We start from the raw sequence: 105,830 nt of genomic DNA on the forward strand, positions 1-105,830 counted from the left end.
GTCACCGGCGCCCTCCGGGCTTCCCTTCGTGTTTCCGACTCTATCAGACGCTTTCACGCCCGATTCCCAGTCAGCGGGAGTACTGCAGATCCTGCATTGTGTTGCTTTAGCGTTTCTGCCTTTCGGCTTTCCCGCTGCACCCGACTTTACCAGAAGGTTTCTGTCGGATTTCCCGGCCAATTCGAGTCTGCCCTGGAAACACACGTTTCCGCGGCACTCGTCGAGGCGGTTGTGCCAAGGTACTGGACGCCCTCGCCCCGTGCAAATCGGCTACGAGGGTCCTTCGGCCCTCGGATCGGGTCCGGTGAAGATGCCACACTGAGTGGTCGGGATCGATCACCCGATGGTCGGATCCGCTCGGGCGGAATCCTTACTTCACATGACTTAGGCTGCTCAAGCGGCATCGCCGTCCGGTGACAGGTGGTGACGGCGTCTTTGAGCTCCGCATCTAGGAGGCTTCCCCATGACGTTCGTTTCGTCCCCCCTGGCCGGACGTGCCATCGGGCTCGCGGCTGTGCCCGACCCGGTGTTCTCCGGCGCGATGGTGGGCCCCGGCACCGCCATTGACCCCGTGCGCGAGCCTTCGGCCGCGGTCTCCCCCGTCGACGGCATCATCGTCTCCCTGCACCCGCACGCGTTCGTCGTCGTGGACGACGAGGGACACGGCGTACTGACGCACCTGGGCATCGACACCGTTCAGCTCAATGGGGACGGATTCGAGCTGCTCGTCGCGAAGGGCGACACCGTGCAGCGTGGACAAGAGGTCATCCGCTGGAACCCGGCCGCGGTCGAGGCCGCGGGCAAGTCGCCGGTGTGCCCCGTCGTGGCACTCGAGGCGACCGCCGAGGCGCTCAGCGATGTGGCCGTCGAGGGCGACGTCAAGGCCGGTGCCCCGCTCTTCGTCTGGCAGTAGTTCCCCCGCGTAACCGCTGTACCCCAGGGGGCGTCAACGAGGACGTCGGAAGAATCTGAGCGACGGCATCGATCGTCGCAGTGACCGGAGACAGGTGAGATGGAGACAACGCTGCGAGGCGTCGGTGTCAGCCACGGTGTGGCGATCGGCGAGGTACGGCACATGGGTACCGCTGTTCTGGAGCCCCCGGCCAAGCAGATCCCGGCGGAGGAGGCTCCGCGTGAGCAGGGCCGTGCCCGGCAGGCCGTCGAGGCCGTGGCAGCCGACCTGATCGCGCGTGGGAACCTGGCCGGCGGTGAGGCCCAGCACGTGCTGGAGGCCCAGGCCATGATGGCCCAGGACCCGGAGCTGATGGCCGACGTCGAGCGCCGGATCGCGGTGGGCAGTTCCGCCGAGCGCGCCGTCTACGACGCTTTCGCCTCCTACCGTGCGCTGCTGGCCAACGCGGGTGAGTACCTGGCCGGCCGGGTGGCCGACCTGGACGACGTCCGCAACCGCATCGTGGCCCGGCTGCTCGGCGTCCCGATGCCGGGTGTGCCGGACAGCGACGAGCCGTATGTACTGATCGCCCGGGACCTGGCACCCGCGGACACCGCGCTGCTCGACCCGACGCTGGTCCTCGGCTTCGTCACCGAAGAGGGCGGCCCGACCAGCCACAGCGCGATCCTGGCGCGTGCCCTGGGAGTGCCGGCCGTGGTGGCCATGCCCGGCGCGGGTGAGATCGCCGAAGGCACCGTCATCGCGGTGGACGGCAGCACCGGTGAGCTCTTCGTCAACCCGAGCGCCGAGAAGCGCGCGGAGCTGGAAGAGGCCGCCGCCGCACGCAAGGCCTCGCTGTCGGCGACCTCTGGTCCCGGCGCCACCTCCGACGGTCACAAGGTTCCGCTGCTCGCCAACGTGGGCGGTCCCGGCGATGTTCCCGCGGCGCTGGAGGCGGGCGCCGAGGGTGTGGGCCTGTTCCGCACCGAGTTCCTCTTCCTCGATGACTCCGCGAAGGCGCCGTCGGAGGAGAAGCAGATCGAGGCGTACCGCAAGGTCCTCGAAGCGTTCCCCGAGGGCCGGGTGGTCGTGCGCGTGCTCGACGCGGGCGCCGACAAGCCGTTGGACTTCCTCACCCCCGCGGACGAGCCGAACCCGGCGCTGGGCGTGCGGGGTCTGCGGTCGCTGCTGGAGCACCCCGACGTGCTGCAGACACAGCTGCGGGCGCTGGCCAAGGCTGTTGAGGGCCTGCCGGTGTATCTCGAGGTCATGGCACCGATGGTGGCCGACCGTATCGACGCCAAGGCGTTCGCCGACGCGTGCCGCGAGGCCGGTCTGCGGGCGAAGTTCGGCGCGATGGTCGAGATTCCCTCGGCGGCGCTGCGGGCCCGGTCCATCCTCCAGGAGGTCGAGTTCCTGTCGCTGGGCACCAACGACCTGGCGCAGTACACCTTCGCCGCCGACCGGCAGGTCGGCGCGGTCTCCCGGCTGCAGGACCCCTGGCAGCCAGCGCTGCTCGACCTGGTGGCGGCGGCGGCCGACGCGGCCAAGGCCGAGGGCAAGAGCTGTGGTGTCTGCGGCGAGGCGGCGGCCGACCCGCTGCTGGCCTGTGTGCTCACCGGTCTGGGTGTGACGAGCCTGTCCATGGGTGCGGCGTCCATTCCTTATGTACGCGCCACGCTCGCGAAGTACACGCTGGCGCAGTGCGAGCGGGCGGCGGCTGCCGCCCGGGCGACCGACACCGCTGACGAGGCGCGCCGCGCGGCGCAGGCGGTGCTGTCCGGCGAGTGATCGCCGGCGCGTGTGGTTGAGGTAGGTCCGAGGGGCGTTCCACCGGTTTCCGGTGGAACGCCCCTCGCTCGTCGGGGTGCGCGTCAGTCGCGCGGCGCCTGCCGCAGCGGCAGGCCGGGCCGGTACGTGACGCCCGGTTCCGGCGGTACCGGTTCGCCGGTTTCGGCGTCGGTGCAGTAGGCGTTGAAGACCTCCGCCTCGGTGAGCGGTTGCGGCCAGCCGTCGCGCAGGGACCAGCCGCGTACCTCGTCCCGTCCGTCGGCGCCGGTGGACCGGACGACGATGCCGCCGGGGCTGTCGCTGACGGCGGCCGCGGCGAGGACCGTGCAGAACACCAGGGCGTCGGCCTCCGCGAAGTGGATCCGGCCCGATTCGGCGCGCTCCGCGGTGAGGACGGCGAGCAGTGGGGTGCCGTCCAGCGGAACGCTGCAGACGACGTGGTGGATGCCGGTGCCGGCGGTTTCGATGAGCCCTGTCAGCGCCCGGGAGGCTCGTTCGAAGGCGATGCTCGCGCGTTCGCGGCCGCCGTCGGTGCGGCTTTCCGCCGCGGTGAGGACCTCGGTGGCGCGGTCCCAGGCCATCTGCCGGTCGGCCTCGTGGCCAAGCTGTGCGAGGAGTTGACGCACCGGCTGCCCGCTGTACGGGACGCCGGGGCCGCCCGCGGTGATGTCGGCGGTGTAGCGGGCGCGGGTGGCGGGGGTGTCCGGGTCCTGGCCGGTGTCGGCGCAGTACTCCGCGTACTCCCCGGGATCGAAGAGGGTGACGGTGACGAACAGCCCCTGGGAGAGCAGCGAGCGCAGCAGGCCGTCCATCTGCCGCAGATACTCGGGGTGGTCCTCGCAGGGGAAGCCGCGGTAGCGGCGCATCACGGCGAAATCCCGTTCACCGGCGAGCAGCGCGACGATGACGGGAGCTTCACGGCGCAGGGCGCGCCGCTGGCTCACCCGGCGCGGAACAACACCCCGTGAGCGGTCCTCTGCGCGGTCCCGTGAACGCTCCGGCCGGCGACCGCCCGAGCTGTCCCGTGAACGGCCGCTCGTCCGGCCGCTGTTCCTGTTCCGCTTCCCGTTCCTGGTGTGTGCCATGGCTCCCCCTCGGCGTGACGATCAATTGTCACTCACTGTAATCGGAGACACTGACAATCCGGACGGGTTCGTCACCGGCCGTGTGGAGTCGAGGCGCCGCAGCACCATGCGCTTCTGCAGGAACGCGGTGCCGGCGAGGGCCGTGCCGAGGCCGAGCCAGCCGAGCGGCCCCGCCGCGATGACCGCCGTCGTCATGATCAGCGGTCCCGCGGCGCGTTCGGCGGACTGGGCCAGTCCGTGCACCCCGACGTACGCGCCCTGCGCGTCGTCCGGGGCGAGGGCCACGGACAGTTCCCACGAGACCGTGGCCTGGTACATCTCCACGAAGGTGAAGGCGACCGCGGCGACGAGCATCGCGGCGATGGCCGCCCAGCGGTCGTCGACGACGGAGGCGGCCACGGCGGCTCCGCCGAGGAAGTAGCAGGCGGCGACGTGGCGCAGGGTCCTGGCGGCGAGGTGCGGGGTGTGGCCGTGGCGGGAGAGCCGGACCTGGAAGAGCACCACGACGACGGTGTTGATGACGAAGAGCAGGGCGGCGAGCCCGTGCGGCGCGGTGGTGGCGCTGATGATCCACAGCGGCATGCCGACGCGCAGTACGGAGCCGTCGAGGAAGAGCAGGGCGTCGGTGGCGGCGTAGCCGAGGTATCCGCGGTCGCGCCATGGGCTGGCGGGCGCTGCCGCGGGGCGGGCGGCTGCGGGCGGGCACTTGGTGGCGGACGAGGCCACCGTCCGGGTGGCGGACGGGGGTTCGGCGCAGCGGGCGACGAGTACGGCGACGACGCAGAAGGACAGGCCGTCGGCGAGCAGGAGGCCGCGGTAGACGGTGGCGCTGCCGAAGGCGAGGCCGACCGAGGCGCCGAGGCCGCCGAGGGTGTAGCCGACGTTGACGACGGTGCGCTGGACCGCCTGGTAGCGGGACCGGTCGGGGCCGGCGACGCGGGCGGCGTAGAGCTTGGTGAGCACGGAGGCGGAGCGTTCGCCGAAGCTGCCGAGTGCCACCAGGGGCAGCAGTTGCCAGAAGCCGTGGGCGGCGAGCATCAGCAGGCCGGAGGCGGCGCGCAGCAGTTGGACGGCGAGCAGCAGCCGGGTGAGGCGGAAGCGGTCGGCGAGCCGGCCGGCGACGGGTGAGCCGGCGATGCCGACGGCGCCGGCCAGTCCCATCAGCAGACCGATCCGGCTCGCGCTGAGGTCCGCGACGACCAGGAAGTACAGCGCCGTGACACTCAGCCAGAGACCGGACCCGGTCTTGTCCACGAAGTTGATCCAGAGCATCCGGCGGCCGTCGGGCCCTCCCGGAATCCGCGCCGCCATCCCTGTCCCCGTCCCCGGTCGCTTCCGCACCCGTTCCCCCTTGACTCCGTCTTTGTATCAATACATACTTGCGAATGTGGCAACACAATATGCGATCAGTGGTACAACCGCCAAGGGCATTGCCGCGTCCGTCGAACGTGCGGTGGCGGACGGCTCGCTGCCGCCCGGCAGCGCCATGCCGCCGGTGCGCAGGCTCGCCGAGGATCTCGGGGTGAGTCCGGGCACCGTGGCCACGGCCTACAAGGAGTTGCGCCAGCGCGGCATCGTGCTGACCCGCGGGCGCGGCGGAACGGTGGTCGCCGAGGCCCCCTCCGTCGGGACGAGTGGCTCGCGCCGCCCGCCCAAGACCCCGGAGGGCGTACGGAGTCTGGCCGGCGGCCACCCCGATCCGGCGTTCCTGCCCGATCTGGTGCCGCCGTCCCGGGTGACCCCGGGGCCCGGTTCGCACCGGACCTCGCCGCGGCTGCCGGAACTGGAAGCGGTGGCCCGCCGCTGGTTCGGGCGCGACGGCGTACCGGCAGCACACGTGACGTTCGCCCATGGCGCGCTGGACTGCATCGGCCGGCTGCTCTCGGCCGAACTGCGGCCGGGCGACGCCGTGGCGATGGAGGACCCGGGCTTCCACCGGCTGCTGGACCTCGCTCCGGCGCTGGGGCTGCGCATCGTTCCGGTGGCGGTGGACGAGGAGGGGATGCGGCCGGAGGCGCTGCGGGCCGCGCTGCGCGCGGGGGCCAGGGCGGTGGTCTGCATGCCGCGCTCGCAGAGCCCGCTGGGCGCGTGCTTCTCCGAGCGGCGCCGGGCGGACCTGCTGGCGGTGCTGACCGCGGCCCCCGAGGTGCTGGTCATCGAGGACGACTACACGGCGGACACCTCCGGGGTCCCGCTGCACTCCCTCACCACCGGCGGCCTCCCCCGCTGGGCGCAGGTCCGTACCGTGTCCAAGCATCTGGGCAGCGACCTGCGGTGGGCCGCGCTCGCCTGCGACGAGACGTCGCTGGCCCGGCACGACGGGCTGCTGCTGCTCACCTCGGGCTGGGTGAGCCATGTGCTGCAGGAGACGGTGCTGCGGCTGCTCACGGATCCGGCGACGGCAGCGCTGGTGGCGCGGGCCGAGGCCGCGTACACCGCCCGCCGGGAGGCGCTGATCGGTGAACTGGCGCACCGCGGGATCACCGCGCACGGCCGGAGCGGGCTGAACGTCTGGGTGCCGGTCAGGGACGAGTCGGCGGTGGTCAACGGACTGCGGTCGCACGGGTGGTGGGTCGCGGGCGGCGCCCGGTTCCGTACCGCGTCGGCGCCCGGGGTGCGGATCACCACGGCGGCCCTGCCGGTGGAGGAGGCGGCCCGGCTGGCGGGCGACTTCGCGGCAGTGCTGGGTGAGTCGGAAAGCACCTACGGAGGTTGACGGGTCATCAGTGACTCCTGTCGTGAACCTTGACGTGCACCTGGTGGTCAAGTATTCACGTACTGGGCGGCATTGGTACAGACCTATGGGAGTCCAGTATGCGAAGATCCCTCACGCTCGTCCTGGCACTGTTCGGGACGCTCGTCCTGTTCCTCACGCCGCCCGCCGCCGCGGCGGGCGGTGCCTCGGCGGCGTTCAGCAAGACCTCCGACTGGGGCTCGGGCTACCAGGCCCAGTACCGGATCACCAACGGCGGCACCTCCACCCTGACCAGCTGGAAGGTCGAGTTCGACCTGCCGTCGGGAAGCAGTGTCGGCAGCTACTGGGACGCGCTGCTCACCAAGAACGCCTCGCACTACACGTTCACCAACCGGGACTACAACGGCACCCTGGCACCCGGCGCGTCAGCGGTCTTCGGCTGGGTCGCCGCCGGAACCGGCACCCCGGCCAACTGCCTGCTGAACGGCGGCTCCTGCGAGGCGGGGCCGCCCGACACCACCGCCCCATCGGTACCCGGCGGCGTCACCGTCGGCTCGGCCACCGGCTCCTCGCTCACCGTGCGGTGGACGGCCTCCACCGACAACTCCGGTTCGGTCGCCGGCTACGAGGTCTCCCGGGACGGCGCCGCACCCGTGGCCGTGACCGGCACCTCGTACACCGCCACCGGACTGCAGGCCACCACCAGCTACAGCTTCCGGGTCCGGGCCAAGGACGCGGCGGGCAACACCTCCGCCTACAGCGCGGTTGCCGGCGGCACCACGACCACGGGCGGCGGCCCGGGCCCCGGCACCGTGCACACCGCCCCGTATGTCGACATGGGTGCCTGGCCGACGCCGAGCATGCCCGCCATGGCCTCCGCGAGCGGGCTGAAGAGCTTCACCATGGCCTTCATCACCGCCTCCAGCTGCAAGGCCATGTGGTTCAACGCCTATGACCCGCGGGCCGGTTGGGCCAAGGACCAGGTCGACGCCATCCGGGCGGGCGGCGGCGACGTGAAGATCTCCTTCGGCGGCGCCTCCGGATCGGAACTCGCCCAGGCCTGCACCACCGTCGACTCGCTGTACGCGGAGTACGACGCCGTCGTCACCGCGTACGGCCTGACCTACGCCGACTTCGACATCGAAGGGGCGGCCACCGCCGAACCCGCCTCCATCAGCCGTCGCTCCCAGGCGCTGGCCCGGCTCCAGCAGGCGCACCCCGGGCTGCGGATCTCGCTCACCCTGCCGGTGCTGCCCGAGGGTCTGACGGCGGACGGGATCACCATCGTGAAGTCCGCGCGCGACGCGGGCGTCACCCTCGACGCCGTCAACGTCATGGCCATGGACTACTACCGCGCCACGGACTACGGTGATGCGGCCGTCCAGGCGGCGCAGAGCACCCAGGCGCAGCTCAAGACCCTGTACCCCGCCAAGACCGACGCCCAGTTGTGGGCGATGACCGGCGTCACCCCGATGCTCGGCCAGAACGACGACGGGCACATCTTCGACCAGGCCGACTCCCGGCAGCTCGTGTCGTTCGCCCAGGGCAAGCACCTGGGCATGCTCGGCTTCTGGGAGGAGACCCGCGACCGCAACGCCTGCAACGGGGCGTTGTACATGTGCACCAACGTCCCGCAGTCGCCCTACGAGTTCTCGAAGATCTTCGCCCAGTACACCGGGTGAGGGCGGCGCCGTGCTGACGCGGTCGGCCGCGTCAGCACGGCACACGCCGTCAGGAATCTAGGCCCGGCGGTCCTGTGCCAGCCGCTCGTAGAAGCGCAGCACCTCGATGTCGTCGACGGAGCCGGGGTTGACCGTCCTGTCCAGCGCCGCGCCCTGCATCAGGCGTTTGACGGGGACCTCCAGGCGCTTGCCGGTGAGGGTGTGGGGCACCGCGGGAACGGCGATGACCTCGTCCGGGACATGGCGCGGGGAGAGCTCGGCGCGGATCGCGTCCTTGATGCGGCCGCGCAGCCCGTCGTCGAGCGCGGCGCCCTGCGCGAGGTGGACGAAGAGCGGCATCCAGTAGCCGCCGTCCGGCAGTTCGACGCCGATGACGAGCGACTCGCGGATCTCCGGGAGGCGTTCGACGGCCTCGTAGATGTCGGCGGAGCCCATCCGGACGCCCTGCCGGTTGAGGGTGGAGTCGGAGCGGCCGTGGATGATCACGGTGCCGCGCGAGGTGATGGTGATCCAGTCGCCGTGCCGCCACACGCCGGGGAACATCTCGAAGTAGCTCTCGCGGTAGCGGGCGTCCCCGGGGTCGTTCCAGAACCGCACCGGCATCGACGGCATGGGGTTGGTGACGACCAGCTCACCGACCTCGTCGATGACCGGCCGGCCGGACACGTCCCACGCCTGCAGGTCGGTGCCCAGCCCCGCGGCCTGCAGTTCCCCGATGTGGACGGGAAGGGTGGGAACGCCGCCTGCGAAGCAGCTGCACACATCGGTGCCGCCGCTGACGGACGCGATCCAGACGTCCTCCTTGACCTCCTCGTGGATCCAGCGGAACCCGTCGGGCGGCAGCGGTGAGCCGGTCGAGGCGACGCACTTGACCGCCGAGAGGTCGAAGTCGTGCCCTGGCCGGACCCCGGCCTTGCGGCAGGCCATGACGTAGGCGGCGGAGGTACCGAAGACGGTGGCACCGGTCCGCTCGGCGATCCGCCACTGCGCGCCGGTGTCGGGGTAGCCGGGGCTGCCGTCGTAGAGCACGACGGTGGCGCCGGCCAGCAGGCCCGACACCAGGAAGTTCCACATCATCCAGCCGGTGGAGGTGTACCAGAAGAAGCGGTCGCCGGGACCGAGGTCCATGTGCAGGCCGGTCTGCTTGAGGTGCTCCAGCAGGATGCCGCCCTGGGACTGGACGATGGCCTTGGGCAGGCCGGTGGTGCCCGAGGAGTACAGCACCCACAGCGGATGGTCGAAGGGCACCTGCTCGTACGCGGGAGCGGTGTCGTCCGAGACGACGCTGTCCCACTCCAGCGCGCCGTCCGGCGCCGGTGTGCCGAGCACCGGGATGTGGATGACGGCGCGCAGCGACGGCAGCTCGGCCCGCAGCTCGGCGACGCTGTCCGTCCGGTCGTGCTCCTTGCCGCCGTAGCGGTAGCCGTCGACGGCGAACAGGACCACGGGCTCGACCTGCTGGAAGCGGTCCAGGACGCTGCGGGCGCCGAAGTCCGGGGCGCAGGAGGTCCACACGCCGCCCACGGCGGCGGTGGCGAGCAGGGCGACGACGGCCTGCGGGATGTTGGGCAGATAGCCGCTGACGCGGTCGCCGGGAGCGACGCCGAGGTCGCGCAGCCGGCCGGCGACGGAGGCGACCTGCCGGCTCAGCTCGGCCCAGCTGGTCTCGGCGATTTCCGGCCGTTCGTCCAGATGGACCAGGGCGGGCGTGTCGGCGCGCTCCGGGTCCAGGGCCGGACGCAGCGCGTGCTCGGCGTAGTTGAGGGCCGAGCCGGTGAACCACTGGGCGCCCGGCATGGACGCGTCGCCGAGCACGGCCTCGTAGGGGGTGGAGAACCGCACCTGGAACCACTCCGCGACGGCCCCCCAGAAGACCGCCGGCTCCCGTACCGACCAGGCGTGCAGCGCCCGGTAGCTCGCGAGCGGGTCCGCGGGATCGCCGGCCGGGGCGCCGTGGTGCTGCGCGGCCCAGGCCTGGAAGTGGGTGATCCGCGCGCCGGCGACCCGCTCGGGGCCGGGGGTCCACAAGGGCTCCGGGGCGTGGGCGGGCTCGGTCGTGGTGCTCATGGGGCGGCTCCCGGACGGTACGACGAGACGGGTACGGCGACACGTCGCTCTGTGTGCGGCTGGACCCTGCGCGGGCGGAATGTCCTACGGCAGGGCTGGGCAGGACGATGCCATGTGATCGTCTTCGGCGCCAGGGCGGGACCCCCACAACGGGGAATGCCGCGATGTGGTTCACCTACAGGTGAACGCTGGCTGAACGCGCGGTACGGCGGCCGGGAGCAGTGGAAGGGTGGGCGCCATGGATTCTCGGGACCTGGTGCGGTCGGTACGGATGGTCGGGTCCGCGAACGGCCTGCGGACACTGCGGTCCGCGTGGCGCAGACAGCGCACCGACGGGCGGGACCTGCCGCGGCGGGGAGCGGAACGGGCCCGGGTGCCCGGCCCCGCGCAGGGGGTGGAGCCGCTGCCGGGCGGCGGGGTGGTGCGGTTCACCCGCTCGTCGCTGCGGGTGCGGGTCGCGGTGGGCGGCGCGGTGTTCTGCGGCTGGGACGGGGCCGAGCCGGAGCCGTCGTACGCGCTGTGGGGGTCGCCCCGGACGGATTTCGGGGGAGAGTGCCCGCCGGTGGACACCCGCGTGGAGCTGGAGAGCGACCGCAACGGGGACGGCTGGCGGGTCGTGTCGGAGCGGGTGACGGTGCTGGTCTCGCGCCACGGTGCGGTGGAGTTCCGTACCCCGGGCGGCATACTGCTGCGGCGCGATCTGCCGCCCCGCTGGTGGGATCCGGCGGGCCGGGAGCCGGGTGACCGCACCCGCTGGGTGCAGCGTTCGGAGACCGCCGCGGACGCGTGTGTGTTCGGCCTGGGCGGCCGGGCGTCGGGACCGCGGCTGCGGGAGGGCTCGTACCGGCTGTGGAACACCGACCCGGGCGGTTCCTTCGGCCCCGGCGACGACCCGCTGTACATCACCATGCCGGTGCAGATGGTGGTCGCGGACGCCAGCTGTCATCTGGTCTTCCACGACAACACGTGGGACGGCCATGTGACGCTGCGCGACGGGGAGGAGGGCGCCGGCTCCGGGCACGACCGGCCGGGCGGCTGCGAGCTGCGGGTCGACGGCGGGCCGCTGCGCTACTGGGTGCTGACCGGCTCGCCGGCCCGGATCCTGGCGGGCTGGACGGCGCTGACCGGCCGGCCCGCGCTGCCGCCGCGCTGGGCGCTGGGCTACCAGCACTCGCGCTGGGGCTTCGGCAGCGAGCAGGAGGTCCGCAGGGTCGCGGCGGGCTTCCGCGAGCGCGGGCTGCCGCTGTCGGCGCTGCACCTGGACATCGACCACTACGACGGGCACCGGGTCTTCACCGTGGACCGGGAGCGGTTCCCCGATCTCCCCGGGCTCGCCGCGGAGCTGCGGCGCGACGGGGTGCGGCTGGTGTCGATCGTCGATCCGGCGGTGAAGGCGGAGCCGGGCAACCCGGTGTACGACAGCGGGACGGCCGCCGGGGCGTTCGTACGGGACGCCCGGGGCCAGGAGGTGCGCGGCGTGGTGTGGCCGGGCGAGGCGGTCTTCCCGGACTTCACCGACGCGCGGGTCCGCAAGTGGTGGGGAGCGCTGTACGCGGAGCGGCTGGCGCAGGGCTTCGCCGGGGTGTGGCACGACATGAACGAGCCGGTGTCGTTCGCCGCGTTCGGCGAGCCGACCCTGCCACGGTCGGCCCGGCACGCCCTGGAGGGGCGCGGTGGCGACCACCGCGAGGCCCACAACGTCTACGGGCTGGCGATGACCCGCGCCGGCTACGAGGCGCTGCGGGAACTGGAGCCCGACACCCGGCCGTTCTTGTTCTCCCGCTCCGGCTGGGCGGGCATGCAGCGGTACGGCGGGACGTGGTCGGGCGATGTGACCACCGGCTGGTCCGGGCTGCGGGCCTCGCTGTCGCTGGTGATCGGGCTGGGGCTGTGCGGGGTGCCGTACTCCGGGCCCGACGTCGGCGGGTTCACCGGAACACCGTCCCCCGAGCTCTATCTGCGCTGGTTCCAGCTCGGTGCCTTCCTGCCGTTCTTCCGCACCCATTCGGCGATCACGGCGGGGCGGCGGGAACCGTGGGAGTTCGGGCCGCAGGTCGAGGAGCACGCGGCGGCCGCGCTGCGGGAACGGAAGCGGCTGCTGCCGTACTTCGACACCCTCGCCCACGTGGCACGGCGTACCGGCGCACCGTACGTCCGGCCGCTGTGGTGGAACGACCCGGAGGACCGCAGGCTGCGCGGCTGCGGGGACGCCTTCCTGCTGGGCGACGCCCTGTTGGTGGCCCCGGTCCTGGAGCGCGGCTCGGTCACCCGCGCGATCCGGCTGCCGCGGGGCCGCTGGTACGACACCGCGACCGGCACCGCGTACGAGGGGCCGGGACAGATCCTGCTGGACGCGCCGCTCGGCCGGATCCCGGTGCTGGCGCGGGCCGGAGCGGTCCTGCCGGTGACGGGCGACGACGGCGCCGTGGAACTGGAGGTGTGGGCCCCGGTGGCGGGGCGCACCGGCGGCGGGATCCTCTTCACCGATGAAGGCGACGGCTGGGCCGCACCGCTGGTGGAGCGCTTCACGACCCGGCTGGCCGACGGGCAGGTGGTGGTGGAGCGCGACGGGGAGGACGAGGTGGGCCACCGGGTGCGGGTGCGCGGCCTGCCGGAGTGACGGGGGTGACGGAGTGACGGCCGCCGACGGGACGGCCGTCGGTACGACGCTCTCAGCGGGCTCCGGGCCGGACCGTCCTGTCGCCGTGTTCGCCGTAACCGCCGTCGAACCAGCGGCGGACCGCCAGGGTGTGCAGCGGGAACGCCAACTCGGCGGGCTCGTACAGCACTTCCCAGCCCTCGGTCTCGTCGGTGGGGACCGACGCCGGCAGGTCGGCGGCGTCCCGGAGCGGCAGCAGCCCGAAGACGAGCAGGAACCCGCCCTCCGCGTCGGTGAGGGTGTCGGCGAGCGCGGGGTCGGCCGCGGCCACGATCCCGGTCTCCTCGAGGAGCTCCCGCACCACGGCCTGCTCCCAGGTCTCACCGTGGTCGATGAATCCACCGGGGAGGGCGAGGAGTCCGCGGCCGGGCTCGATGGTGCGGCGGATGACGGCGAGCCCGGTGCCCGCGTCGTCGCGGACCGGGAGCAGCGTGATCGCGACCGGCAGCGGGTTGCGGTAGGCGGTGGCGCCGCAGGCGGCGCAGGTCCGCGGCCATCCGGCGGCGGGGCCGAACGCCGTTCCGCAGGAGGAGCAGTGGGAGTCCTTCTCACGATCGGGCACGCCGGGACTGTATCCGATCACCCGCACCGGGAGCATCAACTCCGGGATCACCCGCCCGCGTCACCGATCCGCGACATTGTTCCGCGTCAACGATCACGCCTGGCCCGAACGATCACGCCTGACTCCGTCCGACACATCCGTCCGACCGCTGGAGGACCCATGCCACGACTCACGACCGTGCTCCGCACCCTCGCCGTGTCCGTCGCCACGCTCATCGCCGTCGCTGCGGGCACCGCCGCCGCACCGGCGCAGGCACGGTCCGGGGACGGGCACGGGGGCGGCGGGCCGAAGGCCCCCAAGGCGTTCGTGGCGCTGCGGGACGTCGACCCGACGATCCTCCAGGAGATGCGCTACGCCACCGCGCACAACTTCGTCGGGGTGCCCATCGACGGCTACCGGCAGCCGATCTGCCTGCTGACCCGGCCGGCCGCCGAGGCCCTGCACGCGGCGCAGTTGAAGCTACTGCGCCGCGGGTACTCGCTCAAGGTGTACGACTGCTACCGGCCGCAGCGCGCCGTCGACCACTTCGTGGCGTGGGCCAAGGACCTCGACGACCAGCGGATGAAGAGCGAGTTCTATCCGAATGTCGACAAGTCGCGGCTGTTCGAGGACGGTTACATCGCGGCCAGGTCCGGGCACAGCCGGGGCAGCACCATGGATGTGACCATCGTGCGACTCTCGGGCGGGAGCGTCGACATGGGGACCCCGTTCGACTACTTCGACACGCTCTCGCACACCCTGGACCCGCGGATCCAGGGTGTGCAGCGGGAGAACCGCCTGCTGCTCAAGGGCACCCTCGAAGGACTGGGCTTCGTCAATCTCGCCGAGGAGTGGTGGCACTACACGTACACACCCGAGCGGTTCCCCGACACGTACTTCGACTTCCCGGTCTCCCGGCGGTCCCTGACGTCCGCGCACGTCGGCCCGTAGGACTCCAGCGCGACGGGTACGGACAGCGCCTCGCCGACGGCGGCCGACCAGGCGGCCGGGTCGGCACCGGGGGTCTCCCAGACGGCCGGTCTGGCCGCCTCCAGACGGGCCGTCAACCCGGCCTGGCGCCCCAGATCGCCGGGGGCGCCGGCCGGCAGGCGTTCGACCAGCCGCCCGTCCATGCCGTAGGCGCGGGCGATCCGCAGTCCGGGGCAGCGGGCGGGGGCGTCGAGATGGGTGACTGCCAGCGCGTCCACTCCCCCGCAGACCTCGACGGCGTAGGCGTGCGCCACCGCGTCGAAGTGCCCGGTGCGGAAAGCGCCCTGCCAGCGGCCGTGACCGTTGTGCGGTTCCGGCAGCTCCCGGGCGAGTTCCGGGTCCTCGGTGACGAGCGGTCCTGGACCGTGCCGGGTGGTGTACGTGCGCACGACACCGAGCTTCAGCGCCGTGCCCGCCCCGCCCGCCTCGGCCAGCAGCGTCTCGGCGTTGGCGAAGGTGGTGGTCGACCATGTCGTGTACGGGTGGAAGCCGTGCCACTCGTCGAGGAGGACGCCCTGCGCGCCCTCGAAGACGACCGGCCCCTCGGCCAGCAGCCGCGTGAGATGCCCCTCGCCGGCCAGGGTGACCGCGCGGGCGAACGCCGCGAAGGCGTCCGCGCAGTGCTCGACGGGCGGCGCCGGCAGCCGCCCCAGCTCGTCGGACAACCGGTCGCGCAGCAGCCCGAGTTTGCGCAGCAGACGGGGACGGGAGACGCAGTCGCCCACCCGGGGCGCGTCCTCGGGGTGGGCGAGCGCGTAGGCCGCGGTCTCGCCGATGCCCATCCCGCACGAGCCGTGCCGCTCCCCGCCGCGGGCCTGTTCGCGCAGCCGGTTGGCGGCCGCGTGGTACGGGGTGGTGAGCGCGGCGTCCCGGTCGACGGTGAGCAGCGACAGCGGGTCCCGGACGCCGAGCGCGGTGAGGTGGTCCGCCTCGGCGGCCAGTGCGAGCGGGTCGACGAGCATGAAGCGGGACAGGTACGTGGGTGTCCCGCGCAGGGTGCCGGAGCCGAACTGGGCGAAGGTGTGGTGGCGTCCGTCGGGTGTGACGACGTTGTGCGCGGCCTGGGCGCCGCCGTTGAAGCGGACCACCGCCCGGACCGGCTCCGCCGAGCAGAGCCGGTCCACGACGGCACCCTTGCCCGCGTCCCCGTAGCCGAGGTCGGCGACGATGGTGTGCATGGTCCCTCCGGGGTGGTTCGTTGGTCGCTTCGGCGAGGCGGTCGCCTCCGCGCGGTGCGGTGCGAAGGTCGGGGGCCCGCCGGGGTATCTCCTCGGGCGGCGAACGCGCGTGTCCGCTCGAAGGTGCCGGTCGGGTTCGTCCGCCGCCCTGCGGGGACACCCCGCCGTGCCCCCGCCGGCGCGTCCCTGTTCAGCTCACAGACGCGTCGTACCCGCGGCTCCGGTGGTGGTCGCGCCGTCGATCAGGGGGGCGCCTGCGGCCGGGCCGGTGGCGCGGTCGCGGCCGATCGCGGCGAGGGCCTTGCCGACCGAGGCGCCCGCGTCCGAGCCGACGTCGTCGAGGTCGGCGAGCCCCTCCGCGAGGTCGATGGCCTCCTCGCCGAGACCGATGGTGAGCGCGATCGTCTCGCAGACCGCGTCCAGGTCGTCGAGTTCGATGACGTTCTGGCCGAGCAGCTTGCGCCACAGGCCGAGGACTTCGGTGTTGCCGACGTACGAGGACCCGGCCGGGAGGATGTAGTACACGTCGAACTTCCGGCGCAGCTCGGCGATGATCGCGGTGATCGGGATGTCCTCCCGCAGGTCGTCGCCGATGACGTCGCGGACCTCGCGGGCCTTGACCTTGCCGTACGGCATCTCGTCGCCGATGAGGAACAGATAGCCGCGCCGGCCGCGCTTCTCGTGGCAGTCGATGGAGGTGTGCCGGGCCATCGCGTACATGGCGAGCTCGTACGATTCGGTCATCTGCCCGCCACCGCCGCCCTCCAGCAGGATGTTGCCGAGGTCGTTGTCCATCCGGTTGTCGGACTCGAACTGGCCGAGCTGCAGCGGCACCCGGTCGCAGGTGGCGTCGCCGACCGCGCCGAAGAGGATCTGCGGGTGCTCGACGTAGCCCTTGCGGAGCAGCAGCCCGAACAGCTCGGGCAGTTTGGTCTGCAGTGTCTGCGGGACGGACCGCATCGAGCCGGTCACGTCGAAGAGCACCGAGATGGCGACCGATGCGGGGTGCTCCGCCGAGTCCCGGCTCTCGCGGACGGTGAGGTCCTTGGGGTCGAGGGACGGGTGCGCCGTCCAGGAGCCGCGCGGGGCGGACGAGGTGACGTGGTCGCTGTACGCGAAGGCACCGGCGCCGGATGCGGCGCGGTAGCGTGCGGCGGCGTCGTAGACATTGGTCGACCAGCTTCCGCTGCCCATGGTGTTCCCCCTTGTTGATGTGATCGGGTGTAGTTGTCGGTTTGTCGCTATGCGGCCGGCATGGTGAACGGGCGGAAGGTGCGCGGCCCGTAGAGCCGGTCCAGGAGCTCGTCCAACTCGGCGAGCAGCCGCCACGCGTCGTGCGGCCGGCCCGCCTCACCGGGGAGCGTGCAGCCGCGGATGAAGGCGGCGAGCGGCTTCGGGGTGCGCTCCCCCATCAGGTGCTCCATGCAGCGCGCCGCGAGGTGGAGGTCGGTGGCTTCGGTGACCGGCCGCCGGCCGGGGATCTCGGGCGGATACCGGTCTCGGTGCCGCTCTATGAGGACCGGCGCGGTGGTGCCGGTGGCGGTCGCGTAGCACCAGTCGACGAGCACCAGCCCGTGCAGCCCGGGGTGGATGAGGACGTGTTCGGGGAAGACCGCGCAGTGCACCAGCCGGGCCCGGTGCGCCCAGCCGAGCGCGACCAGCAGCCTGCGCCACATCCAGACGGCGTCCAGCGGGTCGAGGCCCCCGGGGTACGCGGCGGCGACCTCGGCGAGGCTGTGGAAGCCGTCCAGCGGTTCGAGCGCGTTGACCCGGCGCTCGGTGCCGCCGGTGTCGCGGTGCCGGAACGTCTCGATCAGCCGCGGGGCGTAGGCGCGGTGGCGCGGTTCCGCCTCGGTGTCGAGGCGGGTCAGCACAGCGGCCTCGTGCTCGATCAGATCGTTGTCGTACGGCTGCAGCGGGATCTTCAGCAGCGCGTCGTGCCGGGTCCCGTCGGCGCGCCGGTAGGAGGCGCGGCGCAGTACGGCGAGGTCGCCGGTGGCCTGCGGGTCGCCGAGCAGGTACGTGTGCCGGCGGGTGGTGACGGTGCGGGGTGCGGGGTTCGCGGCGTCGAGGTACTCCCGCCACCGCTCGGCCAGGGCCAGGAAGGCGGCGGAGGCTTCCGGCCGGCGGCCGGGCGGCGCGGTGTCGGGGTGCAGCAGCCGGGCCAGCCGGCGGTGCAGCCGGGTGGCGGCCGCCAAGTCCTCGGGGAAGCCGTGGCGCAGGGCGTCCAGTGCCTGGTCGAAGGTGTGGACGGCGCCGCTGGTGAGGGTCATCGCACGGTCTCCTCGCGGTCCGGGCGCAGCAGGGCGGGGTGCAGGAGGCGGGCGTCGCCCGCGCGGTACAGCCGGGCGCGCGGGCCGCCACGGACGCTGCCGTGGGTGGCGGTGCCTCCGGTGGACTCGACGAAGCCGGGGACCGAGAGCACTTTGCGGTGGAAGTTGCCCGCGTGCAGGGTCGCGCCCCAGACGGCTTCGTAGACGGCGCGCAGTTCGGAGATGGTGAATTCCTCGCCGAGGAAGGCGGTGGCCAGCGGCGTGTACTCGATCTTCGAGCGCGCGCGGTCGAGGCCGTCGGCGAGGATTCCGGCGTGGTCGAACGCCAGCTCGGGGCCTTCGGGCCGGCGGCCGGGACCACCCCCGTGGGCCCCGGACCGCCGGCCCTGTTCGTTGGGACGCGGGTCCGCCGCGTCCGGTTGCCATCCGGGTTCAAGTTCTACGACGGAGATCCACGCGGCCGCCGCGGCGTCGCTGCCGGCCCTCGCGTCCGGGAGGTCGGGAGCGAAGGCGAGGTGGGCAACGGAGACCACGTGCATCCGCGGGTCGCGCTCGGGGCGGCCGTACGAACCGAGCTGTTCGAGGTGCACCCGGCCGAGCCCGTCGGCGGCGTCGAGACCGGTCTCCTCGGCGAGCTCCCGGGCCGCGGCCTCGCCGAGCGATTCGCGTCCGGCCCGGACGAATCCGCCGGGCAGCGCCCAGGCGCCCTCGAACGGCGGCGCGCCCCGGCGGACCAGCAGCACATGGAGGGCGCCTTCGCGCAGCGTCAGGGCGACCACGTCGACGGTCACGGCGATCGGGTCGAAGGCGCGCGGGTCGTAGGCGGCGAGGAAGCGGTCCTCCTCCTGCTGCGGTGCCATGGCTTCCCCTCGTCGAGTTCTTCTCACATTGAGTAATTCTCTGTTCGAGAAGAACTTAGCACCGCCCTCTGACGGCGTCCAGGTGTTCGGGGCCTGTCGGCCGGGCGGGCCCCGGGGTTAGCGTGCGGACATGACGCAGCGGACATTCGATTCGTTCGAGGATTTCTGGCCCTACTACGTGGCGATGCACTCCCGGTCCGCCACCCGCTGGGTGCACCTGACGGGGACGCTGACCGGGCTCGCGATCAGCGCGTACGGGCTGGCCCGGGGGCGCCGGCGGTATCTGGCGGCGCTGCCGCTGATCGGCTACGGGACGGCCTGGCCGGCGCACTTCCTGATCGAGAAGAACAACCCGGCCTCGTTCGGCCACCCCGCCTGGTCGCTGCGCGGCGACGCGAAGATGATCGCGACGATGCTGGCCGGCCGGGACGCGGAACTGGGCGACATCGCCGCGAAGTGGCTCGCGGAGCAGCCGCAGGACTGACCCGGCCGCGCACGCGCCTTCCGGACGACCGGGCCCGGCGCCCGGCCCCGGCCCCGCCATTCCCTCTCCCGCCCTGCCGTGGCAGACTTCTGACGAACCGTCAGATTCAAAGGGGAGGCGGCACGTGGCGCGAGCGCGCAAACCTGTGGTGGCCGGCTGGTTCACGGAGGCCGGACCGCACACGGACGACGGACCGGCCGCCCAAGGCACCGGCGCCGACCAGGACTTCCGGCTGATCGGCACCCGCTGCCAGGACTGCGGTTCGGTGTTCTTCCCCCGGGAGGACACCTTCTGCCGCAACCCGGCCTGCTCCGGCACCACGCTGGAGGAGACCCCGCTGTCCCGGCGCGGCCGCGTCTGGTCGTACACCGACGGGCGCTACCGGCCGCCCGCGCCCTATGTCTCCGACCCCGCCCGCGAGTGGGAGCCGTACGTCCTGGTCGCCGTCGAACTCGCGGCGGAGCGCATGGTGGTGCTCGGCCAGGCCGCCCCGGGCACCGCCCTGGCGGACCTCGCCGTCGGCATGGAGGTCGAACTCGTCCCCGGTGTGCTCAACGAGGACGACGAGACCACCTGGACCACCTGGCACTGGCAGCCCCTGGGAGGCGACCGATGACGGACGACGTGGCAGTGCTGGGCGCGGGCATGCACCCGTGGGGCAAGTGGGGCCGGTCCTTCACCGAGTACGGCGTCGCCGCCGCCCGCGCGGCCCTCGCCGACGCCGGGCTGGCCTGGACCGACATCCAGCTCGTGGTGGGCGCGGACACCGTACGCGGCGGCTATCCCGGCTATGTCGCCGGCGCCACCTTCGCCCAGGCGCTGGGCTGGCAGGGCGCCCGCGTCACCAGCGTGTACGCCGCCTGCGCGTCGGGCGCGCAGGCCGTCAACGCCGCGCGGGCCCAGATCCTGGCCGGGATGGCGGACGTCGCCCTGGTCATCGGCGCGGACGCCGCGCCCAAGGGCTTCTTCGCCCCCGCCGGCGGCAACCGCCCCGACGACCCGGACTGGCTGCGCTTCCGTGTGCTGGGCGCCACCAACCCCACGTACTTCGGCCTCTACGCGCGCCGCCGCATGGCCCTGCACGGCGACACCCTGGAGGACTTCGCGCAGGTCAAGGTGAAGAACTCGGCAGCAGGCGCCGCCAACCCCAACGCCCGCTACCGCAAGGCCGTCTCGGCGGACGAGGTGGCCGCCTCCGCGGTCGTCGCGGATCCGCTGCGGCTGCTCGACATCTGCGCGACCTCCGACGGGGCCGCCGCGGTCGTGCTCTCCAGCATGGAGTTCGCCCGCCGGCACACCACGGACCCGGTGCGGATCCGCGCGGTCTCCACCGTCACCCCGTCCTATCCCAAGACCGTGCTGGACCTGCCGGACTTCGCCACCGACTCGGCGGCCGCGGTGGAGCCGCCCGCGCTGGGACTGCGGGCATCCATCGCGGCGGCCGCGTACGAGGAGGCCGGGATCGGCCCGTCGGACCTGGACCTGGCCGAGGTCTACGACCTGTCCACCGCCCTGGAACTCCAGTGGTACGAGGACCTGGCGCTGTGCGCGCCCGGCGAGGGCGCCAAGCTGCTGCGGGACGGCGCGACCGCGCTCGGCGGCCGGATCCCGGTCAACACCAGTGGCGGACTGGCCTCGTTCGGCGAGGCGGTACCTGCCCAGGCCATCGCCCAGGTCTGCGAGCTGACCTGGCAGTTGCGCGGTCTTGCGGGTGACCGGCAGGTGCCGGGCGCCCGGGCCGGGATCACCGCCAACCAGGGATTGTTCGGCCACGGCTCCTCGGTGGTGGCCGTGCGGTGAACCGTTCGCGGCCTTGACGCTCCATCACACCAGGTGAACACTTCCGGTGGTGCGCAGGCCCGCGGGAGGTCCTTTTCCACCGCTGGTGATGTCGCGCGCGCTCTTCGGATGGCACAAGCCCGGTCAGTGCAGCCCGCACGAAGGAGCCCGCCATGCATTCCAACGGAGACGTCTTCCTGGGCGAGATCATCGGTACCGCGATCCTCATCCTGTTCGGCGCCGGGGTCTGCGCGGCGGTCACCCTCAAGCACTCCAAGGCGAGAGCCTCCGGCTGGATCGTGATCGCCTTCGGCTGGGGCTTCGGGGTCCTCGCCGGGGCGTACACCGCCGGGCCGCTGTCCGGTGGCCATCTCAACCCGGCCGTCACCCTCGGCATCGCCATCGACACCGGCCAGTGGGACCAGACCCCGTACTACCTGGCGGGACAGCTGATCGGCGCGATGGCCGGCGCGGCCCTGGCCTGGCTGGCCTACTACGGCCAGTTCGCCGCCAACACCGGCCAGGACGAGGAACCGCTGGGCACCCTGGGGATCTTCTCGACCGTCCCCGAGATCCGCGTCCCCTGGCAGAACCTCGTCACCGAGGTGATCGCCACCATGGGACTCGTGCTGCCGGTGCTCGCCATCCCCGGCAACAAGGGCCTGGGCGAGTCCGGCACCACCACGCTGATCGTCGCCCTGCTGGTCGTCGGGATCGGGCTGTCGCTCGGCGGCCCCACCGGATACGCCATCAACCCGGCCCGCGACCTGGGCCCGCGCATCGTCCACGCACTGCTGCCCATCCCCAACAAGGGCACGTCCGACTGGGGTTACGCCTGGGTGCCGGTCGCCGGTCCGCTGATCGGCGGCGCGCTCTCGGGGGCCCTCTACAACGCCGCGTTCTAAGGGAAGCCGTCATGAGCGACGAGTCCGTCACGTACGTAGCCGCCATCGACCAGGGCACGACCTCCAGCCGGTGCATCGTCTTCGACACCGACGGCTCCATCGTCGCCGTCGACCAGCGCGAGCACCGGCAGATCTTTCCCCGGCCCGGCTGGGTGGAGCACGACGCCACCGAGATCTGGTCCAAGGTGCAGGCGGTGGTGGCGGGCGCGCTCGCCAAGGCCGGACTGCGCGCGGACCAGCTCAGCGCGCTGGGCATCACCAACCAGCGGGAGACCACGGTGCTGTGGGACCGGGCCACCGGCCGGCCGGTGCACAACGCGATCGTCTGGCAGGACACCCGCACCGCCGCGCTCTGCGACGAACTCGGCGGCCAGGACGGCCAGGACCGCTTCCGCGAGCTGACCGGGCTACCGCTGGCCAGCTACTTCTCCGGGCCGAAGGCGGCCTGGCTGCTGGACAGCGTGCCGGGCCTGCGGCGGCGCGCCGAGAACGGCGAGATCGCCTTCGGCACCATCGACTCCTGGCTGATCTGGAATCTGACCGGCGGTGTCAACGGCGGGGTGCACGTCACCGACGTCACCAACGCCTCGCGCACCCTGCTGATGAACCTGGAAACGCTCCAGTGGGAGCCGTCGATCCTCAGCGCGATGAACATCCCCGAGGCGATCCTGCCGGAGATCCGGTCCTCCTCCGAGGTGTACGGCACCGCCGTCGGCCAGCTCGCGGGGGTGCCGGTGGCCGCCGCGCTCGGCGACCAGCAGTCGGCCGTCTTCGGGCAGACCTGCTACGAACCCGGCGAGGCCAAGAACACCTACGGCACCGGCAGTTTCCTGCTCCTCAACACCGGCACCCGGCCGGTGCCCTCCAAGAACGGCCTGATCACCACCGTGGGCTACCAGCTCGGCGGGGAGGCGCCGGTGTACTGCCTGGAGGGCTCGATCGCGATCACCGGCGCCCTGGTGCAGTGGTTCCGCGACCAGCTCGGCATCATCCGCTCCGCCGACGAGATCGAACCGCTGGCCGCCAGCGTCGCGGACAACGGCGGCGCGTACATCGTGCCCGCCTTCTCCGGTCTGTTCGCCCCGTACTGGCGCTCCGACGCGCGCGGGGTGATCACCGGTCTGACCCGTTACGTCACCAAGGCGCACCTCGCGCGGGCGGTGCTGGAAGCGACCAGCTGGCAGACCCGCGAGGTCGTCGACGCGATGTACCAGGACTCCGGGGTGCGGATCACCTCGCTGCGGGTGGACGGCGGCATGACCGTCAACAACCTGCTGATGCAGCACCAGGCGGACGTCCTGGGGGTGCCGGTGATCCGGCCGGTGGTCGCCGAGACGACGTGTCTGGGCGCGGCCTACGCGGCCGGCCTCGCCACCGGGGTCTGGCCGGACCTGGACACCCTCAAGGCGCACTGGAAGCGCGACACGGAGTGGACCCCGGGCATGGACGAGCAGACCCGGGAGCGCGAGTACCGGCGGTGGAAGAAGGCCGTCGAGCGCAGCTTCGGCTGGCAGGACGAGGACGGTCAGGACGACCGGCCCTAGACCTTCGGCATCAGGTGGCGGCGGGCTCCCGGCGGTCCGCCGCCACCTTCGCGGCATGCTCGACCACGGTGATCAGCACCTCCTTGGCGGAGGCCCGGTCCCGCGCGTCGCACATCACGACCGGTACGTGCGGGTCGAGGTCCAGCGCGTCGCGGACCGTCTCCGTCGCGTGCTGGGTGGCGCCGTCGAAGACGTTCACGGCCACCGTGAAGGGGATGCCGCGCCGTTCGAAGTAGTCGACGGCGGCGAAGCAGTCCTCCAGGCGGCGGGTGTCGGCCAGCACGACCGCGCCGAGCGCGCCCTGGGCCAGCTCGTCCCACAGGAACCAGAAGCGGTCCTGTCCCGGCGTGCCGAACAGGTAGAGCACCAGGTCCTCGCGGAGCGTGATCCGCCCGAAGTCCATGGCGACGGTGGTGGTGCTCTTCGCCTCGACACCGTGGATGTCGTCGACCGGCCGGCCGGCCTCGCTGAGCGGTTCCTCGGTGCGCAGCGGCCTGATCTCGCTGACCGCACCCACCAACGTCGTTTTGCCGACCCCGAAACCGCCCGCGACCAGCAGCTTGAGCGCTACCGGATCGGGGGCGGACCTGCGGCGTCGGTCAGAGCGCCCGAAGCCCATTGATCACCTCTCGGAGAATGCTCTCGTCCGGCAGTTCAGCCGGCGGAACAGGCATGCTGACGTGGACGAGTTCCGCGTCCAGCAGGTCGCCGACGAGCACGCGCACCACGCCCACCGGCAGATCGAGATCGGCCGCCAGCTCGGCGACCGAGGTCGCCATCAGCTGGCAGCGGTCGACGATGTCGAGGTGCTCGGGCGACAGCGTGTGATCGCCCTCGGCCGCGCCGTCCTCGCCCTCCGGCTCGGTCATCACCAGGGCGATGAGGTCGAGCCGGCCCTCGGCGGCGTGGCTGGTGCGGCCACGTGTCATCGCGTACGGACGCACCACCGGGCCGGCGGCGTCGTCGTACCATCGGTCCTTTTCTGAAGTCATGTCACCCCGTACCCGTCCTCAGGTCATGCCGTCAGCCGCTGAGGGCCGCGCCGCTGTCGGTGCGGGGCGCGGTGCCCAGGTGGGCGCCGACCCGCTTGACCAGCAGCGCCATTTCGTACGCCACCTGCCCGACGTCGGAATCGGCGTCGCTGAGTACCGCGAGACAGCTGCCGTCGCCGGCCGCGGTCACGAAGAGGAAGGCGTCGTCCAGCTCCACCATGGTCTGCCGGACCCCGCCCGCGTCGAAGTGCCGGCCGACGCCCTTGGCCAGGCTGTGGAAGCCGGAGGCGACGGCGGCGAGGTGTTCCGAGTCCTCGCGGGTCAGTCCGTCCGAAGCGCCGATCGCCAGGCCGTCGCCGGAGAGCACCAGGGCCTTGCGGATGCTGGCCACGCGGGTGACCAGGTCGTCAAGGAGCCAGCTCAGCTCGCGTGTCGGGCTCGATGGTGCGGTCATCGACCGTTCCCCTCAGGAGTCGTTCTCGGTGCTGTTGGTTCGTCGCCCGGGCCGTGCGGGCCGACGCTGTCTTCTGCGATGTCGTGTTCGCGCCCACGCTGCCAGCCGCGCTGCAGCGCGGCCATCCGGTCCCGCACCTCGTCGGCGGTGCGTTCGCGCGGTGCCCCGGCGCCGGGCCGCACCGCGGTCCCGGTGTCCTGCGACACGGATTCGACGCGCAGCTGCGGGGCGAGGTTGGCCTGCCGGACGCGCTTCGGCAGCAGGGCCGCCGTCGGTGCCGACGGGCCGGACGGCTCCGCGGAGCGGGCCGCGGGGACGGTCGGCGGGGCGACCGGGCGGCCCCGGTCCGAGACCAGGACCGGGGCGGTACGCCGGCGGCGCGGCAGCGGCAGCGGTTCGCCGTCACCGCCGTCAGGACCGGGGGCGACGGGTTCGGGGGCGATGTCCGGTACCTGGACGTGCTCCCTGCCGTTCTCGCTCCCGGCGGTCTCGAGTCCCCACTGCCGGAAGGAGAGTTCGGTTCCGGTCGGGTCCATGTCGATCTCCTCCGCCCCGAGGATCCCGCCGAGGCGGGTCGCTCCGGTGTCCTCACCGGCATCGGTGAGCAGCGTGGCCGGGATGAGGACGACCGCTGTGGTCCCCCCGTACGGCGACAGGCGCAGGGAGACACGTACGCCGTGCCGCTGCGCGAGCCGGCTGACGACGAAGAGGCCGAGGCGGTCGGTGTCGGACAGCTCGAACTCGGGGGTCTCGGCGAGCCGCAGGTTCGCTTCCAGCAGCGCGTCCGGGGTGAGGCCGAGGCCTCGGTCGTCGATCTCCAGGACGAAGCCATTGGCGACGTGCTCGCCGTGCACCCGGACCGCGGTGTGCGGCGGGGAGAACACGGCGGCGTTCTCGATGAGTTCGGCGACCAGGTGCGTCACGTCGGCGACGGCCGAGCCGGCCACCGCCAGCCTGGGCAGCCTGCGGACCTCGATGCGCTCGTAGTCCTCGACCTCGGCGACCGCCGCGCGCACCACGTCCATGAGCTGGATGGGCTTGCGCCACTGCCGGGAGGGCGCGGCACCGGAGAGGATCACCAGGCCCTCGGCGTGCCGCCGCATACGGGTGGTCATGTGGTCGAGCCGGAAGAGGTCGGCGAGTTCCTCGGTGTCCTCGGTGCGCCGCTCCATGGCGTCCAGCAGGGTGAGCTGGCGGTGCAGCAGGACCTGGCTGCGGCGGGCGAGGTTGACGAAGACGTCGGAGACGCCGCGCCGCATGTCGGACTGGCGGACGGCCGCCTCGACGGCGGCGCGCTGCAGGGTGTTGAGGGCCTTGCCCACCTGCCCGATCTCGTCGTCGGTGTACTCCAGCCGCGGCACCTCGGTCTCGACGTCGACCTTCTCGCCGGCGGCGAGACGCCGCATGACGCGCGGCAGCCGGGTGCCGGAGACCTCCTGGGCCTCCTTGCGCAGCCCGGACAGGTCGCGGATCAGGCTGCGGCCGATGCGTACCGAGACGAAGATCGAGGCGAAGACGGCGATCAGGCCGAGGCCGCCCGCGACGGCCGCCATGATCAACAGCTTGAGGGCGTAGGGCTCGGCGCGCTTCTTGTGCAGGTCGCCCGACTGGACGCCGATCCGGTCGAGGTCGCCCAGCGCGGTGGTCGCGGTGCCGAGCCAGGAGGCCCGGTCGGCGGCGCGCGGCGCGGCGGCAGCGCCCGCGGCGATCACGGAGTCCTCCGCGGTGCGCAGTGCCTTGCCGGTGGCGCCCCGCCAGAACTCGTCGTAGAGCGTCCGCTCGTCGTCGGGAAGGAGTTTGAGGTTGTCGTCGTAGTAGTCCCGCTCCTCGCCGACGGCGAAGGTGAAGGAACGCAACTCCTGCGGGCTCATCCGGCCGGCGCTGATGGCCGCGGCCATCAGCGCGTCCTCGCGGCTGATCGCCTCCCGGGCCCGGGTGATCACGATGAGGGCGCGGCCCTGCCTGTCGAGCGACACGTTGTTCAGCGGGCTGAGCGAGTCGAGGAAGTCGTAGCAGGGGTCGACCATCGTGTTGTAGGCGCCGAAGGCGTCGTTACGGGTGATGGTCTGGCCGTCGACCTTGGCGCGCAGCGCGGGCAGTCCCTCGAACCCCTGGGTCACGGCGTCCAGTCGGAGCTTGGCCTCCCCGCTGAGGTCGGACCTGACGCCCGAGTCGAACGCGTTGGTGCGCAACTTGGCGAAGACCTTGTCGGTGACGGCTTCCTGCTTGGCCAGCCCGGCCTTGAAGTCCGAACGGCGGGGGTCGGCCAGGTACAGGATGGCGGCGCGCCGCTCCTGCTGCAGGGCCTGGACCGCGTCCTCGGTCGGGTAGCCGACGTCGTTGACGATGCGCTCGATGTCCAGCAGACCCCAGACCTCGCGGCCGGTGAGCGTGGCGGCGAATGCCCAGATGGCTGTGAGCGACACCAGCGGAATCAGCAGCAGCGCCACGATCTTCCGGCGGATCGTCGTACCGCGAAAGCGCATGGCCTCCCCAACGTCAGCCCCGTTCGGGGGGTGTTCGATCGCATGGAATCTGCGCGAGCCTACTACTGCCTCACAGGTAACTCGAAAGCCAGTCCGGTGGCCGGAGTCCGTCGGCCAGATTTTCCGATGGCTTGTTTTCGGGTTTAATCCGGGCAACCCGGATGGCAAGGTGGTGCGGGACACCCCGGTTCGGGCGCGATGCACCGTTGCCGCGAGTGGCTGGAAAGGTACTGCGGAATGTCGAGGGCGATTTGCGGGCAGTCACCTTCCATGGACACAGAACCCCTCTCCCTGTGGGTCGAAGATCCCGTCGGTACCCCGCGGATGGCCGATCCTGTCCGGGCCGCTGCCGTCCGCGCCGTGATGATCGCGTCCGTGACCCTCATAGAAGCGGTGATCACCACGCTGCTGACCTTCGGCGGTTCCTGGTGGTCCGCTCCGGCCATGATCTTCACCGTGGTCAGCACGATCGTCGCCACCTGGGCGGTGCTGGACGTGTGGGTGACCCGGCAGGTGTGGAACCAGCGCAACGGCGTGGTCTCCAGCCCGAGCAGCGCCGCGCGGGCGCTGCGCCGGGAGCGGCGCAGGGCACGGCGCAAGGAACGGACCGCGGGGAAGCCGAAGCCGCGCGGGCACATACCCCGGTCGCTGTCGCGGGCCTGAACCGGGCGTGCGGCGGCCCCTGAACCGGCCGTGAAGGACCCCCGGGGCCGGATCCGGACCCTGGACCCGGCCGCCGGCCCCCGCTCCTGCCCCGGCCCGACCACGGCTACCGGGGCTGCGGCTGAGCTTCCTGTGACGGAGCCTCCTGCGACTGCGGTTGCGGTCGTGACTGCTCCGGCGGACGGCGGAACATCCGGGTGGCCGTGATCTCCCCGTGCACCGTCTCGCTGCCGGTGTCCTGGACGGGCAGACCGGGCCGCAGATGCTCCTCGACGGTGATGTACTTCAGCCCGGCGCGCAGGTCCGCGTCGTTGCGCAGCCGGACGACCAGCGGGAACTCGGCGAGCGCCGTGGTGTCGAACAGGCCGGTGGTGTAGATCAGCTGGACGCCCAGCGCGTCGGCGACCGCCCGCTGCAGCTCCAGCAGATACGTCGCGTTGGCCCGGCCGATGGGGTTGTCCAGGAAGAGCGTGCCGGCGTGCCGGTGCCGGTCGCGGCCCCGGTCGTTGCTGCGCAGCGCCGCCATCGTGCAGTAGAGCGCGATGGCCGCGGTGAGCAGCTGGCCGCCGGAGAACACATCGCCCATCTGACCCACCGGGACGCGCTCCGCGCGCAGCACGGCGTCCGGCTTGAGGATCTCCACGGAGATCCCCTTCGGCTGGAGCGCCGCCGCGACGCCGCGCAGCAGCAGGGACATCCCGTCCCGGCGCAGGTCGGAGTTCTTGCGGACGGCGGCGCTCGTCGCCTCGTCGATGACCTCGCCGAGGCGCTCGGTGAGCGCCGCGTGGTCCGGGTCCTCGAACCGGATCCGCAGGAACTCCTGCCCGGACCAGTCGCCCAGCCCCTCGGGGAGTCGGGAGAGCCGCTGGGCGGAGCGCAGGGTGGCGAGCGAGGACTCGACGAGGCCGCGCAGCCGGTCCACGATGCTGTCGCGGTTGCGCTCCAACTGCTGCATCTCGTCGGTCAGCACCCGCAGCCGCGGCGCGAACGCCACCGCCCAGGCCGCCGCGTGCTCGGGCAGTCCGGCCGCCGGCAGTTCACGGATCTGCTGCCGGGCCGGGGTCCTGACCTGCTCGAACCGGGCGGCGTTGGCATGGCGCACGAGGATGTCGGACGCCTCGCGCAGCTGCGATTCGGCCGCCGAGAGGTCGGTGGCGCAGCCGCGCAGGCTCCGGCGGACCTCGGCGGAGACCGTACGGGCCTCCTCCAGGGTGCCCGCGTAGGGCTCGGGCTCCGCTTCGGCCTCCTCGTGGGTCGCCGGGCCGTCCCTGAGCAGATCGCGCAGCAGCGCGGCCAGTTCGTCGAAGCCGCCGGCCGCGTCCTCCGCGGCCCGGTGCGAGCGCACCAGGTCCGCGTGCGCGCCCCGGGCCTCGTCCAGTGCCTCGGTGCGTGCGGCGAGTTCGCCGTTGGCGCCGCGCAGCAGCTCCTGGGCGTGCCCGGCGTCGCGCGGCAGCAGTCCGGCGGGCAGCTCGGTGTGCGACTCCCCGGTGGCGGGGGCGAGCCGCTCGGATTCACCGCGCAGCCGGCCCAGCTGCTCGCTGGCCGCGGAGGCGCGGGCCTCGATGGTCTGGACGAGCTGCTCGGCGCGGGCCGCGGCGGCCTGCCGGGACGGGCCGTCGGCGCCGTCGGAACCCTCCAGGAGCTGGGCGGCGCGGCTGCGGACCTTGTTGGTCAGCCGGTCCAGTTCGGTGAGGGCCGAGCTCTCGGTGCTCTCCGCGCGGGCCTGTTCGGCGCGCAGGTCCGCGCCGACGCCGACCTGCTCGTACAGCTGTGAGGCCGCACGGTAGGCCTCGCGCAGCGCGGGGAGCGATTCGCCGGAGGGCGGCGCCGTGTCCCGCGCGGGCTCGTCGGGCGCGCCCGCGATCTCGGAGCGTTCGGCGCGCAGCACCCGGGCGGTGCGGCGGGCGTCGTCCGCGCCGCGCTGGGCGGCCCTGCGGTCCTCGTCGGCCGCCTGGGCCAGTGCGAGACAGGTCTCGGCGCGGGCCTCGGCCTCGGACGCGTCCTCGGTCAGTTCCCGGGTACGGCGCTGCCAGTTGGCCCGTTCGCGCAGCCGGTGGGCCAGCCCGGCCAGCAGGTCCGCGCGGCGCCGGGCCTGCTGCGCCGCGTCCTGGCGCGCGTCGCGCTCCCGGGCCGCCTCGGCCGACACCTCGTCCGCCTCGGCGCGCCGGGCGCGCGCCTCCGTCAGTTCCGCGCGGGCCGCCGCCACGGCCTCCACGGCCGCTTCCACGGCCACCGCGAGTTGGCCGAGCTGCCCCTGCGGGCAGCCGGACCGCCAGGACGCGAGCCGCGCGGCCAGCGTCCGGTCATGGCCGAGCCGGGCGGCCAGCGCGCGGATCTCGGCCTCCCGGGCGCTCGCCCGGGTCCGCAGCTCCTGGCGTTCGCCGTCGGCCGCCAGTTCGTCGTGCATCGCGGGGTTCGGCGGGACGAGGAACACGTCGGACCCGTCGCCGCCCGAGGGGGTCGGTGCGAGCAGGGCGGCCGCGGTGCCCACCGCCACGGTCGAGCGGGGCAGCAGGGCCGCCTGCGCGAGGACCTCGCGGGCCCTGCGGTACGTCTCCGGGTCGGTGACGACGACGCCGTCCACCAGCTCCGGGCGCGCCGACATCACGGCGGTGTGGTCCGCGGGGTCCACGGCCTGCGCGAGGTAGCGCCAACCGGGCAGTGCGGGGATGCCGTGCTCGCCCAGGTACTCCACGGTGGCCAGCACGTCGGGGCCGGGCGGCAGCAGGCCGCCGTCACCGAGCGCCGCCAGGATCCGCGCGTCGTCGGCGGCCGTGGTGCGCAGGTCGAACAGCTGCCGCTCGGCGGCCGCGACGGTGCCGTCCAGCAGCTCCCGCAGCGGTTCGGCGAACGCGTCCAGCTCCATGGCGCCCAGCGGGCGGGCGTCGGGGCGGTGCGGTGCGGCGGGCGCGGCGTCGGGGCGGTGCCGGTCGCCGGCGGAGGCCGCCGAGCCGCGGGGGCCGGGGATGGCGTCCCGGGTGACGGACTCGTTCGCCGTCGGGCCCGGCAGGCTGAGGAGTTCGGACAGCCGTGGTTCTGCCGCGAGGGCCTCGGCGACGCGGAAGTCGGCGGAGTGGGCGGCCTCGGCGGCCGCCAGGGCGTCCGCGGCGCGGGCGGCGGCCAGTTCCACCCGGGATTCGGCCGCGGCGGCCTCACGGGCGTGCTCCGCGGCCTGGCGCGCGGTCTCCCGGGCGGCCTCGGCGCCGGCGGCGGCGACGCGCTCGGCGTCGGAGGCCTCCAGTGCGGCACGGGCCGGGTCGGCGTCCGGGGCGGAGTCGTCGAGCCAGCCGGCGCCGACGGCCTCGGCCGTCTCCTGCGCGACCTCGGCGAGCCGCTGCCCGAGGTGGCCGGCCTCGCTGCGGGACCGCTGGGCCTCGGTGGCCGCGGCGGTGGCGTCCCGGTGGGCGGCCATGGACTGCTCCTGGAGCGCGGCGGAGCGCTCCTCCTCGCGGTCCGCCTGCTGGTCGGCGCCGTCCGCCGCCGCGTGCAGCGCGCGCACCAGGTCACCGGCGGCCAGCGTGCGGGCGGCCAGTGCGGGAGCCGCGTCGCGTTCGGCCTCCTGGATGGCCGCGCTGACCCGGGCCAGCCGGTCTCCGGCGGCGCGGTGCCGCAGCACCGTCTCGGCCGCCTGCCAGGCGGAGTGCAGGGTGCGCGCCTCGTTCAGCTCGCGGCGCAGTCCCGCGGCGGCCTTGTCGGACGCGGCGAGGGCCAGCGAGGCGTGCCGGTAGGCGAGTTCGGCGGCCACCAGGGCGCTGCGGCCGCGGGCCCGGTCGGCGTCGGTGACGGCCTGGGCGGCCCGGTCGGTGTTCTGCGCGAGTTCCGCGCCGCGGCCGCGCTCCTCCCGGGCGCGCGCGGACAGCCGGCGGGCCAGGGCGCGGGTGCGCCGCTCGGACTGGGTGTGGATGCCGCGCGCCAGTTCACGGGCACTGGCGTGCTCGACGATCCGCTCCAGCAGCTCCAGCGAGCCGGCGGTGAAGTCGCGCTCCGCGGTCAGTTCGGCACGGCGGCCGAGCTTGCCGGCGAAGCTGTGGACGAGGTCCGCGAGTCCGTCGGTGTCCCGGGTGTCGGTGACGGCGCGCAACAGCAGGTCGGCGAAGTCGGAGTCGTGCCGGACGGCGAAGAGCCCGGCCGCCTCGCCCTCGTCGGCGTTCATCTCCCGCTGGTAGCGGAAGAGCTCCGGGTCCAGGCCGATCTCACCGAGGTGTTCGTTCCACCGGTCGTGGATCTCCTCCCACACCACTTCCAGGTGCGGGTAGAACTTGCCGGCCTCGGTGAGGGCGTCGCGGAAGCCCTTCATGGTGCGGCGGCGGCCCGTCGCGCCCGAGGCGCCCTCGGCGGGCGGCCGGACGGCGGTGGACTCGGCGACCGGGAGCGAGTCCAGGCTGAGCCCGGGGCCGGGGCGGAACGAGTACCAGGCCTCGGCGAACTTGCGCGGGTCGGAGGAGACCTGGCGGCCGCGCCACTCGCTGACCTTGCCGACGACCACCAGCTCGCCGGTGACGGTGTGCTGCCACTCCAGCGCCACATGCCCGCAGTCGTCGGCCAGCAGGAACTTGCGGAGCACGCCGGAGCTGGCCCCGCCGAGGGTGTTGCGGTGGCCGGGCAGCATCACCGAGAAGATCAGCTTGAGCAGGACGGACTTGCCGCCGCCGTTCTCCAGGAACAGCACGCCCGCGGGGGCGGGGCGGCGCAGCGGGCCGGTCGGCTCGTCCTGGAAGAACTCGGCCTGGGCGGGCGCGGGCTGCGGTACGGGCGCGCCGACACCCCGCAGGTCCAGGACGGTGTCTGCGTACCGCGCACCGGCGGGGCCGATGGAGTACAGGCGGAGCCGGGACAGCTCGTACATGGCGGCGGACTCTCGTTATCTGCGCGGGTGGGCGCGCGGGTGGTTACGGCTCAGGAGTGGCTGTGCTGGTCTTCTTGGCTGTGCCGGCTCTCGCGGCCGTGGCTCTCGCGGCCGTGGCTCCGGTGGCCGTCGCCCCGGTGGCCGTCGCCCCGGTGGCTGTCGCTCTCGTGGAACGGCAGGCCGGCCTCGGCGACGAGGTCCAGCTCCCCGGTGTCGTCGGGCGGCAGCAGGGTCGCGGAACCGTCGCTCACCGGGACGACGCCCAGCTCCAGGAGTTCGGCCATGGCCGCGCTGCCCGCCATGTCCCTGACCTGCAGCTGGTACCGGGCCGTGGTGCGGAACGTGCCGCCCGCGTCGTCCCCGGTGCGCTGCAGGAAGCCGGAGTCGACGAGGAAGGCGACCGCCTTGCCGACGATGCCGGTGGTGGAACCGGCCAGCCGCCGGGCGTCCTTGGTCGCGCCGGTGGCGCTGCGGCGCGTCCAGACCCGCCAGGCCGCTTCCAGGCCGGGCGCGTCGCTGGCCGGGTCGGTGTTCTCGCCCTGCTCCTCGGCGCGCTCCTCCAGCCGGCGGCAGGCCTGGCGGACGAACCCGTCGATGCCGTTGACGGTGATCCGGCCGATGTACCCGTCGTCCGCGAGGTCCTCGGGGCGGGGGAACGCCATGGTGGCGGTGGCCAGGTGCGCCAGGCCGTGCAGGAAGCGGTCGGCGGCGTCGGAGGCGGCCCGCCGCGAGTACTCGCCCATCCGGACCGCGAACACCGAGTCCTCGGCGGCGGCCACGGCCATCCCGGCGCGCGGCGACACCTCCAGGACGATCAGGCCGAGCCCGGCGGCGACGGCGTCCGCGAGCCGGGCGAAGGCGGGCTCCTCGCGGTGTCTGCGGATCAGTTCCGCGTACTCCGCGTCCCGGGCCGGCAGCAGCTTGGGCTGCAGCCCGTAGGAGACCAGCCGGGCGGCGTCCGCCGCGTCGGCCGCGGTGACGGGTGACGGGGCGCCGGATCGCGCGGCCGGCGCGGCATCGCCGTACGCGGCCGGCGGCGCGGTCTCGGCGTCGCGGTACTCGGTCACGGGTGGATCTCCTCGGGGCGGACGGCGGATGGCTGCTCGGCGGGACTTCGACGACAACGCCCAGGGAGCGTGCGTACCAGACCCCGCCGACCTGGGGGCACCTCCCAGCGGTAGCTGGGGGAGGGGCCGGGGGCCCGGGTGGGTGCGGCGGCTGTCATGCGATCTCCGAACGGGCCGCGGCCATCCCGGCCGTGTCGAGCCGGGCGGTGCCCACGATCAGGTCGGCGCCGCCGAACTCCGGATCCGTCAGCTCCTCGCCGTCGTCGACGGAGAACAGCAGCCGCGGCTCGCCCTGCCGGTAGGCGGTGCCGACCGGCGGGCTGGCGGCGTGCACCGCCAGCAGGGCGACGAGGTAGGGCAGTTCGGGGTCGCGGCGGCGGGCGTCGGCGAGCAGCCCGGACAGCCGGCGCGGCGCGTCGTCCGGCAGGTCCAGCAGTTCCAGCGCGCTCTCCAGCTGCTCCTCGGTGAAGCGGCTGTCGGCGGGGGTGGCCACCAGGTCCGGTTCCGGCATCGCCGCGCCCAGGTGCTCGCGCTCGGTGGGCGGGGTGAGCAGCACGTCCACCAGGTCGCAGATCCGCACCGCGGGCGGGGTGCGGAAGCCCGCGCCGCGGGCGAAGAAGGCGTCGGTGACCCGGGACGCCTGCTCGACGGGGAGCGGCAGGACGGGCGAGACCAGCTGCCCGTACAGGTCCAGCCCGGCCCGGGCGGGCGCCGACGCGAACGCCTGGCGGTCCTGCTCCGCGCGGAACAGCGGCCCGGCCTCCAGCAGCCGGGACTGCAGCTGGGTGTGGCGGCGGATGCAGTCCTTGACGATGTCGACGAGCTCGGCGGCCCGCCGCTTGTGCTCGGGGTCCTCCGCCTCGTCGCGCGCCTTGCGGATGTTGGTGAGGATCGCGTTCTCGTGCCGGTACCGGTCGGCGACGTGGTCCAGCGCCTCGGCGATCATGTCCGGGACGGCGCGCAGCCAGTCCACCGCCCGGACATTGCGCCGGGTCGCCTCCAGGGCGCGGCGCAGCGTCTCCGCGTACTGCACGGTCCGGTAGCGGGCCTGCTCGGCGGCGAGCTGGGCGTCCGCCAGCCGTCCCCGGCTGATCAACACCTCCAGCTTGACCTCGGCGGCGATCTGGGCGCTGGTGACGTCCGTGTCGAGCGCGCCGACCAGGACGTTGACCGCCTCGTCGGTGGTGCGCAGATACACGCCGCCGCCGGGGCCCGGCACCTCCTCGATCAGCTTGAAGTCGTAGTCACGGCGGACGTACGCTCCGTCGGCGCCGAAGGTGCCGTAGACCGCGCGGAAGCCGCGGTCCACGCTGCCGACGTTGATCAGGTTCTCCAGCACCCAGCGGGCGACCCGCTCGTGCTCCTCGACGGGCCGGCGCGGTGACTGGGCGGCGACCCGGGGCAGCAGCCTGGTCACTATCTGCTCCGGGTCGGCCCCGGTGTCGAAGTCCATGTTGAGCGTGACCATGTCGATGGCGGACAGCGCCACCTCCGCCATCGCGTACACCGAGTACTCACCGGCCAGGTTCGCCTTGCGCACGTCCAGGTCGTGCAGCGGCGCGGTGCACGCGAGCGCCTTGAGGCGGCGGGCCAGGCCCTCGTCGGCGGCCGGGCCCGGAGCGGGGCGGGGCGCGCCCGTCGTCGGGTACGGGGTGGTTACGGTCACGACGCACACATTAGGCGGTGCCACCGACATCGAACGAAACGGCACGGATCACCCGCCCGGCCACAAGTCACCCCCAGGGCCTGACCCGATGGCACCATGGCGGACATGGTCATCGATCTCAACGCGGATCTCGGCGAGGGCTTCGGCCGGTGGACCCTCACCGACGACGACGCGCTGCTCTCCGTCGTCACCAGCGCCAACGTCGCGTGCGGCTTCCACGCGGGCGATCCGGTCACGATGCGGCGGGTCTGCGCGCTCGCCGCCGAGCGCGGCGTACGGATCGGCGCGCAGGTCTCCTACCGGGACCTGGCCGGCTTCGGGCGGCGCGCCATGGACGTGCCATCGGACGAGCTGGCCGCCGAAGTCGCCTATCAGATCGGCGCCCTGGACGTCTTCGCTCGGGCGGCGGGCTCACGGGTCTCGTACGTCAAGCCGCACGGCGCGCTCTACAACCGGACGGTCGGAGACGCGGCGCAGGCCGCCGCCGTGGTGGCGGGCGTCCTGCTGGCCGGCGGGCCGGACGGCGGGCTGCCGGTGCTGGGGCTGCCCGGCTCCGAGCTGCTGGCCGCGGCGGAGAAGGCCGGGCTGACAGCGGTGGCCGAGGCGTTCGCCGACCGCGCCTACACCGAGCGGGGAACCCTCGTGCCGCGGAGTGAGGCGGGCGCGGTGCTCCAGGACGCCGACGCCGTCGTCGCGCAGGCCCTGGCGGTCGCCCGTGACGGGCAGGTCGTCGCGGCCGGCGGCCGGCGGATCGCCGCCGGCGCGCGGTCGCTGTGCCTGCACGGCGACACGCCCGGCGCGGCGGACCTCGCGCGGCGGGTGCGGCGCGAACTCCAGGACGCGGGCGTCTCGTTGCGGCCCTTCGCATGAGGACGCTCCCGGTGGGGGAACGCGCGCTGCTGGTGGAGCTGGACGCGGACGGCGAGGTCGGGGCGTTCCACGCCGAGCTGCTGCGGCGGCGGGCGGCCGGGACGCTGCCGGAGGTGCGCGAGATCGTGCCGGCGGCCCGCACGATCCTGCTCGACGGCCTGGCCGACCCCCGCGCGCTCGCCGTGGAGCTCGCCGCCTGGACCGTCCCGCCGCTCACGGCGGAAGCCGGGGCGGAGACGGAGATCCGGGTGCGGTACGACGGGCCCGATCTGGCGGACGTCGCCGGGCTGTGGGGCGTTCGACCCGAGGAGGTCCCGGACATCGTCGGCGGCCTCGTCTTCCGGGTGGCGTTCTGCGGCTTCGCTCCTGGTTTCGGGTATTTGACCGGACTCCCCGAGCACCGGCACGTACCGCGCCGGGCCACCCCCCGGACCTCGGTTCCCGCCGGTTCGCTGGCGCTGGCCGGACCGTACGCGGGCGTTTACCCGCGCTCCTCCCCCGGCGGCTGGCAGCTGATCGGCACCACCGACGCCGTCCTGTGGGACCCGCGGCGCGAGCCGGCGGCACTCCTGACCCCCGGCACCCAGGTGCGCTTCACGCGGGACGCGGCATGACACAGCACGCGGAACGTGACACGGCGCGGGGGTCGGTGCGGGTGGTGCGGGCCGGCGCGCTGACGACCGTGCAGGACCTCGGGCGGCCGGGCCACGCCCACCTCGGTGTGCCGCGCTCCGGGGCACTGGACCCGCCCGCGCACCGCCGGGCCAACCGGCTGGTCGGCAACCCGGACGGGGCGGCGACCCTGGAGACGACCGTCAACGGCTGCGCGGTGCGGACGGACCGCCCCGTCGTCGCGGCCGTCACCGGCGCGCCCTGCGCCGTCCGGATCGACGGCCGCCCCGCCCCCTGGGGCGCCGCGGTCCTGGTGCCGGCCGGCGCCGTCCTGGAACTCGGCGCCGCCGAGGGCGGACTGCGCTGCTATCTGGCGCTCGCGGGCGGCATCGACGTCGAGCCGGTGCTCGGCAGCCGCTCCGCCGACCTGCTCTCGGGGCTCGGCCCGCCACCGCTGTCGGAGCACGACACGCTCCCGCTGGGCGCACCCAGCGGGAGGTCCCGCGACGCCGACACGATGCCGTGGCCCGCGCCGCCGGCCGAACTCGTCCTGCCGCTCGTGCTCGGCCCGCGTGACGACTGGTTCGCCGAGGACGCGCCACGGCTGCTGGCGGCCGGCGCGTACACCGTCTCCGCCGCCTCCAACCGCATCGGGCTGCGCACCGAAGGCCCCGCGCTGCGGCGGGCGTTCGACGGCGAGCTGCCCAGCGAGGGGATGGTGCTGGGCGCCGTCCAGGTGCCGCCCGACGGCCGCCCGGTCGTCTTCCTGGCCGACCACCCCACCACCGGCGGCTATCCCGTGATCGGCGTCGTGCCGGAGCCGCGGCTCGCCGCGGCGGCGCAGGCCGTCCCCGGCACGCCCGTACGGTTCCTCCCGGTGCACGGGCGCGGGTTCCGGCGCGGCCGCGGCTAGGGCGTGTTGCGAAAGGAGCGCCGTTCGCCCGGAGGGCGTGGCCCACGGCGTCCGGTGCGTGCGCTCGCAAGGCGGAGGGCCGTCCTCGTACCGGACGTACGTGGACGAGCCCGACAACGCCGCGAGGGCGCGTGCCAGGCGTCGTGGGCCAGGCGGGACCTTCGCAACACGCCCTAGTCGAGCGCGGCCAGCGCCCCGGTGGTCAGGTCGTGGACCCGGGTGTCCAGGACGTGGGTGGTGCCGGCGGCCCGGTGGCGGCATTCCGCGGCGGCGAGGCGGAGGAGTCCGGGGAGCAGATCCGTGCAGCGGTCCGCGATCCAGTGGGTGCCGCGGGTCGCCATCCACCAGGCGCCCGCCGCCCGTGAGGGGCCGGGTCCTGCGGGGTCGGGGTGCGGGGGCTCGCCGGCGGCGAGGCCGTGCACGGTGAGCAGGGCGTGGAACTCGCCGGCCAGCAGCCGGTGCCCGAGTTCGCTGGGGTGCAGGCGGTCCGCGCTCCACGCGGCACGGTCCGCCGTCCACGGCCGGTCCGCCGCGTGCAGATGGAGTGCGCCGTGCCGTTGCGACAGGACGTGCACCACGTGGTTGACCGCCCGCATCCGGCGGGCGAGCGGACGGGCCAGCGGCCAGGGCAGCCCGATGGCGCGTCCCGGGTCGGGGAGGCAGGCCGTCAGCACGCCGGAGCCGTCGGCCCGCAGCGCGCCCAGTACGGCGTCGAGGCGCCGTGCGACGACGGTGATGTCGAACGAGCCGCGCAGTGTGTCGTTGGCCCCGACCAGGACGGACGCCAGATGCGGCCGGAAGCGCAGCGCGTCGTCGAGCTGCCGCCCCGCCACGTCGGAGGTGAGCGCGCCGCTGTGGGCGCAGTTGAGCAGTTCCACGTCGTGGGGCCCCGCTCCCAGGCCGGGCGCGAGCAGCGCCGCCCAGCCGCGCCACCGCCCGTCGGGACCGGGGTCGCCGAGTCCCTCGGTGAGGGAGTCGCCCAGCGCGGCGAAGCGGATCGCCGGCGGGTGCCCGTCCGCCAGGCGTCCGGCCGGCGGGTGGTCGTGCCGGCCGCCCGGCCGGGGGTCGGGTGCCAGGACGGGGGCGGTCACGGGGTCTCCCCAGCGGCCCGGGTGGACAGCGGGCGGCGGCGGGTCATGGCGTGGCTCCCGGTGTGCGGGCGGGCAGGGCGCCGACGGAGGAAGCGGTGATCAGGGGCGCGGCTTCGTGGGCGGCGAGGAACGCGGAGACGGCCGCGGGCCAGCCGTACCGCTCGGCCTGGCTGCGGGCGGCGGCGCGGCGGGCGGACTCGGGCCGGGCCAGCAGGCGTTGGACGACGTCGGCGAAGCCACGGCCGTCGGTGGCTCCGGCGCCGGCCGGGCCGATGAGGGCGGGGAGTGCGGACAGGGCGCTGGCGACGACGGGGGTGCCGCAGGCGAGCGCCTCCAGGGCGGCCAGTCCGAAGGTCTCGGCGGGGCCGGGGGCGAGGACGATGTCGGCGCAGGCCTGGAGAGCGGCCAGCCGGTCGCGGTCGGCGACGTGGCCGAGGAAGGTGACCGGGAGCCCCGCGGCGCGCGCCCGGGCCTCCAGGCGGCCGCGCAGCGGGCCCTCCCCGGCCACGACGAGCGCCACGTCGACGCCGCGCCGCCGGAGTTCCGCGAGGGCCTCCAGGGCCCGGCCCGGCCGCTTCTCGGCCGACAGCCGCGAGCACATCACCAGCAGCACCGCGGCGCCGCCCGCGTACCGCGCCCGGAGCGCGCCGTCGCGGAGCGCCGGGCGGAACCGGTCGAGATCCACGCCGAGCGGGGCCCGTACGACGTTGCGCGCCCCGAGGCGTTCGAACTCGGCGGCCGCCCACGCGGTCGTGCACACGATCCGCGAGTAGGCGTGCGCGGTACGGCGGTTGAGCCGGTCGGCGGCGGCCCGGGCGGCGCCCGGCGGCATCCCCCAGGTACGGAGTACGGCGTCGGCGCTCTCGTGGGAGACCATGACGGCCGGGACCCGGTTCCTGCGGGCCCACTCCCCCGTCCAGCGCAGCGTCGTACGGTCCGAGACCTCCAGCCGGTCCGGGGCGAGCGCGTCGAGCAGCGCCTCGACCGGTTGCCTGCGGGCGAGGACGTGGTAGCCGCCGGTGCCGGGGACCGGAGTGCCGGGAAGGGTGATGACCTTCCCCTGGGTGGTGGATTCCGCGCGGATCGCCGGGCGTCCCGGGGCCGCGGACCCCGGCATGACGAGGACCGGCTCGTGGCCGGCCGCGAGGTAGCCCTCGCCCAGGTGCTGGAGGGCGGTGCGCAGCCCTCCGGAGACGGGGGTGATGAAGTTCGCCAGGCGGACGATCCGCAGCGGCCGGCTCATGCCGCGACCGCCGTACGGGCGCTGAGCACCTGCGCGTAATGGTCCAGCAGTTGGTCGCCGACCGCCTCCCAGGTGCGTGCGGCGACATCGGCGCGGCCGGCCGCCCCGTACCGCGCGCGCAGCGCCGGGGCACGCTGCAGGAGCTGCACCGCGTCGCAGAGCGCGTCGGCGTCCCCGGGCGGCACCAGCAGGCCGGTGCGTCCGTGGGCGACGAGGTCGAGCGGGCCGCCGGCGGCGGGGGCGATCACCGGCACCCCGCTGGCCATCGCCTCCTGGACGGTCTGGCAGAACGTCTCGAAGGGGCCGGTGTGCGCGAAGACGTCGAACGAGGCGAAGATCCGGGCCAGCTCGTCGCCGGTCCTGGAGCCGAGGAAGACCGCGCCCGGCAGCGCCGCGCGCAGCCCGGGGGCGCTGGGACCGTCGCCGACGACGACCACCCGGACGCCGGGCAGCCCGCAGACCCCGGCGAGCAGGCCGACCTGCTTCTCCGGGGCGAGCCGGCCCACGTAGCCGACGATCAGCTCGCTGCGCGGGGCGAGGCTGCGGCGCAGCGCGGGATCGCGAAGTCCGGGCCGGAAGCGCACCGGGTCGACGCCACGCGGCCACAGGTGCACCCGGGGAACGCCCTGCCGTTCCAGCTCCCGCACCGAGGCGGTGGACGGCGCGAGGGTGCGGGCGGCGGCCGCGTGCACGGCGCGGATCCGCCGCCAGGCGGCGGCCTCGCCGACAGGGAGGTAGGAGCGGGCGTAGCCGGCCAGGTCGGTCTGGTAGACGGCGACCGCCGGGACCCGCAGCCGCTCGGCGGCCGCCATGCCCCGCACTCCGAGGACGAAGGGGCTGGCGAGATGGACGATGTCGGCGCGGTGCGCGGCGATGGCCGCGGCCGTCCGGCGGCCCGGAAGGGCCACCCGCACCTGGGGGTAGCGGGGCAGCGGCAGGGAGGGGACGCGGATGACGGGGCAGGGGTCGTCGCCGGCCGGTATGTCGTTCGGCCCGGCCGGTGCGATGACCAGCGGCTCGTGCCCGCGCCTGGCGAGGTGTTCTGCGGTGCGGAGCGCGCAGTGCGCCACTCCGTTGAGGTCGGGTGGGAAGGACTCGGTGACGATCGCAACTCGCATACCCACGTTGTCGCCATGCCGAGCGTTGACAGGGCCACGTCGATCTATACCGCCGTGGAACGCGTGATGACCCTTCGGGCGGCCGGGCCGCCGTTTCCGGTTCCGTGAACCGCCGACGGCCCCCGCCGGGAGGCGGGGGGCCGTGGGAGAAGCGTCCTAGCGGGCCGGTTCGCCCGAGCTGAGGCGGCCCCGCACAGCGGTCTGCACCTCGGCCTCCTCGGCCGGATCGGCGGCCATCCGGCGCAGCTGGGCCAGCACCCGGACGTCTCCGGTGGCGGCCTGGTGCGCGGCGAGTTCGCGCGTCGTCTCCTCGCAGTCCCACAGGCACTCCACCGCGAAGCCGGCGGCGAAGCCGGGATCGGTGGCAGCCAGCGCCTGGGCGGCGCAGCCGCGCAGCTGGGACGAGGAGGTCTCGCGGTAGACGTGGCGCAGCACGGGTGCCGCGCGGCCGATGGCGAGCCGGCCGGCGCCTTCGATGAGGACGGCGAGGCCCTCGGCGTCGGCGCCGTCGCTCTGGACGAGTCTGCGCAGTCCGGCCAGCACCCGGCCGGTGTCCTCGTCGCCGCCGCGGCAGGCGAGCATGCGGGCGGCGGAGATGCCGAGCGCGTCCTCGCGCTCCGACCAGGAGCGGGCCCGGTCCATGGCGTCGCTGCTGCGCATCCGCTCGAACGATTCGAGGGCGGCTCTGACGACGAGGTCCACGGGACTGGCGGCGGCGGCCTCGATGAGGTCCAGGGCCTGCGGGTCCTGCCGGTCCGCGAGGTGGCGCAGCGCGGCGGCGCGGGCGGCGGCGGGGCCGTCCTGGGCGGCGGCGACGAGCTCGGGACGGTCCTCGGGTCCGGCGACGGCGGCCAGGCAGCGGGCCGCGGGTTGATCGCGGTAGGCGGCCGGGTACTGGGTAAGGCCCTCGTCAGCCCATTCGAGTACGGCGCGGACGCTCCAGCCGGGGGTCGGTCCCGTCGGGCGCAGCTGGCGTTGCCAGCGGTCGAACGACACCTCTTCCAGTGCCTTGCGGACCCGGGCGGCGGTCGCGGGGTGCCGGGAGTCCTCGGCCCACAACTGCCACGGCCGGGGCTCGTACGCCTCGCGCACGGCCGCGGCCAGCTCGGTATCGCCCTCGGCGGTCTCCGGGAAACGGGCGAGCAGGGCGGGCCCGAGGCCGCGCAGTCCCTGTTCGTCGTCACGGACGGCCAGCTCGTCCAGGGCCCACTCCCAGGTGCCGCCGGTGGCCGCGTAGCGCCGCAGCAGGCGCAGGGCGTCACCGCGCCCGTAGCCGGCGAGGTGGCCGAGGACGGACAGCGCGAGACCGCAGCGGTGCTCGTCGGGGTCCAGGAGGTCGTCCGGATGGAAGAGGTGCTGTTCGATCCCGTCGAGCCCGGCTTCCAGTTCGGAGTACAGCCGCGCGTAATAGAGGGAGCGCGATTCCACCCGCCAGTCGAGGCGGGGGTCCCGCAGGACGCACTGCTCCAGAGCGGCGAGGGCATCTGCCCGCTGCGCCGCCAGGGCATGCAGGGTCCCGTCTCCGCGTCCTCGCTGGAGGAGGCCGAGAAGGGTTCCACTGGGCGCTATGTCTGGGTCGAACATGAGGTCAGCATCCGGTGCGGGGGGTTCCAAGGCAACGGGATTTCCGCTGCGGGTGCCCGGCATCCTTACCGGCCACCTGGCGTTTCAAGCCTGGCGGAGGGTGGGAATGTGTGGGGCCGGGGCGGGCCGCAGCCTACCGAGGTTTCCCCGCCCGTGTCGCTCCGGGCCGCCGGAGGCTCCGGAAGGCTTATGGCATATGCCATAAGCACCACCGGATCGGGTATTGCCGAAACCCTTACGGGCCATCACGCCGTGTGCCACAGTCGTTACCGGCCCATCGTCTGCCTTGGCCGCTCAGCACCGGTATCCGGTATCGGAGTCACCTTCGGAGAGCGTCATGCCGTCCCATCTGCACGCGGATCACTCCGCCGCACCGTCGACCGACCCCGATGCGGTGGACGCGCTGATCTCCCAGGCCCGCCGGCTGCGCAGCGAGGTCGACGCGGTACGCCGCGACACCGCCGCACCGGACGGTGCGGACCCCCGGGTCCGCTGGGAGCGCGCGCTGTGTGATCTCGCGGTGCACCAGCTCGACGATCTGGGCGAGCATCTGGGGCAGCTCCGCGAGGGTTTAGCGGACGACGGCAGTGCCGCGGCCCCGTTCGTCCCCAGTGACTTCGCCGATGCCCATCTCCCGTCCCCCGCCATCCCGGACCGTGTGCCGGATCACGCTCCCGGCCGGGCCGGCAGCGCCGAGTGGGACCTGCTGACGGACGAGGCGGAATGGTCCGACGAGCTGTACCGGATCTTCGGCCGCGACCCGGACGACGGTCCGCTGACACTGGACGAGCTCCCCTCCTGGCTCTTCGAGGAGGACCAGCAGGCGCTCACCTCGATGGTGACCGGCTGCCTGGTCGACGGCAGGCCCATCGACGGTGAGTTCCGCATCGTCCGCTCCGACGGATCCACCCGGACGCTGCACATGGTGGGCGAGCCGGTGCTCGACGCTGACGGCGGCACCGCTTCGATGTGGGCCGTACTGCGGGACGTCAGTGAGCTGCGCCGCAGCCAGCTGACGCTGAGAGAGACCCGTGACTCTCTCCAGCGACAGCGGCAGCTCGCGCGGTCGGAGCACCGGCTGGCGGTTGAACTGCAGGAAGCCGTGCTCCCGCCGTGGCGCGGCTCCCTGCGGTTCCCGCAGGGCGGCGGGCCCACCACCATGGACCTGGCCGCCCACTACCTCCCTTCCGGTACCAGCGCCCTGATCGGCGGCGACTGGTACGACGCACTGCAGCTTCCCGACGGTGCGACACTGCTGACCGTCGGCGATCTCACCGGACACGGCGTGAGCGCCACCTCCGGCATGGCGATGATGCTCGGAGCGCTGCGCGGCATGGCGATGGCCGGGCTGGAGCCCGGACCGTTGCTGGGCAGGCTGAACCATCTGCTGGACACCTCGGCCCAGCCCACCCTCGGCAGCGCGCTGTGCTGCCGCTACGACCCCGCCGACCGCACCCTGTCCTGGGCCCAGGCCGGCCATCCCGCCCCACTGCTCTTCCGGGACGGGACGGGGCGCGCGCTGGATCCGCCCGAGGGCGTGCTCCTCGGAGCCACCTCCGACGCGCGGTACACCCAGGCCGCCGAGCCCCTCAACCCGGGCGACCTGCTGGTACTGCACACCGATGGACTCGTACCCCGCCGGACGTCGTTCCCGGCCGCGACGGAGCCGACGGACGGCGCACGACGGCTGCTCGCGATGGCGCCCCTGTTCACCCGGGCCCGCACCGCACAGGACTGCGTACGGCTGGTCGTCGAGGAGTTCGGTGCCCCCGAGCGCGAGGACGACGCCTGCGTGCTCGTCGCGAGAATCGGTTAGACCAGATCGCCGTTGACCTGGTTGAATCTGCGGAGACGTTGGATCCGCCCTGGATCTGCCCGGCCGGTCAGACCTGCCGGGTGCTCCTGTTCTTCGGCAGCGGCGGCATCGCGGCCTCGATCTCCGACCGCAGATCCTGGATCGTCGTGTAGTCCGCGTACCGCCCGGTGAGCCGGTACATCTCCCGCAGCCGGTCCCATGTCCGGTGCGAGGACGTGCTGCCGATCGTCAGCAGTGCCATCCGCGCGTAACGGTCGGCCTGCTCCGGGTCGTTGGCGATGAAGCACGCCGAGGCCAGCGAGATGTAGTCGAAGATCTTCGACCGGTCCCGGCCGGACACCCGCAGTTCCAGCGCGTGCTTGGCGTGCATCTGCGCCTGGGCGGCGGCGGACGGGTCGTGCTCGGCCAGCGTGCGGTACGCCAGTGCCTGCATCCCGTGCAGGTCCGCCTCGTCGAACATCTGCATCCAACTCGGCGGCGGAACATCGCCCTTGTCCGAGACGAACAGGTCCTCGGCCTCCCCCAGCGTCCGCCGCATCGCCTGGCCGCGCCCCATGGACGCCTGGGCCCATGCCTCGATGGTGTGCAGCATGGCGCGGGTGCGGGGCAGGGCCTGCTCGCCCGATCCCGACTTCGCCAGCTTCATCAGATCGAGCGCGTCGTCCGGACGGCCGATGTGGACCATCTGCCGGGCCGCGCGGGACAGCGCCTCGCCGGCCCGCGGCCGGTCGCCTCCCTCCCGCGCCGCGTGCGCGGCGATCACGAAGTACTTCTGCGCCGTGGGCTCCAGGCCCACGTCATGGGACATCCACCCGGCGAGCACGGCCAGATTGGCGGCCACACCCCACAGTCTGCGCTGCAGATGGTCCTGGTGGTGGTAGGCGAGCATGCCGCCCACCTCGTTGAGCTGGCCGACCACAGCCTTGCGTTGCAGCCCGCCGCCGCGGGCCGCGTCCCAGGCACGGAACACCTCGACCGAGCGCTCGAGAGCCTCGATCTCCTGGGAACCCACCGGAGCCGCCTCGTACCGGTCGTACGCGGCGGGTTCGGCGTGGAGTGGATTGTCGATGACCGGTGCATCGGCCACCAGGGCCGGGTCGGTGTGCAACCAGTCGTACATTGCGCTGCTGAGTGCTGAGCCAGCGGTGAGCGCGGCGCCCGCGCCCACCAGACCGCGTCGGTTGAGCATGAGGTCCATTCCCGTGAATTCGGTGAGGACCGCGGCTGTTCGTTCCGGTGGCCACGGCAGACCTTCTCCGGTCTGCTTCTTCCCCGCGTGCCGGTGCCGGTCGAACCCGAGATCCTCGATGGTCACGACACGGCCGAGCCGCTCGGTGAACAGAGCTGCCAGCACCTTCGGAACGGGTTCGCGCGGCGACTCACCGGTTTCGATCCAGCGGCGCACCCGCGAGGTGTCGGTCGCCAGCTGCGGGTGGCCCATGGCCGCCGCCTGCCGGTTGACCAACCGTGCGAGTTCGCCCTTGGACCAGCCGGTAAGGCCGAACAGGTCCGCAAGTCGGGTGTTGGCTTCTTTGCTCACGTCAAGCCCCCAGGTTCCTCGGCACGGTTGACACTAATCGCCTGACAAAGGCCCCGCGAGTATTCGCCACGCTTCGCCAGGGTGCGCCAGATGGTCTGCCACCCGCGCCAGGGTGTGATGTAGGAACGCGCCACCCCGGCCCGGCACTAGCCGGCTCCCGGAAGGTCGTTCGAGTCACCCGTGAGCAGCCCTGAACTGCTCTCTTGTGGAGGGGACGACCGGCCCCGGGAGGGGCGTGCGGCGCGTGGACGGACCGGGCCGACCGGCCTGAACCCGCATTCCCCAGGGTGCGGGTCCGGACGCCGACACCGGTTCCGAACCGTCCACGCGCCGGCCGGACCACCGACGCCACCGACCGGCCACCACGTCGCGGCACCGCGACGCGGACACCGTCGGAGGCGGTACCGCACCGACGCAGCACCGCATCACTGTCATGAGCTCGCAGGCACACGAAGGGATCTGTTTCCCCCTCATGTATTCAGCATCGTCCTCCGTGTCCGCTCCGCCCCGGTTGTCGCACCCCGCTGGTACGGACTCCTCCATGCGCACCCGTCCGCCGCTCACCGCCGCTCGGCGGGGCCTCCCGACGGGCACCTCCCATCCGCTCAGCGGGAGACTCGACTTGACCGGCCCCCAGGGCGCTCAGCTGCGGACGGCCATCGCCGCGGTTCAGCGGATATGCCCCGAGTTCAACCCTGTTCAGATGCTGCGCCGCAGCGGGCGCACCGCACTGCTCGTCGGTACGTCGGGACGCAGTCCCGCGGTCGCCAAGTGTCTGCTGGACCAGTCCCCAGCGTGGGTCGAGCGGTTCCAGCACGAGATAGCGGCTTACCGGGCGTTCGTCCGCCACCGGCCGCCGGCCCGGGTCCCACGGCTGATCGCCGCGGATCCGGAGAGCTGTGTGCTGGTCCTGGAGCGAATGCCCGGACGGGTCGTGTCGGTACAGCGCCATCCGACCGAGACCCCGCCCCGGTCCGATGTCCGTGCGGCCATCGGCGCGTTCGGCCGGATCAACCTGTGGCGGCCGCCGGCCGGTGTGTTCGACGCGCCGATCGACTACCCGGCACGTATCTCGCGCTACCACGAGCTGGGGCTGCTCACCGACCGGGACATGGGTGACCTGCAGAAGCTGTTGCACGGACTCGCCCATGTGCAGGGGCAGTTCTGTCACGGCGACGCCCTGCTCTCCAATGTGCTGCTGTCCCCGGCCGGCCCGGTGCTGGTCGACTGGGAGCACGCCGGCTGGTACCTGCCGGGGTACGACCTGGCGGTGCTGTGGTCGGCGCTCGGCAACGACCCGGTGGCGCGCCGCCAGATCAGCCAGCTCGCCCAGAACCAGGGTCCCGCCTCCCGGGACGCCTTCCTGGTCAACCTGATGCTCGTCCTGACCCGCGAGATCCGTACCTACGAGACCGCCGTGCAGCGCACCATGCGCAGCGCCACCCCGCCCGCGCAGACCGTGCCCGGAGCGGGCGAGGAGCAGCGGCTGCTGCTGCGCCGGCTGCACGACGACTGCGGTCTGGCCCGGCGGGCGGTGCGTGCCGCCGTCGGCACGCGCTGAGCCCCGCGCGGACCCGTCCCGCCCCCCGGATCACGGGGGTTTTCACCACCCGCCGGCACCCGCGTCACCGGTTCAGACCACTGACGCGGGGCAGGCCAGCACGCCCGTGCCGGGGAAACTCCCGGCACGGGCGTTTGACGTGCGCAAACAGTGCCCGATTGGGGCCTGTTGACGGATCGTCCGGGAGCCGATACCTCTGTGGAGCCGTTCGCCCCAGTACCGCTTCAAGGAGGCCGCATTGCGAGAGTCCGCCGCCCGATCAGCGAGACACCGACGGAGCACACTGCGTACGGTGACCGCGGCGGCCGCTGCCGCGGCACTGCTGCCCGTGCTCTCCACGGCCACATCCGCGAACGCCGCCCAGCCCGCCACCTCGTCGCTGCAGCGGGCGTTCAGCGACGCGGCCCAGCGCTACCAGGTGCCGGCGAGCGTCCTGCTCGGCGTGTCGTACATGGAATCGCGCTGGGACACCCATCAGGGGCTGCCCAGCGTCACCGCGGGCTACGGCCCGATGCACCTCACGGACGCCCGTACGGCGCTCACCGACTTCCCCCAGAAGGGTGACGGCGGTGACGACTCGCGCGGTGACGACTCCCGGCCGCTGACCGGCACCGGGCAGGCCGTTCCCGACGCCGACCTGTCGAAGCTGCCCGCCACCCTCACCACGCTGGAGCGGGCCGCGGGACTGACCGGCCTGCCGGCCCAGGACCTGCGCAAGGACCCGGCGGCCAATGTCGCCGGCGGCGCGGCCCTGATCGCCGCCGCCCAGAAGTCCCTGGGGCAGCCGCTGAGCGCCGACCCCGCGGACTGGTACGGCGCCGTCGCGCGCTTCTCGGGCGCCGACGACTCGGCGACCGCCGGCGCCTTCGCCGACGACGTCTACGACGTGCTGCGGCAGGGCGAGTCCCGCACGACCGACGCCGGGCAGAACGTCACCCTGGCGGCGGCTCCGGGGATCGCCCCGGCCACCGCGCAGGCGGCGGCGCTGGGCCTGAAGCACGTCAACGACAGCGGGACGGAGTGCCCGCGCGGGGTGGGCTGCGAGTGGCTGCCCGCGCCCTACCAGGAGACGACTCCCGGGGACTACGGCAACCACGACCTCGCCGACCGGCCCGCCAGCCAGAAGATCGACACCATCGTCATCCATGACACCGAGGGCAGCTGGGACACCGCGCTGAAGCTGGTGCAGGACCCGACGTATCTGGCCTGGCACTACACGGTCCGCTCGGCGGACGGCCACATCGACCAGCATCTGAGGACCAAGGACGTCGGCTGGCACGCGGGCAACTGGTACACCAACGCCAAGTCGATCGGCATCGAGCACGAGGGCTTCCTCATCGACCCGGGCACCTGGTACACGGAGTCGATGTACCGGACGTCCGCGCGGCTGGTGGCGTACCTGGCGAAGAAGTACGACATCCCGCTGAACCGCCAGCACATCCTCGGCCACGACACCGTGCCGGGACCGACCGGTGCGTACATCGGCGGGATGCACACCGACCCCGGGCCGTACTGGGACTGGGCGCACTACTTCCAGCTGATGGGCGCTCCGCTGCACGCCACGGCGGGTCCGGGCGGCGGCCTGGTCACCATCCGACCGGACTACGACGAGAACCGGCCGCTGTACACCGGCTGCGTCACGGCGGGCGACACCTGCCCGGCCCGCGGCTCCGAGGCGGTGCGGCTGCACACGGCGCCGAGCGAGGACGCGCCGCTGGTGAAGGACATCGGTCTGCACCCGACGGGTGACTCCACGACGGGCGTCAACGACGTCGGGGCGCGTGCCTCCACCGGTCAGCAGTACGCGGTCGCCGAGCGCCAGGGCGACTGGACGGCGGTGTGGTACCTCGGCCAGAAGGCCTGGTTCCACAACCCGCGGTCGCAGCCGACCGCCGTCAACGCCTGGGGCTGGACCGCCACCCCGAAGGCGGGCCTGGCCGACATCCCGGTCTACGGGCGCGCCTATCCCGAGGCGGCGGCGTTCCCTGCGGGTGTTCCCGTGCAGGCGATCGTGCCGATGCCGTACAAGCTCCTGGCGGGCCAGGAGTACGCGATCGGCAACCGGGTCCAGGGTGAGTACTACTACTCGACGACCTTCGACACCGCCTCGCACCAGGTCGTGCGCGGCAAGCAGGTCTACTACGAGATCCAGTTCGGCCATCGGGTGGAGTACGTCAGGGCCGAGGACGTCACCGTCCTGCCGTCCCAGGTGGGCGCTCCGCGCTGAGCCGTTCTCCCACGGGCGGATGTTCGGCCGTGGGACGTGACAGGGGCGCCGCCGGATCCCGGCGGCGCCCCTGTCACGTGCGGTGTGCGTCCCGTCAGCCCTGCTGGAACATCTCCGCGGGCAGCGGCTTCAGCAGTTGGTACAGGTCGTCGGTGATGGGGCGGTCCCAGGTGGCGATGGTGACCTGGACGCCGTCGCTGCGGTCGAACTGGGCGCAGGCGATCCGTGCTTCCGAGACCTTTATCCGCCGGACGATGAGCAGGCCGTCGCCGTGCATCGCGGGGGTGTCCTCGGTGCTGACCACTTCCACCGGCTCCTCGTTGCCGAGGGCCACCATCAGCTGGGCCACCTCGAAGGGCACCTGGCCGTCCTCCAGCTCACGCGCCGGGGAGCCCTCGGGGAGATTGCCGATCAGCATGGCGGGACCGCGCCCGCCGAAGAGGTCGTAGCGCAGGAAGATGCCCTGGCAGCTGCCGTCGGGACCGGGCAGCAGCCCAGCGCCGAGAATGCCCGGCCAGTCCCCCGGGTCCATGGCCAGGACATCGAAGTCCGGCCCGGTGGGCGTGGCTGCGGTGCGGCGGCGGAGGAACGACATACGGCCATCGTACGTGGCCCGCGGCCCCTTGCGCGGCGCCGGGGGCCGTGGCCGCCGGACCTCTCGGCGGCCCGTCCTCATTCCTCCCCCGCGACTGCCCCGGACGGGCCGCCGGGCGGGTCGGTCCGGTACGCCCCCGGCAGCCCGCCGGGGTCGGTGCCGAGCTTGCGGTAGACGGCGGAGAGCAGCCGGCCGACGGTGACCTCGCCGGTGGACAGCTCCGCCGCGATCGCCGCCGGTGTCGCGCCGGTGGCCGCGCGGGCGGCGGCCGCGTGTTCCTGCTCAGTGAGGGTGGCGGTCCCGGTGGCGGGCAGCCGCAGGGGCCGCAGGCCCGCCGAAGTGAGCTCCCCGCGAGCCCGTGAGGCCAGTTCGTCGGCGCCGCACTGCAGGGCGCCCTCCAGACCCCGGTAGAGCTGCTCGGCGGCCTCCGCCGGGCGGCCCGCCCGGCGCAGCGCCGTCCCGTGGGCGACCAGCGAGCAGGCCAGCTGGTGGCCGGCCGGGGAGCGCTCCAGCGAGTCGACGGACTCCTCCAGGAGCTTCATCCGCTCCGCTCCCCCGGACACCTCGGCGGCGATCCGCAGGGTGTGCCCAATCGTGGAGGCGGCTCCGAACTGCCGGGCGCGGGCGACGGCCTCCATGGCCGTGGCGCGGGCCCGGTCCGGGGCGGTGGACGCCTCGGCGAGCGCCAGGTGCGGCTGCCAGGGACACCAGGCGGGATTGCGCATGCCGCGCTGGTTCAGCCGGCGGCCCACGGCGGCCAGTTCCACGGCGGCCTCCTTCGCCATACCGCGGGCGAGCAGCAGCTCGCCGTAGACGCCCTGGGCGTCGGGGAAGGTGACGGCGGCGGGGAACGGGGCGTGGAAGTCGTGGTCCGCGGCCAGTTCCGTCGCCTCGGCCACCCGGCCGCGGGCGAGCAGCACCTCGATGAGGACCGCGACGGAGTACCACTGGACGGGGGTGCCCCGGCCGACGCGCTCGGCGAGCCGCAGTCCGGCGCGGGCGAAGTCCTCGGCCTCGGCGAGCCGGCCGCGCCGGAAGCGGACGTAGCCGAGCAGCAGATAGCCGAACGACAGATGGGCGCCGCGCCAGCCCTGGCGTTCGAACTCGGCGATCCCGTCGGCGAACAGCTCCTCCGCCCGGCCGGGCCGGTCCGCGTACATGTGCACCAGGGCGACCAGCACCGGGACCTCGAAGCCGCAGTCCGCCTCGGCCCAGTGCAGCCCTCCGTCCAGGGCCCGGCCCGCGTGGCGCAGCGCGGTGCCGGACGGCTCGCCGCGCAGGACGGCGTCCCAGGCGCGCAGCCCGATGATGTACCGCTCGGTGAGGTCGCGGCCGGTCAGCCGGTCGGCGAGCCGGGCCAGCCGGCGGGAGCGGGCGGGTGAGCCGGGCTCGTCCGCCCGGAACGCGTCCCACATGAACTGCTCGGCCTGCATCCTCAGCCGGACCCGGGGATCGGTGGCGGTACGGGCCGCGTGGCCGACGGTGTCGGCGGCCTCGTCGAGCCGGTCGCTGTGGGCGAGTGCCTGGGAGAGGTGGAAGAGGATCCCCTCGCGCAGGGCGGGGTCGCCCGCCGGCTCCTCCAGCGCGGCCCGGAGATGGTTGACGGTGGTGGCGGGCTCGAGCAGCAGGGAGGCGCAGCCGAGTTCGTACAGGACGGCGGCGCGCTCGCCGGGGGACGGGGGTTCGCGCAGGGCCCGGCCGAGGTAGCTGCGGGCGGCTTCCGGGGCGCCCGCGCGCAGCGTCTCGCGGGCGGCGTCCCGCAGTTGGCCCACGACCCAGGAGTCGCCCTCGGGGTGGGTCTCGAGCAGATGGCGGGCGGCGGCCGAGGCTCCGAGGCCGGCGTCGACGACCGACCAGGCCGCCCGGCCGTGCAGCGCGACCCGCGCCGCGTCGGGGATCGCCCGGTAGACAGCGGTGGCGATCAGCGGGTGGACGAATTCGAGGGTCGCGCCGCCGGTCAGCACCCGGGCGCCGCGCAGTGTGTCCGCGGCCTCGGCCGCCTCCGCCGCGCCGATGCCCGCGATGTCCGCGGCGAGCTCCGGGGAGATCTCCGTCCCCAGCACCGCGGCGGCCCAGGCCAGCCGGACGGCGGGCACGCCCAGCCGTTCCAGCCGGGTGGTGAGCCCGCTGCCCTTCACCGCGGCCGCCAGTTCGCGCAGCAGGTGCGCGCTGGTCCGGTCGGGGCGCAGGCCCCGGTCGCGGACCTTGGCGGTCAGCTCGACGGCCTCGAAGGGGTTGCCCGCGGTGACGGACCAGCACTCGCGGCAGAACGCGTCGTCCGCGTGCTCCCCGACCGACGCGCGCACCAGGTCGCGTATCGCGTCCGCGGTGAGCGGTTCCAGGTCCAGGGGCCGGTGGCCGGTACTGCCGGGCAGTCCGCGGAACGACCCGGCGTGCTCGGGCAGTTCCTCGGGCCGGTAGGCGACGACGATCAGCATGGACAGTTCCGCGGCGCGCGGCGCGAACGCTGCGAGCCAGCCCAGCGATTCGGGATCGGCCCAGTGGGCGTCGTCCAGGACGAGGACCACCGGGGCGCGCCGCTGGGCGAGATGGGTGACCACCCAGTCCAGGCCGTCGCGCAGGCCCTGCGGGTCGGGTGCCGCACCGTCGCCCGCCGCGCACAGGCCCAGCGCCGGGCCGACGATCCCGTACCAGCTGCCGAGCGAGGAGCGCAGTTCGCTCTCACCGGATCCGGCGAGCTGCGGCTGCAGGAGCTGCCGGGCCACATGGAAGGCCACCCGCTGCTCCTGGTCGCCGCCGCGGGCGGACAGTACGGTGCAGCCCTGGTCGGCCGCGCGCCGGCGGGTCTCGGCCAGGAGCGTGGTCTTGCCGAGCCCGGCGGTGCCGGAGAAGGCCAGCAGGCCGCCGCGCGGCCGCTCGCGGCTCTCGCCGCCGTCCGCCCGCAAGCCGGTGAGCTGGCGCAACGCCTCGTCCACAGCGGCGAGTTCGGGCTCTCGTTCGAGCAACGGGCGCCCTGAACGGGCCCTGTGCTCCGGCATCGTGCACCCCCTGGTACCACCGCGTACGCCGGGCGCCCGATGCGCTCGGCGCTCGCGCGTCCGATGCCACCTCAGCGTACGCCCGCGGGGCGGTCCGGGACCCTGTCCCGGACCTGCCGCGGCCCTACCTTCCGAGGTCCTGGTTCATCGCCCCAGCGCAGAGTGCTGGAACCCGTTGTCCGATGTCTGTTCGAGGGCCTTGGCCAGCCCGGCGTGATCGGTGCCGACCTTGCGGTAGACGGCGGACAGCATGCGCGTCACCTCGCGTTCCGCGGCGCCCATCTCCTTCGCGACCTCGGCGGTGGACCGGCCGCCCGCGACCTGTTCCGCCACCGTCCGCTCCGGCCCGGTGAGCGTGTCGGTCCCGGTACTGCGCAGCTGCAGCGGGCGCATCCCCGCCGCCGCGAGCTCGTCACGGGCCCGGCCGGCGAGCGCGTCCGAGTTGCAGTGCAGCGCGCCTTCCAGACCGGCGTGCAACCGGTCGGCGGCGTCCTGCGGTAGTCCGGCCCGGCGCAGCGCGGCACCGTACGCGACCTGCGCGCGGGCCAGTTCGAACGCCGAGGGTGAGCGTTCGAGATGGCTGACGGCCTCGGCCAGCAGCCGCAGACCGTCGGCGCCACCGGTCACTTCGGCGGACGCGTGCAGCGCCTGCCCGATCGCCGACGCGGTACCGAACTGGCGGGCCCGCTGAACGGCCTCCCGGATGGTGTCCGCGGCCCGTTCGGGCTCGACGAGCGCCACCGCCTGGGCGAGGTGCAGCTGCCACGGGCACCAGCCGGGATTGCGCATGCCGCGCGCCTCCAGCCGCTGGCCGACCACCGTGAGATGGCGTTCGGCGTCGCCCCGCATGCCCTGGGCCAGCAGCAGTTCGCTGAAGACCGTCTGGGAGTCGGGGTAGACCACCGCGTTCGGGATCACCTCGCCGTAGTTGTACGTGTCGGCGAGCTCCTGTGCCTCGTGGGTACGGCCGCGGGCCAGCAGGATCTCGATGAGGATGCCGATCGCGAACCACTGCGCGGGCACTCCCGGCCCCACCCGGTCGGCGATGCCCAGCCCGGCGTGCACCAGGTCCTCGGCCTCGGCGAGCCGCCCGCGGCGGTAGCGGATGTACCCGAGGAGCGTGAAGCCGAACGACAGGTGCGCGCCGCGCCAGCCCTTGCGTTCCAGCTCCGCGATGCCCTTGGTGAACAGGTCCTCGGCGCGGCCCGGCTGGTCGCAGTACATGAAGGTGAGGGCGACCAGGACCGGAACCTCGAAGCCCCAGTTCTCGTCGGTCCAGCTGAGGCCGTCGCCGAGGGCCTCCTCGGCGTAGCGGACCGCGACGGGGGCCGGTTCGCCGCGCACCATCGCGTCCCAGGCGCGCAGTCCCAGGATGTAGCGTTCGGCCGGGCCGCGGCCGGTGAGATGGTCCGCCAGCCGGGCCAATCGCCGGGAGCGGGCGGGCGAGTCCTGTTCGTCGGCCCGGAAGGCGTTCCACATGAACTGCTCGGCCTGCATGCGCAGCCGGGTGCGGGTGTTGTTGGCCCGGCCGGCCTCGGCCTCGACGGTTCTGGCGGCCTCCGCCATCCGGCCGGTGTGTCCCAGCGCCTGGGCGAGCCGGTAGGTGATGGCCTCGCGCAGCTCCGGTTCGAGTTCCGGCTCCTCCAGGGCGGCCCGCAGGTGGTTGACCGTGTTCGCGGGCTCGTTGAGGAGCGAGGAGCAGCCGAGTTCGAAGAGCACGGCCGCGCGCTCACCGTAGGGCGGGGGTTCGCGCAGGGCGCGGGCGAGGCAGCGCTGGGCCGCCTCGGGCGCACCGGCCCGCAGGTACTCGCGGGCGGCGCCGCGCAGTTGTTGCACCACCCACTCGTCACCCTCGGGGTGCAGTTCCAGCAGGTGCCGGGCGGCGGTGGCGGCACCCAGTCCCGCTTCCGTCACGGCCGATGCCGCCTCGCCGTGCATCCCGACGCGCAGCGCGCTGGGGATCGCCCGGTAGACGGCGGTGGCGATCAGCGGGTGGACGAACTCCAGGGTGGAGCTGTCGTTGGTGCCGACCGTCAGGATGCGCGCGGCCCGCAGCCGTTCGAAGGCGTCGGCCGCCTCCTCGCGGCCGAGCGCGGCGACGCCCGCGGCCAGCGGCGGTGCGATGGACGTGCCGAGGACGGCCGCGGCCCAGGCGAAGCGGACCGCGGACGGGCCCAGTTTCTCGATCCGCTCGATGAGGCCGCTGCCCTTGACGGCGGAGGCCAGTTCGCGCAGTTCCGGGATCTCCTCGCGCTGGCCCTTGAGTTCGCGGTCGCAGATCTTGGCGGTGAGCTCGGTGACCTCGAAGGGGTTGCCGCCGGTGACCGCCCACGCCTCACGGCAGAACGCCTCCTCGGCGCTCTCCCCCACGGCGTCGCGCACTATGCGCCGGACGGCGCCCGGGGTGAGCGCCACCAGGTCGAAGGGCCGGGAGCCGTGCCGGCCGGCGAGTTTGCGGAACGCCATCGCGTTGGCGGGCAGTTCGTCCGGCCGGTACGCGACGATCACCAGCATCGGCAGTTCCTCGGCGCGCGGGGCGAAGGCGGTCAGCCACGCCAGCGACTCCGCGTCGGCCCAGTGCGCGTCGTCCAGGATCAGGACGACGGGCGCCTGCTGGACGGCGAAGCGCGTCACCACCCAGTCCAGGCCGTCGCGCACGCCGGTGGGATCGGGGGCGCCGTCGCCGGCCGAGGCCACCAGCCCGACCGCCGGGGCGACGATGTCGTACCAGCTGCCCAGTATCCGGCGGTGCTCCTCCTCGGAGGCCGCCGCGAGCACCGGCTGGACGAGCTGGCGGACGACATGGAAGGCCATGCCCTGCTCCTGCTCGCCACCGCGTGCGGACAGCACGGTGCAGCCGCGCGCCGCCGCTCGCCTGCGGACCTCGGCGAGCAGTGCGGTCTTGCCGCCCCCGGCAGGACCCGCGAAAGCGAGCAGCCCGCCGTGCTTCGTGCCGGACCGAGTCCCGCAGAGATCGTTCAAAGCGCCGTCGAGCGCGACGAGTTCGGACTCACGTTCGAGAACCAAGCGATTCACTCGTCCCAATTGTTCTACCGCGTCTGGCATGTCCGTTCCCGTTCTCGTTGCCTGTTCGGCAGGTAGCGCCGAGCGTACGCCCGCCGGGACGCTCTGTAGTGCCCCCTGGGGATATCCACGTCGGACGAACGGGTAGATGGCAAACGCCAGTTCACTTTCCCCATGGTCCGGGCGGCTCCGGACCACCGCGACGCAACCCGAGGTGGGCACCTTGTCGGACACCACAGCCCCCAGCGGCCCCATCCAGCGCGACATCCTCGCGGAACGCACCACCCTGCTGAGCATTCCCTTCCCCGGGCGGTCGAGCCCGCACACCGACCGAGCCCGCCGGCACACCCTCAAGTGGCTGCGCGACCTGGCGATACTCCGTTTCGACCGCGACGTCGAGGAGTACGACGCCCTACGGCTGGAGCGCCTGATGGCGTTCTTCTACCCCCGTGCCACCGGACCCGACCTCGACCTCGCCGCCGATTTCAACGCCTGGTTCTTCATCTTCGACGACCAGTTCGACGGCCCTTTGGGGCGTCGGCCGGACGACGTGGAGCGCGAGGTCGACACGTTGGTGTCGATCCTCTACGAACCACCTTCCCCCGTCCGTGGCGCCGCCAACCCGTCGGACAACCCCCTCGCGGACGGATTCCGCGACATCTGGGTCCGTTCGGCGGCCGGCACGCCGACCGTGTGGCAGCACCGCTTCCGCGACCACTGGCGGGACTATCTGCGGGCCTACCACTGGGAGGCGCTGAACCGGACGCGGCGGCCCGCCATGACCCTCGAGACCTTCCTGCGGGGCCGCCGGGACTCCATCGGCGTCCAGCCGTGCCTGGACTTCGCCGAGCGCTGCGGCGGCTACACCCTGCCGGACATGCTGCACTCGGGCCCGCTCGCCGAGATGCGGGAGATCACCAGTGATGTGGTGATCTTCGTGAACGACATCATGTCGGTGGACAAGGAGTTGGCCGCCGGGGACGTCAACAACAGTGTGATCCTGCTGCTCGACAGCAGCGACCACACGCTGGAGGGGGCCGTGGAACTCATCGCGCGGGCTGCCAACGCGCGCGTGCAGCGGTTCCAGATGCTGGCCGCGCGGCTTCCCACGGTGCTCGACGAGTACGACGCCGCGCCCGCGCTGCGGACGCAGGTGGAGGACTATGTGCGCGCCATGCGCCATGTGATGCGCGGCAATCTCGACTGGTCCCTGGAGACCGCGCGGTACCGCGCTTCGGGGGTCGCCGCGGTGAGCGGCGGCAGACAGCGGCCGTGGTCGGATCTCTTCGGCGCGGACCGCGCCCGCCGCCCCGGTGGCCTCGGCTGAACCGGCCGTGAACGGAGCGGCGGAACGGCCGGGGCCGCACGGGAGTGCGGCCCCGGTCCCTCGCGCGGCCCGGATGCGGGCGGACGCCGACTTCCTAGGCGGGGTAGGTGCGGCCCGCGAAGCGCCGCTCGAAACCGTCGCCGGTGTTCGCGGTGACGGTGTAGTCGTAGCCGCCGTCGGCCGCCGATGTGAGCGCGACCTGCTGGGTACCGCCCGCCGCGACGGTCACCGTACTGCCGCCGGAACCGTCCCCGGCGGCGTTGCCGCCCACGGTGAAGACCACCGCCGCGCCACCGCCGTTGGTCAGCGTCAGCGCCAGGTTCCGCGGCGTCGCGCGGGCGATGGCCACGGCCGCCTCGGGGTGCCCCTTGGCCGCGTTCGACCAGGTCCGCACATCGCCCTTGAAGCCGCGCAGATAGCCGTCGGGGCCGTGCGCGTCGATGTCGTACAGGCCGCCGCCGTACGTCTGGGCGCTGAAGTAGTCCTGCACGCTGCCGCCGACGGGAACGGTGTAGCGCCAGTTGTCGTACGTGCGGTGGTTGACGGTGTACATCGCGAACCCGGCGCCCAGCGTCCCGGTGTTGACCACCTTGATCCAGATGCGGCCGGTGCTCGTCTCGGTCCACGACGTCGTGTCGAAGCCGTAGCCGATCCTCCGGGCCGGCCGGGTGCCCGACTCCTGGACCGGCGCCACCTGCGCCGACGGCGGGGCGGCGTCGGGCAGCGAGTTCTGGGCGTCGCAGGCGGCGACCAGCGCGGCGGTGTCGGGGAGCGAGGGGAACGTGGTGTTCTTCGTGCTGAAGTCGAAGGCGCTCATCAGGTCACCGCAGACGGTGCGGCGCCAGGCGGAGATGTTGGTCTCCTTCACCCCGGTCCAGTTCTCCAGGAACCGCAGCGGCGAGGTGTGGTCGGCGACCTCGGAGTTGACGTAGCCGCCGCGGCTCCAGGGCGAGATCACGATCATCGGCACGCGCGGGCCGAGACCGATGGGCACCCCGCCGATGAACTCGTCCGCGGTTCCGGCGGGCGGGACGGGCGGCGCCACATGGTCGAAGAAGCCGTCGTTCTCGTCGAAGTTGAGGAAGACCACGGTCTTGGCCCAGACGGCCGGGTTCGCCGCGAGCGACTCCAGGACGTACTTCGAGGTGTAGTTCGCGCCGTACGCCGGCGGGTAGTCCGGGTGCTCGCTCTGGTTGGCCGGGGCCACGACCCAGCTGACGGCCGGCAGCGTACCGTTCTTCACGTCCTGGTTGAACGCGTCGGCGGAACGCCGCTGCATCCCGTTGACGTAGAGCGGTGACGTGGTGGCGGCGCTCTTGAAGTTCTTGAACCAGGCGAGCGGGTTGTCGTCGTAGTTGTCCTGCTGCTGGTAGACCCGCCAGGAGATGCCCGCCGACTGCAGGCGCTCGGCGTAGGTGGTCCAGGAGTACCCCTTCTCGGAGTTGTCCGTGACCGGCCCGCCGTTCCTGCCCGCCGGGTCGACGGTGGCGGTCCACTGGTACAGCCGGTTGGGGTTGGTCGGCCCCTGCACGGAACAGAAGTACTGGTCGCAGAGGGTGAACGACTCGGCCAGCGCGAACTGGAACGGGATGTCGGCGCGCTGGTAGTACCCCATCGACCAGGCGCTCTTGGCCGGCACCCAGTTGTTGTACTTGCCGCTGTTCCAGGCGCTGTGGGTGCCCGACCAGCCGTGGTCGAGGTCCCGCACCCGCTGCGCGTCCGTCGTCGCGGTGTTCAGGTGCCAGGGCAGTACGAGACTGCCGCCGGAGGGACCGTTCGCGGTCTGGCGCAGCACGTCCTGGCCGTTGGGGAAGCGCAGCCGCGACCGGTCGCCGTAGCCGCGTACACCCTTGAGGGTGCCGAAGTAGTGATCGAACGAACGGTTCTCCTGCATGAAGATCACCACATGCTCGACATCGTCGAGCGTGCCGGCCGCCGAGGTGGCGGCCATGGCCTGCTGGATGGAGGCGGGCAGCGTGCCGAACGCGGCGGCGGCGCCGGCCGCTCCCAGGAATCCACGGCGGGACAAGGGCGTCAAGGCGACTCCTCGGTCAGGGGACACAGGTGCGGGGTCGCGCCGAATTGAACGGGGAGAACGCGACGGGCGCGCCAATACGCGCGGAGACTGCCATGGCCACTTGCCACACACAAGATGACGGGCGACCCAAGCACGGGCAAAGCCGCCGGACGTCCTGATACCCGCCACCGGGACGGCCGGAACCAGCCACCCCGGAGCGGAGACCTAATGTTATATTCGCGGCGATGCATTAGCTGATGCGCCCAGCAGGTGGAGTGCCGGCAAGTGGACTTCCGGCGGGGCGACAAGAACCGGGATCACACCCGGTCGACCCACCGCCGTTCCGACGGCGGCCGGCACAAGGAGCTGCTGTGGCCGTGAACCGTCCCGACCCCGTACCGGCGGTCCTGGAGAGTCAGTCGCGGCTGCGGGCGCTGCTCGGCGGGCTGACCGACGCCGACGTCCGCGCCCCGAGCGCACTGCCCGGCTGGACCCGCGGGCACCTGCTCAGCCATGTCGAAGGGGTCGGGTTCGCCCTGGCCCGGCAGGCGCGTTACGCCCTCAAGGACGAGCTGATCGATCCCTACGACGGCGGGCGGCCGGCCCGAGACGCCGCCATCGAGGCCGGACACGGCCGCTCGGCCGCCGAACTGCGGGCGGCCGTCACCGCGGCGCTCGACGAGGCCGAGCAGGCGTGGACGGCCGTCGGCCCGCGGGACCTGGAGCGGCCGGTGCGCTATCGCGACGCCACGCTGTCGGCCGCCGCGCTCGCCTGGTGGCGGGAGTTGGAGATCCACACGGCGGACGCCGCGATCGGGTACCGGACCGCGCAGTGGTCACGGCCGTTCTGCGCGCACGTCCTGGACTTCCTCGCGCCGCGGGTACCGGACGCGGTGCGGCTGACGCTCGCGGCGTCGGACGGCCCGGAGGCACTTGTCCTCGGGGACGGCGAACCGGTCACCGTAGGCGGTGCGCTCACCGACCTCACCGCCTGGCTGGCGGGACGCGAGCCGCTGGGCCCGCTGGACAGCGGAGTGGCGCCGCTGCCCGAACTCGGGCCGTGGCCGTAGTCGTAGCCGTGGCCGTAGCCATGCTGGTGTCCGGCCCCGAACAGCCGGCCGCCGGGCCTCGGTGACGAGGCCCGGCGGCCGGTGGGGCGTACGGGACGGACGCCTCAGGTGAGGTCGAACTCGCCGTCACGCGCGCCGAGTACGAAGGCGCGCCATTCGGCGGGCGTGAAGATCAGCGACGGCCCGTCCGGGCTCCGCCCGTCCCGCATCGCGATGTAGCCCTCGATAAAGGCGATCTGGACGTCGCCCGTGCCCTGACTGCTGGACTGCCAGTCCGCGCTCGCAAGATCCAGCTGCGGCTTCTTACCGTTGGTCAACGGCTGTCCGATGGTGCTCTCGGCCACGTCCGCTCTCCTCCCACGTCGTCATCCGCGACCCAGCCTAGCCACCGGGCCCTTTGCCCGACAGGCAATGGGACAAGCTGCCCGGATACACCGCCCGATCAGGTGGTGGGCCGGTCCGCGCCGACGAGCCACATCGAGAAGAACTGCGCGCCGCCGCCGTACGCGTGGCCCAGCGCCCGGCGGGCCCCTTCCACCTGGTGCTCACCGGCCTGGCCGCGTACCTGCAGCGCCGCCTCGGCGAACCGGATCATGCCGGACGCGCCGATCGGGTTGGTGGACAGCACCCCGCCCGACGGGTTGACGGGGAGATCGCCGTCGAGTTCGGTGACGCCCGCCTCGGTGAGCTTCCAGCCCTCCCCCTCGGCGGCGAAGCCGAGGTTCTCCAGCCACATCGGCTCGTACCAGGAGAACGGCACGTACATCTCGACCGCGTCGATCTCCCGGCGCGGATCGGTGATCCCGGCCTGCCGGTACACATCGGCGGCGCAGTCCTTGCCGGCCTGCGGGCTGACGTAGTCCTTGCCCGCGAACATCGTCGGCTCGCTGCGCATGGCCCCGCCGTGCAGCCAGGCGGGCGGGCGCGGCGTCCGGGCCGCGCCCTCGGTGTCGGTGAGCACCATCGCGACCGCGCCGTCGGAGGACGGGCAGGTCTCGGAGTAGCGGATCGGGTCCCACAGCATGGGGGCGGCCCGCACCTTCTCCAGGGTGATGTCCTTCTCGTGCAGGTGGGCGTAGGGGTTCTTCAGGGCGTTGCGGCGGTCCTTGAACGCGACGAGGGAGCCGATGTGGTCGGGCGCCCCGGTGCGGCGCATGTAGGCGCGTACGTGCGGGGCGAAGAAGCCGCCGGCGCCGGCGAGCAGCGGCTGCTGGAACGGGATCGGCAGCGAGAGCCCCCACATGGCGTTGGACTCGGACTGCTTCTCGAACGCGACGGTCAGTACGGTGCGGTGGACGCGGGCCGCGACCAGGTTGGAGGCGACCAGCGCGGTCGAGCCGCCGACCGAGCCCGCGGTGTGCACCCGCAGCATCGGTTTGCCGACCGCTCCGAGGGCGTCCGCCAGATACAGCTCCGGCATCATCACGCCCTCGAAGAAGTCCGGGGCCTTGCCGATGACGACCGCGTCGATGTCGGCGAAGGTGAGTTCGGCGTCGGCGAGCGCCCGCAGGGCCGCCTCGCGCAGCAGCCCCGCGATCGACACGTCGTGCCGGGCCGCGACGTGCTTGGTCTGGCCGATGCCGACGACGGCCACGGGTGCCTTGCTCATTTCACATCCCCTTCCAGGACGGCGACCAGGTTCTGCTGCAGGCAGGGACCGGAGGTCGCGTGGGCCACGGCGCGGTCGGAGTCGCCGCGGTGGATGCGGGCGGCCGCCTCGCCGAGCCGGATCAGGCCGGCGGCCATGATGGGGTTGGCGGCGAGCGGACCGCCGGACGGGTTGACGTCCACCTCGTCGCCCAGCCGCAGCGCCCTGCGCAGCACGACCTCCTGGGAGGTGAACGGCGCGTGCAGTTCCGCGGTGTCGACCGGCGCGTCGAAGAGCCCGGCCCGTTCGGCCGCGAGCCGGGTGGACGGTGAGTCGGTGAGGTCGCGGACGCCGAGGCTGTGCGCCTCGATCCGGTGGTCGAGGCCGCGGATCCACGCGGGCCTGGCGCAGAGCCGGCGGGCGGTGTCCCCGGCGGCCAGCACGATCGCGGCGGCGCCGTCGCCGACCGGCGGGCAGTCCTGGCGGCGCAGCGGCTGGACGACGTACTCCCCGCCGTCGCGGACGGAGGTGAGCTGCGCGTACGGGTTGTCCCGCGCGGAGGCGCGGCTGCGGGCGGCGACCCCGGCGAGTTCGGGTTCGCTGGTGTGCCCCGCGTCGATGAGGGCCCGCGCCTGGAGCGCGGCGAGCGCGACCGGGTCGGGCCACAGCGGCGCGACGTAGTACGGGTCGAGCTGGCGGGTCAGTACCTCGCGGACGTCGCCGGGCGAGGACTTGCCGTAGGAGTACACCAGCGCGGTGTCGGCCTCACCGGTGAGGATCTTCACCCAGGCCTCGTAGAGCGCCCAGGCGCCGTCCATCTCGACATGCGATTCGGAGATCGGCGGCCAGGCGCCGACCCCGTCCAGGGCCATCGTGAAGGAGAAGGCCCGGCCGGCGAGGTAGTCCGACGACCCGGAGCAGGTGAAGCCGATGTCGCTGGCCTTCAGTTCGACCTGGTCGAACGCCTCGTGCAGCACGGGCATGAGCAGTTCGACCTCGGAGACCTCGGCCGTGCTGCGGGCGTGCCGGCTCTGGGCGAACGCCACGATCGCGACGTCCCGCATCTAGACCATCTCCTTGTACGTGTCGTAGCCGGCGTCGGGCTCTCCGGTCGGCCGGTAGTGGTCGGGGAAGCCGCCGTCGTCGCTCCACACGGGTTCGACGCGCATGCCCATCCGCACCTGGTCGTAGGGGAGGCCGCCGATGCGCCCGTGCAGGGCGAGGTCCGCGCCGTCCAGGGCGATGTGCGCGTAGACGTACGGCACTTCGATGTCGAGGCCGCGGGCCTTGATGTTGACGATGCAGAAGGTGGTGATGGTGCCGCCAGGTCCCACTTCCACCTGTTCCTCGGTGGCGACGCCGCAGGTGGGGCAGGCGCCCCGGGGCGGGATGTAGACCTTGCGGCAGGACGGGCAGCGTTCGCCGATCATCTTGCGGTCGGCGAGCGCGGCGAGGTAGCGGGTCTGGGCCCGGCCGGGGCTGTAGACGTAGTCGAGGCGCGCGGGGGCGACGATGCCGGTCACCGGATCGGTGAACTCGCCGTGGTGCGCGGTGGCCGCGCGCTCCGGCGGCCCGGTCCCGTCGTCCGGTTCGAAGCAGGCGATGTCGGTGATCGCGCCGACCCGCTCGGCGGCCCAGCGGATCCGTACCCGCATTCCGGTGCTGACGGCGTCGGGGCCGGCCGCGTCCAGGGCGTGCAGCATCGCGGTGTCGGCGCCGTCGAGGCGGACCAGGACCCAGGCGAAGGGCGTGGAGAGCGGCTGGTTGCGCCCGGGGTCGGGGTTCCAGGCCCAGGTGGTGACGGTGCCGGTGGCGCCGACCTCGACGAGTTCCCGCAGCTCCGCCGAGGTGACGGGGTCGTATTCGACGGGCGGTACGAGCACCCGGTCGTCGCCGGTGCGCACACCGAGCACGGTGCGTTCGCGCAGGCCGGTGAGGAACGCGCTCTGGACGGGGCCGAGCGAGCGGGTGAACGGGAACTCGACGACCAGTGGTGCGCTGAGGACTTCGGTCATGGGGGCTTCTCTCCTTGGGTCCCTGGGGTCAGGCGCGCTTGAAGACCGCGGGGCGCTTCTCGGCGAAGGCCCGGGGACCTTCCTTCGCGTCGGCGGTGGCGAAGATCGGCCAGCCCCGCTCCAGTTCGTGCTTGAGGCCCTCCGTCTCGGTCATCTCCGCGGTGTCGTACACGGACGCCTTGACCGCCTCGACGGCCAGCGGCCCGTTGGCGTTGATCTGTTCCGCGATCTCCAGGGCTCGCTTCAGCGCCGTGCCGTCGGGCACGACATGGCCGATCAGGCCGATGTCCTTCGCCTCCGCCGCGGAGTAGGGGCGGCCGGTGAGCAGCATCTCCAGGGCGTGGGTGCGGGGGATCTGCCGGGGCAGCCGCACGGTGGAGCCGCCGATCGGGAAGAGCGCGCGCCGGACCTCGAAGAGCCCGAGGGTGGCGCTCTCCCCGGCGACGCGGATGTCGGTGCCCTGCAGGATCTCGGTGCCGCCGGCCACGCAGTACCCCTCGACGGCGGCGATCACCGGTTTGCGCGGCCGGTGGTGCCGGAGCATCGCCTTCCAGTGCAGATCGGGGTCCTCCTTCATCCGGTCGCGGTACTCCTGCCCGGCCATCGCGCCGTCGTCGGAGGCCAGCGCCTTGAGGTCCATGCCGGCGCAGAAGGTGCCGCCGGCCCCGGTGAGGACGATGGAGCGGATCGAGTCGTCGGCGTCGGCCGCCAGCCAGCCGTCGTACAGACCGACCAGCATCGGCAGCGAGAGGGCGTTCTTCGCCTCGGGCCGGTTCAGGGTCAGTACGAGCGTCGCGCCGACGCGCTCCACCGTGAGATGTTCCGTGCCGCCCATGGCCGGCCTCCAAGGTCGCAATCTTCCGTCGCGGACCTAGAACAGGTTGCAGTAGGCGCAGGTCGAGTTCAATAGTTTTCTGACTACCAGTCAGATTTCCCGCCCGGGAACCCTTCCCACCTCGCTCCAGGAGGGTTCTAATGACCGCCGAGACCTTCGCAGCATCAAGGCTGGAGGAGCCGTGGAGTACAACCTTGCCGACCTCTTCGAGTCGGTCGTGGACGTGGTCCCGGACCGGGAGGCGCTCGTCTACATCGACCACCCCGGATCGGGCGCCGAGCGGCGGCTGACGTACGCCCAGCTCGACGCGGCCGCGAACCGGATCGCGCACCACCTGATCGGCAGCGGGATCCTTCCCGGCGACCACGTCGGACTGCATCTCTACAACGGCATCGAGTACCTGCAGACGGCACTGGCCTGCGTCAAGGCCCGTGCCGTGCCGGTGAACGTCAACTACCGGTACGTGGAGGAGGAGCTGGTCTACCTCTACCGGGACGCGGATCTGACGGCACTGGTCTTCGACGCCGAGTTCACCGGCCGGGTGGCCGCCGCACTGCCGCACACCGAGAAGCTGCGGCACCTGGTCAGGGTGGGCGTTCCGGCCGGGGACGAGCGGGAACCGGCCATCGCGCCGGTGGCCTTCACCGACGCCGAGGCGGCCGGATCCCCGGACCGCGGCTTCCCGCCGCGCTCCGCGGACGACCAGTTCATCATCTACACCGGCGGCACCACCGGTATGCCCAAGGGCGTCATGTGGCGCCAGGAGGACCTCTTCTTCTCCGGCATGGGCGGCGGCGCCCCCACCGGCGAGCCGGTCAAGCGGCCCGAGGAGCTGGCGGAGCGGGTCGCCGCGGGCGGCGAGGGGCTGGTCTTCTTCCCGACCCCGCCGCTGATGCACGGCACCTCCACGCTCACCGCGTTCATCGGCTTCAACTTCGGCCAGAAGGTCGTCATCCACCGCAAGTACGTGCCGGACGAGGTGCTGCGCACCATCGAGAAGGAGAAGGTCAGCAGCGTCTCGCTGGTCGGCGACGCCATGCTCCGGCCGCTGGCGGACGCCCTCGCCGGACCGCTGGCCGGCACCGACTGCTCCTCGCTGTTCACCATCTCCAGCTCGGGCGCGATCATGTCCGAGACCGTCCGCGCCCAGTTCCAGGCGCTGGTCCCGACGGTCATGATCCTGAACAACTTCGGCTCCTCGGAGTCCGGCTTCAACGGAACGGCCACCGACGACTCCAGCCCCGCCAACGGCTTCCGGCTGCGGGTCAACTCCCATATCGCGGTGGTCGACCTGGCCACGCTGGAGCCGGTCACGGTCGGCGAACCGGGACGCATCGCCCTGCGCGGACACGTACCGCTCGGCTACTACAACGACCCCGAGAAGACCGCGGAGACGTTCTTCCAGCGGGACGGCGAGCGGTGGGTGCTGCTCGGGGACATGGCGACGGTCGACGAGGACGGCGTCGTCACCGTTCTCGGGCGCGGTTCGCAGTGCATCAACACCGGTGGCGAGAAGGTCTATCCGGAGGAGGTCGAGGAGGCGCTCAAGGCGCACCCCGACGTCTATGACGCACTGGTCGCCGGGGTGCCGGACGAGAAGTGGGGCAATCACGTCGCCGCCGTCGTCCAGCCGCGCGACGGTGCGGACCCACTGACCCTCGACGACATCCAGGCGCACTGCCGCACCCGGCTGGCCGGCTACAAGATCCCGCGCAGCCTCGTCCTCATGGACAGCATCCAGCGCTCCCCCAGCGGCAAGGCCGACTACCGCTGGGCCCGTTCGGTGGCCACCGACGCGGCGGAGGCCGGGCGGTAGTCGGGCGGCCGCCCGAGGGGACGTCCCGGGCCGTTGTCAGTGGCGGCGCTTACGATCAGCGGTCAGGATCCCCCGTCGATCGGAGTGCGCGCGTGTCCGCCGATTCCACCTCGTTCCAACGTCCCGAGCCGCCGTACTACGCCGTCATCATCACGACACTGCCGAGCGGCGAGGACCCGGAGGGGTACGCGGACGCGAACCGCCGCATGGGACCGCTCTCCGCCAAGTGGCCCGGATACCTGGGCCGCGAGTCGGAGAGCGGTCCCGACGGCCGCGATCTGCTGGTGGTCTATTACTCGGACGCGGAGTCCATAGCCTCCTGGAAGGCCGATCCGGAGCACCTGGAGGTGCAACGGCTGGGCCGGGAGCGGTGGTACGCCTCGTACAGCGTCGAAGTGGCCCGCGTGGAGCGTGCCTACGGCTTCCGGCGCGACTAGGGCCTCCGACCGGGTGAGGCGGTGCGGCCGCACGGCACATCGCCTCACCCCGTGGATTCTGTACCTACTAGTATGTACACTCGGATCATGGAGACCTCGGAACGGTTGATCGCGAGCACCCAGGAACTCCTCTGGGAACGCGGCTACACCGGCACCAGCCCCAAGGCGATCCAGCAGCACGCGGGCGCCGGCCAGGGCAGCATGTACCACCACTTCTCCGGCAAGCCCGAGCTCGCGCTGACCGCGATGCGGCGCAGCGCGGAGCAGCTGATGGCCCAGGCCGACGCCCAGATGTCGGGCGGGGGCACCGCACTGGAGCGGGTCTCGGCCTATCTGCTGCGCGAGCGCGACGCGCTGCGCGGCTGCCGGGTCGGCCGGATGGCCATGGATCCGGACGTGATCGACAGCCCGGAGCTGCGCCGCCCGGTCCAGGAGACCTTCGCCTGGCTGCGCGGACGGCTCGCGGAGATCATCGCCGAGGGCCTGGCCGCGGGCGAGTTCAACGCCGCGCTCGATCCGCGGGACACCGCCGCCATGATCACCGCCGTCGTCCAGGGCGGCTATGTGCTCGCCCGCGCCGAGGACTCGCAGGAGCCGTTCCACCAGGCGGTGCGCGGTGCGGTCGCGCTGCTCGCCGCCCGCTCGACCACCGCCGACCGGTGACCACCGCCGAGCCGTAGGGAGTTCAGCCCGATGCACGCCATGCAGTACCGGATCACGCTGCCCGCCGACTACGACATGAAGATCATCCGCCGTCGGGTCGAGTCCCGGGGCCATCTGCTCGACGACTTCCCCGGTCTCGGACTGAAGGCGTACCTCATCCGCGAGCGCGGCACGGGGGGCACCTCCCAGCCGGAGGTCGGGGGCGAGTCGCCCGTCAACCAGTACGCGCCGTTCTATCTGTGGAACACCCCGCAGGGCATGAACAGCTTCCTCTGGGGGCCGGGATTCCAGGGAATCATCGACGACTTCGGCCGCCCCGAGGTCGAGCACTGGACGGGGCTGGCCTTCGAGCACGGGCCCGCGGCGGGCCGGGTTCCCCGGGCGGCCGCCCGCCGCGCCGTGCCGATCCCTCCCGGCGAGGATCCGGCCGCCGTCATCGACCGCGCCGCCGGCACCGTCCGCGAGTACGCCGGCACGCCCGGCGTGCACTCGGCCGCGCTCGCCGTCGATCCCCGGCACTGGGAACTGCTGCACTTCACGCTCTGGGAGCACACCGCTCCCGCCGCGGCCGGGGACCGCTACGAGGTGCTGCACCTGTCGGCGCCGGAACGGAACACCATCGAGACGGGACGACAGTGGTGAAGCAGGCGAGCATCGACCGCGAGGCCGGCTACCGGTTGCTCGGCGAACTGGCGGGCCCGGAGACCATCGAGGCCACTCTCTCCCGCCTCGACGCGGTCGCCCCCGGATTCCCGGACTGGATCGTGACGGCCCTGTTCGGCGGCACCTACCAGCGCGAGGGGCTGGCGCTGCGCGACCGGCAGATCGCCAACCTCGCCGCGCTGGCGGCGCTGGGCGGTGTGGAGCCGCAGCTGGACGACCATGTGCGCAACAGCCTGCGCATCGGGATCGAGCCGCGGGAGATCGTCGAGGTGATGGTCCATCTCGCCCCGTACATCGGTGTGCCGAAGGCGCTGGCGGGACTGCGCGTCGTGACGGCCGCCCTCGGGAAGGACGCCGTCGGGAAGGACACGAGGATCACGCTGGACGGCGGCACCTCCAACTTCCCGCAGAGCAGGTCGAGGACGTCGGGGGCCGCCGCTGCTGCCAATCCGGCGCGGGCGCTGTCAGCCGAGTGGATCGACGGCTAGAACAGGGCCGGTCGCGAGCTCGGCGACGACGGCGGCGTGGTCGGAGGGCCACACCCCGTCGACGGGTGCGTCGGCCGCGCGGCGGGCGCTGCGGATCCAGCCGCGGCCGTCGGGGCCCGGCAGTCCGACGAAGAGGTAGTCGATACGGCTCGGGCGATCCCCGAAGTTGACCGAATCCCGGTGGGCGATGTCCCAGGTGCCGTGCGGCTGCGAGGGGTCGGCGAAGCGCCAGGCGTCCAGCAGCACCAGCCCGGGTTCGGCAGGTGCGGTCTTGTAGCCGCCGATCAGCCGTACCTCGTCGAAGTCGGGCTCCGCGTTGAAGTCGCCGGACACGACGGGTGGGAAGCTCCCGCTCGCCCGCACCGTCCCCCACCCCGTCCGCTCGTTCACGAACGCCGCCAGCTCCCGCACCTGCGCGCAGCGCACGCCGGACTCCGCCGGGCCGGAGTTGAGATGGGTGGTGAAGAACGGCAGCGGGCCGCCGGGGGCGTCGATCAGAGCGTGCAGGACGGTCTTGCCGTCGTCGGGGAAGCCTGCCGCCGGCAGCCGGCGCTCCGCCGTCTCCAGGATCGGGTACCGGCTCAGGACGGCGACACCCACGTCGACCGAGGTGTCACCGCCGTTGCGCCGGTGCCACCGGTCCTGGACCGGTGAGCGGGACCAGACCCATTCCATGCCGAGTTCCTTGGCGAGCCACCCGGCGAAGTTCTCGCTCGCGCTCCCCCACACCTCCTGCAGCCCCAGGACATCGGGCCGTTCCTCCCGCAGCACGTGCGCGATCGCGTCCCTGCGCGCTTCCCAGGGCCCGAACCGCCACCATAGATTCCAGGTCATCAGGCGGATGGTTCCGCCGTCCCGGGCGCTCGCAGTATCCACTGGCCGCTTCCTCTCCCGACGCCTACGGTGGCGGCATGCCCACCCAAGTGATCATTCTCAACGGCGGATCGAGCGCGGGGAAGAGCGGAATCGCCCGCTGTCTGCAAACCGTCCTTCCGGAGCCGTGGCTGAGCTTCGGCGTCGACACCCTCGTCGATGCGCTGCCCGCCGCGATGCGGGCCTCGGACTCCGGTATCTCCTTCGGCCCGGACGGCGACGTGACCACCGGGGCCGCGTTCCGGCTGCTCGACGTGGCCTGGGCCGAGGGCATCGCGGCCATGGCGCGCGCCGGTGCCCGGATCGTCGTCGACGAGGTGTTCCTCGGCGGCGCCGGCTCGCAGGCCAGATGGCGCACGGCACTGACGGGTCTCCACGTGCTGTGGGTCGGGGTGCGGTGCGAGGCCGGGGTCGCCGAGGAGCGGGAGGCCGCCCGCGGTGACCGGGTCGCGGGCATGGCCCGGTCCCAGGCCCTGCTCGTGCACGAAGGGGTGGAGTACGACCTCGAGGTGGACACCACCGCCACGGAGTCCCTCGTGTGCGCCCGCGCCATCGCCGCGCGGACCGGCTGACGACGAGGGACGATCCACCGGCCTCGCTCTTCCGGGCGTCTGACAGGATATTGGACCCACCGCCGTCTCGGGACAAGGCCACTTATGCAGCCGTCGCACGCGTCGTCGCCCCGGTCCGCCGGGCCGGTCACCGGGCCGGGGGCCGGCGCCGTCCTGGAGAGCAACCGGCTGCGGGCGGACCCGGCGCCCTGGTGGATGCCGCCGTCGACAGCGGTGCTCGCGGGTGTGATCGCCTATGTGCTGGCGGACGACCGGCTGCTGCGGCTGGTGGTGCCGTTCGCCCTGGCGGCGCTCGTCTGGGGTGCCGCGGCCGGGTGGCGGCGGCTGCGGCCGCTGACGTTCTGGCGGCTGAGCGCGAGCGGGCTGCAGCAACTGCGGGGCGGCCGGGTGCGGGTGACGCATCCGTTCTCCCGCGAGCAGCCGCTGACGCTCCTGGTGCCGGATCTCGAGGTCCTGGCGCCGGCCGAATACGGGGCGACGAAGGTCGGCAGACTCTGCTCGATGGGCGTGGAGGACATGGCGCTGGCGATGTTCCCGTTCCATCTGACGGCCCGGCGGCTCGGCGCCCCGGTCCGGATCGTGGACCGGCAGGGCGCCGCCTCAGGCGCGGCGGTGCACTGGGAGACGGTCTTCGCCCGCCGGGAGGCGGCGCTGCTGTCCGCCGCGGCGGAGGGACCGCTGCCGGCGGCCCAGGAGAGCGCGGTCGAGCTGTCGCGGGCCGAACCGGGGCTGCGGGCCCGGCAGTACGGACGCCGGCTGGCGGCGCTGGCCTGCGGTGCGACCGCGCTGCTGGTCGCGGCGGTCGGCGACGGCCCGACGGCGGTCCCCGGACGCGTCGCGCTGATCAACGCCCTCGGGGTCACGGTCGTGGTGCTGGCCGCGGGTTACCTCGTCCGGCTGGCCGGGAACCGGCCCGCGCGCTGGACCGTCACCCCGGAGCGGATCACCGCCTTCGATCCGGTCTTCGGCAGCACCGACCTGGCCGCGGAGCGCATCGCCGGGCTGGTCGCGCAGCCGCTGTCCGCCCCCGGCACGGGAGGCGGCGGGGCCGAGCCGGCGGCGCTGCTGCAGATCTACGGCCATGACCTGGCGCTGCTGGGCACCGCGCACACCGGCCGGATCCCGGCGGAGGAGCTGTTCGCGGTGCTGCGGTCGCGCGGCTACCGGGTGATCGAGGACGGGCCGCGCAGCCGCGCCTACGACCTGCGGCCGGGCTTCCTCCCCCATCAGATCGCCCCGGACGCCGTACTGGCCGTCACCGCGGAGTATCTGCGCTGGGAGGGCGCCGGCGCGGAGATCCGCGTCCAGCGCGCGGACATCGGCGCGATGGAGATCAACACCCGCCACGGTCACCCCTGGCTGCGGCTGCGCGGCAAGGACGGGACCGAGCAGCTGGACGCGCCGCTCAGCGCGCTCCGCATCTCCCGCACCGAACTGCGGGACCGGGCGCGGGCGTTCGGCTATCCGCTCACCGATCCGGAGCACGATGCCTATCAGACGGCGGCCTACGCGAGCCTGGCGGCGGGCGTCGTCCAGGACCGGCCGGCCGTGACCGCCGGAACGACCGCCGAGCCCGTCGTGCTGGACATGCCCTGGACCACCCGCAAGTGGTACTACATCGCGGGCGCCGTGCTCATGGTCGTCGTGGTGGGGGTGGTCGGCTTCAAGATGCGCTATCTCAGCGGTGACATGAGCTGGCTCCTCTGGGGCCTGCCTGCGGCCGCGGCCGCAGGAGCGCTGCTCGGCGGCCTGTACGACCTGCGCCGCCCCGGGCTGGCCCTCGGCCCGGACGGCATCCGCCTCGCCTCGCGCGGCGGCTCGGGCCGTACCCGGTGGGAGTACCCCCGCACCGCGATCGGCGGCATCGGCGTCGACACCCACGAGGAGGGCCAGGAGGCGCTCTTCGTCTGGTCGCCGACCGGCCAGGTCATCCGCAAGGAGAGCTTCGACCTGCCGGACACCGACCAGTTGCGCCAAGCCTGTGAGAGCGCCGGCCTGCCGTTCGGCCGCCCGGACCCGGGCCGCTGGGGCCCGCCGCCGGAGATCTGACGCGGCCCCGCCCGCCGGTCAGGACGGGCGGGTGCCGGCCGCCCGGCGGTCGTGGTCACAGCGCGCGGCCGCGGCCCTCCCAGTACGGGTCGCGCAGCCGCCGCTTGTAGAGCTTGCCGTTGGGGTCGCGGGGCATCTCGGTGATGAAGTCGACGGTTCTGGGCCGCTTGTAGCCGGCGAGCCGCTTCTCGCAGTGGGCCAGGATGTGGTCGGCCAGCTCGGGCCCCGCCTTGTGGCCGGCGGCGGGTTCGATGACGGCCTTGACCTCCTCGCCCCAGCTCTCGTGCGGGATCCCGAAGGCCGCGGCGTCGGCGACGGCGGGGTGGGTGAGCAGCGCGGCCTCGATCTCGGCGGGGTAGATGTTGACGCCACCGGAGATGATCATGTCGATCTTGCGGTCGCGCAGATACAGATAGCCGTCCTCGTCGAGATAGCCGAGGTCGCCGACGGTGAAGAAGTCGCCGATGCGGTTCTTCTTCGTCTTGCCCTCGTCCTTGTGGTAACTGAAGCCGCCGGTCTTCATGTTGATGTAGACGGTGCCGACCTCACCCGCCGGCAGCGGGTTGCCGTCGTCGTCATAGATGGCGATCTCGCTGATCGGCCAGGCCTTGCCGACCGTGCCGGGCCGCTTGAGCCAGTCGGCGGCGGGCGCGAAGGTGCCGCCGCCCTCGCTGGCGGCGTAGTACTCCTCGACACAGGGCCCCCACCAGTCGAGCATGGCGCGCTTGACGTGCTCGGGGCAGGGCGCGGCGCCGTGGATGGCGTGCCGCATGGAGGAGACGTCGTAACGCTCCTTGACCTGCTCCGGGAGGGCCAGCAGGCGGTGGAACTGGGTGGGCACCATATGCGTGTGGGTGCAGCGGTAGCGGTCGATGACGCGGAGCATCTCCTCCGGCGACCACTTGTCCATGAGGACGACCGGGTGCCCGATGTGCAGTGCCGCGCCCGCGAACTGGAGCACCGCGGTGTGGTAGAGCGGCGAGCAGACGAGATGGACGTTGTCGTCGAACGGCTTGATGCCGAAGATGCCGAGGAACCCGCCGAGGTAGGTCTCCTCGGGCAGCTTCCCGGACAGCGGGCGGCGGATGCCGCGGGGGCGCCCGGTGGTGCCCGAGGTGTAGTTCATGACCCAGCCGCTGGTGCGGTCCGCGGGCGCGCCGACCGGCTGTCCGTCGGTCAGTTCGGCGTACGGCCGGAAGCCCGGCACCTCGCCGACCGAGAACCGCCGGCCCACCGGGAACTCCGCCTCGTCGGCGGCGGCCTGCGCGTCGGCCGCGAACCGCTCGTGGGCGATGAGGACCTTGGCGCCGGAGTCGGACAGGATCCAGGCGATCTCGGGTGCCACGAAGTGGTGGTTGACCGGCACCAGGTAGAAGCCGGCCTGGAACGCGGCGAGATAGGCGGTGAAGAACTCGACGCTGTTGGGCAGCACGACCGCGAAGGCGTCACCGGGTTCGAGCCCGGCCTCGCGCAGTCCGTGGACGAGCTGGTTGCAGGCGGCGCTGAGCCGGCCGGCGTTCCATTCGTCGCCGTCCGGGGCGACCAGCACCAGCCGGTCGGGGTCCTGGGCGGCCTGTGCCCAGAAGCCGTTGGGTGCGGTGGACGTCATGGTGCCTCCTCAGGCTCGGCCGGCGATGCGGTTGATACGGTCGACGGCCCGTTCGAAACCGCGGGTGAGATCGTCGAAGACCGCCTGGACGCTGCGTTCGGAGTTCATCTGGCCGACGATCTGGCCCACCGGGGTCCCGAGCAGCGGCTCGGTCTCGTACTTCTGGATCCGGGAGACCGCGTCGGCGACCAGCAGGCCCTGCAGCGGCATCGGCAGGGTGCCGGGACCGGCCGGGTCCTCCCAGGCGTCGGTCCATTCGGTGCGCAGCTGACGGGCCGGCTTGCCGGTGAGGGCCCGGGACCGGACGGTGTCGCCGGAGCCCGCCGCGAGCAGCTTGTCGATGAGCACCCGCGAGGGGAGTTCCGCCTCGGTGGTGGTGAGCCACACCGAGCCGAGCCAGACGCCCTGGGCGCCCAGGGCCAGTCCGGCGGCAACCTGTTCACCGGTGCCGATGCCGCCCGCGGCCAGCACAGGGATGCCCTCGACGGCGCTGACGACCTCGGGGACCAGCACCATGCTGGCGATCTCGCCGGTGTGGCCGCCGGCCTCGTAGCCCTGCGCGACGACGATGTCGATGCCGGCGTCCTTGTGGTGCCCGGCGTGGCGGGCGCTGCCGGCGAGGGCGGCGACGAGGACGTCGTGCTCATGGGCGCGGGCGATGACGTCGGCGGGCGGCGAGCCCAGCGCGTTGGCGAGCAGTTTGATCGGGTAGTCGAAGGCCACGTCGAGCTGGTTGCGGGCGACCTGTTCCATCCAGCCGGTGATCCGCCAGCCCGACACGTCGTCCGGTCCCAGCTCCGGTACGCCGTGCTTGGCGAGCACCTGGCGGACGTACTCGCGGTGCCCTTCGGGGATCATGGCCTCGATGTCGGCCTCGCTGACGCCTTCGACCTTCTTGGCGGGCATCACGACGTCGAGGCCGTAGGGCCGGCCGCCGGTGTTCTCCTCCATCCAGTCCAGGCTGCGGGCGAGTTCGTCCGCGTCCGAATAGCGCACCGCACCGAGCACGCCCATTCCCCCGGCGCGGCTGATGGCCGCGGCCACCGCGGGGAACGGCGTGAAGCCGAAGATGGCGTGCTCGATACCCAGCCGTTTGCTCAGCTCCGTCTCCATGGTGGGCAGGATGCCGCAGCGGGCGCGGAGACGGAAGAGATTATCTGACGCAACGTCAGATATTTGGGAAACTCACAGCCTCTGCGGGCCCCCCTGTTGCGCCGCGACCTTGCGGTAGAGCGCGAGCGCCTCCGCCGAGCGGCCGAGCTGTTCCAGGCAGTGCGCCTCGTCGTTGCGGCTGGTGAGGGTGTCGGGGTGGGCCGGGCCGAGCACCCGGGTCCGGGCGTCGGCGACCTCGCGGTACACGTCCAGCGCCGTCTCCCACCGGCCCAGCCAGCCGAGCCCCACCGCGACCTCGCGCTTGCTGACCAGGGTGTCGGGATGGTCCGCGCCCAGCGCCTGCTCACGGATCTCCGCGACGGTCCCCGCCTCGGCCAGCGCCTGGTCCCAGCGGCCGAGCCGGCCGAGGTTGACGCCCAGGGCGTGCCGGGCGCGCAGCGTCTCGGCGTCGGACGGGCCCCCGGTACGGGTGCGGGCCGCGACCAGGTCGCGGTAGAGCTCCAGCGCCTCGGCGCTGCGCCCCAGCCGGCCCAGGCATATCCCCATCTCGTAGCGGGCGGCCAGGGTGTCCTGATGGCCGGCACCCTGGGTGCGCTCATGGGCGGCGGCCACCTCCCCGTACACCTCCAGCGCCTCGGCCCAGCGGCCGAGCTGGCCCAGCACGTAGCCCACCTCGTAGCGGGTGACCAGCGTCTCGGGGTGGTCGGGGCCCAGCACCCCGGCCCGGACCGCGGCGAGTTCGACGGCCATGGCGTACGCCTCGTCGAGCCGTCCCAGCCGGCCCAGGTTGAAGGCCAGGTTGTGCCGGCAGCGCAGGGTGTCGGGGTGCTCGGCGCCCAGGGTGCGCTCGCGGGCGGCGAGCACCGCGGAGTAGCCCTGGTGGGCCTCCAGGTGCAGACCGAGCCGGCCGAGCGCGTACGCCGCCTCGTGCCGGGCGGCGAGAGTGTCGGGATGGTCGGGGCCGAGGACCCGCTGCCGCACCCCGCCGACGTAGTCGTAGAGCCGCATCGCGTCCTCGGTCCTGCCCAGCCGGGCCAGACAGGACGCCGCCTCGTGGCGGCTGGTCAGGGTGTCCGGGTGCTCGGTGCCCAGCGCCCGGTCGCGTTCCGCGGCGACCGCGGTGTGCAGGTCGTACGCCTCCTGCCAGCGGCCCAGCCGCTCCAGGTCGATTCCTTCGGTGTGCCGGGCGGCCAGCGTCGCGAGCTGCTCCGGCGCGGGCGCGACGGCGCCCAAGGCGGTGCGGGTGGACCAGGCGCCGGTGAGTTCGTGCCGCGGCGGCGCGGCGGCGTGGAACGCCCGGGTGGCGCGGGCGCCGGAGTCCGAGGCCAGGTCGCGCGCCCAGGACGGCAGCGGGGCCGCCGGGACCACCGGGCGCTCCGCCGCGCCGCGCATCGCCTTCAGCCGGCCGCCGACGTCCGCCGCGTTCTGCGGCCGGTCGTCCGGGGCCTTGGCGAGCAGGTCCAGGATGAGCCGCTCCAGCTCCTGCGGCAGGTCGGGCCGGCCGGCGCACAGCGGCTCGGGCACGGCGTCGCGGTGGGCGACCAGCACCGCCCAGGCGTCGTCCATGTCGAACGGCGGCGCCCCGGTGGCGAGCTCGTACAGCACACAGCCGAACGAGTACAGGTCGCTGCGCTGGTCGACCTCGGACGCGCCGATCTGTTCCGGCGACATGTAGTGCGGGGTCCCCATGGCGATGCCGGTGCCGGTGAGGCGGGAGGTGAAGCCGATGTCGTGGCCGAGCCGGGCGATGCCGAAGTCGCAGATCTTCACGGCGCCGTCGCTCAGCCGGATGATGTTGGCCGGTTTCAGATCCCGGTGCACGATGCCCTGCGCGTGGGTGTATGCCAGCGCCGACGCGACCTGTTCCGCGATGTCCATGAGGTCCGGGACCGGCAGCGGCTGGCGCCGGGCGTCGTCCAGCACCTGGAGCAGATTGCGTCCGTCGAGCAGTTCCATCACCAGGAACAGCACGCCGTCGTGCTCGCCGAAGTCGTGCACCACGGTCACGCCGCGGTGCTGCAGCGAGGCCGCCACCCGGGCCTCGCGCCGGAACCGCTCCTGCAGGATCCGGGTGAACCCGGCGTCCGCGGCCGGGCTCAGCGGCTTGAGGCACTTGACCGCGACCCGCCGCCCGAGCGACTCGTCCAGGGCCAGCCAGACCTCGCCCATCCCGCCCCGGCCGATCAGCTCGTTCAGCCGGTACCGGCTCTGAATCAGCGTGCCACTGCCATCGTGTACAGCCGCCATCATCCGCCGCCGCCCCCGTCGTTCCGCGTAACTCCCCCGGCGTCCAGTATGGCCGCAGGCACCGCCGGGAGGCACGTCGCATTACGGCAGGGAACGCGCCCCTTCGCGCAGCTTGTACACGGACGGATGGCTTCCGGGCCCGAGCCGCCCCACCGCCTTGAGGATATGTCCCGGCGGCAGCTGCCAGCGCAGCTGGGCGGGGACGGTGCGCAGCGCCCGGCCGGCCAGCCGCAGCCGCAGCCCGGTGGCGGCGGCGGAGGGCGCCGGGCGGCCGTACAGCTGCTGGGCGAAGGGCGGCAGCGCCGCGTAGGCCAGGTCCGCGACCCGGGCCCACAGCAGGGCCCTGGCCGGCACCAGGGGCCAGGGCACCGGCGGCGCCTGCAGGAACGCGTAGACCGCGTCCGAGTCCTCGGTGGCGGCCAGCTCCGGCCGGACGTTCTCGAAGTAGTCGGCGAGCGCCAGGGTGCTCTCGGGCACCGTGCCGGGGTCCAGGCCGACCAGCCGGGCGGCGGTGCGCTGCTCGTCGACGTAGGCGTCGGCCTGGCCGCCGGTGAGCGGCAGCCCGGACCGGCGGGCGGCCGCCAGATAGGAGTCGATCTCGGCGCAGTGCACCCACAGCAGCAGTTCCGGGTCGTCCACGCCGAACCGCTCACCGGTGCGCGGATCGATCGCGCCGAGCCGGCGGTGTATGCCGCGCACCCTGGCCCCGGCCCGCTCGGCCTGGAGGGAGGTGCCGTAGGTGATCGTGCCGACGAAGTCGGCGGTCCGCAGCAGGCGCCCCCAGGCGTCCTTCCGGAAGTTGGAGTTCTGCATGACGCCCTGCACGGCGCGGGGGTGCAGGGCCTGCAGATACAGGGCGCGCACCCCCGCGACCCACATGATCGGATCGCCGTGCAGCTGCCAGGTGACCGACCGGGGTCCGAAGAGCCCGGGGTCCGCGTCGCGCATCGCCGCCTCCATCGCCGCCCGTGTGCCCCCACCTCCACGCTAACGGCGGACGCGCGGCATACCCAGGCCGATCCACGAGATGATCTCCCGCTGGATCTCGTTGTTGCCGCCGCCGAAGGTGAAGATGACCGCGCTGCGGTAGCCGCGCTCCAGCTCGCCGTGGAGGACGGCGCCCGCGGAGCCCTCCTTCATCGGGCCCGCGGCCGCGGTGATCTCCATCAGCCAGGCGTAGGCGTCCCGGCGGGCCTCGGAACCGTAGACCTTGACCGCGGAGGCGTCCTGCGGGGTGAGCGTTCCCTGCTGGAGGGCGTCCACCATCTGCCAGTTGAGGAGCTTCATCGCGTCGAGCCGGGTGTGCGTCAGCGCGAGCCGGCGCCGCACCCAGCCCAGGTCGATGACCCGGCTGCCGTCGGCGAGCTTGGTGTCGGCGGCCCAGCGCTGCACGTCGTGCAGGGCGCGGATCGCCATGGTGCCGTGGGCGGCGAGGGTGACGCGCTCGTGGTTGAGCTGGTTGGTGATCAGCCGCCAGCCCTTGTTCTCCGCGCCGACCCGGCGGCCGGCCGGGACCCGGATGTTCTCGTAGTAGCTGGCGGTGGTGTCGTGCGAGGCGAGGGTGTTGATGATCGTGCACGAGTAGCCGGGGTCGGAGGTGGGCACCAGCAGCATCGTGATGCCCTTGTGCGGCGGGGCATCCGGGTCGGTGCGCACAGCCAGCCAGACCCAGTCGGCGGTGTCGCCGTTGGTGGTCCAGATCTTCTGGCCGTTGACGGTGTAGGTGCCGGACTCCTCGTCGCCCTCGCGCACCGCGCGGGTCTTGAGCGCGGCGAGGTCGGTGCCCGCGTCCGGCTCGGAGTAGCCGATCGCGAAGTCCAGTTCCCCGGCGAGGATCTTCGGCAGGAAGTACGCCTTCTGCTCCTCGGTGCCGAACTGCATGATCGTCGGACCGACGGTGTTCAGCGCCATCAGCGGCAGCGGCACACCCGCCTGCGCCGCCTCGTCGAAGAAGATGAACTGCTCCATCGGCGACAGCCCCCGGCCGCCGAACTCCGCGGGCCAGCCGATGCCCAGCCAGCCGTCGGCGCCGAGCCGGCGGACGGTGTCCCGGTAGAACTTCTTCTGCGCCGCGGGATCGGCGTAGCGGGCGTAGACGTTGTCCGGCACCAGTCCGGCGAAGTACGAACGCAGCTCCACGCGCAGTTGCTGCTGCTCGGGTGTGTAGTCCAGGTGCACGGCCCCTCCTAAGGTCTCCGGGTCCCCGGTCCCTGCGGCGACGGCGCACAGACTAGAACGCGTTCCAGTAATTCGGAAGGGCTAACACCGGGCGGTGGGTTGCCCCGTCACTCGGCGACCGGCGCGGGGCAGGACGGCTCGAAGTCCTGGATCGCCAGCAGGGTGTCCCGCAGCATGCGCACCAGCAGGGACCGCACCACGTCCCGCTCCAGCCCCTGGTGGCCGAGCCAGTCCAAGGTCACGCCCTCGACGCACGACAGCCATCCGACCAGCGCGGTGCGCGCGACCACCGGGAGCTCCCGGTGCCCGTACGCGCCTTCGGCGATCGCCGCGAGCAGTTCCTCGCGCACCGCGTCGCGGACCGCGTGCACCTCGGCGTCGAAGCCGACACCGCCGCTCACGATCGTGCGGTAGGCGGCCTGGTTGTGCTGGGCGTAGCGGAGATAGCCGTCGACGGTGCGGTGCACGCGTTCGGCGCGCGGTAGGTCGGCGGTGCTGGAGGCACGCACCACGAGCTCCTCGACCGACTCGCGCACGATGGCGAGGTAGTAGCCGCGCTTGTTCTTGAAGTAGTAGTAGATCAGCCCTTTGGCGACGCCCGCGTGCCGGGCGATGTCGTCCATGGACAGGGCGTCGTACGAGGTGTTGGCGAACAACTTCCGTCCGGTGGCTATGAGTTCGGCTCGCCGCGCCAGGGACCGGTCGGTGCCGCGCGGTCCTCGTGGAACGTCCGTTCCACGCTGTTGACTATTATTCAAAATCGGGCCTACTCTCCAACTGCCACAGGATTTCCGCAGTATGCCAGAAGGCCGCCGGGCGTCACCGCCCTCCGCCGGGTCCTGTCGCGGCACGTCCCCGCACGCCTGATCACCCGCACCTCCTGATCACCCGCACCGCCGCACCGGCCGGGCATCCGCCGCCGGTGGGATCCGCTGCACCCGCCAGTACGTCAGCGTCAACGCGCTGATCCTGTCGGTGCTCTCGTTCGCCGCCACGAACCTCGGCGGTTTCCTGGTCGGCATGCTGCTCGGGATCGCCGGGAGCGCGATGGGTTTCGGCTGGACCCTGGACGAGCCCGTGGTGCCCGGCACCGCCGGCGGAGGGCCGGCGGAAGGGGCGGACCCGGACCCCGGATCCGGATCCGTGCCCGGCGCGACAGGCGGTGCTACGGGCAGTACCGGCGGCCGGGCGCTCGCCGTCGCGCTGCCGGCCGTCCTGCTGGTGATCCTCGCCGGCGCCGGCGCCGGCGCCGCACCGGTCCGTGCCGCCGACGGTGACGACGAGCCGCTTCACCCCGAACGGCTTCGTGCTCTCCTCGGTGACCACCGTGCCCACCGCCGGGGGCCCGCTGAAGGTCATGGTCGTCAGCATGGCGTCGGCGTCACTCACCGACTACCGGCTGTCCACCCACGACAGTCCCGGCCGGCTCGCCCTGAGCGCGGACCGGCTCGATCTCGGTGGGAACGTCCTGCTGTACCTCACCCGGCTCAGCGGCTGCGTCGAAGGCGTCTTCTGCGTGACCTTCACCCCCGACAAGCTGCCGATGCCGCCCGTCATCCCGCCCGGTGTCTTCCTCACGCGCGTGGAGGCGGAGCAGGCCCTCGTGACGTCGGACAGCATCGTCGCGCGGTCGCTGCGCCTGCGGGCGGAGCCCTCTCCGCCATAGGTCGTACGGGGCGGGCGCCGCGCCGGGCCCGCCGCCGGGGTGCCTTCGCCAGGCCCGGTACGTAGGCTGCCAGCGTGCACAGTGGACGCAACGACAGCTGTTGAAGCGGAGGGCCGCACCTCATGAAAATGCTCATCAACGTGGCCGAAAGCGTGGTCGCCGACGCCCTGCGCGGCATGGCGGCCGCCCACCCGGAACTGATCGTCGACGTCGAGCACCGGCTGATCGTCCGCCGGAACGCGCCCGTCGCGGGCAAGGTCGGTCTGGTCTCGGGAGGCGGCTCCGGGCACGAACCACTGCACGGCGGGTTCGTCGGACGGGGCATGCTCGACGCCGCCTGCCCCGGCGAGGTGTTCACCTCGCCCGTGCCGGACCAGATGGTCCGCGCTGCGGCCGCCGTGGACAGCGGCGCGGGCGTGCTGTTCATCGTCAAGAACTACACGGGCGACGTGCTGAACTTCGACATGGCGGCCGAGCTCGCCGAGGACGAGGGCGTACAGATCGCCAAGGTCCTGGTCAATGACGATGTCGCCGTCCTCGACAGCCTGTACACGGCCGGCCGGCGCGGTACCGGCGCGACGCTCTTCGTCGAGAAGCTCGCCGGCGCCCTGGCCGAGGAGGGCGCACCGCTGGAGCGGGTCGAGGCGCTCGCCCGGCGGGTCAACGAGTCCTCGCGCAGCTTCGGCGTGGCGCTCAGCGCGTGCACGACCCCCGCCAAGGGCAGCCCCACCTTCGATCTGCCCGCCGGTGAGCTGGAGCTGGGCGTCGGCATCCACGGCGAGCCCGGCCGCGAGCGGCGCGGGATGATGACGTCGGGCGAGATCGCCGATGTCGTCGTCGACGCGGTGGTCGAGGACCTGCGGCCCGACGCGCCGGTGATCGCCCTCGTCAACGGGATGGGCGGCACCCCGCTGCTGGAGCTGTACGGCTTCAACGCGGAGGTGCACCGGGCGCTGGCCGAACGCAAGGTACCGGTCGCCCGCACCCTGGTCGGCAACTACGTGACGTCCCTCGACATGGCCGGCTGCTCGGTGACCCTGTGCCAGGTGGACGAGGAGCTGCTGCGGCTGTGGGACGCCCCGGTCTCGACGCCGGGCCTGCGCTGGGGCTGCTAGGTGTATTGACCCGCGCAAACCACCCTGCGGGTCAATACACCTGGGGCGCGGCCGCGAACCAGCCTTTGTGCTGGTGCTGCTGATCGCGGCCGTGACCCAGGCCCTGCCACCCGCGACTCCATGGACACGCCCCGTAGAGAGGACCGCATGAACGCATCCACGGCTCCCGGCCCGGTGATCGACGCCGACTTCCTGCGCCGCTGGCTGGCGACGGCGGCCGCGGTCGTCGACCGCGAGGCGGACCGGCTGACCGAACTCGACTCCCCCATCGGCGACGCCGACCACGGCAGCAACATGCGGCGCGGTTTCACCGCGGCGCACGCGGCGGTGGAGCTGGAGCCGCCGCAGACCCCGGGCGGGGTGCTCACCCTCGTGGGCTCGCAGCTCATCAGCACCGTGGGCGGGGCTGCGGGCCCGCTGTACGGCACGCTGCTGCGCAGGGCGGGCAAGGCGCTGGGCGACGGCACCCCGGCCACCCCCGAGGAGTTCCGCGACGCCCTGCGCACCGGGGTCGAGGCGGTCGGGAAGCTCGGCGGGGCCGTACCTGGCGACAAGACGATGCTCGACGCGCTCGTCCCGGCGGTCGAGGCGCTGTCCTTCGCGCTCGACGCGGGCGCCGGGCTCGCGGACGGCCTCGCCGCCGCCCGGATCGCCGCGGACGAGGGCGCGGCGGCGACCGTGCCGCTGCAGGCCCGCAAGGGTCGCGCGAGCTATCTCGGCCCGCGCAGCATCGGACACCAGGACCCCGGCGCGACCTCGGCCGCGCTGCTGGTCGCCGCGCTCGCGGACACCGCGGCGGAGGCGGTCGCATGAGCGACGGCCTGGTCGGCATCGTCCTGGTGTCGCACAGCGCGGCGGTCGCCGAAGCGGTCGGCCTGCTCGCGACGGGGCTGGCCGGCGGCGGCGCCGTCGCGCGCGTCGCACCGGCGGGCGGCACTCCCGACGGTGAGCTGGGCACCAGCTCGGACCTGATCGCGGCGGCGGCGCACTCCGTGGACCAGGGCGCCGGGGTGGCGGTCCTGGTCGATCTGGGCAGCGCCGTGCTCACCGTCAAGGCGATGCTGGCCGAGGAGGACGAACTTCCCCCGGACACCCGGCTCGTCGACGCGCCCTTCGTCGAGGGCGCGGTCGCCGCGGTGGTCACCGCGTCCGCCGGGGCGGACCTGGCGGCGGTCGTCGCCGCGGCCGAGGAGGCGTACACGTACCGCAAGGTGTGACCGGCCGCCCGGCGGGCCTCCCGCGCGAGCGGGCGGCCCGCCGGGCGCACCGGTGCGGGGGGTACGGAACCCGCGCGGGGACGCACCGGTTTCGGCCATCACGTCCCACCGGGCCCATGCGGCGCTTAGCCCCCACCAGATCGGGCAGGCATGGTGCGGCCGTGTCAGGTTCCGATCCGGAGGGTCCTCGTATGAAGCGCAAGCAATGGGCTTTGCTCACCGCCGCCGCCGTTCTCCCGCTGAGCCTGACGACGGCCGCGGCCGCCGACGATCCGCCACCGGCGCCCGCCCCCTGCGCGTACACCGCGGCCGTCCCCGCCGACAACTTCAAGGGGATACCGGTCTTCGACGCACGGAAGGCCGCGAGACCGTACAGCGCGACGCTGAAGACCAGTCAGGGCTCCATCACCGTCAAGATGCTGACGGACAAGGCCCCGTGCACCACGTACTCGTTCCGGTTCCTGGCCGAGCGCGACTACTTCAACCGTTCGCACTGTCACCGCCTCACCACCCAGCGGCTGTACGTGCTGCAGTGCGGTGACCCGACGGGCACCGGCAGCGGCGGGCCGGGGTACTCCTTCCCCGACGAGAACCTGACGGGCGCCACCTACCCGGCCGGGACGCTGGCGATGGCCAACGCCGGTCCGAACACCAACGGCAGCCAGTTCTTCTTCGTCTGGAAGGACACCAAGCTCTCCCCCGCCTACACCCCGTTCGGCAAGGTCACCGCGGGGCTCGACGTCCTGCAGAAGATCGCCGCGGCCGGCGAGGACGACCAGAACGGCCCCGGCGACGGCTACCCGGCCCTTCCCGTGGACATCCGGAAGGTGCAGATCAGCACCAGGTGACGGCGGGACCGGCCCCGGCACTCCGGGGCCGGCACCACGCCCGAGCTGTCCGCCACCATCTCCCGCAGCCATCTCCCGCAGTCATGCCCATTGGTGACCAAGTATCACGATCCCACCTGTAGCGTGGTGATCCGGATCTCCGCGGGAGTACGCATGGGTGGACCGGACGAAACGTCGGCGCACGGACCGGCCGGATTCGGGGCGGAGCTGCGCCGGTTGCGGGGTGAGCGCGGGCTGTCGCTGACGGCGCTCGCGCAGCGGATCCACTACAGCAAGGGCTATCTCAGCAAGATCGAGAACGGCGGCAAGCCGCCCACTCCCGATCTGGCCCGCCGGTGCGACGAAGAGCTGCTGGCCGGGGGCGCGCTGGCGCGGCTGGTCCCCGAGGTGCCACCGGCCAGGACACCGGAAGCGGACGACCCGCGGAACGCGGTGTGCCCCTACCCGGGGCTCGCGGCCTTCCGCCCGCAGGACGCGCGGTGGTTCTTCGGCCGGGACCGGGCCACCGCCAGGTTGCTCGAACAGCTCGCCGGCCGGATCGGCGGCGGGCCGCTGGCGGTGATCGCCCCGTCCGGCGCGGGAAAGTCCTCCCTGCTGCGCGCCGGGCTGGTACCCGCGCTGGAGCGCGGTGCACTGCCTGTCGCGGGATCCTGCGGCTGGCCGGTGGTGGTGTGCACGCCCACCCCGAACCCGCTGAAGGAGCTGCTGCGTTGTGTGACCGAGGCCCTGGGGACCGGCCTGAGCGTCACCCCTGAGGAGCTCGAGGAAGGGCCCGGCCGGCTGGCGGAGATCCTGCGCCCGGTCCTCGGCACGGCGCGGCTGGTGCTGCTGGTCGACCAGTTCGAGGAGACGTTCACGCTGTGCGCGGACGAGGCGGAGCGGCACGCCTTCGTCTCCGTGCTCTGCTCCGTCTCCCGCGCCGCGTCCGGCGGCGGGGAGCCGCCCGCCGTGGTGGTGCTGGGGATGCGGGCGGACTTCTGCGGGCGCTGCCTCGAACACGAGGAGCTGGCGGCGGTCCTCACCCACGGCCTGTTCGCGCTGGGCCCGATGACGGCGGCCGAACTGCGGGAGGCCGTCGTCCGCCCCGCCGAACGGGCCGGGCTCGCACTGGAGCCGGGCCTGGTCGAACTGCTGCTGCGGGACCTGGAGGTGCGAGGCGCCTCCCGTGGGACAGCGTCCGGCGCCCTTCCGCTGCTCTCCCACGCGCTGCTCGTCACCTGGCAGCAGCGCAGCGGCCGCACGCTGACCGTGCACGGGTACGAGATGACGGGCGGCATCCACGGCGCGATCGCCCGGTCGGCCGAGGAGGTCTTCGGCCGGCTGCAGCCGGCCGAACAGGACCTCGCCCGGCGCATCCTGGTCCGGCTGGTGCACGTCGGCGACGGCGACGTGGAGTCCCGGCGCCGGGCGGACCGCGATCCGCTGCTGGCGCAGCTGCCCGACCGGCGGGCCGCCGAGGCGACCCTCGACGCCTTCGTCCGGGCCCGGTTGCTGACCGTCGACCGGGACGCCGTGGAGATCACCCATGAGGCGCTGCTGCGCGCCTGGCCCCGGCTGCGCGGCTGGATCGACAACGACCGGGCGGGGCTGCTGACCCATCAGCAGCTCGCCCAGGCCGCGGGTGAGTGGGTGCGGGAGCGGCGCGACCCCGGGCTGCTGCACCGCGGCAACCGGCTGTCCGTCGCGCGGGAATGGGCGGAGCAGACCGACGGCCGCGCGGAACTCGGCCCGCACGAGACGGAGTTCCTGGACGCGAGCCTGGCGGAGGAGCGGCGCCGCCGGACCGCCGCTCGGCGGCAGGCCACGGTCCAGCGGCGGCTGCTGGTCACCCTCGCGGCGCTGCTGGTCGTCGCGGTCCTCGCCGGAAGCCTGGCGTTCCAGCAGCGGTCGCGTGCCGTCGACGAGCGCCGGGTCGCGCAGTCGCAGGAGATGGCGGTGCGGTCCGGCGCGCTGGCGACCGGGCAGCCGGAGGCGTCCATACTGCTGGCCGCGGCCGCGTACCGCACGGCGCCGACCACCGAGGCGCGCGGCGCCCTGCTCAGCACGCAGTCCCAGTACTTCGCCGGCCGGCTCAGGGGCCACACGGGACCGGTCAACGCGGTCGCGTTCAGCCCGGACGGCCGGCTGCTGGCCTCGGCGAGCTCGGACGGCACCGTACGACTGTGGTCCGTCGCGGACCACCGGACGGTGACGGCCCTCACCGGCAACGGCGCTCCGGTGCGTTCCGTCGCGTTCAGCCCGGACGGCCGGCTGCTCGCGTCGGCCGGCTCGGACGGCACCGTACGGCTGTGGGGCGTCGCGGACCACCGGGCGGCCGGGACGCTGACCGGTCACAGCGGCGGCGTCCGGGCGGTCGCCTTCGCGCCGGACGGCGCGACCCTCGCGTCCGGCGGGGCGGACGGCACCGTCCGGCTCTGGGACGTCGCGGGCCGGCGCCTGCTGACGACGCTGACCGGCCACACCGACCAGGTGCTCTCCGTCGCCTTCGCGCCGGACGGGAAAACCCTCGCCTCCAGCAGCGCCGACCGCACCATCCGGATCTGGGACGCCGTGGGCCGGCAACCGCTGACGACCCTCACCGGCCACAACGACGAGGTGCTCTCCGTCGCCTTCGCGCCGGACGGGAGAACCCTCGCCTCCGGCAGCGCCGACCGCACCGTCCGGCTCTGGGACGTCGCGGAGCAGCGGCCGCTCGCCACTCTCACCGGCCACAACGACGACATCAACGCGGTGGCGTTCAGCCGGGAGGGTACCGCTGTCATCAGCACCAGCGGCGACGGCACCGCCAAGCTCTGGGACACGGCGACCCACCGGGTGACCGCCACCCTCGCCGGACACACGGACTACGTGCTGTCCATCGCCGTCGGGCCGGGAAACCTGCTGGCCACGGCGGGGTTCGACCAGTCCGTGGTGCTGTGGGACCTGGGCAGGTCCGCGCTGACCACGCGTCCGTTCGCCGAGCTCTGGCAGTCGGCCTTCTCCCCGGACGGACGGCTGCTGGCCTCCGCAGGGGCGGACCGCACCGTCAAACTCTGGGACGTCACCCACCGCCGGCTGCTCGCCGACCTCACCGGCCACGACGGATCCGTCTTCGCCGTCGCCTTCTCCCCCGACGGACGCCTCCTCGCCTCGGCCGGCGCGGACCGCACCGTCAAACTCTGGGACGTGGCGCGGCACCGGCTCGTCACGGACCTCACCGGGCATCAGGACTTCGTGAACACCGTCGCGTTCAGCCCGGACGGGCGGACGCTGGCCAGTGGCAGCGACGATCTGACGGTGCGGCTGTGGGACGTGGCCGGACGCCGGGCCGGCGCCGTGCTCCGGGGGCACAGCGGTTCGGTGCGGGGCGTGTCGTTCAGCCCGGACGGCCGGACCCTGGCCAGTGGAGGCAACGACGGGACCGTACGGCTCTGGGACCCGAGCGGGCCCGGCGCCGACGGCCGCACCGCCGGACTGTCCGGCCACAGCGGCGCGGTGCGCGCGGTGGCCTTCAGCCCGGACGGCCGGACGCTGGCCGGCAGTGGCAGCGACGGCACCGTACGGCTGTGGGACACCGGCGGGTGGCGGCTCACCGCCACCCTCACCGGACACAGCGGCGCGGTCTGGGGGGTCGCCTTCGACCCCCGGCAGCCGATGCTGGCCAGCAGCAGCAACGACGGCACCGTGCGGCTGTGGAACGTCGATGTGCGGCAGCGCGGCGCCGAGATCTGCCGGCTGGCCGGAGGAGCGGGCCGGACGCGCTGGGCCCAGTTGCTCCCCGGCGTGCCGTACCGGCCCGTCTGCCCGTCATGACAGCGCAGGCCAGGGCCGATCAGCGCTGATCAGAGCTGTTTCCCCAGGTGTTTCCCGTTTCCCGTCGGATCGGGCGACGGGCGGGTCCTCGACGCCGACCGGCCCGCCGCACAGGCTCGGAGGGCAGCAACCGAACCGCAGCGACCGGACTTTCGGCGGGACGAACGGGGACCACGAATGCGACACACCCGGCACAGGATCAACAGGATCACCAGGGCGGCCAGCGCCCTCTGCGTACTGGCGCTCAGCGGATGGGCGGCGGGGCCGACCGCGCAAGCGGCCCCGTCGGCCCCGGCGCGGGCCGCGGCGGCGGCCGGCACCTGCGACGTACTCGCGCCGGGCGCCTCGGCGGTGGCGGAGAAGGCGGTACGGGCGGCCTGCGGGCAGATCGGCGTCTGGTACTCGTGGGGCGGTGGCCACGGTGCGCAGCCCGGCGCCACCTACGGGCAGGTGGACCCCAGCGACCCCGCCAGCAACCACGACCCCGAGCGGCGCGGTTTCGACTGCTCGGGGCTGGTGCGGTTCGCCTACGCCCAGGCCACCGGGCAGGACATCCTCAACGGCACCTCCCGGAGCCAGTTCAACACCACACACGCGTCGGCACGCTTCAGCGCCGCCCAGGGCACCGCACCGCTGCGCCCCGGTGACCTGCTCGCCTACGGCAACGGCGGCGCGATCCACCACATCGCGGTCTACCTCGGCGCGGGGAAGATGGTCGAGGCCCGGCAGTCGGGCACGCACGTCATGGTCAGCGACGCCCGGGTGGGCGGCGACTACGCCGGAGCGGTCCGGATCGACGGCACCGCGGCGCCGGGCGGCGGCTTCAGTACCTGGGGCACCGACGTCTGGACGCACGCCGACGCGTCCACCACGAGCGCGCGGGTGTACAAGTTCGCCGGCCCGACCTCGGTGAAGATCAGCTGCCAGAAGCACGCGCAGTCCGTCACCGCCGAGGGCTTCACCAACGACGCCTGGTCCTATCTGCCGGACTACCGCGCGTGGATCACCAACATCTACATCAAGGGTCCCGCCTGGCTCGTCGGCGTACCCACCTGTCCGTGAGGGCGTAGCGCCGCCCCGGACCTCACGTTCCACCTCACCCCACGCACCACCCGCACCCATCATCTGGAGGAGTCATGTCCGCACGCAGCAGGTTCGTCCTCGCGCTGGCCGCCACCGCTCTCACCGCGGGGCTGACGGCCGCCGTCCCCGCCTCGGCCGCGCCCGCGGCACCCGCCCCGCACGCCAGGGCCGCCGCCGACTGCAGCATCTGGGCGGACGGCCGCCTGCACTGCGGGAACGCGGCCGGAGCGAAGGGGTACGCAGACCGTTCGTACAATTCCGCGGTCAGGGGACAGCTGAACTCGACGTTCAGCTGGTTCCAGTGCTGGGGCCACGGCGACCGGCACGGGGGCGGCAACGACATCTGGTACTGGACGCAGCTCGACAACGGCCAGTGGGGCAACGTGCCGGCCGTGAGCGTCAAGACGCCGGTGGACCCCGCACCGGGCCTGCGCGAGTGCTGAGCTGACGACCCGCCGGCCTCCGGTCGGCGGACGGCACGGTGGGCCGCTCCTGATCAGGGGCGGCCCACCGTGCTGTCCGCCGGCAGAGGTCAGGCCACGTCGCCGAGGGCGCGCAGCGCCGTGACGGCGATGCCGTGGTCCTGCTCGGGGGCGCCGCCGCCGAGGCCGATCGCACCGATCAGGCGCCCGCCGCGGTGGACGGGCACGCCGCCCGCGATGAACAGCAGCGGCCGGTCGAGGGCGGTCGGCAGGGTGTGGAACGGGGCGCCGGGCTGGACCGCCTCGACCAGGTCCGCGGTCGGCGCGTTCAACTGCAGGGCGGTGAACGCCTTGCGGGTGCTGGTCTCGCCGGAGATCAGCACCGCGCGGTCGTCGCGCCGGAAGGCCAGCAGGTGCCCGCCGGCGTCGAGGACGCTGACGCTGACCGGTACTCCGGCGGTCTCCGCGGCCGCACGGGCGGCTTCGACGAGGGTCTCGGCGTCCTGGATGGTCAGCGGGAAGACAGCGTTTGGGGGTGGTGGTGCTCATGGGGTGGTTCTCCTCAGTGGGGTGGTGCGATGACGGGGCGGGGCGGGTGGGGTCCCGCGGTGGGAAACGGGATGGTTCAGAGGTGGGCCGGAACGGACACCGGCTCCCGCTCGACGGTCGGCGTGGGCGCGGCGGAGGCGGCGGGCACGCTGTCGGCGGTGAGCCGGCGGTGGGCGGTGGTCCGGCGCTCCAGGGAGCCCGACACGATCGCGAGCACCAGCGCCGCGGCGGCGAGCGCGCCGCCGACCCAGTTGGGCGCGGTGTAGCCGAGGCCCGAGGCGATGACGATGCCGCCGAGCCAGGCCGCGAGGGCGTTGCCGAGGTTGAAGGCGCCGATGTTCACGGCGGAGGCGAGGGTCGGGGCACCGGCCGCCTGGTCCAGGACCCGCTTCTGCAGCGGCGGGACGGTCGCGAAGCCCAGGGCGCCGATCAGCAGGATGGTGACGGCGGCCGCGACCTTGTTGTGGGCGGTGAAGGTGAACAGCGTCAGGACGACCGCGAGGGAGCCCAGCGTCACGTACAGCATGGGCATCAGGCGGCGGTCGGCGTACCGGCCGCCGATCAGGTTGCCGCCGACCATGCCGAGGCCGAACAGGACCAGCAGCCAGGTGACGGAGGTGTCCGCGAAGCCCGCGACGTCGGTCATCATCGGGGTGATGTAGGTGATGGCGGCGAAGACCCCGCCGAAACCGAGGACGGTCATCGCCATCGCGAGCAGCACCTGGACGTTGCGGAAGGCCGCCAGCTCGTGGCGCAGCCGTACGCCTTCGGGCCGGGGCTGTTCCGGCAGCAGCTTGGCGATGCCGAGCAGGCCCAGGACGCCGAGGCCCGCGACGACGAAGAACGTGGTACGCCAGCCGAAGTTCTGGCCCACGAGGGTGCCGAGCGGTACGCCGACCACGTTGGCGACGGTCAGACCGGTGAACATCATCGCGATGGCTCCGGCCTCCTTCGCCGGGGCGACCAGGCCGGCCGCGACCACCGCGCCGATGCCGAAGAACGCGCCGTGCGCGAGGGAGGCGACGATGCGCCCGGCGAGCATCACACCGAAGACCGGGGCGACCGCGGAGATCACGTTGCCCGCGATGAACAGGCCCATCAGCAGCATCAGCATGCGCTTGCGGGAGATCCGGGTGCCGAGGACGGTCATCAGCGGGGCGCCGAGCACCACGCCGAGGGCGTAGCCGGTGACCAGGAATCCGGCGGTCGGGATCGTGACGCCGTAGTCGGCGGCGACCTCGGGCAGGAGCCCCATGATCACGAACTCGGTGGTGCCGATCCCGAAGGCCCCGATAGCGAGGGCCAGGAGTGCGAGAGGCATGGGGTTCACTTCCCAGTAACGTTGCGAGTGCGCCTTACGGGACCTCACAATAATTGCAGACGCGTTTCATTGCAAACGCGGGCTATCGCGGTAGTGCTCTATCCTGTGCTGTATGCGCGCTCACGCCCGCACCTCGCCGCAGAAGGGACCCTCCATGACCGCCACCGACCCCGCACTCACCGGTCTCGCCCAGGGCTGGTGGGCGCTGTCGCTGCTGCACGGCCGGATCGAGGCGCACATCGAGCGGGCGCTGCAGGCGGGGCACGACCTGAGCGTCCGCGAGTACTCACTGCTCGACGTCCTCAGCCGCCAGCACGACGGCGAAGGCGGCCACCTGCGGATGCACCAGGTCGCCGACTCCGTCGTCCTCAGCCAGAGCGCGACCACCCGGCTGGTCTCCCGGCTCGAGGACCGCGGGCTGCTCTCCCGCTATCTGTGCCCGACCGACCGCCGCGGCATCTACACCAACGTCAGCGAGGCCGGTCTGAAACTCCTCGCCGAGGCCCGCCCGACGAACGACGCCGCCCTGCGCGAGGCCCTCGACGAGGCCGCGAAGAACCCCGAGCTGACCCCGCTGGCCAACGCCGTCGAATCACTGGGCGCGCCCGCCTGAACCGCCCGGGAGTGCTCCGGGGCGGGCGGCCCGCCCCGGAGCACTCACCTCACCCCGGTCACTCCAGCGTGAAGTCCTCGAAGTCGAACCCGGGGGCGACGACGCACGTCACGAGAACCGGCTCGTCGCCCGCGGGCTCGGCGGACTGCCAGAACCCGCCGGGCACCAGGAACTGCGGCTGCTCCCCGTTCTCGACCCCGCTCCCGAGCACCGCCTCGACGGCCCCGGCCTCGTCCGGGCGCTCGCCGTCGCCGCCCAGCCGCATCCGCAGCGGGCCTCCGCGGTGCCACAGCCACAGCTCGTCGGAGCGCACCCGGTGCCACTTCGAGACCTCGCCCGGGTGCAGCAGGAAGTAGATGCCGGTCGCGAACGCCCGCGGCCCCGGATACCCGGCGGGGACCGCCTCGCCGGGGGCCTTCCAGGTCTCCCGGTACCACCCGCCCTCGACATGGGGTTCCAGACCGAGCAGCGCGACCAGTTCAGAGATGTCCGTCATGGACCCAGCCTCTCGCACTTGACGCGGCATGGGGCCGGCGCGCACAGGGGGCGGCGGGCCTGTGGTGTCCCACCACATGGGTCAACGGACCAGCTGTTTCTACGGTGTGGCAGCACCCGGATAATCCGTCCCCGCCCGGAAGTGGAAACCATGACTGCCCAGGCCCCCGCGCCACCCACCCCCGGCTCGCTCCGCCGCATCGTCGCCGCGAGCCTGATCGGCACCACCATCGAGTGGTACGACCACTCATCCGAAGAAAGCTAGGACCTGCGGGTTTCCTTGATCCGGGCCGTCGCAGTCAGCACGGAACCAGCACCGGGATCTTGGCGTGCTGATCCAGTGCTGGCTGGGCCGCACCGCAGCGTTTGCCGCCGAGCCCGGCAGCAGGCGAGGAACGATCACGGAGCGTCGGTGCCGAGGGAACCAACGACACCCGCCCGGCCCAGGGTCACCCGGCGTCGACGTCAGCTGTGGCCACGTACCGGGTGTGGCTGGTAGGGCCGCTCCATCCGGGCGATCTCCTCATCGGTGAGCGCCACGTCCACCGCCGCGACCGCGTCGTCCAGGTGGGCCGTCTTGGTGGCTCCCACGATGGGCGCGCTGACCACGGGCTTGCTCAACAGCCATGCCAGCGCGATCTGTGCCATCGGCAGCCCCCGCTCGTCGGCGACGGCCGCGACCGCGTCGACCACGTCGAAGTCGGCCTCCGTGTAGAACTTTTCGGCCAGGGCGTCGTTCCCGGCGCGAACGGTGCGCTGTTCACCGCCCCGCCTACGCGAACCCGCGAGCAGCCCGCGCGCCAGTGGGCTCCAGGGGATGGCTCCAGCTCCTTCGTCGAGGCAGAGCGGGATCATCTCCCGTTCCTCCTCCCGGTACACCAGGTTGTAGTGGTTCTGCATGGACGCGAACCTGGTCCAGCCCGCCGCCCGTGCGGTGTATTGGGCCTTGGCGAACTGATGGGCGAACATGCTGGACGCGCCGATGTAGCGAGCCTTCCCGGACCGCACAACGTCGTACAACGCTTCCATGGTCTCCTCGATCGGGGTCTCGTAGTCCCAGCGGTGGATCTGGTAGAGGTCCACATGGTCGGTCTTCAACCGCCGCAGCGAGGCGTCGATGCTCGCCATGATGTGCTTGCGGGACAGACCACCGTCGTTGGGACCCGGCCCCATCGGGAAGTAGACCTTCGTGGCGAGCACGTAGTCGTCGCGGTGCGGGAAGAGTTCGGTGAGCAGCCGTCCGGTGATCTCCTCGCTCCGGCCCAGCGAGTACATGTCGGCGGTGTCGAAGAACGTCACGCCGGCCTCGACCGCACGCCGGACGATGGGCTCGGCAGCGTCCTCGCGGAGCATCCATTTCTCATCGGCCGGGTCGCCGTAACTCATCATGCCCAGGCCAATCCGTGACACCTTCAGGCCTGAGGTGCCGAGCCGGGTGTACTTCACGCTGTCTCCCTTTGATGTGTCTGGTCTTGTTGCTGGTGGATCGCGATCGCGCCGATGACCAGTGCGATGCCTGCGAGATCCTGCGGGGTGAAATGCTGGCCGCCGTCGAGGCGTACATGCGGACCATCGCAATGAGCGTGTCCCGACCGCCGAACGGCCGGGCGCCTCGGCCCACCGCATTGCCCTCGGCACTGTGGGCGGGGCGGCGACGCTGACCCTGGCGACGTACGGGGCAGCGCAGGCTGTGACACGCGGCCGGAAGCGGAGGTGGCGCTCCGCCGCGATCAGTGGCGGTTAGACCAGCGCGGCGGTGCTCGCACAGGTCAAAGTGCCCGTGAGGGTGCCAGTGGCCGTGTCGGTGAGGAGGCCCCGGTGCGCTCGACGGGGAGCTTGGCGAGGGTGTCGGTGTCGGCGGTCCGGGCGTAGGTGGCTACACCGGCGCCGGAGACATCCGCCCATATGGTCGGGTTGGCGCTGCCGATGGTCATGAGTACCGACGTCTTCCCCCCGGCGTGAGAGATGAGGGCGGTGACGTCGGAGGCCGTGCTGGAGGTCGCCGTCGTGAGCAGGTCCCCGGCCGGGTCCTTGCGCCCGGCGCAGTCGACCTTGTCGAAGTGATAGGTGGCACCGCCCGAGCCGGTCACGGTGAGAGTGCCACTGCCGCCGCCGGAGGCGGCGCCGTTCGGCGCTGTGCTCTTTGCTGTGGCGCTGCCCGATGTGGTGTCCGAAGCCGTCGCGCTCCCCCTCGTGGCCGAGGACGAGCTGCCGCAGCCCGCGACGACGAGGATGGACAAGGCTCCGACCGCAGGAACGGCGGAGCGAAGGGATATACGGTTCATAAGCCAGATCCTTAAGTGACCCTTGTCGGGCTGCGGCGATCATCCCACCGGAGACTGCCAGTTCTGAGAGGGCGTACTCCGAGCATTTCGCCCTTTGCCCCTTGTTCGGTCAACTAGCTTTCGCAGCGAGAGATGTGACGTTCTGCCGCGATGAGCTGATGTGGAGCCATGGGCGAGCGTGCCCCGTAGCCGTGGCGGTCAGGCGTCGAACGGGGCCGCGGCGACCAGGTCGAGGAAGCGCGCGTGCTGGAACAGGGCGGCGATCGTCGAGTCGGGTTTAGCCGTCGCCTGCCGGGTCATTGCCTCGCTCACGTAGGCGGAGAACCCCTGCCGGGGGTGGCGTTCGAGCACCTCGGCGACCAACGCGGGCGGCAGCTGGTCCAGGCGTAGGCCGACGACGTCCGCCACGGCGCCCAGGTGGACCGCGGCTACCTCGGGCCGGGGGTCGTCGGCCGTGCTGATCTCCAGGTGCAGGGCGATCGCGTCCCGGACCAGCTCGACCAGCTCGGGCCGCGCGCCGCGGGTGGTCAACTCCTTTGCGGCCAGCCAAGATCCGTGCAACTCGAACGGAGTAACGGGGTCGTCGTACGCCTCGACCAGAGCCAGGTCATGCAGGGCGGCGGCGATGAACAGGGCTTCCGCGTCGAAGGCGCGCTGCCGCCCGTCGAGGAGGGCGGCACCGAAGCGGTAGGTGCGGTAGCAGTGGGCCACCAGGGTGGGTGGGCAGGCGGTGTGCAGCAACTGGTCGGCTGCACGGGCGAGCAGTGAGTCAGGGAACGGGGACAGTGGCACGAGTGGGGCTCTCTCTTCGTTGGCCGCGGTGGCGGAAGCGGCGGCGGCACTCGGCGAGGGGTGGTGACGAGCCGTCGGCGGAAGGCCCGGTGCGGCGTTGCCACCGAGCCGAGTCCGCTGACGTCCGCGACCTCGGGCAGGCTCTGCTCGGTGTCCTCCGGCAGGCGGCGCGCGGCCTCCAACCGGACGGCTTCGATGTACGCAGCGGGCGTGCTGCTCGTGCGCTGGCGGAGAGGCACGAGAAGTGACGCATACTCAGCTGCAGCTGTTCGGCGCCGCCACCAGCACTCGAATCGACGATGCGGGAGCCACCGTGTCCTTCATGCGGCGATGGCGTCGACCGGGGCGGGGGCGCCGTTCATGTTGATGGCGTCGGCGTCGGCGGTGGTGGCCGTGAGGACGGTGAGCGCGGCGAGTGCGGCGATGGCAGTGACGGCGGCGGCGAGCTTGCGCATGGTGGTGCCCTTCGTCGGGGGTTGACGGTTCGAGTTCTGCTCTATCGGGTTATGACAGTGCGTCGGCGTGGTGTCGGCTCAGTCGGCCGCGGGCTCTGCCGATTCCCCCACCCGGTTGACCGTGCCGGTCGCCACGTCGTAGACGAGGCCGGTCAACCGCAGGTCGGCGGGGATGAGCGGTGTGTGGCGAAGGACCTGAAGGTCTGCCCTCACCGCGGCGGTCGGATCCGCGAGGTGTTTGGCGTCGAGCTCGTCCTCGCTGACGCCGAAGATCTGAGCGGCGAGGGCGGCGTGCTCCGGCCGGGCGAGGCGTGAGGTACCGCAGTCGGTGTGGTGCATCACGACTATCTCGACGTCCAGGTCCAGGTTCTCGACGAGGGCCACGGTCGCGAGAGTCGTGAGCGTCCGCACCACGTCCGGTGTGACCCGGCCGCCCTCGTTGCGGATCACCACGGCCTCGTCGAGTCGCAGCCCCAGCACGTGGGCGGGGTCGACCCGGTGATCACAGCAGGTGACCAGAACCGTCTGGAGCGACGGCACCAAGGACGAGGCGCGCCCGGGGTGGTGCTCGGCGTGCGCCTGGTTCCGCTTCAACAGTTCGCCGGTGACGGTCATGGGATGTGCTCCTCGGTGATGGGTCGGCGAACGTTGCCGTCCTTCGAGGAAGATCGTCCCTCCGTGACCACGCTCCTGCCGAGGGGCGGGATCGCCCTCTTGTGGGGGTATTCTCGCCACATGAATCACACACCGTACCGAGTGGGAGTCCTGGCTTTCGACGGGTGCTTCGCCTCGGAGGCGTTCGGATTCGCCGACCTGCTGACCGTGGCGAACCAGGTCGCCGTGCACCTCCACGGCGACCTGGCTCCCAGGTTCGAGGTCGCGATCGTGGCCGCCCGCCGCCAGGTGACCGCCTCGGGCGGTGTCTCCCTCGGTACGGTCGCCGTGCCCGCCTCGCTCGACCTTCTCGTCGTGCCGGGCTTCGAGCTGATACCGAATCAGGACTTGGACGCCCGACTGCGCACCCTCGACAGAGAGGTCGGTGTGATCGGGCAGGTCGCCGGCAGTGGGGTGCCGATCGCGTCGATCTGCCTCGGGGCGTTCCTCCTCGGGGAGGCCGGGCTGCTCGACGGACGCCGGGTGACGACCGCCTGGCTGTTCGCCCGGGCCCTGGCCGCCCGCTACCCGCGAGCGACGGTGGACGCGAAGGCCCTCATCGTCGAGGACGCGGGGATCACCACCACTGGGGCGTTCAGCACCGCCTTCGACCTCGCTATGACGGTGATCAGCCGTTCGATGGGGGACGAGATCGCCCGGGTGGCCGCCCGCGTCACCCTCGTACCCGACGGCCGCACCAGCCAGGCGCCCTACGTGGACGAGGCAATCTCGGCGGCACCCGGTCGGCAGTTCTCCGGCGACGTGAAGCGGTGGCTCGAGGCCCGGACCTCGCAGCCCTACAGCCTGTCCGAGCTGGCGGCGGCCTTCCACGTGAGCACCAGGACGATGCTGCGACGCTTCCGGGCCGAGACCGGCGAGAGCCCGCTCAGCCATCTCCAGTGCGTACGCATCGGCACGGCGAAGGCCCTCCTCGAAACCTCCGACCTGCGCCTTTCGGACGTCATGTCGAGGGTCGGCTATCTCGACCAGGGCACGTTTCGGCGCCTGTTCACGTCGCACACCGGTATGAGCCCGGCCGAGTATCGCGGCCAGTTCCGGAGAGGCCCGGGTCGTGTACGAGCAAGCTGTCGCGGTTCTGAAGGTGACGTCACAGCGACCCGCCCGGCGACGCCGGAGGGCCGTCGCTCGGCACGCCAAGAGCGGCAGCCGGCCACCACCCAAGCCGTCCAAAGCAGCCCGACACCTCATCCCCTCCGCGGAGTTGGCTGATCCAATTGATCGTCAAACGCCCGGTGTTACAGGTACGGTCTTGCGCTGTCGGGGGGACGGACGAGGGGAGCGTGCTGGGTATGGGGCCATTGGCGGCGGATGATCCTGAGAGAATCGGTGACTACAGGTTGCTGCGTCGGCTCGGCGCGGGTGGCATGGGGCGGGTGTATCTCGGGCGGACGGCCGGGGGCCGGACGGTCGCCGTCAAGGTGGTGCACAGCGACTTCGCCGCCGACGCCGAGTTCCGGGCCCGATTCCGTCAGGAGGTCGCGGCAGCCCGGCTGGTGGGCGGTCAGTGGACGGCCCCCGTGCTGGATGCCGACACCGAGAGTGAGCGCCCCTGGGTGGCCACCGGCTACGTTGCCGGGCCCGCACTCGGCGAGGCGGTACGGGAGTTCGGGCCGCTGCCGGCCCGGTCCGTCCGCACGCTCGGCGCCGGGCTTGTCGAAGCTCTGGCGGCGGTGCACGGGCTGGGGCTGGTGCACCGGGATCTCAAGCCGTCAAATGTGATACTGGCCCTGGACGGGCCGCGTCTGATCGACTTCGGTATCACCCGGGCACTGGATGCCGCCACCACGCTCACCCGGACCGGCTTCGTGGTCGGCTCGCCGGGTTTCATGTCGCCCGAGCAGGCACAGGGCCGGCCGGCCGGGCCGCCCAGCGACGTCTTCTCGCTGGGCGCGGTCCTGGCCTTCGCGGCTACCGGCATCTCTCCGTTCGGGGAGGGCCTGAGTGCGGCCGTGCTGCTGTACCGCGTGCTGCACGAGGAACCAGAGCTGGGCGGTCTCGACGGAGATTTGCGCGACCTCGTCCTGGACTGCTTGGCCAAGGGCCCCGGCGACCGGCCGACGCCGGCGCAGTTGCGGGAGCGCCTTGAGAGCGGCGGGTCCGGCACCCTGCGACTGGGCCAGGACGGATGGCTGCCGGCTGCGATATCCGGCTCGTTGGCGCGGTTGGCCGTCGAGCTGCTGGATCTCGATACGGGCCTGAGCGTAAACGGCGTCGGCGCGGCGGCAGGAGCGGAGTCCGGACCGTTGTCGGCAAGCAGTGTGCTGCCCACCGGGTGGACGTTGACGGGGCCTCAGCTGTTGACGCAGCCTCAGCCGAAAGTCCAGGTGGGGGCGCCCTCTCAGCCGCAAACGCCACCGACACTGCCGACACCACCTCAGCCGCAGACGCCACCGCAGGTGTGGCCACCGGCCCAGCAGGCTGGTCCGAGTACGCCGCTGTATGCCCAGGCCGGCCCCCATCCGAAGCCTTGGCCGCAAGGGACATCTCCCCGCCGAAGCCGGAGCGGTGCGATGATCGCAGGTATCGCCGCGCTGTCAGTGGCAGCCTCCGTCGCTCTGACGCTGTGGCTGTCGGGTAGCTGGCCGGGCGCCGGGGATGGGAACTCGCAGGTGCCGGGCGCGGCACCGGGCCAGTCGTCCGGCGCCTCGAAATCCTCCGGCAAGCCGCCGGGCCAACCCGCGCCGCAGACCTCGCAACCGGCCGCCGGCATCCCGGCCGCTCTTGTCGGGACCTGGCAGGGGACGCTGAGCGCTACGCAGTCCGGAGTGACCATGACGTACCGCATCGAGCTCACACAAGGCAACACAGGCGAAACGATCGGCCATTCCAGCAGCACCTTCGACAGCCTCGGCTTCCAGTGCGCCGGAGCAGACGTCCTGGTCTCCGCGTCGACCAGATCGATTACGGCGACTGAGTCGTCGGTCAGTACCAATACCCTCTGCGACGCTCGGCCGGTACAGGTGACCTTCAGACTGAACACCAGCGGCAGCCTGCAGGCGACCGCACCAGGAGTGAGCGGCGAACTCACCAAGCAGGGCTAAGCCGTTTCTGATGGCTCTTGGCCAGGCGCGAAGCCGGTCCGGTGACACTCCGCGAGCCACCTCGTGAGGCGCGGGCTGCCTCATCGGACGCACCCGCGCCAGCGCGAGGACGGTTTCAAGAGCGGTCAGAAGCGCTCTGGCCTTTCCCTTCAATGGGCCACGCGCTACCCTCGATCGTTCATGAGTCCTCGTCAGTTTGTTGACGGGGACTCTGCGGTTATGTGGTGCGGTCTTTCCGGGGCCGGGCCAGGTTGAGGGCCCGGTTGTCGCGTCGGGTGTGCGCCGGGTTCCACTTTCCGGGGGCGGTACTGCGGGTTGTTGGGGTGGTCGAAGTGGCTGGTCAGCCGGGGTTCGGCAGGCTTTGCAGCTGGTCGATCGCTCGGGTGATGATGTCGGTCCAGGGCCATCGGGCGGTGAAGCGAAGCCAGCGGCGGCGGCGGCCGGTGGTAACGAGTCGGGCGGCAGCGGAGAACAGGCACAGGCGGAGTTTCTTGGGCTCCCAGCTGCGGGTTTGGCTGGTCAGGGCGAGCATCGGCATCCATGCGAGGAGGTCGAGTGCGAGGGAGATGATCTCCAGCCAGATCTGGTTCTGCGCGGTCTGGTGCAGGAGGAGGTTGCGTAGGCCGGTGTCGCGGGCGTTGCGGATGCGGTCCTCGCATCGGGCCCGGCGGCGGTGGTGGAGTTCGAGGTCGGCGAGCTGGCCGCCTTGGGTGTTGGTCGCGAAGCAGGTGAGGCGGCTGCCGTCGATGTCGGTGAAGCGGAGTTGGGTGCCGGGGTGGGGTCGTTTCTTGCGGACGATCAGCCGCATGCCCTTGGGCCAGGAGGAGAGGTCGGGCATGTCGGTGATCTCCGCGATCCAGGCGCCGGGGCGGTTCGATGCCGTCGGAGTCGTAGGCCGGCGTCCAGGCCCGTTTCGGGATGCTCAGGACGGCGTGGTGGATGGTGTCGGTGATGGTCATTCCGACGGAATACGAGAGCCATCGGCCCCGGCGGGAGAGCCAGTCAAGGAAGGCATGGGTGCCGTCGGCGGAGTCGGTGCGGATCAGTGTCTGCCGTCCTTGCCGCAGGGCTTTGGGCAGTTGGGCCAGCGCGAGCTGGGTGGTGGTGATGTGGTCGGCGGCAGTGTTGGAGCCGGCGTTGCCGGGCCGCAGCAGGGCGGCCACCAGCTCCCCGGAACCGGATAGGCCGCGGTCGACGAACGCGACGAACGGATGATGCCCGAAGCTCGTCTTCCAGGTTGCGGTGGCGTCCTGTTTCTCGGAGTGCGCAAGTACCAGTACGCCGTCGATGTTCACGATCACGTGGCCGTCGGCGGCCGGGTTGGCAGCTGCGGCCAACTCCCAGACCCGCTTCCTCACTTCGGCTCGCGCCGAGCGGATCGCCGTGAGGGCTTTCGGCCCGGCCCCGGCAAGAACTCGTAGCGCTGGAGCCGTCATTGTGTTCGGGGTGCAGCTCAGTCATAGCCGAGACCGCCGCGTGACGCTGAGCGCGCACACCTTCCGGCCGTTCAACGACCACACGATGATCCTGGCCCGCATAGACAGCGAGGAAGCGCACTTCGCCGGCCAGGCCGCCCACGCCCCCTGCACGACCACGAGGTCACCGTCACGATCACCGCCGAGCTGCAAGAAGACATCGACACCGTGCACGGCTCGACTGCCTCCAGACGGGCAATCGGGCGCCGAGGCCATCCGCGGCCAGGGACAGGGCGCCGGCCCCGACGGGCAGTCCGGCCAGCCGGGAGCAGACGAACTCCAGCAGCACGGTCGCGTCAATCTTGCCGAGGGTGTGCTCCCACCGCAGGTCGGGACCAGCACCAACTGCCAGTGCGCCGAGCACGTTGCCCCGCGACTGCTACGTCCACGAGGCCACCGGACTGGCGCTGTTGCCCGGCTCCGCACGCTCGCGGTTCGAGGAAGACCTGTGGGACATGTGGGGCCTGGCCGACAAGCCCCGTTCCATCAAGCAGCACGAGCTGACCTGGGACTTCTCCCAGATCATGAACCCGAAATGGCGTGTGGTCGCCAAGGAGATCCTGATCGCGCTGCTCGCCCCGCAGCACGACAGCGTGCTGGAGTGCGCTCTCGCGCTGCGCAAGTACCGCAGTCCCCGCACCTGCAACCGCTTCCTGAGGAAGTTCACCGCGTGGTTCAACTGGCTGACCGCGAACGGGGTCACCTCCCTGGAGGAGGTCATGCAGGAGCACTGCGACCGGTTCACCTCCGAGGATCAGTGGTATGTCCCCAAGCCGGGTGCGCCTCCGGTCCAGGTGGAACCCGAGACGCTGGCCGAGAGCGTGCGCGTCGTCCAACTGATCACGCTGTACGGGGACCTGTTGTCCACGGACAGCTACCGGGCGGGCTTTGTCCCGTGGGACGGCCGGAGCACCATCAAGGTTGTCGGTGGCACGTGGCTGCGGGGCAACCGCACCCCGCCGGTGCCCGACCACCTCCTCCAGCCCGCGCTGGCCACCTGCCTCTACCTGGTCAACACGGTCGGTCCGCACCTCGCCGATCTTGTTGAGCAGGCCCGCGCCGACGCCGCGAGGACGAAGGGCTTCCCGCGTGGCACGCTGGCCCACGTCCCCGACTTGAAGCGCCTGTTCGCGCAGATGCATGTCGATCGCGTGCCGCTGCCGCTGGCCGATGGCAAAGGGCGGGCCCGGCGTATCAGCACCGGTGACCTCGCGCCCCTCAAAGACCTTGCGTGGTATCGCCTCGCGCACCAGGTCGGCACCAGCACCATCGCCGACCTGTTCCTGCGCGAGAAGATCACGCCCGAGCTCCTCGTGCTCGCCGAGGACGTAGGCTTCGAGAACTACTGGGCGCGCACCGCGCCGACGGTCGCCCGTGAAGAGGACGGCGCATCGGTGCCGTGGACAGCCCCGCTGTCCGACGCGGGGCTCCAATCGATGGTCGCCAACACCCTTGTGGCATGTCTGGTGGTGACCAGCGCGCTCAGCGGCATGCGCAACAGCGAACTGGTCGAACTCAACGTCGGCTGCCGGCGCCAGACGGTGACGAAGTCGGGCGGCACCCGCTACCGGCTCGCCGGCCGTTTGATCAAGGGCCAGAAACTGGGCGGGGTGCCCGACGACTGGGTCGTGATCGAGGACGTGCATCGTGCCGTTGCCCTGGCCGAGCACCTGGTGGGGGCGCCGCCCGGCGCCGCACTGTTCAACACCGTCGCCCTGTCGTTCGGCCTCACCCGCATGCGGAAGTGGCTGGAGGAGACCGGGAACCGGGAGCGCTGGGGTCTGCCGGTCATCCCGGCCGGCCCCATCAACGCCCGGATGCTGCGCCGGAAGCTCGCACTGTCGATCGCCGCGCGGCCCGGCGGGCTGCTGGCCGCGAAGATCGCGCTGAAGCACATCTCCGTCGCCACAACAGAGGGGTATGCCGCGCGCCCGGCGGATCCCAGCGACTGTTCCTCACCGAGGTCGAGGAGGCCGAGGAAGAGAAGCACATGGAGCTCACCGTGGAAGCGTTCCGCGACCTCAAGGCGGGCCGCCACCCCGCCGGTCCCGGCGCCCGCGGATTGATCGAGGCACTCCAGCATGTGGATGCGCAGCTCAACGAGGCCGCCCGTCACGATCCGAAGGTCTTGGACGACGACCGGCACCTGGAGAGCCTTCTGCGCAAGCTGTCGAAGGTACTTCACGTCGGAGCGGCGAACTTCTGCTGGTTCCGCGACCCGTCCAAGGCGCTGTGCCTCAAACTCGCGGACACCCCGAACGCCAAGAAGCCGCTGGTGGGGATGTGTGACTCGGCCCGTTGCCCGCAGGCCACCCACCATCAAAGCCACCGGCCCGTGTGGCTCGGACAGATCGCCGTGATCGACACCTTCGTCGAGAGTCCTCGGGTGGCCAAGGGCGAGAAGGAACGGCTCCTGCCCGAACGCGACCGTGCCCAGCGCGTGGTCGCCGAGATCGACGCCGCCTCTGGGGCGACGTGAGAGAGGAATGTGATGGCTCGGCTCACCGAGAAGGACAAGTCCCGCAACGAGGCAGCGATCCGGGCCGCGATAGAGCGGATCTTGAGCGGGAACCTGCCGCCGGGCGGCAAGACCGATCTCAAGACCCTCGCCGCCGTTGCTGGAGTGACCCGCACCGGCTTCTACTCGAAGAAGAACCGCGACGGCACCCCCAGACCGGGCGCCTACCAGCACCTGGCCGAAGAGTTCGAGCGCCGGGTGCGCGAACTCCAGCAGGCCGGGAAGATCGTCGACCCGCGCGAGGCACAGATCGAGCGGCTGAAGGCCGAGCGAGCGGAACTGAAGAAGCGCCTCGCCGACCGCGACGCGCGCCTGGAGAAGCTCACCGGCTTCAAACAGCTGGCGATCTCCCGGCTGGCCGCCCAGCATGCGGAGATCGAACGCCTCCGCCAGCAAATCACCGACGGCGCCACCGTCCGGGTCCTGCCCGCCACCGCAGACCGCTCGGCGCCGCACGGATCGTGCAGTTGAACAGCCCCTGGAACTTGCCGAGCAGTCCGGAGCGAACCCTCTCACACACGGCGAGATCCGCAGTGCGGAACATCCACCGCGATCACGGTGTCGTCCTCCGGGATGCCGACATCCAACCACCGACTACCCCGCACTGCGCGATCTACCGCCCCGGCATGACGGATCTCCACCCCTGCATAGCCGACAAAGCCGGTCCGCGACTGACCCGCGAACGCGCGGAACGGCGACGAAATTTATCCACAGCCGCATTCCTGGACAATCTTTCTGGGCGAGCCGGAGAAAGGATCATCCGGACCGCTCGATACCAAACGCCCTCACGCAATCCGCCTCGTGTCCGGTTTCGTTGGCACTCTCGAAACCGCCACAGGCACCTACCGCCCGGCCCCGGCCCCCGAAACCGGGGATCCACCGACCTATTGACGCCCCCCGACCCAACATGGAAGTCGCCGCTGTGACCGTCTCTGACCACGCCGAAGTCGCCGTCATAACCCCGACCCAGCTACGCCCAGACCGTATCCCGTACCTGCTGGAGCTACACGCCAGCCTGCACCAGCAGGACGTCCAATGGCAGTGGGTCCTAGGGCGTGTGTGGGGTTGTGATCAAGGCTGTGATTCGAGGTGTCGGATCCAGAGGAGGCCGGCACA

The 105,830-nt window shown here is 72.6% G+C and carries 84 protein-coding genes and 3 pseudogenes; 41 read left to right on the forward strand and 46 right to left on the reverse strand.

Annotated elements, in window-relative coordinates:
* Positions 1-463: 463 nt before the first annotated feature.
* Together C6N31_RS28345 and ptsP are read left to right on the forward strand one after the other, a co-directional pair.
* Entirely contained in the window at positions 464-913 is a 450-nt protein-coding gene (locus C6N31_RS28345; RefSeq protein ID WP_198358532.1) for a PTS sugar transporter subunit IIA, read from the forward strand.
* Positions 914-1,012: 99 nt separating this feature from the next.
* On the forward strand, positions 1,013-2,683 hold the full coding sequence (gene ptsP, locus C6N31_RS28350) for a phosphoenolpyruvate--protein phosphotransferase (RefSeq protein ID WP_138357804.1): 1,671 nt from the start codon (positions 1,013-1,015) through the stop codon (positions 2,681-2,683).
* A gap of 83 nt (positions 2,684-2,766) precedes the next feature.
* Here ptsP and C6N31_RS28355 read toward each other — a convergent pair whose 3' ends face one another.
* Both C6N31_RS28355 and C6N31_RS28360 read right to left on the reverse strand, forming a co-directional pair.
* Positions 2,767-3,627, reverse strand: coding sequence for a DUF8829 domain-containing protein (locus tag C6N31_RS28355; protein ID WP_138357803.1), 861 nt, complete (start codon positions 3,625-3,627; stop codon positions 2,767-2,769).
* A 162-nt stretch (positions 3,628-3,789) separates the two neighbouring features.
* Positions 3,790-5,040, reverse strand: coding sequence for an MFS transporter (locus C6N31_RS28360; RefSeq protein WP_138357802.1), 1,251 nt, complete (start codon positions 5,038-5,040; stop codon positions 3,790-3,792).
* 115 nt (positions 5,041-5,155) lie between these two features.
* On the opposite strand from C6N31_RS28360, the gene C6N31_RS28365 reads away from it, so the two are divergent.
* Both C6N31_RS28365 and C6N31_RS28370 read left to right on the forward strand, forming a co-directional pair.
* Complete coding sequence (locus C6N31_RS28365; protein WP_138357801.1) at positions 5,156-6,484, forward strand: aminotransferase class I/II-fold pyridoxal phosphate-dependent enzyme; 1,329 nt, start codon at positions 5,156-5,158, stop codon at positions 6,482-6,484.
* A gap of 98 nt (positions 6,485-6,582) precedes the next feature.
* Entirely contained in the window at positions 6,583-8,145 is a 1,563-nt protein-coding gene (locus tag C6N31_RS28370; RefSeq protein WP_138357800.1) for a cellulose binding domain-containing protein, read from the forward strand.
* A 57-nt stretch (positions 8,146-8,202) separates the two neighbouring features.
* Here C6N31_RS28370 and C6N31_RS28375 read toward each other — a convergent pair whose 3' ends face one another.
* Entirely contained in the window at positions 8,203-10,212 is a 2,010-nt protein-coding gene (locus C6N31_RS28375) for an acetoacetate--CoA ligase (protein ID WP_138357799.1), read from the reverse strand.
* Between the two features lie 238 nt (positions 10,213-10,450).
* On the opposite strand from C6N31_RS28375, the gene C6N31_RS28380 reads away from it, so the two are divergent.
* Positions 10,451-12,832, forward strand: coding sequence for a glycoside hydrolase family 31 protein (locus C6N31_RS28380; protein ID WP_138357798.1), 2,382 nt, complete (start codon positions 10,451-10,453; stop codon positions 12,830-12,832).
* Positions 12,833-12,884: 52 nt separating this feature from the next.
* On the opposite strand, the gene C6N31_RS28385 is transcribed toward C6N31_RS28380, so the two are convergent.
* Positions 12,885-13,469 (reverse strand): NUDIX domain-containing protein, encoded by a 585-nt coding sequence (locus C6N31_RS28385; protein ID WP_138357807.1) that lies wholly within the window; start codon positions 13,467-13,469, stop codon positions 12,885-12,887.
* A gap of 123 nt (positions 13,470-13,592) precedes the next feature.
* Here C6N31_RS28385 and C6N31_RS28390 point away from each other — a divergent pair, with 123 nt between their 5' ends.
* Complete coding sequence (locus tag C6N31_RS28390) at positions 13,593-14,363, forward strand: M15 family metallopeptidase (RefSeq protein ID WP_138357797.1); 771 nt, start codon at positions 13,593-13,595, stop codon at positions 14,361-14,363.
* Here the strand turns inward: C6N31_RS28390 and C6N31_RS28395 are convergent.
* The 4 genes from C6N31_RS28395 to C6N31_RS28410 all read right to left on the reverse strand — a co-directional run bounded on the left by C6N31_RS28395 (position 14,273) and on the right by C6N31_RS28410 (position 18,713).
* Complete coding sequence (locus tag C6N31_RS28395) at positions 14,273-15,580, reverse strand: adenylosuccinate synthetase (RefSeq protein WP_138357796.1); 1,308 nt, start codon at positions 15,578-15,580, stop codon at positions 14,273-14,275. The genes C6N31_RS28390 and C6N31_RS28395 overlap by 91 nt on opposite strands.
* A gap of 195 nt (positions 15,581-15,775) precedes the next feature.
* Complete coding sequence (locus tag C6N31_RS28400; protein WP_138357795.1) at positions 15,776-16,774, reverse strand: hypothetical protein; 999 nt, start codon at positions 16,772-16,774, stop codon at positions 15,776-15,778.
* Positions 16,775-16,821: 47 nt separating this feature from the next.
* On the reverse strand, positions 16,822-17,853 hold the full coding sequence (locus C6N31_RS28405) for a protein kinase family protein (protein WP_138357794.1): 1,032 nt from the start codon (positions 17,851-17,853) through the stop codon (positions 16,822-16,824).
* On the reverse strand, positions 17,850-18,713 hold the full coding sequence (locus tag C6N31_RS28410) for an NUDIX hydrolase (RefSeq protein WP_138357793.1): 864 nt from the start codon (positions 18,711-18,713) through the stop codon (positions 17,850-17,852). Before C6N31_RS28410 ends, C6N31_RS28405 begins: the two co-directional genes overlap by 4 nt.
* 130 nt (positions 18,714-18,843) lie before the next feature.
* Here C6N31_RS28410 and C6N31_RS28415 point away from each other — a divergent pair, with 130 nt between their 5' ends.
* The 5 genes from C6N31_RS28415 (at position 18,844) to glpK (ending at position 23,425) form a co-directional block, all read left to right on the forward strand.
* The gene (locus C6N31_RS28415; protein ID WP_138357792.1) at positions 18,844-19,197 is read left to right on the forward strand and encodes an Mpo1-like protein; all 354 of its coding nucleotides are present in this window, start codon (positions 18,844-18,846) and stop codon (positions 19,195-19,197) included.
* Between the two features lie 124 nt (positions 19,198-19,321).
* On the forward strand, positions 19,322-19,813 hold the full coding sequence (locus C6N31_RS28420; protein WP_138357791.1) for a Zn-ribbon domain-containing OB-fold protein: 492 nt from the start codon (positions 19,322-19,324) through the stop codon (positions 19,811-19,813).
* Entirely contained in the window at positions 19,810-20,997 is a 1,188-nt protein-coding gene (locus C6N31_RS28425; protein ID WP_138357790.1) for a lipid-transfer protein, read from the forward strand. Before C6N31_RS28420 ends, C6N31_RS28425 begins: the two co-directional genes overlap by 4 nt.
* 152 nt (positions 20,998-21,149) lie before the next feature.
* Positions 21,150-21,881: an MIP/aquaporin family protein gene (locus C6N31_RS28430; RefSeq protein WP_138357789.1), complete on the forward strand. Its 732-nt coding sequence runs from the start codon at positions 21,150-21,152 to the stop codon at positions 21,879-21,881.
* 11 nt (positions 21,882-21,892) lie between these two features.
* Complete coding sequence (gene glpK, locus C6N31_RS28435; RefSeq protein WP_138357788.1) at positions 21,893-23,425, forward strand: glycerol kinase GlpK; 1,533 nt, start codon at positions 21,893-21,895, stop codon at positions 23,423-23,425.
* 10 nt (positions 23,426-23,435) lie between these two features.
* Here the strand turns inward: glpK and C6N31_RS28440 are convergent, their stop codons facing one another.
* Genes C6N31_RS28440 through C6N31_RS28455 form a run of 4 tightly spaced genes read right to left on the reverse strand, consistent with a single transcriptional unit; the run spans position 23,436 to position 27,357 of the window.
* Positions 23,436-24,044, reverse strand: coding sequence for a GTP-binding protein (locus C6N31_RS28440; RefSeq protein ID WP_138357787.1), 609 nt, complete (start codon positions 24,042-24,044; stop codon positions 23,436-23,438).
* Positions 24,025-24,417 carry a DUF742 domain-containing protein gene (locus C6N31_RS28445; protein WP_138357786.1) on the reverse strand — a complete coding sequence of 131 codons (393 nt, stop codon included), beginning with the start codon at positions 24,415-24,417 and terminating at the stop codon, positions 24,025-24,027. Before C6N31_RS28445 ends, C6N31_RS28440 begins: the two co-directional genes overlap by 20 nt.
* A 31-nt stretch (positions 24,418-24,448) precedes the next feature.
* Positions 24,449-24,871 carry a roadblock/LC7 domain-containing protein gene (locus tag C6N31_RS28450; RefSeq protein WP_138357785.1) on the reverse strand — a complete coding sequence of 141 codons (423 nt, stop codon included), beginning with the start codon at positions 24,869-24,871 and terminating at the stop codon, positions 24,449-24,451.
* Positions 24,868-27,357: a sensor histidine kinase gene (locus C6N31_RS28455; RefSeq protein ID WP_138357784.1), complete on the reverse strand. Its 2,490-nt coding sequence runs from the start codon at positions 27,355-27,357 to the stop codon at positions 24,868-24,870. The genes C6N31_RS28450 and C6N31_RS28455 overlap by 4 nt, the downstream gene beginning before the upstream one ends.
* Positions 27,358-27,627: 270 nt before the next feature.
* On the opposite strand from C6N31_RS28455, the gene C6N31_RS28460 reads away from it, so the two are divergent.
* Positions 27,628-28,020 carry a hypothetical protein gene (locus tag C6N31_RS28460; RefSeq protein ID WP_138357783.1) on the forward strand — a complete coding sequence of 131 codons (393 nt, stop codon included), beginning with the start codon at positions 27,628-27,630 and terminating at the stop codon, positions 28,018-28,020.
* Between the two features lie 106 nt (positions 28,021-28,126).
* On the opposite strand, the gene C6N31_RS28465 is transcribed toward C6N31_RS28460, so the two are convergent.
* The 3 genes and pseudogenes from C6N31_RS28465 to C6N31_RS28475 all read right to left on the reverse strand — a co-directional run bounded on the left by C6N31_RS28465 (position 28,127) and on the right by C6N31_RS28475 (position 35,629).
* On the reverse strand, positions 28,127-32,866 hold the full coding sequence (locus C6N31_RS28465) for a hypothetical protein (RefSeq protein ID WP_138357782.1): 4,740 nt from the start codon (positions 32,864-32,866) through the stop codon (positions 28,127-28,129).
* Between the two features lie 167 nt (positions 32,867-33,033).
* Positions 33,034-33,933 (reverse strand): annotated as a pseudogene (locus tag C6N31_RS28470) (hypothetical protein); the annotation flags it as partial.
* A 154-nt stretch (positions 33,934-34,087) separates the two neighbouring features.
* On the reverse strand, positions 34,088-35,629 hold the full coding sequence (locus C6N31_RS28475; RefSeq protein WP_232485780.1) for a hypothetical protein: 1,542 nt from the start codon (positions 35,627-35,629) through the stop codon (positions 34,088-34,090).
* Positions 35,630-35,704: 75 nt separating this feature from the next.
* On the opposite strand from C6N31_RS28475, the gene C6N31_RS28480 reads away from it, so the two are divergent.
* Genes C6N31_RS28480 through C6N31_RS28490 form a run of 3 tightly spaced genes read left to right on the forward strand, consistent with a single transcriptional unit; the run spans position 35,705 to position 37,994 of the window.
* Positions 35,705-36,469, forward strand: a complete 765-nt coding sequence (locus tag C6N31_RS28480; RefSeq protein ID WP_381588133.1) for a LamB/YcsF family protein — start codon at positions 35,705-35,707, stop codon at positions 36,467-36,469.
* A complete protein-coding gene (locus C6N31_RS28485; RefSeq protein WP_138357780.1) occupies positions 36,466-37,083 on the forward strand; it encodes a 5-oxoprolinase subunit B family protein in 618 nt (205 codons plus the stop codon). The genes C6N31_RS28480 and C6N31_RS28485 overlap by 4 nt, the downstream gene beginning before the upstream one ends.
* Positions 37,080-37,994: a 5-oxoprolinase subunit C family protein gene (locus C6N31_RS28490; protein ID WP_187144783.1), complete on the forward strand. Its 915-nt coding sequence runs from the start codon at positions 37,080-37,082 to the stop codon at positions 37,992-37,994. Before C6N31_RS28485 ends, C6N31_RS28490 begins: the two co-directional genes overlap by 4 nt.
* 173 nt (positions 37,995-38,167) lie before the next feature.
* Here C6N31_RS28490 and C6N31_RS28495 read toward each other — a convergent pair whose 3' ends face one another.
* The 4 genes from C6N31_RS28495 to C6N31_RS28510 all read right to left on the reverse strand — a co-directional run bounded on the left by C6N31_RS28495 (position 38,168) and on the right by C6N31_RS28510 (position 43,030).
* On the reverse strand, positions 38,168-39,085 hold the full coding sequence (locus C6N31_RS28495; protein WP_381588128.1) for an SGNH/GDSL hydrolase family protein: 918 nt from the start codon (positions 39,083-39,085) through the stop codon (positions 38,168-38,170).
* A gap of 43 nt (positions 39,086-39,128) precedes the next feature.
* The gene (locus C6N31_RS28500) at positions 39,129-40,328 is read right to left on the reverse strand and encodes a glycosyltransferase (RefSeq protein WP_198358533.1); all 1,200 of its coding nucleotides are present in this window, start codon (positions 40,326-40,328) and stop codon (positions 39,129-39,131) included.
* Positions 40,325-41,446: a glycosyltransferase family 4 protein gene (locus tag C6N31_RS28505; RefSeq protein WP_138353932.1), complete on the reverse strand. Its 1,122-nt coding sequence runs from the start codon at positions 41,444-41,446 to the stop codon at positions 40,325-40,327. The genes C6N31_RS28500 and C6N31_RS28505 overlap by 4 nt, the downstream gene beginning before the upstream one ends.
* Before the next feature lie 156 nt (positions 41,447-41,602).
* Complete coding sequence (locus tag C6N31_RS28510; RefSeq protein ID WP_138353933.1) at positions 41,603-43,030, reverse strand: HEAT repeat domain-containing protein; 1,428 nt, start codon at positions 43,028-43,030, stop codon at positions 41,603-41,605.
* 337 nt (positions 43,031-43,367) lie between these two features.
* On the opposite strand from C6N31_RS28510, the gene C6N31_RS28515 reads away from it, so the two are divergent.
* Positions 43,368-44,846, forward strand: coding sequence for a PP2C family protein-serine/threonine phosphatase (locus tag C6N31_RS28515; protein WP_138353934.1), 1,479 nt, complete (start codon positions 43,368-43,370; stop codon positions 44,844-44,846).
* Positions 44,847-44,913: 67 nt separating this feature from the next.
* Here C6N31_RS28515 and C6N31_RS28520 read toward each other — a convergent pair whose 3' ends face one another.
* Positions 44,914-46,386, reverse strand: a complete 1,473-nt coding sequence (locus tag C6N31_RS28520; protein ID WP_138353935.1) for a DNA-binding protein NsdB — start codon at positions 46,384-46,386, stop codon at positions 44,914-44,916.
* Positions 46,387-46,858: 472 nt separating this feature from the next.
* Here C6N31_RS28520 and C6N31_RS28525 point away from each other — a divergent pair, with 472 nt between their 5' ends.
* Positions 46,859-47,947 carry an aminoglycoside phosphotransferase family protein gene (locus C6N31_RS28525; RefSeq protein ID WP_164295929.1) on the forward strand — a complete coding sequence of 363 codons (1,089 nt, stop codon included), beginning with the start codon at positions 46,859-46,861 and terminating at the stop codon, positions 47,945-47,947.
* 292 nt (positions 47,948-48,239) lie between these two features.
* Positions 48,240-50,174: an N-acetylmuramoyl-L-alanine amidase gene (locus C6N31_RS28530; RefSeq protein WP_138353937.1), complete on the forward strand. Its 1,935-nt coding sequence runs from the start codon at positions 48,240-48,242 to the stop codon at positions 50,172-50,174.
* 94 nt (positions 50,175-50,268) lie between these two features.
* On the opposite strand, the gene C6N31_RS28535 is transcribed toward C6N31_RS28530, so the two are convergent.
* The 3 genes from C6N31_RS28535 to C6N31_RS28545 form a co-directional block, all read right to left on the reverse strand.
* Positions 50,269-50,769, reverse strand: a complete 501-nt coding sequence (locus C6N31_RS28535; RefSeq protein WP_138353938.1) for a hypothetical protein — start codon at positions 50,767-50,769, stop codon at positions 50,269-50,271.
* A 77-nt stretch (positions 50,770-50,846) separates the two neighbouring features.
* Positions 50,847-53,768, reverse strand: coding sequence for an ATP-binding protein (locus C6N31_RS28540; RefSeq protein ID WP_138353939.1), 2,922 nt, complete (start codon positions 53,766-53,768; stop codon positions 50,847-50,849).
* Between the two features lie 144 nt (positions 53,769-53,912).
* Positions 53,913-56,834: an ATP-binding protein gene (locus C6N31_RS28545; protein ID WP_198358534.1), complete on the reverse strand. Its 2,922-nt coding sequence runs from the start codon at positions 56,832-56,834 to the stop codon at positions 53,913-53,915.
* 181 nt (positions 56,835-57,015) lie between these two features.
* Between C6N31_RS28545 and C6N31_RS28550 the strand changes: the two genes are divergently transcribed.
* Entirely contained in the window at positions 57,016-58,119 is a 1,104-nt protein-coding gene (locus tag C6N31_RS28550; RefSeq protein ID WP_198358535.1) for an isoafricanol synthase, read from the forward strand.
* A gap of 94 nt (positions 58,120-58,213) precedes the next feature.
* Here C6N31_RS28550 and C6N31_RS28555 read toward each other — a convergent pair whose 3' ends face one another.
* The gene (locus C6N31_RS28555) at positions 58,214-60,157 is read right to left on the reverse strand and encodes a phosphocholine-specific phospholipase C (protein ID WP_164295919.1); all 1,944 of its coding nucleotides are present in this window, start codon (positions 60,155-60,157) and stop codon (positions 58,214-58,216) included.
* Between the two features lie 350 nt (positions 60,158-60,507).
* Between C6N31_RS28555 and C6N31_RS28560 the strand changes: the two genes are divergently transcribed.
* Complete coding sequence (locus tag C6N31_RS28560; protein WP_244809025.1) at positions 60,508-61,206, forward strand: maleylpyruvate isomerase family mycothiol-dependent enzyme; 699 nt, start codon at positions 60,508-60,510, stop codon at positions 61,204-61,206.
* Positions 61,207-61,310: 104 nt separating this feature from the next.
* Here the strand turns inward: C6N31_RS28560 and C6N31_RS28565 are convergent, their stop codons facing one another.
* The 5 genes from C6N31_RS28565 to C6N31_RS28585 all read right to left on the reverse strand — a co-directional run bounded on the left by C6N31_RS28565 (position 61,311) and on the right by C6N31_RS28585 (position 65,644).
* Complete coding sequence (locus C6N31_RS28565) at positions 61,311-61,550, reverse strand: DUF397 domain-containing protein (RefSeq protein ID WP_138353944.1); 240 nt, start codon at positions 61,548-61,550, stop codon at positions 61,311-61,313.
* A 98-nt stretch (positions 61,551-61,648) separates the two neighbouring features.
* A complete protein-coding gene (locus C6N31_RS28570) occupies positions 61,649-62,815 on the reverse strand; it encodes a thiolase family protein (protein ID WP_138353945.1) in 1,167 nt (388 codons plus the stop codon).
* Positions 62,812-63,858 (reverse strand): thiolase family protein, encoded by a 1,047-nt coding sequence (locus C6N31_RS28575; RefSeq protein WP_138353946.1) that lies wholly within the window; start codon positions 63,856-63,858, stop codon positions 62,812-62,814. Before C6N31_RS28575 ends, C6N31_RS28570 begins: the two co-directional genes overlap by 4 nt.
* Positions 63,859-64,809, reverse strand: coding sequence for a Zn-ribbon domain-containing OB-fold protein (locus tag C6N31_RS28580; protein WP_164295914.1), 951 nt, complete (start codon positions 64,807-64,809; stop codon positions 63,859-63,861).
* A gap of 28 nt (positions 64,810-64,837) precedes the next feature.
* Positions 64,838-65,644: a crotonase/enoyl-CoA hydratase family protein gene (locus C6N31_RS28585; protein WP_138353948.1), complete on the reverse strand. Its 807-nt coding sequence runs from the start codon at positions 65,642-65,644 to the stop codon at positions 64,838-64,840.
* 181 nt (positions 65,645-65,825) lie between these two features.
* Between C6N31_RS28585 and C6N31_RS28590 the strand changes: the two genes are divergently transcribed.
* The 5 genes from C6N31_RS28590 (at position 65,826) to C6N31_RS28610 (ending at position 69,711) form a co-directional block, all read left to right on the forward strand.
* On the forward strand, positions 65,826-67,460 hold the full coding sequence (locus C6N31_RS28590; protein WP_138353949.1) for an acyl-CoA synthetase: 1,635 nt from the start codon (positions 65,826-65,828) through the stop codon (positions 67,458-67,460).
* A 92-nt stretch (positions 67,461-67,552) separates the two neighbouring features.
* Positions 67,553-67,897 (forward strand): antibiotic biosynthesis monooxygenase family protein, encoded by a 345-nt coding sequence (locus C6N31_RS28595; protein ID WP_138353950.1) that lies wholly within the window; start codon positions 67,553-67,555, stop codon positions 67,895-67,897.
* An 87-nt stretch (positions 67,898-67,984) separates the two neighbouring features.
* Complete coding sequence (locus C6N31_RS28600) at positions 67,985-68,560, forward strand: TetR/AcrR family transcriptional regulator (RefSeq protein ID WP_138353951.1); 576 nt, start codon at positions 67,985-67,987, stop codon at positions 68,558-68,560.
* Positions 68,561-68,590: 30 nt separating this feature from the next.
* Positions 68,591-69,202 (forward strand): DUF4865 family protein, encoded by a 612-nt coding sequence (locus C6N31_RS28605; RefSeq protein ID WP_138353952.1) that lies wholly within the window; start codon positions 68,591-68,593, stop codon positions 69,200-69,202.
* On the forward strand, positions 69,199-69,711 hold the full coding sequence (locus C6N31_RS28610) for a carboxymuconolactone decarboxylase family protein (protein WP_244809026.1): 513 nt from the start codon (positions 69,199-69,201) through the stop codon (positions 69,709-69,711). Before C6N31_RS28605 ends, C6N31_RS28610 begins: the two co-directional genes overlap by 4 nt.
* On the opposite strand, the gene C6N31_RS28615 is transcribed toward C6N31_RS28610, so the two are convergent.
* Positions 69,688-70,545 carry an endonuclease/exonuclease/phosphatase family protein gene (locus tag C6N31_RS28615; protein ID WP_138353953.1) on the reverse strand — a complete coding sequence of 286 codons (858 nt, stop codon included), beginning with the start codon at positions 70,543-70,545 and terminating at the stop codon, positions 69,688-69,690. The two genes, C6N31_RS28610 and C6N31_RS28615, sit on opposite strands and share 24 nt — an antisense overlap.
* A 77-nt stretch (positions 70,546-70,622) precedes the next feature.
* Between C6N31_RS28615 and cpt the strand changes: the two genes are divergently transcribed.
* Together cpt and C6N31_RS28625 are read left to right on the forward strand one after the other, a co-directional pair.
* Complete coding sequence (gene cpt / locus C6N31_RS28620) at positions 70,623-71,156, forward strand: chloramphenicol phosphotransferase CPT (RefSeq protein WP_187144785.1); 534 nt, start codon at positions 70,623-70,625, stop codon at positions 71,154-71,156.
* 84 nt (positions 71,157-71,240) lie between these two features.
* Complete coding sequence (locus tag C6N31_RS28625; protein WP_138353954.1) at positions 71,241-73,205, forward strand: hypothetical protein; 1,965 nt, start codon at positions 71,241-71,243, stop codon at positions 73,203-73,205.
* Positions 73,206-73,260: 55 nt separating this feature from the next.
* On the opposite strand, the gene C6N31_RS28630 is transcribed toward C6N31_RS28625, so the two are convergent.
* The 6 genes from C6N31_RS28630 to C6N31_RS28655 form a co-directional block, all read right to left on the reverse strand.
* Complete coding sequence (locus C6N31_RS28630; RefSeq protein WP_198358536.1) at positions 73,261-74,814, reverse strand: acyl-CoA synthetase; 1,554 nt, start codon at positions 74,812-74,814, stop codon at positions 73,261-73,263.
* A 9-nt stretch (positions 74,815-74,823) separates the two neighbouring features.
* Positions 74,824-75,927: an NAD(P)H-dependent flavin oxidoreductase gene (locus C6N31_RS28635; RefSeq protein WP_198358537.1), complete on the reverse strand. Its 1,104-nt coding sequence runs from the start codon at positions 75,925-75,927 to the stop codon at positions 74,824-74,826.
* Between the two features lie 72 nt (positions 75,928-75,999).
* Complete coding sequence (locus C6N31_RS28640) at positions 76,000-78,177, reverse strand: serine/threonine-protein kinase (protein ID WP_232485781.1); 2,178 nt, start codon at positions 78,175-78,177, stop codon at positions 76,000-76,002.
* Positions 78,178-78,255: 78 nt separating this feature from the next.
* Positions 78,256-79,122: an oxygenase MpaB family protein gene (locus tag C6N31_RS28645; protein WP_198358538.1), complete on the reverse strand. Its 867-nt coding sequence runs from the start codon at positions 79,120-79,122 to the stop codon at positions 78,256-78,258.
* Between the two features lie 39 nt (positions 79,123-79,161).
* A complete protein-coding gene (locus C6N31_RS28650; protein WP_138353958.1) occupies positions 79,162-80,352 on the reverse strand; it encodes an acyl-CoA dehydrogenase family protein in 1,191 nt (396 codons plus the stop codon).
* Positions 80,353-80,459: 107 nt separating this feature from the next.
* The gene (locus C6N31_RS28655; RefSeq protein WP_138353959.1) at positions 80,460-81,110 is read right to left on the reverse strand and encodes a TetR/AcrR family transcriptional regulator; all 651 of its coding nucleotides are present in this window, start codon (positions 81,108-81,110) and stop codon (positions 80,460-80,462) included.
* Positions 81,111-81,625: 515 nt separating this feature from the next.
* Between C6N31_RS28655 and C6N31_RS45960 the strand changes: the two genes are divergently transcribed.
* The 8 genes from C6N31_RS45960 (at position 81,626) to C6N31_RS28695 (ending at position 90,516) form a co-directional block, all read left to right on the forward strand.
* On the forward strand, positions 81,626-82,018 hold the full coding sequence (locus C6N31_RS45960) for a hypothetical protein (RefSeq protein ID WP_138353960.1): 393 nt from the start codon (positions 81,626-81,628) through the stop codon (positions 82,016-82,018).
* Between the two features lie 122 nt (positions 82,019-82,140).
* Positions 82,141-83,133, forward strand: coding sequence for a dihydroxyacetone kinase subunit DhaK (gene dhaK, locus C6N31_RS28665; protein WP_138353961.1), 993 nt, complete (start codon positions 82,141-82,143; stop codon positions 83,131-83,133).
* 174 nt (positions 83,134-83,307) lie between these two features.
* Positions 83,308-83,946: a dihydroxyacetone kinase subunit DhaL gene (gene dhaL, locus C6N31_RS28670; RefSeq protein ID WP_187145262.1), complete on the forward strand. Its 639-nt coding sequence runs from the start codon at positions 83,308-83,310 to the stop codon at positions 83,944-83,946.
* Positions 83,943-84,350 (forward strand): PTS-dependent dihydroxyacetone kinase phosphotransferase subunit DhaM, encoded by a 408-nt coding sequence (locus C6N31_RS28675; RefSeq protein ID WP_138353963.1) that lies wholly within the window; start codon positions 83,943-83,945, stop codon positions 84,348-84,350. The genes dhaL and C6N31_RS28675 overlap by 4 nt, the downstream gene beginning before the upstream one ends.
* Positions 84,351-84,541: 191 nt before the next feature.
* Entirely contained in the window at positions 84,542-85,198 is a 657-nt protein-coding gene (locus tag C6N31_RS28680; protein WP_138353964.1) for a peptidylprolyl isomerase, read from the forward strand.
* Positions 85,199-85,351: 153 nt separating this feature from the next.
* Positions 85,352-88,990: an nSTAND1 domain-containing NTPase gene (locus C6N31_RS28685; RefSeq protein ID WP_198358539.1), complete on the forward strand. Its 3,639-nt coding sequence runs from the start codon at positions 85,352-85,354 to the stop codon at positions 88,988-88,990.
* A 177-nt stretch (positions 88,991-89,167) separates the two neighbouring features.
* On the forward strand, positions 89,168-90,052 hold the full coding sequence (locus tag C6N31_RS28690) for a C40 family peptidase (protein WP_138353970.1): 885 nt from the start codon (positions 89,168-89,170) through the stop codon (positions 90,050-90,052).
* Positions 90,053-90,126: 74 nt separating this feature from the next.
* Positions 90,127-90,516 (forward strand): hypothetical protein, encoded by a 390-nt coding sequence (locus tag C6N31_RS28695; protein WP_138353971.1) that lies wholly within the window; start codon positions 90,127-90,129, stop codon positions 90,514-90,516.
* 89 nt (positions 90,517-90,605) lie between these two features.
* On the opposite strand, the gene C6N31_RS28700 is transcribed toward C6N31_RS28695, so the two are convergent.
* Together C6N31_RS28700 and C6N31_RS28705 are read right to left on the reverse strand one after the other, a co-directional pair.
* Positions 90,606-91,010, reverse strand: a complete 405-nt coding sequence (locus C6N31_RS28700; protein ID WP_138353972.1) for a GlcG/HbpS family heme-binding protein — start codon at positions 91,008-91,010, stop codon at positions 90,606-90,608.
* Between the two features lie 110 nt (positions 91,011-91,120).
* Positions 91,121-92,365, reverse strand: a complete 1,245-nt coding sequence (locus C6N31_RS28705) for an MFS transporter (RefSeq protein WP_138353973.1) — start codon at positions 92,363-92,365, stop codon at positions 91,121-91,123.
* A 154-nt stretch (positions 92,366-92,519) separates the two neighbouring features.
* Here C6N31_RS28705 and C6N31_RS28710 point away from each other — a divergent pair, with 154 nt between their 5' ends.
* Complete coding sequence (locus tag C6N31_RS28710) at positions 92,520-92,978, forward strand: MarR family winged helix-turn-helix transcriptional regulator (protein WP_138354026.1); 459 nt, start codon at positions 92,520-92,522, stop codon at positions 92,976-92,978.
* Positions 92,979-93,036: 58 nt separating this feature from the next.
* On the opposite strand, the gene C6N31_RS28715 is transcribed toward C6N31_RS28710, so the two are convergent.
* The 7 genes and pseudogenes from C6N31_RS28715 to C6N31_RS28740 form a co-directional block, all read right to left on the reverse strand.
* A complete protein-coding gene (locus C6N31_RS28715; protein WP_138353974.1) occupies positions 93,037-93,474 on the reverse strand; it encodes a cupin domain-containing protein in 438 nt (145 codons plus the stop codon).
* 464 nt (positions 93,475-93,938) lie between these two features.
* Positions 93,939-94,919, reverse strand: coding sequence for an aldo/keto reductase (locus C6N31_RS28720; RefSeq protein WP_198358540.1), 981 nt, complete (start codon positions 94,917-94,919; stop codon positions 93,939-93,941).
* A 323-nt stretch (positions 94,920-95,242) separates the two neighbouring features.
* Positions 95,243-95,758 (reverse strand): hypothetical protein, encoded by a 516-nt coding sequence (locus tag C6N31_RS28725; RefSeq protein ID WP_198358541.1) that lies wholly within the window; start codon positions 95,756-95,758, stop codon positions 95,243-95,245.
* Between the two features lie 198 nt (positions 95,759-95,956).
* Positions 95,957-96,550, reverse strand: a complete 594-nt coding sequence (locus C6N31_RS28730) for an HD domain-containing protein (RefSeq protein WP_198358542.1) — start codon at positions 96,548-96,550, stop codon at positions 95,957-95,959.
* 110 nt (positions 96,551-96,660) lie between these two features.
* Positions 96,661-96,789 (reverse strand): annotated as a pseudogene (locus C6N31_RS46175) (AraC family transcriptional regulator); the annotation flags it as partial.
* 81 nt (positions 96,790-96,870) lie between these two features.
* Positions 96,871-97,005, reverse strand: a complete 135-nt coding sequence (locus C6N31_RS45260; RefSeq protein ID WP_269288646.1) for a hypothetical protein — start codon at positions 97,003-97,005, stop codon at positions 96,871-96,873.
* 78 nt (positions 97,006-97,083) lie between these two features.
* On the reverse strand, positions 97,084-97,620 hold the full coding sequence (locus C6N31_RS28740) for a carbonic anhydrase (protein WP_198358543.1): 537 nt from the start codon (positions 97,618-97,620) through the stop codon (positions 97,084-97,086).
* A 120-nt stretch (positions 97,621-97,740) separates the two neighbouring features.
* On the opposite strand from C6N31_RS28740, the gene C6N31_RS28745 reads away from it, so the two are divergent.
* Together C6N31_RS28745 and C6N31_RS28750 are read left to right on the forward strand one after the other, a co-directional pair.
* Entirely contained in the window at positions 97,741-98,889 is a 1,149-nt protein-coding gene (locus C6N31_RS28745) for a GlxA family transcriptional regulator (protein ID WP_198358544.1), read from the forward strand.
* Positions 98,890-98,969: 80 nt separating this feature from the next.
* Positions 98,970-100,721 (forward strand): serine/threonine-protein kinase, encoded by a 1,752-nt coding sequence (locus tag C6N31_RS28750; protein WP_198358545.1) that lies wholly within the window; start codon positions 98,970-98,972, stop codon positions 100,719-100,721.
* Positions 100,722-101,061: 340 nt separating this feature from the next.
* Here C6N31_RS28750 and C6N31_RS28755 read toward each other — a convergent pair.
* Positions 101,062-102,133 (reverse strand): annotated as a pseudogene (locus C6N31_RS28755) (IS1380 family transposase); the annotation flags it as partial.
* Positions 102,134-102,561: 428 nt separating this feature from the next.
* Between C6N31_RS28755 and C6N31_RS28760 the strand changes: the two are divergent.
* From C6N31_RS28760 to C6N31_RS28770, 3 genes are read left to right on the forward strand one after another with little or no spacing between them, the layout of a single operon-like run.
* Complete coding sequence (locus tag C6N31_RS28760; RefSeq protein ID WP_198358546.1) at positions 102,562-104,262, forward strand: integrase; 1,701 nt, start codon at positions 102,562-102,564, stop codon at positions 104,260-104,262.
* Positions 104,187-104,675, forward strand: a complete 489-nt coding sequence (locus tag C6N31_RS28765) for a hypothetical protein (protein ID WP_198358547.1) — start codon at positions 104,187-104,189, stop codon at positions 104,673-104,675. The genes C6N31_RS28760 and C6N31_RS28765 overlap by 76 nt, the downstream gene beginning before the upstream one ends.
* Before the next feature lie 12 nt (positions 104,676-104,687).
* A complete protein-coding gene (locus C6N31_RS28770; protein WP_198358548.1) occupies positions 104,688-105,185 on the forward strand; it encodes a hypothetical protein in 498 nt (165 codons plus the stop codon).
* The last annotated feature ends 645 nt before the right edge of the window (positions 105,186-105,830 follow it).

The organism is Streptomyces fildesensis, assembly GCF_016107395.1.
In the GTDB taxonomy this organism is placed as follows: Bacteria; Actinomycetota; Actinomycetes; order Streptomycetales; family Streptomycetaceae; genus Actinacidiphila; species Actinacidiphila fildesensis.

Coding starts and splice junctions, on each gene's coding strand:
- C6N31_RS28450 (WP_138357785.1), bottom strand. CDS start 24,871: ATGACCGCACCATCGAGCCCGACACGCGAGCTGAGCTGGCTCCTTGAC.
- C6N31_RS28545 (WP_198358534.1), bottom strand. CDS start 56,834: ATGCCAGACGCGGTAGAACAATTGGGACGAGTGAATCGCTTGGTTCTC.
- C6N31_RS28360 (WP_138357802.1), bottom strand. CDS start 5,040: ATGCTCTGGATCAACTTCGTGGACAAGACCGGGTCCGGTCTCTGGCTG.
- C6N31_RS45260 (WP_269288646.1), bottom strand. CDS start 97,005: ATGCGCAAGCTCGCCGCCGCCGTCACTGCCATCGCCGCACTCGCCGCG.
- C6N31_RS28690 (WP_138353970.1), top strand. CDS start 89,168: ATGCGACACACCCGGCACAGGATCAACAGGATCACCAGGGCGGCCAGC.
- C6N31_RS28625 (WP_138353954.1), top strand. CDS start 71,241: ATGCAGCCGTCGCACGCGTCGTCGCCCCGGTCCGCCGGGCCGGTCACC.
- C6N31_RS28400 (WP_138357795.1), bottom strand. CDS start 16,774: ATGGGCAGCGGAAGCTGGTCGACCAATGTCTACGACGCCGCCGCACGC.
- C6N31_RS28745 (WP_198358544.1), top strand. CDS start 97,741: ATGAATCACACACCGTACCGAGTGGGAGTCCTGGCTTTCGACGGGTGC.
- C6N31_RS28440 (WP_138357787.1), bottom strand. CDS start 24,044: ATGGGCTTCGGGCGCTCTGACCGACGCCGCAGGTCCGCCCCCGATCCG.
- C6N31_RS28615 (WP_138353953.1), bottom strand. CDS start 70,545: ATGACCTGGAATCTATGGTGGCGGTTCGGGCCCTGGGAAGCGCGCAGG.
- C6N31_RS28430 (WP_138357789.1), top strand. CDS start 21,150: ATGCATTCCAACGGAGACGTCTTCCTGGGCGAGATCATCGGTACCGCG.
- C6N31_RS28640 (WP_232485781.1), bottom strand. CDS start 78,177: ATGATGGCGGCTGTACACGATGGCAGTGGCACGCTGATTCAGAGCCGG.
- C6N31_RS28750 (WP_198358545.1), top strand. CDS start 98,970: ATGGGGCCATTGGCGGCGGATGATCCTGAGAGAATCGGTGACTACAGG.
- C6N31_RS28605 (WP_138353952.1), top strand. CDS start 68,591: ATGCACGCCATGCAGTACCGGATCACGCTGCCCGCCGACTACGACATG.
- C6N31_RS28680 (WP_138353964.1), top strand. CDS start 84,542: ATGAAGCGCAAGCAATGGGCTTTGCTCACCGCCGCCGCCGTTCTCCCG.
- C6N31_RS28630 (WP_198358536.1), bottom strand. CDS start 74,814: ATGACGTCCACCGCACCCAACGGCTTCTGGGCACAGGCCGCCCAGGAC.
- C6N31_RS28415 (WP_138357792.1), top strand. CDS start 18,844: ATGACGCAGCGGACATTCGATTCGTTCGAGGATTTCTGGCCCTACTAC.
- dhaK (WP_138353961.1), top strand. CDS start 82,141: ATGAAAATGCTCATCAACGTGGCCGAAAGCGTGGTCGCCGACGCCCTG.
- C6N31_RS28535 (WP_138353938.1), bottom strand. CDS start 50,769: ATGTCGTTCCTCCGCCGCCGCACCGCAGCCACGCCCACCGGGCCGGAC.
- C6N31_RS28500 (WP_198358533.1), bottom strand. CDS start 40,328: ATGAGCCGGCCGCTGCGGATCGTCCGCCTGGCGAACTTCATCACCCCC.
- glpK (WP_138357788.1), top strand. CDS start 21,893: ATGAGCGACGAGTCCGTCACGTACGTAGCCGCCATCGACCAGGGCACG.
- C6N31_RS28490 (WP_187144783.1), top strand. CDS start 37,080: ATGACACAGCACGCGGAACGTGACACGGCGCGGGGGTCGGTGCGGGTG.
- C6N31_RS28410 (WP_138357793.1), bottom strand. CDS start 18,713: ATGGCACCGCAGCAGGAGGAGGACCGCTTCCTCGCCGCCTACGACCCG.
- C6N31_RS28685 (WP_198358539.1), top strand. CDS start 85,352: ATGGGTGGACCGGACGAAACGTCGGCGCACGGACCGGCCGGATTCGGG.
- C6N31_RS28575 (WP_138353946.1), bottom strand. CDS start 63,858: ATGCGGGACGTCGCGATCGTGGCGTTCGCCCAGAGCCGGCACGCCCGC.
- C6N31_RS28405 (WP_138357794.1), bottom strand. CDS start 17,853: ATGACCCTCACCAGCGGCGCCGTCCACACCTTCGACCAGGCACTGGAC.
- C6N31_RS28395 (WP_138357796.1), bottom strand. CDS start 15,580: ATGCACACCATCGTCGCCGACCTCGGCTACGGGGACGCGGGCAAGGGT.
- C6N31_RS28460 (WP_138357783.1), top strand. CDS start 27,628: ATGGACACAGAACCCCTCTCCCTGTGGGTCGAAGATCCCGTCGGTACC.
- cpt (WP_187144785.1), top strand. CDS start 70,623: ATGCCCACCCAAGTGATCATTCTCAACGGCGGATCGAGCGCGGGGAAG.
- C6N31_RS28380 (WP_138357798.1), top strand. CDS start 10,451: ATGGATTCTCGGGACCTGGTGCGGTCGGTACGGATGGTCGGGTCCGCG.
- C6N31_RS28710 (WP_138354026.1), top strand. CDS start 92,520: ATGACCGCCACCGACCCCGCACTCACCGGTCTCGCCCAGGGCTGGTGG.
- C6N31_RS28465 (WP_138357782.1), bottom strand. CDS start 32,866: ATGTACGAGCTGTCCCGGCTCCGCCTGTACTCCATCGGCCCCGCCGGT.
- C6N31_RS28580 (WP_164295914.1), bottom strand. CDS start 64,809: ATGACCGAAGTCCTCAGCGCACCACTGGTCGTCGAGTTCCCGTTCACC.
- C6N31_RS28635 (WP_198358537.1), bottom strand. CDS start 75,927: ATGGAGACGGAGCTGAGCAAACGGCTGGGTATCGAGCACGCCATCTTC.
- C6N31_RS28485 (WP_138357780.1), top strand. CDS start 36,466: ATGAGGACGCTCCCGGTGGGGGAACGCGCGCTGCTGGTGGAGCTGGAC.
- C6N31_RS28515 (WP_138353934.1), top strand. CDS start 43,368: ATGCCGTCCCATCTGCACGCGGATCACTCCGCCGCACCGTCGACCGAC.
- C6N31_RS28390 (WP_138357797.1), top strand. CDS start 13,593: ATGCCACGACTCACGACCGTGCTCCGCACCCTCGCCGTGTCCGTCGCC.
- C6N31_RS28705 (WP_138353973.1), bottom strand. CDS start 92,365: ATGCCTCTCGCACTCCTGGCCCTCGCTATCGGGGCCTTCGGGATCGGC.
- C6N31_RS28725 (WP_198358541.1), bottom strand. CDS start 95,758: ATGAACCGTATATCCCTTCGCTCCGCCGTTCCTGCGGTCGGAGCCTTG.
- C6N31_RS28770 (WP_198358548.1), top strand. CDS start 104,688: ATGGCTCGGCTCACCGAGAAGGACAAGTCCCGCAACGAGGCAGCGATC.
- C6N31_RS28375 (WP_138357799.1), bottom strand. CDS start 10,212: ATGAGCACCACGACCGAGCCCGCCCACGCCCCGGAGCCCTTGTGGACC.
- C6N31_RS28475 (WP_232485780.1), bottom strand. CDS start 35,629: ATGTCGGTGGCACCGCCTAATGTGTGCGTCGTGACCGTAACCACCCCG.
- ptsP (WP_138357804.1), top strand. CDS start 1,013: ATGGAGACAACGCTGCGAGGCGTCGGTGTCAGCCACGGTGTGGCGATC.
- C6N31_RS28445 (WP_138357786.1), bottom strand. CDS start 24,417: ATGACTTCAGAAAAGGACCGATGGTACGACGACGCCGCCGGCCCGGTG.
- C6N31_RS28715 (WP_138353974.1), bottom strand. CDS start 93,474: ATGACGGACATCTCTGAACTGGTCGCGCTGCTCGGTCTGGAACCCCAT.
- C6N31_RS28585 (WP_138353948.1), bottom strand. CDS start 65,644: ATGGGCGGCACGGAACATCTCACGGTGGAGCGCGTCGGCGCGACGCTC.
- C6N31_RS28505 (WP_138353932.1), bottom strand. CDS start 41,446: ATGCGAGTTGCGATCGTCACCGAGTCCTTCCCACCCGACCTCAACGGA.
- C6N31_RS28765 (WP_198358547.1), top strand. CDS start 104,187: ATGGAGCTCACCGTGGAAGCGTTCCGCGACCTCAAGGCGGGCCGCCAC.
- C6N31_RS28510 (WP_138353933.1), bottom strand. CDS start 43,030: ATGTTCGACCCAGACATAGCGCCCAGTGGAACCCTTCTCGGCCTCCTC.
- C6N31_RS28600 (WP_138353951.1), top strand. CDS start 67,985: ATGGAGACCTCGGAACGGTTGATCGCGAGCACCCAGGAACTCCTCTGG.
- C6N31_RS28570 (WP_138353945.1), bottom strand. CDS start 62,815: ATGAGCAAGGCACCCGTGGCCGTCGTCGGCATCGGCCAGACCAAGCAC.
- C6N31_RS28370 (WP_138357800.1), top strand. CDS start 6,583: ATGCGAAGATCCCTCACGCTCGTCCTGGCACTGTTCGGGACGCTCGTC.
- C6N31_RS28695 (WP_138353971.1), top strand. CDS start 90,127: ATGTCCGCACGCAGCAGGTTCGTCCTCGCGCTGGCCGCCACCGCTCTC.
- C6N31_RS28455 (WP_138357784.1), bottom strand. CDS start 27,357: ATGCGCTTTCGCGGTACGACGATCCGCCGGAAGATCGTGGCGCTGCTG.
- C6N31_RS28540 (WP_138353939.1), bottom strand. CDS start 53,768: ATGCCGGAGCACAGGGCCCGTTCAGGGCGCCCGTTGCTCGAACGAGAG.
- C6N31_RS28480 (WP_381588133.1), top strand. CDS start 35,705: ATGGTCATCGATCTCAACGCGGATCTCGGCGAGGGCTTCGGCCGGTGG.
- C6N31_RS28345 (WP_198358532.1), top strand. CDS start 464: ATGACGTTCGTTTCGTCCCCCCTGGCCGGACGTGCCATCGGGCTCGCG.
- C6N31_RS28385 (WP_138357807.1), bottom strand. CDS start 13,469: ATGCTCCCGGTGCGGGTGATCGGATACAGTCCCGGCGTGCCCGATCGT.
- C6N31_RS28740 (WP_198358543.1), bottom strand. CDS start 97,620: ATGACCGTCACCGGCGAACTGTTGAAGCGGAACCAGGCGCACGCCGAG.
- C6N31_RS28425 (WP_138357790.1), top strand. CDS start 19,810: ATGACGGACGACGTGGCAGTGCTGGGCGCGGGCATGCACCCGTGGGGC.
- C6N31_RS28645 (WP_198358538.1), bottom strand. CDS start 79,122: ATGCGCGACGCGGACCCCGGGCTCTTCGGACCCCGGTCGGTCACCTGG.
- C6N31_RS28675 (WP_138353963.1), top strand. CDS start 83,943: ATGAGCGACGGCCTGGTCGGCATCGTCCTGGTGTCGCACAGCGCGGCG.
- C6N31_RS28525 (WP_164295929.1), top strand. CDS start 46,859: ATGTATTCAGCATCGTCCTCCGTGTCCGCTCCGCCCCGGTTGTCGCAC.